General features: G+C 70.9%; 98 protein-coding genes and 2 riboswitches (2 of these 100 only partly in view). Of the genes, 57 read left to right on the top strand and 41 right to left on the bottom strand.

Annotated features, from left to right (window positions below; translation table 11 throughout):
- Positions 1-270, top strand: partial view of a hemolysin family protein gene (locus JW613_RS16860; protein WP_209211625.1) — the 3' portion only. The gene continues 981 nt to the left of window position 1, outside the view; the window shows 270 of its 1,251 coding nt (coding positions 982-1,251); the start codon falls outside the window, past its left edge; its stop codon occupies positions 268-270.
- Here the strand turns inward: JW613_RS16860 and JW613_RS16865 are convergent.
- Entirely contained in the window at positions 191-2,371 is a 2,181-nt protein-coding gene (locus JW613_RS16865; RefSeq protein WP_209211626.1) for an AAA family ATPase, read from the bottom strand. The genes JW613_RS16860 and JW613_RS16865 overlap by 80 nt on opposite strands.
- A gap of 377 nt (positions 2,372-2,748) precedes the next feature.
- On the bottom strand, positions 2,749-3,390 hold the full coding sequence (locus JW613_RS16870) for a uridine kinase family protein (RefSeq protein ID WP_209211627.1): 642 nt from the start codon (positions 3,388-3,390) through the stop codon (positions 2,749-2,751).
- Between the two features lie 257 nt (positions 3,391-3,647).
- On the opposite strand from JW613_RS16870, the gene JW613_RS16875 reads away from it, so the two are divergent.
- Positions 3,648-5,057: a C39 family peptidase gene (locus JW613_RS16875; RefSeq protein ID WP_209211628.1), complete on the top strand. Its 1,410-nt coding sequence runs from the start codon at positions 3,648-3,650 to the stop codon at positions 5,055-5,057.
- Between the two features lie 613 nt (positions 5,058-5,670).
- Here the strand turns inward: JW613_RS16875 and JW613_RS16880 are convergent.
- The 8 genes from JW613_RS16880 to JW613_RS16915 all read right to left on the bottom strand — a co-directional run bounded on the left by JW613_RS16880 (position 5,671) and on the right by JW613_RS16915 (position 14,036).
- On the bottom strand, positions 5,671-6,489 hold the full coding sequence (locus JW613_RS16880) for an ABC transporter ATP-binding protein (RefSeq protein WP_209211629.1): 819 nt from the start codon (positions 6,487-6,489) through the stop codon (positions 5,671-5,673).
- Entirely contained in the window at positions 6,486-7,601 is a 1,116-nt protein-coding gene (locus JW613_RS16885) for a FecCD family ABC transporter permease (RefSeq protein WP_209211630.1), read from the bottom strand. Before JW613_RS16885 ends, JW613_RS16880 begins: the two co-directional genes overlap by 4 nt.
- Positions 7,598-8,641, bottom strand: a complete 1,044-nt coding sequence (locus JW613_RS16890; protein ID WP_209211631.1) for an ABC transporter substrate-binding protein — start codon at positions 8,639-8,641, stop codon at positions 7,598-7,600. The genes JW613_RS16885 and JW613_RS16890 overlap by 4 nt, the downstream gene beginning before the upstream one ends.
- A gap of 30 nt (positions 8,642-8,671) precedes the next feature.
- Positions 8,672-8,857, bottom strand: a riboswitch (cobalamin riboswitch).
- A 52-nt stretch (positions 8,858-8,909) separates the two neighbouring features.
- On the bottom strand, positions 8,910-9,659 hold the full coding sequence (locus JW613_RS16895) for a class I SAM-dependent methyltransferase (RefSeq protein WP_209211632.1): 750 nt from the start codon (positions 9,657-9,659) through the stop codon (positions 8,910-8,912).
- A complete protein-coding gene (locus JW613_RS16900; protein ID WP_209211633.1) occupies positions 9,628-10,890 on the bottom strand; it encodes an MDR family MFS transporter in 1,263 nt (420 codons plus the stop codon). Before JW613_RS16900 ends, JW613_RS16895 begins: the two co-directional genes overlap by 32 nt.
- Positions 10,883-12,142 carry an ATP-grasp domain-containing protein gene (locus JW613_RS16905; RefSeq protein ID WP_209211634.1) on the bottom strand — a complete coding sequence of 420 codons (1,260 nt, stop codon included), beginning with the start codon at positions 12,140-12,142 and terminating at the stop codon, positions 10,883-10,885. Before JW613_RS16905 ends, JW613_RS16900 begins: the two co-directional genes overlap by 8 nt.
- The gene (locus JW613_RS16910; RefSeq protein WP_209211635.1) at positions 12,139-13,161 is read right to left on the bottom strand and encodes a cysteine synthase family protein; all 1,023 of its coding nucleotides are present in this window, start codon (positions 13,159-13,161) and stop codon (positions 12,139-12,141) included. The genes JW613_RS16905 and JW613_RS16910 overlap by 4 nt, the downstream gene beginning before the upstream one ends.
- Positions 13,158-14,036, bottom strand: coding sequence for a GHMP family kinase ATP-binding protein (locus JW613_RS16915; RefSeq protein WP_307865925.1), 879 nt, complete (start codon positions 14,034-14,036; stop codon positions 13,158-13,160). Before JW613_RS16915 ends, JW613_RS16910 begins: the two co-directional genes overlap by 4 nt.
- 128 nt (positions 14,037-14,164) lie before the next feature.
- Positions 14,165-14,403, bottom strand: a riboswitch (cobalamin riboswitch).
- A gap of 224 nt (positions 14,404-14,627) precedes the next feature.
- Here JW613_RS16915 and JW613_RS16920 point away from each other — a divergent pair.
- Entirely contained in the window at positions 14,628-15,614 is a 987-nt protein-coding gene (locus JW613_RS16920) for a ferric reductase-like transmembrane domain-containing protein (protein WP_209211636.1), read from the top strand.
- 190 nt (positions 15,615-15,804) lie between these two features.
- Here JW613_RS16920 and JW613_RS16925 read toward each other — a convergent pair whose 3' ends face one another.
- A complete protein-coding gene (locus JW613_RS16925; protein ID WP_209211637.1) occupies positions 15,805-16,851 on the bottom strand; it encodes an ABC transporter substrate-binding protein in 1,047 nt (348 codons plus the stop codon).
- A gap of 522 nt (positions 16,852-17,373) precedes the next feature.
- On the opposite strand from JW613_RS16925, the gene JW613_RS16930 reads away from it, so the two are divergent.
- From JW613_RS16930 to JW613_RS16940, 3 genes are all read left to right on the top strand, one after another.
- Positions 17,374-17,706 carry an ArsR/SmtB family transcription factor gene (locus JW613_RS16930; RefSeq protein WP_209211638.1) on the top strand — a complete coding sequence of 111 codons (333 nt, stop codon included), beginning with the start codon at positions 17,374-17,376 and terminating at the stop codon, positions 17,704-17,706.
- Between the two features lie 22 nt (positions 17,707-17,728).
- Positions 17,729-18,196: an SRPBCC family protein gene (locus JW613_RS16935; RefSeq protein ID WP_209211639.1), complete on the top strand. Its 468-nt coding sequence runs from the start codon at positions 17,729-17,731 to the stop codon at positions 18,194-18,196.
- A gap of 127 nt (positions 18,197-18,323) precedes the next feature.
- Positions 18,324-18,779 carry a pyridoxamine 5'-phosphate oxidase family protein gene (locus JW613_RS16940; RefSeq protein ID WP_209211640.1) on the top strand — a complete coding sequence of 152 codons (456 nt, stop codon included), beginning with the start codon at positions 18,324-18,326 and terminating at the stop codon, positions 18,777-18,779.
- 425 nt (positions 18,780-19,204) lie between these two features.
- Here the strand turns inward: JW613_RS16940 and JW613_RS16945 are convergent, their stop codons facing one another.
- Positions 19,205-19,576, bottom strand: coding sequence for a cupin domain-containing protein (locus JW613_RS16945; RefSeq protein ID WP_209211641.1), 372 nt, complete (start codon positions 19,574-19,576; stop codon positions 19,205-19,207).
- A 113-nt stretch (positions 19,577-19,689) separates the two neighbouring features.
- On the opposite strand from JW613_RS16945, the gene JW613_RS16950 reads away from it, so the two are divergent.
- On the top strand, positions 19,690-20,556 hold the full coding sequence (locus JW613_RS16950; protein WP_209211642.1) for a helix-turn-helix domain-containing protein: 867 nt from the start codon (positions 19,690-19,692) through the stop codon (positions 20,554-20,556).
- A 92-nt stretch (positions 20,557-20,648) separates the two neighbouring features.
- On the opposite strand, the gene JW613_RS16955 is transcribed toward JW613_RS16950, so the two are convergent.
- Positions 20,649-21,302 (bottom strand): TetR family transcriptional regulator, encoded by a 654-nt coding sequence (locus JW613_RS16955; protein ID WP_209211643.1) that lies wholly within the window; start codon positions 21,300-21,302, stop codon positions 20,649-20,651.
- A 167-nt stretch (positions 21,303-21,469) separates the two neighbouring features.
- Between JW613_RS16955 and JW613_RS16960 the strand changes: the two genes are divergently transcribed.
- Entirely contained in the window at positions 21,470-22,153 is a 684-nt protein-coding gene (locus JW613_RS16960; RefSeq protein WP_209211644.1) for an antibiotic biosynthesis monooxygenase, read from the top strand.
- Positions 22,143-23,441, top strand: coding sequence for an MFS transporter (locus JW613_RS16965; protein WP_209211645.1), 1,299 nt, complete (start codon positions 22,143-22,145; stop codon positions 23,439-23,441). The genes JW613_RS16960 and JW613_RS16965 overlap by 11 nt, the downstream gene beginning before the upstream one ends.
- A gap of 193 nt (positions 23,442-23,634) precedes the next feature.
- Here JW613_RS16965 and JW613_RS16970 read toward each other — a convergent pair whose 3' ends face one another.
- Positions 23,635-23,931, bottom strand: a complete 297-nt coding sequence (locus tag JW613_RS16970; RefSeq protein ID WP_209211646.1) for a putative quinol monooxygenase — start codon at positions 23,929-23,931, stop codon at positions 23,635-23,637.
- Positions 23,932-23,986: 55 nt separating this feature from the next.
- Here JW613_RS16970 and JW613_RS16975 point away from each other — a divergent pair, with 55 nt between their 5' ends.
- Together JW613_RS16975 and JW613_RS16980 are read left to right on the top strand one after the other, a co-directional pair.
- Entirely contained in the window at positions 23,987-24,268 is a 282-nt protein-coding gene (locus JW613_RS16975) for a TetR-like C-terminal domain-containing protein (RefSeq protein WP_209211647.1), read from the top strand.
- A 422-nt stretch (positions 24,269-24,690) separates the two neighbouring features.
- On the top strand, positions 24,691-24,846 hold the full coding sequence (locus tag JW613_RS16980) for a hypothetical protein (protein ID WP_209211648.1): 156 nt from the start codon (positions 24,691-24,693) through the stop codon (positions 24,844-24,846).
- 196 nt (positions 24,847-25,042) lie between these two features.
- Here JW613_RS16980 and JW613_RS16985 read toward each other — a convergent pair whose 3' ends face one another.
- A complete protein-coding gene (locus JW613_RS16985) occupies positions 25,043-25,999 on the bottom strand; it encodes a redoxin family protein (RefSeq protein ID WP_209211649.1) in 957 nt (318 codons plus the stop codon).
- Positions 26,000-26,533: 534 nt separating this feature from the next.
- Between JW613_RS16985 and JW613_RS16990 the strand changes: the two genes are divergently transcribed.
- Genes JW613_RS16990 through JW613_RS17000 form a run of 3 tightly spaced genes read left to right on the top strand, consistent with a single transcriptional unit; the run spans position 26,534 to position 28,928 of the window.
- The gene (locus JW613_RS16990) at positions 26,534-27,208 is read left to right on the top strand and encodes a TetR/AcrR family transcriptional regulator (RefSeq protein ID WP_209211650.1); all 675 of its coding nucleotides are present in this window, start codon (positions 26,534-26,536) and stop codon (positions 27,206-27,208) included.
- The gene (locus JW613_RS16995) at positions 27,208-28,167 is read left to right on the top strand and encodes an MBL fold metallo-hydrolase (protein ID WP_245225797.1); all 960 of its coding nucleotides are present in this window, start codon (positions 27,208-27,210) and stop codon (positions 28,165-28,167) included. Before JW613_RS16990 ends, JW613_RS16995 begins: the two co-directional genes overlap by 1 nt.
- Positions 28,167-28,928, top strand: a complete 762-nt coding sequence (locus JW613_RS17000) for an alpha/beta fold hydrolase (RefSeq protein WP_209211651.1) — start codon at positions 28,167-28,169, stop codon at positions 28,926-28,928. The genes JW613_RS16995 and JW613_RS17000 overlap by 1 nt, the downstream gene beginning before the upstream one ends.
- A gap of 414 nt (positions 28,929-29,342) precedes the next feature.
- Here the strand turns inward: JW613_RS17000 and JW613_RS17005 are convergent, their stop codons facing one another.
- On the bottom strand, positions 29,343-30,059 hold the full coding sequence (locus JW613_RS17005) for a TetR/AcrR family transcriptional regulator (protein WP_209211652.1): 717 nt from the start codon (positions 30,057-30,059) through the stop codon (positions 29,343-29,345).
- Positions 30,060-30,141: 82 nt separating this feature from the next.
- Here JW613_RS17005 and JW613_RS17010 point away from each other — a divergent pair, with 82 nt between their 5' ends.
- A complete protein-coding gene (locus JW613_RS17010) occupies positions 30,142-30,456 on the top strand; it encodes a DUF1330 domain-containing protein (protein ID WP_209211653.1) in 315 nt (104 codons plus the stop codon).
- A 225-nt stretch (positions 30,457-30,681) separates the two neighbouring features.
- Here the strand turns inward: JW613_RS17010 and JW613_RS17015 are convergent, their stop codons facing one another.
- The 3 genes from JW613_RS17015 to JW613_RS17025 all read right to left on the bottom strand — a co-directional run bounded on the left by JW613_RS17015 (position 30,682) and on the right by JW613_RS17025 (position 33,581).
- Positions 30,682-31,593 (bottom strand): NADP-dependent oxidoreductase, encoded by a 912-nt coding sequence (locus JW613_RS17015; RefSeq protein ID WP_209211654.1) that lies wholly within the window; start codon positions 31,591-31,593, stop codon positions 30,682-30,684.
- Positions 31,594-31,834: 241 nt separating this feature from the next.
- Positions 31,835-32,545 carry a DsbA family oxidoreductase gene (locus tag JW613_RS17020; RefSeq protein ID WP_209211655.1) on the bottom strand — a complete coding sequence of 237 codons (711 nt, stop codon included), beginning with the start codon at positions 32,543-32,545 and terminating at the stop codon, positions 31,835-31,837.
- Positions 32,546-32,756: 211 nt separating this feature from the next.
- Entirely contained in the window at positions 32,757-33,581 is an 825-nt protein-coding gene (locus JW613_RS17025) for an alpha/beta fold hydrolase (protein WP_209211656.1), read from the bottom strand.
- 70 nt (positions 33,582-33,651) lie between these two features.
- On the opposite strand from JW613_RS17025, the gene JW613_RS17030 reads away from it, so the two are divergent.
- Positions 33,652-34,602, top strand: coding sequence for a GlxA family transcriptional regulator (locus tag JW613_RS17030; protein ID WP_209211657.1), 951 nt, complete (start codon positions 33,652-33,654; stop codon positions 34,600-34,602).
- A 94-nt stretch (positions 34,603-34,696) separates the two neighbouring features.
- On the opposite strand, the gene JW613_RS17035 is transcribed toward JW613_RS17030, so the two are convergent.
- On the bottom strand, positions 34,697-35,404 hold the full coding sequence (locus tag JW613_RS17035; RefSeq protein WP_209211658.1) for a TetR/AcrR family transcriptional regulator: 708 nt from the start codon (positions 35,402-35,404) through the stop codon (positions 34,697-34,699).
- Positions 35,405-35,650: 246 nt separating this feature from the next.
- On the opposite strand from JW613_RS17035, the gene JW613_RS17040 reads away from it, so the two are divergent.
- From JW613_RS17040 to JW613_RS17145, 22 genes are all read left to right on the top strand, one after another.
- Positions 35,651-36,754: an FAD-dependent monooxygenase gene (locus JW613_RS17040; protein ID WP_209211659.1), complete on the top strand. Its 1,104-nt coding sequence runs from the start codon at positions 35,651-35,653 to the stop codon at positions 36,752-36,754.
- 608 nt (positions 36,755-37,362) lie between these two features.
- Positions 37,363-38,841 carry a sugar transferase gene (locus JW613_RS17045; RefSeq protein ID WP_209211660.1) on the top strand — a complete coding sequence of 493 codons (1,479 nt, stop codon included), beginning with the start codon at positions 37,363-37,365 and terminating at the stop codon, positions 38,839-38,841.
- An 81-nt stretch (positions 38,842-38,922) separates the two neighbouring features.
- Positions 38,923-40,245, top strand: coding sequence for a nucleotide sugar dehydrogenase (locus JW613_RS17050; RefSeq protein WP_209211661.1), 1,323 nt, complete (start codon positions 38,923-38,925; stop codon positions 40,243-40,245).
- The gene (locus tag JW613_RS17055) at positions 40,235-41,515 is read left to right on the top strand and encodes a glycosyltransferase family 4 protein (protein WP_209211662.1); all 1,281 of its coding nucleotides are present in this window, start codon (positions 40,235-40,237) and stop codon (positions 41,513-41,515) included. Before JW613_RS17050 ends, JW613_RS17055 begins: the two co-directional genes overlap by 11 nt.
- Positions 41,512-42,912 carry a Wzz/FepE/Etk N-terminal domain-containing protein gene (locus JW613_RS17060; protein ID WP_209211663.1) on the top strand — a complete coding sequence of 467 codons (1,401 nt, stop codon included), beginning with the start codon at positions 41,512-41,514 and terminating at the stop codon, positions 42,910-42,912. The genes JW613_RS17055 and JW613_RS17060 overlap by 4 nt, the downstream gene beginning before the upstream one ends.
- Positions 42,909-44,441, top strand: coding sequence for a Wzz/FepE/Etk N-terminal domain-containing protein (locus JW613_RS17065; protein WP_209211664.1), 1,533 nt, complete (start codon positions 42,909-42,911; stop codon positions 44,439-44,441). The genes JW613_RS17060 and JW613_RS17065 overlap by 4 nt, the downstream gene beginning before the upstream one ends.
- 3 nt (positions 44,442-44,444) lie before the next feature.
- Entirely contained in the window at positions 44,445-46,370 is a 1,926-nt protein-coding gene (gene asnB, locus JW613_RS17070; protein ID WP_209211665.1) for an asparagine synthase (glutamine-hydrolyzing), read from the top strand.
- The gene (locus JW613_RS17075) at positions 46,367-48,544 is read left to right on the top strand and encodes a bi-domain-containing oxidoreductase (RefSeq protein WP_209211666.1); all 2,178 of its coding nucleotides are present in this window, start codon (positions 46,367-46,369) and stop codon (positions 48,542-48,544) included. Before asnB ends, JW613_RS17075 begins: the two co-directional genes overlap by 4 nt.
- A complete protein-coding gene (locus JW613_RS17080) occupies positions 48,541-50,535 on the top strand; it encodes an alginate lyase family protein (protein ID WP_209211667.1) in 1,995 nt (664 codons plus the stop codon). Before JW613_RS17075 ends, JW613_RS17080 begins: the two co-directional genes overlap by 4 nt.
- Entirely contained in the window at positions 50,536-52,068 is a 1,533-nt protein-coding gene (locus JW613_RS17085; protein WP_209211668.1) for a right-handed parallel beta-helix repeat-containing protein, read from the top strand.
- 1 nt (position 52,069) lies between these two features.
- Complete coding sequence (locus JW613_RS17090; protein ID WP_209211669.1) at positions 52,070-53,299, top strand: O-antigen ligase domain-containing protein; 1,230 nt, start codon at positions 52,070-52,072, stop codon at positions 53,297-53,299.
- A gap of 2 nt (positions 53,300-53,301) precedes the next feature.
- Positions 53,302-54,510, top strand: a complete 1,209-nt coding sequence (locus JW613_RS17095; protein WP_209211670.1) for a glycosyltransferase — start codon at positions 53,302-53,304, stop codon at positions 54,508-54,510.
- The gene (locus JW613_RS17100; protein ID WP_209211671.1) at positions 54,507-55,751 is read left to right on the top strand and encodes a class I SAM-dependent methyltransferase; all 1,245 of its coding nucleotides are present in this window, start codon (positions 54,507-54,509) and stop codon (positions 55,749-55,751) included. The genes JW613_RS17095 and JW613_RS17100 overlap by 4 nt, the downstream gene beginning before the upstream one ends.
- A complete protein-coding gene (locus tag JW613_RS17105; protein WP_209211672.1) occupies positions 55,748-56,554 on the top strand; it encodes a sugar phosphate nucleotidyltransferase in 807 nt (268 codons plus the stop codon). Before JW613_RS17100 ends, JW613_RS17105 begins: the two co-directional genes overlap by 4 nt.
- Positions 56,551-57,198, top strand: coding sequence for a PIG-L deacetylase family protein (locus JW613_RS17110; protein ID WP_209211673.1), 648 nt, complete (start codon positions 56,551-56,553; stop codon positions 57,196-57,198). Before JW613_RS17105 ends, JW613_RS17110 begins: the two co-directional genes overlap by 4 nt.
- 3 nt (positions 57,199-57,201) lie before the next feature.
- Positions 57,202-58,236, top strand: coding sequence for an NAD-dependent epimerase/dehydratase family protein (locus JW613_RS17115; protein ID WP_209211674.1), 1,035 nt, complete (start codon positions 57,202-57,204; stop codon positions 58,234-58,236).
- The gene (locus tag JW613_RS17120; protein ID WP_372447951.1) at positions 58,224-59,507 is read left to right on the top strand and encodes a DUF4910 domain-containing protein; all 1,284 of its coding nucleotides are present in this window, start codon (positions 58,224-58,226) and stop codon (positions 59,505-59,507) included. The genes JW613_RS17115 and JW613_RS17120 overlap by 13 nt, the downstream gene beginning before the upstream one ends.
- Positions 59,504-60,811 carry an MATE family efflux transporter gene (locus JW613_RS17125; RefSeq protein ID WP_372447952.1) on the top strand — a complete coding sequence of 436 codons (1,308 nt, stop codon included), beginning with the start codon at positions 59,504-59,506 and terminating at the stop codon, positions 60,809-60,811. The genes JW613_RS17120 and JW613_RS17125 overlap by 4 nt, the downstream gene beginning before the upstream one ends.
- Positions 60,808-61,755, top strand: coding sequence for a glycosyltransferase family 2 protein (locus JW613_RS17130; RefSeq protein WP_209211676.1), 948 nt, complete (start codon positions 60,808-60,810; stop codon positions 61,753-61,755). The genes JW613_RS17125 and JW613_RS17130 overlap by 4 nt, the downstream gene beginning before the upstream one ends.
- Positions 61,752-63,011 carry a polysaccharide pyruvyl transferase family protein gene (locus tag JW613_RS17135; protein WP_209211677.1) on the top strand — a complete coding sequence of 420 codons (1,260 nt, stop codon included), beginning with the start codon at positions 61,752-61,754 and terminating at the stop codon, positions 63,009-63,011. Before JW613_RS17130 ends, JW613_RS17135 begins: the two co-directional genes overlap by 4 nt.
- Positions 63,008-63,559 carry a dTDP-4-dehydrorhamnose 3,5-epimerase family protein gene (locus JW613_RS17140; protein ID WP_209211678.1) on the top strand — a complete coding sequence of 184 codons (552 nt, stop codon included), beginning with the start codon at positions 63,008-63,010 and terminating at the stop codon, positions 63,557-63,559. The genes JW613_RS17135 and JW613_RS17140 overlap by 4 nt, the downstream gene beginning before the upstream one ends.
- Positions 63,560-63,565: 6 nt before the next feature.
- Entirely contained in the window at positions 63,566-64,930 is a 1,365-nt protein-coding gene (locus JW613_RS17145) for a glutamate-1-semialdehyde 2,1-aminomutase (protein WP_209211679.1), read from the top strand.
- Between the two features lie 18 nt (positions 64,931-64,948).
- On the opposite strand, the gene JW613_RS17150 is transcribed toward JW613_RS17145, so the two are convergent.
- The gene (locus tag JW613_RS17150; RefSeq protein WP_209211680.1) at positions 64,949-65,608 is read right to left on the bottom strand and encodes a phosphatase PAP2 family protein; all 660 of its coding nucleotides are present in this window, start codon (positions 65,606-65,608) and stop codon (positions 64,949-64,951) included.
- Positions 65,609-66,130: 522 nt separating this feature from the next.
- Here JW613_RS17150 and JW613_RS17155 point away from each other — a divergent pair.
- Positions 66,131-68,176 carry an ATP-binding protein gene (locus JW613_RS17155; RefSeq protein WP_245225799.1) on the top strand — a complete coding sequence of 682 codons (2,046 nt, stop codon included), beginning with the start codon at positions 66,131-66,133 and terminating at the stop codon, positions 68,174-68,176.
- Here JW613_RS17155 and JW613_RS17160 read toward each other — a convergent pair.
- A complete protein-coding gene (locus JW613_RS17160) occupies positions 68,139-69,782 on the bottom strand; it encodes a hypothetical protein (RefSeq protein WP_307865926.1) in 1,644 nt (547 codons plus the stop codon). The genes JW613_RS17155 and JW613_RS17160 overlap by 38 nt on opposite strands.
- A gap of 805 nt (positions 69,783-70,587) precedes the next feature.
- Here JW613_RS17160 and JW613_RS17165 point away from each other — a divergent pair.
- Both JW613_RS17165 and JW613_RS17170 read left to right on the top strand, forming a co-directional pair.
- A complete protein-coding gene (locus JW613_RS17165) occupies positions 70,588-70,935 on the top strand; it encodes a MerR family transcriptional regulator (protein WP_209211682.1) in 348 nt (115 codons plus the stop codon).
- Positions 70,936-71,342: 407 nt separating this feature from the next.
- Entirely contained in the window at positions 71,343-71,546 is a 204-nt protein-coding gene (locus JW613_RS17170; protein ID WP_027735515.1) for a cold-shock protein, read from the top strand.
- Between the two features lie 411 nt (positions 71,547-71,957).
- Here the strand turns inward: JW613_RS17170 and JW613_RS17175 are convergent, their stop codons facing one another.
- Positions 71,958-74,195, bottom strand: coding sequence for an MMPL family transporter (locus JW613_RS17175; protein ID WP_209211683.1), 2,238 nt, complete (start codon positions 74,193-74,195; stop codon positions 71,958-71,960).
- 100 nt (positions 74,196-74,295) lie between these two features.
- Positions 74,296-74,895: a TetR/AcrR family transcriptional regulator gene (locus JW613_RS17180; protein WP_209211684.1), complete on the bottom strand. Its 600-nt coding sequence runs from the start codon at positions 74,893-74,895 to the stop codon at positions 74,296-74,298.
- 317 nt (positions 74,896-75,212) lie between these two features.
- Between JW613_RS17180 and JW613_RS17185 the strand changes: the two genes are divergently transcribed.
- A complete protein-coding gene (locus tag JW613_RS17185) occupies positions 75,213-76,331 on the top strand; it encodes an acyltransferase (RefSeq protein ID WP_307865927.1) in 1,119 nt (372 codons plus the stop codon).
- 106 nt (positions 76,332-76,437) lie between these two features.
- Here the strand turns inward: JW613_RS17185 and JW613_RS17190 are convergent, their stop codons facing one another.
- From JW613_RS17190 to JW613_RS17200, 3 genes are all read right to left on the bottom strand, one after another.
- Positions 76,438-77,868: a polysialyltransferase family glycosyltransferase gene (locus JW613_RS17190; protein ID WP_209211686.1), complete on the bottom strand. Its 1,431-nt coding sequence runs from the start codon at positions 77,866-77,868 to the stop codon at positions 76,438-76,440.
- Positions 77,869-77,870: 2 nt separating this feature from the next.
- Positions 77,871-78,836, bottom strand: a complete 966-nt coding sequence (locus tag JW613_RS17195; RefSeq protein WP_209211687.1) for a glycosyltransferase family 2 protein — start codon at positions 78,834-78,836, stop codon at positions 77,871-77,873.
- Between the two features lie 471 nt (positions 78,837-79,307).
- Positions 79,308-80,936 carry an MFS transporter gene (locus tag JW613_RS17200; protein WP_307865928.1) on the bottom strand — a complete coding sequence of 543 codons (1,629 nt, stop codon included), beginning with the start codon at positions 80,934-80,936 and terminating at the stop codon, positions 79,308-79,310.
- 219 nt (positions 80,937-81,155) lie between these two features.
- On the opposite strand from JW613_RS17200, the gene JW613_RS17205 reads away from it, so the two are divergent.
- Positions 81,156-81,713: a MarR family winged helix-turn-helix transcriptional regulator gene (locus JW613_RS17205; RefSeq protein WP_209211689.1), complete on the top strand. Its 558-nt coding sequence runs from the start codon at positions 81,156-81,158 to the stop codon at positions 81,711-81,713.
- 137 nt (positions 81,714-81,850) lie between these two features.
- Here JW613_RS17205 and JW613_RS17210 read toward each other — a convergent pair whose 3' ends face one another.
- The 4 genes from JW613_RS17210 to JW613_RS17225 form a co-directional block, all read right to left on the bottom strand.
- Positions 81,851-83,941 carry a M4 family metallopeptidase gene (locus JW613_RS17210; RefSeq protein WP_209211690.1) on the bottom strand — a complete coding sequence of 697 codons (2,091 nt, stop codon included), beginning with the start codon at positions 83,939-83,941 and terminating at the stop codon, positions 81,851-81,853.
- A gap of 480 nt (positions 83,942-84,421) precedes the next feature.
- Positions 84,422-84,625 carry a hypothetical protein gene (locus tag JW613_RS17215; RefSeq protein ID WP_209211691.1) on the bottom strand — a complete coding sequence of 68 codons (204 nt, stop codon included), beginning with the start codon at positions 84,623-84,625 and terminating at the stop codon, positions 84,422-84,424.
- Positions 84,626-84,781: 156 nt separating this feature from the next.
- Positions 84,782-86,254 carry an NADP-dependent phosphogluconate dehydrogenase gene (gene gnd, locus JW613_RS17220; protein WP_209211692.1) on the bottom strand — a complete coding sequence of 491 codons (1,473 nt, stop codon included), beginning with the start codon at positions 86,252-86,254 and terminating at the stop codon, positions 84,782-84,784.
- Positions 86,255-86,383: 129 nt separating this feature from the next.
- Positions 86,384-88,201, bottom strand: coding sequence for a bifunctional 3'-5' exonuclease/DNA polymerase (locus JW613_RS17225; protein WP_209211693.1), 1,818 nt, complete (start codon positions 88,199-88,201; stop codon positions 86,384-86,386).
- 153 nt (positions 88,202-88,354) lie between these two features.
- Between JW613_RS17225 and JW613_RS17230 the strand changes: the two genes are divergently transcribed.
- Both JW613_RS17230 and JW613_RS17235 read left to right on the top strand, forming a co-directional pair.
- Positions 88,355-89,032: a TetR/AcrR family transcriptional regulator gene (locus tag JW613_RS17230; RefSeq protein ID WP_209211694.1), complete on the top strand. Its 678-nt coding sequence runs from the start codon at positions 88,355-88,357 to the stop codon at positions 89,030-89,032.
- 175 nt (positions 89,033-89,207) lie between these two features.
- Complete coding sequence (locus JW613_RS17235; protein ID WP_209211695.1) at positions 89,208-89,483, top strand: GlsB/YeaQ/YmgE family stress response membrane protein; 276 nt, start codon at positions 89,208-89,210, stop codon at positions 89,481-89,483.
- Positions 89,484-89,641: 158 nt separating this feature from the next.
- Here the strand turns inward: JW613_RS17235 and JW613_RS17240 are convergent, their stop codons facing one another.
- Positions 89,642-90,955, bottom strand: a complete 1,314-nt coding sequence (locus JW613_RS17240) for a glycoside hydrolase family 18 protein (protein WP_209211696.1) — start codon at positions 90,953-90,955, stop codon at positions 89,642-89,644.
- Positions 90,956-91,318: 363 nt separating this feature from the next.
- Between JW613_RS17240 and JW613_RS17245 the strand changes: the two genes are divergently transcribed.
- Together JW613_RS17245 and JW613_RS17250 are read left to right on the top strand one after the other, a co-directional pair.
- On the top strand, positions 91,319-92,521 hold the full coding sequence (locus JW613_RS17245; RefSeq protein ID WP_209211697.1) for an acyl-CoA dehydrogenase family protein: 1,203 nt from the start codon (positions 91,319-91,321) through the stop codon (positions 92,519-92,521).
- Positions 92,522-92,645: 124 nt separating this feature from the next.
- Positions 92,646-93,587 (top strand): endonuclease/exonuclease/phosphatase family protein, encoded by a 942-nt coding sequence (locus JW613_RS17250; protein WP_209211698.1) that lies wholly within the window; start codon positions 92,646-92,648, stop codon positions 93,585-93,587.
- A 56-nt stretch (positions 93,588-93,643) separates the two neighbouring features.
- Here the strand turns inward: JW613_RS17250 and JW613_RS17255 are convergent, their stop codons facing one another.
- From JW613_RS17255 to JW613_RS35830, 3 genes are all read right to left on the bottom strand, one after another.
- A complete protein-coding gene (locus JW613_RS17255; protein ID WP_245225800.1) occupies positions 93,644-94,342 on the bottom strand; it encodes a hypothetical protein in 699 nt (232 codons plus the stop codon).
- A gap of 177 nt (positions 94,343-94,519) precedes the next feature.
- Positions 94,520-95,575, bottom strand: coding sequence for a Gfo/Idh/MocA family protein (locus JW613_RS17260; RefSeq protein WP_209211699.1), 1,056 nt, complete (start codon positions 95,573-95,575; stop codon positions 94,520-94,522).
- A 155-nt stretch (positions 95,576-95,730) separates the two neighbouring features.
- Entirely contained in the window at positions 95,731-96,153 is a 423-nt protein-coding gene (locus JW613_RS35830) for a hypothetical protein (RefSeq protein WP_307865929.1), read from the bottom strand.
- Positions 96,154-96,390: 237 nt separating this feature from the next.
- On the opposite strand from JW613_RS35830, the gene JW613_RS17270 reads away from it, so the two are divergent.
- From JW613_RS17270 to fxsA, 5 genes are all read left to right on the top strand, one after another.
- The gene (locus JW613_RS17270) at positions 96,391-96,831 is read left to right on the top strand and encodes an Lrp/AsnC family transcriptional regulator (RefSeq protein WP_099878472.1); all 441 of its coding nucleotides are present in this window, start codon (positions 96,391-96,393) and stop codon (positions 96,829-96,831) included.
- Between the two features lie 92 nt (positions 96,832-96,923).
- Complete coding sequence (locus tag JW613_RS17275; RefSeq protein WP_209211701.1) at positions 96,924-98,564, top strand: amidohydrolase; 1,641 nt, start codon at positions 96,924-96,926, stop codon at positions 98,562-98,564.
- A gap of 580 nt (positions 98,565-99,144) precedes the next feature.
- Entirely contained in the window at positions 99,145-101,019 is a 1,875-nt protein-coding gene (gene lnt, locus JW613_RS17280; protein WP_209211702.1) for an apolipoprotein N-acyltransferase, read from the top strand.
- A complete protein-coding gene (locus JW613_RS17285; RefSeq protein WP_209211703.1) occupies positions 101,016-101,855 on the top strand; it encodes a polyprenol monophosphomannose synthase in 840 nt (279 codons plus the stop codon). Before lnt ends, JW613_RS17285 begins: the two co-directional genes overlap by 4 nt.
- Before the next feature lie 35 nt (positions 101,856-101,890).
- Positions 101,891-102,568: an FxsA family membrane protein gene (gene fxsA / locus JW613_RS17290; protein ID WP_209211704.1), complete on the top strand. Its 678-nt coding sequence runs from the start codon at positions 101,891-101,893 to the stop codon at positions 102,566-102,568.
- 134 nt (positions 102,569-102,702) lie between these two features.
- Here fxsA and JW613_RS17295 read toward each other — a convergent pair whose 3' ends face one another.
- Together JW613_RS17295 and JW613_RS17300 are read right to left on the bottom strand one after the other, a co-directional pair.
- A complete protein-coding gene (locus JW613_RS17295) occupies positions 102,703-103,092 on the bottom strand; it encodes an RNA polymerase-binding protein RbpA (RefSeq protein WP_099878464.1) in 390 nt (129 codons plus the stop codon).
- A 310-nt stretch (positions 103,093-103,402) separates the two neighbouring features.
- Positions 103,403-104,809, bottom strand: a complete 1,407-nt coding sequence (locus JW613_RS17300; protein WP_245225801.1) for an MFS transporter — start codon at positions 104,807-104,809, stop codon at positions 103,403-103,405.
- Positions 104,810-105,007: 198 nt separating this feature from the next.
- Here JW613_RS17300 and JW613_RS17305 point away from each other — a divergent pair, with 198 nt between their 5' ends.
- Positions 105,008-105,844 (top strand): alpha/beta fold hydrolase, encoded by an 837-nt coding sequence (locus tag JW613_RS17305; RefSeq protein WP_209211705.1) that lies wholly within the window; start codon positions 105,008-105,010, stop codon positions 105,842-105,844.
- Positions 105,845-105,872: 28 nt separating this feature from the next.
- On the opposite strand, the gene JW613_RS17310 is transcribed toward JW613_RS17305, so the two are convergent.
- Positions 105,873-106,685 carry a glycerophosphodiester phosphodiesterase family protein gene (locus tag JW613_RS17310; RefSeq protein WP_209211706.1) on the bottom strand — a complete coding sequence of 271 codons (813 nt, stop codon included), beginning with the start codon at positions 106,683-106,685 and terminating at the stop codon, positions 105,873-105,875.
- A 22-nt stretch (positions 106,686-106,707) separates the two neighbouring features.
- Positions 106,708-107,472: a membrane protein YczE gene (yczE, locus tag JW613_RS17315; protein WP_372447953.1), complete on the bottom strand. Its 765-nt coding sequence runs from the start codon at positions 107,470-107,472 to the stop codon at positions 106,708-106,710.
- Between the two features lie 47 nt (positions 107,473-107,519).
- On the opposite strand from yczE, the gene yczR reads away from it, so the two are divergent.
- Positions 107,520-109,169 (top strand): MocR-like transcription factor YczR, encoded by a 1,650-nt coding sequence (yczR, locus tag JW613_RS17320; protein ID WP_209211707.1) that lies wholly within the window; start codon positions 107,520-107,522, stop codon positions 109,167-109,169.
- Between the two features lie 32 nt (positions 109,170-109,201).
- Here yczR and JW613_RS17325 read toward each other — a convergent pair whose 3' ends face one another.
- Positions 109,202-110,797 (bottom strand): P-loop NTPase family protein, encoded by a 1,596-nt coding sequence (locus JW613_RS17325; RefSeq protein ID WP_209211708.1) that lies wholly within the window; start codon positions 110,795-110,797, stop codon positions 109,202-109,204.
- Between the two features lie 24 nt (positions 110,798-110,821).
- Entirely contained in the window at positions 110,822-111,016 is a 195-nt protein-coding gene (locus JW613_RS17330; protein WP_099878458.1) for a hypothetical protein, read from the bottom strand.
- A 202-nt stretch (positions 111,017-111,218) separates the two neighbouring features.
- Between JW613_RS17330 and JW613_RS17335 the strand changes: the two genes are divergently transcribed.
- From JW613_RS17335 to JW613_RS17345, 3 genes are all read left to right on the top strand, one after another.
- Positions 111,219-112,517: an amidohydrolase gene (locus JW613_RS17335; RefSeq protein ID WP_209211709.1), complete on the top strand. Its 1,299-nt coding sequence runs from the start codon at positions 111,219-111,221 to the stop codon at positions 112,515-112,517.
- A gap of 101 nt (positions 112,518-112,618) precedes the next feature.
- The gene (locus JW613_RS17340; RefSeq protein ID WP_209211710.1) at positions 112,619-113,809 is read left to right on the top strand and encodes an acyl-CoA dehydrogenase family protein; all 1,191 of its coding nucleotides are present in this window, start codon (positions 112,619-112,621) and stop codon (positions 113,807-113,809) included.
- A gap of 204 nt (positions 113,810-114,013) precedes the next feature.
- Positions 114,014-115,343, top strand: the 5' portion of a protein-coding gene (locus JW613_RS17345; RefSeq protein WP_209211711.1) for a serine/threonine-protein kinase. Its footprint extends 296 nt past the window's final position; 1,330 of the gene's 1,626 nt are visible here — the first part of the coding sequence; the start codon lies at positions 114,014-114,016; the stop codon falls past the right edge of the window.

Below are 115,343 nucleotides of genomic sequence, written 5' to 3' on the forward strand. Positions count from 1 at the left end.
GTGCTGGAGATGCTGGTCGGCGAGGTGCACGATCCCGCCCACACCGACCTGGCACGGGCCCGGCCCGACTCCGCCCCCGCTCCGGCGGGTGCCCTCGCCAGGTCCGGCGCCGCCGCTGCGGAATCCGCGCGTGCGCTGCCCGGTGCCCGACAGCTGCCCGGGGGCGGCGGTCCCGGTCCGGCGGACGGCCTCAGCCCAGCGGCGGCTGCGGGCCGGGACGAGGACCGTCAGGACCCCGCCCCGACAGCACCTCGCCGTACGCCTGCATGAGGTCGGGCAGCCGCAGCGTCGCCAGGTCGTCGCGCGTCGGGGTGCCCGAGTAGCCGGACAGCCGCAGATCGCGGTAGGCGCAGCTCTTCTCGTACAGGGTGCGCAGGAAGCGGCCGTTGCCCAGCTCGTCGATCCAGCCCTGGTCGACCACATGGCCGCTGATGCTGCGCAGCTCCTCCAGTGCCTCCTCGTCCCACACGTCGCCGTTGTCGGCGGCCAGCACCTCGCCGATCGCCGTCAGCTCCAGCGGCCGGTAGCTGGGAAAGTCCACCCGGGTCGTGAAGCGGGAGGACAGCCCCGGGTTGGCCGCCAGCAGCCGGTCCATGCCCTCCGGGTAGCCCGCCAGGATCACCACGAGCTGGTCCCGGTTGTCCTCGGCGCGCTTGAGCAGCACCTGCAGCGCCTCGTCGCCGTACGCGTCGCCCTTGGTGTAGCCGGAGTTGGAGAGCGCGTAGGCCTCGTCGACGAACAGCACCCCGCCGAGTGCCGAGTCGATCAGCTCGTTGGCCTTGACCGCTGTCTGCCCCAGGAACTCGCCCACCAGATCGGCGCGTTGGGCCTCGACCAGATGGTCGCCGCCCAGCAGCCCCAGCGCGTAGAACGCCCGGCCCAGGATGCGCGCCACCGTGGTCTTGCCCGTGCCGGAGGGACCGGAGAAGACGAAGTGCCGCTTCGGCGGCTGCACGGGCAGGCCCTGCCCGGCCCGCAGCCGCGCCATGTGCAACTGGGCCGACAGCGCCCGCACCTGGCGTTTGACCGGCTCCAGACCGACCATCCGCTCCAACTCCTCCAGCGCCTGCGCCAGCAGCACCGGATCGGAGGGGCCCGCCGGCAGCCTGCCGTCGCCGTCCCGGCCGCCGCCGAGGGCGGCACGCTCCCGCAGCACGCTGCTGTCCACCCGGACCGGCTCGGCGGGGTCGCCGGAGTCCTCCAGACGGAGTCCGTCGGCCTCCGGGTCCACCACCGGGTCGGCGGACTCGGCCGCGTCACCCATCCCCGCATCCGAACCGTCGCGCGGGGCACCGGGACCTTCGCTGCCCGGCTGAGCGCCGCCGGACAGTTCGGCCGCGTCCCGGCGGAACCCGGCGTCGTCGGGCAGCCCGGGTACGTTCCGGGGCACCGTGCCAGCGTCGCGGAGGCTCCGGTCCGGGTCCCCGGGAGCGGCGCCGTTGGACGGATCGGCCGGGTCCGGCGGCTGTGCCGGGTCGCCGGGCGACTCGGGCCCGCGGTCGAAGAGCTCCTGGGCCGCGCCGTCCCCGGCTCCGTCCGGCCCGCCCAGGCCGCCGGAGAGGACGGCAGCCGCCAGGTCCTCCACCGTGCCGCCCTGGCCGTCGCCCTCCGCGATGGTGGTCAGCCGGGCCGCCGTGTCCATGAACGTCGGGTCGATACGGTGCACGGCGCGGTACAGCGGCAGCGCTGCCGCGCTGCGGCCCGTGCCCTCGCGGGCGCGCGCCAGCCAGTAGCGCAACTCCTTGCGCTGCGGCTGCTCACTGCGGCAGCGCATCAGGGCGGCGGCCAGCAGCGGCTCGGCCTGCCCGTACATCTCCAGCCGTACCCGGGCCATGCCCGCGAAGAGCCCCGCCTCGATACCCAGCAGCGGGTCGTCCACCAGCGGCTCGGTGTGGGCGACCAGCCCCTCCCAGTCCTTGGCCAGGTAGGCGCGGCAGGCGTGCAGGAACCGCACCTGGGGATCGGTGTCCACCGGGGGGCATCCGGCCAGGGCGCGGTCGAGTTCGGCGACGTGGCGGCCGTCCAGCCAGTGCGAGGCGTGCGCCAGCAGCAGGTCGCGTTCGTGTTCGAGCACCGGCTGCACCCACCAGCCCAGCCAGTACCAGGAGTTGAGGGTCAGTCCGTGCCGGGCCCGCTGTTCGCCGAAGCGGTCCCTGTGGTGGTACATCCGCAGCAGCGCGGTCGCGGTGTCGGCGCGCAGGGCGTGAAGTCCCAGCCAGGCGTCGGCCATCCCCGGATCGAGCCGTACGGCTGTCCGGAACTCCTCCTCGGCTTGGGCGTATCCACCGACGGTGTACGCATCCACCCCGCGAAGCCAGGCGAGTTCGGCCGGGGCGTGCAGGCCCTGGGGGTCCTGCGTGCCGAAGTTCATCACGTCCCCCACGAAACGTCCCCCGTCATCTGCCGGTTATCACCCGGGGTTCCCGCGCTGTTTCGCATCGTACCCGTGCTCAGGGCGCTGTCGAAGAGCGGCGTACGCGGCTTCCGGGGGCGCGGAACCGGCGGTCGCGGGAGCGCGGGTGGAGGTTGAGGAACTAAGGCTTCCGTAAAACCGCTACGAAGAGTAAGAGAAATGTAAATGCTCTGTTCCGCTTAACCGCTCCAGGGCAGAACGAAGCCCCCGGTCACGGGGGAACAACCGGGGGCTTCGCGTCTGAAGACGGCCTGCGTAGACCGCTTGTTGGAAAAGTAATCGGTCCGGCGCCAATGGTCAAGCCGCTCGGTTGCACTCAGTGCCGTTGATCGCTGTCAACTGCCACGAGTTATACGGAGGGTCATATTCGGCGGGGCCTCCGGCGCCCCAGCAACCCTTTCCCGTATCTCGTATCCCGGGTGTCCCTTGCCCGTTTCCCGCACCAGGAAGTCCGCGAACGGGCGGGACGGGTCGGCCGCGTAATGTGCGCGCTCCGCGGGGACCCAGCGGGCCCAGAAATCCCGCTGACCCGGACCGTCCCGCCGCCGGCCGCGCCGCCACGCCGCCTCCGGGGCCATATCGGCCCACAGCAGACAGGCCAGATACGGCCGCAGCGCCGCCCGGCCCGCGCCCACCCCCTCGATGAGGACGACCGGCGCGGGCGGCAGTACGACCTCGTCCGTGCGGGCGCGCGCCACCCAGTCGTACGCCACGTAGCGTGCAGGCACGCCCCGCCCCAGCGGCTCGATCACCTGTCCGAAGAGCAGCTCCGTCCAGTCGAACAGCGCCTGGTGGCTCGCCAGGTCGTCGAGGTGGAGCACCGGCGCCCCGCCGAGCAGCCCCGACAGCCGCCGGGCCAGTGTCGTCTTCCCGGAGCCGGCGTGCCCGTCCACGCCCACCAGCCGCACCGGGCCGCACGAGGCAGGCAGCGCGGCGAGTCGGTCGGCGAGCGCTTCAAGGGTGAGCGGAGCGGGCATTCCCCCAGCGTACGTCGCGGATCACCCGGATCGCTGTGCCGCATCGTCCCGCAGGACGGGAACACCGTGTCACTGGCCGGGCCAATGACGACGGCATGCCGAGCGGGCGAAGCTCTGGCACACGCCCTGCCGAGCCGCGATAGTTGGCTTCCGCGTACGGCCGGGTACGACCGCCGGGTACGACCGCGTACGACCTCGCACGACGCCGCACCACCTGTGACGACCGCCGCACCGACCCACGACTGGGGGCACTGAGCATGACCAGCAGATCCGCCAACCGCCGTACCGTCCTGGCCGCCGCCGTCGCCGCGGCGGCCTCGGCAGTCGCTGCTCCCACCGCCCTGGCAGCCGACAGCCGGTCGGGTGGAACCGTCGGCACCCACCGCCCCGGCCGCCCGGCCGGGCGCGGCCGGCCGGGAAAGGCGGGAAAGGTGGAGTTCCACGGCTGGTCCGGGCGGCGCGAGTGGGCCTCGGGCGAGACCAAGGGGACCCGGGTCCGCACCAGCGGACGCCCCGGCATCGTCCTCGCGTCCCCCGTCGGCAGCATCGGATACAAGGATCCGCACACCGGCAAGAAGGCCGACTGGGAGTACGCCACCTGGACCTCGCCCGCACACAGCTGCGCCGTACCCGCCGGTGAGGCCATCGCCTCCTGGAACGCCCACACCCCCAAGGGCACCTGGATCCGCATCGAGCTGCGCGGCACCTACTCGGACGGCAAGCAGACGCCCTGGTACACCATGGGCATCTGGACATCCGGCGACGGCGACGACGTCCCCCGCCGCACCTCGGTCGACGGCCAGAAGGACGGCAGGAGCACCATCTGGACCGACACCTTCTCCATCGACGACCTCGCGAGCGGGCTGCGCCTGAAGTCCTACCGGCTGCGGCTGACTCTCTACCGCGCCCCCGGCAGCAAGGCCACCCCCACCGTCTGGCGGGCCGGTGTGATGTGCTCCGACGTACCCGACCGCTTCGAGGTCCCCGCGTCCGAGCCCGGCCTCGGCAAGGCGGTCGAGCTGAAGGTCCCGCGCTACTCGCAGGAGATCCACAAGGGCCAGTACCCCGAGTACGACAACGGCGGCGAGGCGTGGTGCAGCCCCACCTCCTCACAGATGATCATCGAATACTGGGGCCGCAAGCCCACCGCCGAAGACCTCGCCTGGGTGAACCCCGACTACGCCGACCCCCAGGTCTGCCACGCCGCGCGCTACACCTTCGACTACCAGTACGAAGGCTGCGGCAACTGGCCCTTCAACGGCGCCTACGCCAGCACCTACCGGGACATGAACGCCGTCGTCACCCGGCTCAACTCCCTCAACGAGGCCGAGGAATTCGTCGCCGCGGGCATCCCCCTGATCACCTCGCAGTCCTTCATCGAATCCGAACTGGACGGCGCCGGCTACGGCACCGCGGGCCACCTGATGACCGTCATCGGCTTCACCGGATCCGGCGACGTCATCGCCAACGACCCCAACTCCCCGGACAACCCCTCGGTCCGCCACGTCTACAAGCGGCGTCAGTTCGAGAACATCTGGCTGCGGACCAAGCGGAAGAACGCCGACGGCAAGGTCGTCGGCGGTACCGGCGGGGTGTGCTACGTCTACTGGCCCGTCGACCCGACAGCGGCTCAGCGCCGGGTGCTGCGCAAGCACGGGCTGTGCTGAGCTCGCTGGGCAGGTGGTCGGCGGATGCCGTGGCCACCAGCTGACGGCAGTGCGCGTGGCCGTCCTGCGTCAGACGGCCGTGCTGGTCGACCGTGACCGACCTTGACCGAACGGTGCTCCAGCCAGTGGGACACCTCGTGGCTGGAGACACCGTTCGTCAGGGGTGCGGTGGCCAATTTGTGCCGTACCTCGGTAGATCGGGATACGGAATGGTGCCGGTCTCACGGGGAATGGGAAAGCGGGGCGCCGGCGTGAGCATGGGTTCGGGCAGCGGAACGTAGCGCCATGGCCCCTGTTTTCCGATGCTTGAGCGGGCCATACCGAACCAGGTAAGGAACTCCGCGCCCGTTCGTCCGTACTGCCTGGCGTCGCAGCCGAACGGAATCGGGGCCGAAGTCCCCTCGGCCAGTCCAAGCGTTTCACCGATCCGCAGGCCGCGGAGAAGCCATATCACCGGGGAGGGCGCGCTCGTCCACCGGCACGATGTGATGTGCCGGGATCATCGCCAAGCTGAACACCCAATTGTGTGGACGGAATTCTTTGGCATGCCCAGATGGCGAACGCCGCGCAGGACGGCGGCGTTCCTTGTCGGTCGCCGCCGGGGCGCCGACGATCACGAGGAGGAAGGATCCGCCTCGACGGGGGTGGTCAGGTGTGGCGTTTGGGGGAGGAAGGTGACCTGGGGCGCTCCCGTGCGTGGATGGATGGTCACCTCGCTCGTCACGTCGTAGACCTCGGCCAGCAGTCGGGGCGTGAGAATGTCGGCGGGCGGTCCCGAGGCGGTGACCTTGCCGTCGCACAGTACGTAGAGGCGGTCGCAGTAGTACGCGGCCAGATTGAGGTCGTGCAGGGCCACCAGCACCGTGGCCGACAGGCGGCGCAAGGTGCCGAGGACCTCCAGTTGGTGGCGGATGTCCAGGTGGTTGGTCGGTTCGTCCAGGACGAGGAGGGACGGCTGCTGGGCGAGGGCGCGGGCGATGAGCACGCGCTGGCGTTCGCCGCCGGAGAGCCGGTCGAAGGGGCGGTGGGCCAGGTCGGTGCCGTCCACTGCGGCGAGTGCCGACCGGATCAGGTCGGCGTCTTCGGGGGTGTCCCCGTCGAGCAGCCGTTTGTGCGGCGTGCGGCCCATCGCGACGACCTCGAGCACCGTGAGGTCGAACTCGCCGCCCGACTCCTGCACCACCGCCGCCACCGTCCGGGCCAGTCGCCGTGCGGGCAGCGACCAGGCGTCGGTGCCGTCGACACCGATTTGTCCGGTGGCGGGGCGCAGGACGCGGTAGACGGCGCGCAGCAGGCTGGACTTGCCGCTGCCGTTGGGGCCGACCAGGCCGATGACCTCGCCGGAGCGCGCGGTCAGGGAGACGTCCTCGACCAGGCGGTGCGCGCCGGCGGTGAGGGTGACCCCGTCGACGACGAGTTCGGTGCCGGTCATGCCCCTCCTCGGTCGGTGTTCCGCCGGGCGTCGCGGCGCATCAGCCACAGGAAGAACGGGCCGCCGCACAGCGCCGTGAGCACGCCGACGGGTATTTCCATGGGGGCGGCGACGACCCGTGCGGCGATGTCGGCCCAGATGAGGAAGACGGCGCCGCCGAGTGCGGCCGTCGGCAGGACACGGCGGTGGTCGCCGCCGACGACGAGGCGGACGATGTGCGGCAGCATCAGACCGACGAAGCCGATCGGCCCGGTCGCCGCGACCAGGATGCCGGTGACGAGGGAGAGCAGGACGAACATGCGGGCGCGGAAGCGGGCCACGTCCAGCCCCATCGTGGTCGCGGCCTCCTCACCGGCGAGCAGCAGGTTCAGATTGCGGGCCTGCACCATGAGGATGCCGATGCCCAGGAGCAGGGCGGCGCTGGGAAGCCACAGCGTGTCCCAGTTCACGCCGCCGAGACCGCCGAGGGTCCAGGCGAGGACCGCGCGGGCCTCGTTGCCCCGGTCGGTTGTGAGCAGCAGCAGGTCCAGTACGGCGGTGAGCATCGCGGCGATGGCCACCCCGGAAAGGATCAGCCGGGCCGAGGTGATCCGGCCGCCGGTGCGAGCGGTGGCGTAGACGAGTAGCAGCGCGCCGAGTGCGCCCGCGAACGCGGCGACCGACAGTGAGGTCGGCCCGAACCAGGTCACACCGAACACGATCACCACGACGGCGCCGAGGGATGCCCCGGAGGAGACGCCGAGCAGGTAGGGCTCCGCGAGCGGGTTGCGGATCAGGGCCTGCAAGGCGGTGCCCACCACCGCGAGCCCGGCGCCGGCCACCGCGCCGAGCAGCACCCGCGGCGCCCTCACGTCCAGCACGATGGTCTCGCGCGCTGCGGACCAGTTCGGGGTCGTCCAGTCGGCGCCCAGCGCGTGCGTCACGATGCCCCACACCTGGCCTGGCGGCACCTGCACCGAGCCGATGGCCAGGCCCGCCGTCGCGGAAACCACCAGCAGAGCGGCAAGTACGGTGAGCGTGACGGCGAAAGTGGCCGGGCCCGGCTGCCTGTCGTCTTGTTGCCGTCGTCGTACGGCCCGCTCGGCGTTGGTGTCGGCGGCCGAGGCCGTCACTCGAAGCTCTCGGGGTGGATGCCGCGGGCCAGGTCCTCCACCGCGTACGCCGACCGCACGCCGACCAGGGTGGCGGTCAACGGCAGGACGACGAACCGCTTGTTCTTGACGGCGGGCACGTCCTTGAGGGCGGGCTGCGAGAGCAAGAACTTCTTCTTCCGCTCGACGCTGCCCGCGCCGGCGTAATCGTAGATCGCGATGACTTCCGGCTTGCGCTCCACGACCTGCTCCCAGGAGACGTCGCCGAAGACGTCGTCGAGGTCGGCGAAGACGTTCTCGCCGCCGGCCAGCCGGATCAGTTCGGTGCCGAGGCTCTTGCCGCCCGCGGTGAAGGCGGACTTGTCGCCGCTGTCGTACACGAAGACGGGCACCTCGGGCTCGCCTTCGACGGCGGCGGTGGCCTTGTCGACCCGCTTCTGGAGACGGGAGACCAGCTTGTCCGCTCGGTCGGGCACGCCGAAGATCCGGCCGGTGGTGCGGACTTCGTCGTAGGTGTCCTTCATCGTCACCCGCTTCTTGCCGCAGTATTCGCGGTTGAGGTGGGTGTCGATGCCGGCGTCGGCGAACGCCTTGCGGGAGCGCCCTTCGTTCTCGGCGAAGGCGCTGGCGTAGCCGCCGTAGACGAGGTCCGGCTCGGCTTCCAGTACCGTCTCGAAGGACGGTTCCTTCTCAGCCAGCTGCGGAATCGACTCGTAGTCCTTCTTCAGCTCGGGCAGGACGGGGGAGTCGGGGAAGGCGGTGCCGACCATGCGGTCCTTCAGGCCGAGGGCGAGCATCAGTTCGGCCGGGTGCTGGTGGATGGTGACGACACGGGAGGGCGGCTCGTCGTACGTCGTCTTCACACCGCAGTTGTCGATGGTGAGGGGGAAGCCCTCGGACGACGAGGCCGTGTCCCCGGAGTTCTGGGCGGTGTCCTGCGGTGATCCGCAGCCGGCGGTCAGCACAGCCGCCGACAGGGCGACGCCCGCGGCCGTCGCCCGCAGGGCGTGGCGCCTGCGGGCAGGGGGGAACAGCGGGGGACGGGACGTGCTGTCGTACACGTGAAGCCTCCTGGGGAGTCCGCGCTCCTCGGAACGGGCCCGCGACAGGCCAGTGTCCTGACTCCCGGATCGACGCTCCTCCCCTTCGGCCTTCCCGCGCGGTGCGCGGTGGCGTGTCGAAGGGGGCACTCCCCGGTCACAGTGGCGGGACCGTGCCGGATTCGCACCGGCTTCCTGTCTCCCGTCGCGGCGATGACCCGCTGATACTACGGTCTGCCGATACGCGGCCGACAGGGCGTGCGAACCCGCCGAAGCGCCCCTGCCCGTCCTACGCCTCGCGGATCGCCCGCAGCACCAGCCGCTCGGCGTTCTCGTCGTAGGGGCGGCCGTCGAAACCGCCGAAGACCTCCACCCGGCCGAACCCCGCCTCCTGTGCCATCTGCCGCAGCTCCACCGCGCTGTACACGAACCACACCAGGGTGGCCCGCGTCACCCGCTCGCCCCGGACCAGTACCCAGTCGCTGCGCAGCCGGGCCCAGTCGTCCAGCACGGTGTCGGTCTGCACCATCAGGTCCTCGCCGCGCCGCACCACCTTGGGCGGGGTGACCTTGCGGGCCAGCAACTCCTTGCCGGCGAGATCCAGGACGAGGGTGCCACCGGGGGCCAGACAGGAATACATGGTGCGCAGCATGCGGGCGTTGTCGGCGGGGTCCTCGAAGTATCCGAACGAGGTGAACAGGTTGAGGACGACGTCGAAACCGCCCGGATTCTCGTACTCGCGTGCATCGGCCCGCACATGCGCGACCCGGACTCCCGCCTCGGCCGCTCGCTTTCGTGCCCGATCCAGCATGGCGCCACTCGTGTCCACCCCCGTCACGTCGCGGCCCCGGCGGGCGAGCGGCACGGTGAACACACCCGGTCCGCAGCACAGGTCCAGCACCCGGGCGTCGGCGGGGAAGGACAGCAAGCGAGAGGTGTCGAGCAGTTCCTCGGCCTGCGCGTGGCGTTGCTCGGAGAAGAGGAAGTCGTGAAACTCTGTCCAGAAGTCATCGTCCTGGAACCCGCCCGTCCGTGTCATGCGGTATCAGTGCTCCTTCGTCATCGTGCGGGTGGGGATGTTTCGGTGTGCGAGCGCGCAGCGCCAGCAGCACCGGGGGCAGCAGCAGACACTGTGCGGCGCCCAGCAGCCAGAACCAGTTGGTGTTCCCCGTGTGTTCGGTGAGGCCGTACAGCTGCCCGCCCAGCGCCCCGCTCGCGCAGGCGCCGAGCCCGGCGGCCAGTCGCTGCTGGCCGAAGACCACGGCGTCCGAACGCGGGCTGCGGCGCAGCGCCTCCAGGTCGTTCTTCAGGAACAGGACGATGTCGCCCAGAGTGATCAGCGCCCCGCCCGCCAGCAGCGCCGGCGGGGTGCCGATCGCCAGGACGGCCAGCCCGGCCGCCAGGCCCATGAAGCCGACCGTGAGGGCCCTTGTGTAGGACATGCGCCGGATCAGGCCGGACGCGAGGGGCTGTACGACGATGACCAGCGTGAAGCAGAGCAGCAGGACCAGACTGTAGAACGCGCTGGAAGCCCGCTCCACGGCGTACACCGCCAGGAAATGCTGGAAGTGGAAGTACAGGTAGAAGGCGAGCACGTTGGCGGCGAACGGCAGGACGGCCACTCCGGCCAGCAGGCCCCGTTCGCTCGTCGGCCCGCCCGACTGCTCCTGTCCGCCGCTCCGGGGAAGCCGCGCGTGGCCGGCGGTGACCAGGACGAACAGCGCCGTGACGGCGACGAACAGCCAGCCGGGGGAGGACAGCACGAACGGCCCGGCGATCAGCGGCCCCACGGCCATGCCCGCGTTGAGGGCCGCGTTGCCCGCCGACAGGAACGCCGGGCGGCGCTCGTCGTCCACGCCGTGCACGAGATACGCCTTGTTGGCGGGCAGGTACAGCGCGGCGCCGCAGCACGTCAGGACCAGCGCGCCGACGGCCAGGGGCGGCCAGCGCAGGGCCAGCAGAAGCCCGGCGAAGCCGGCCGTGCGGATGAGCAGCGCCCACAGCATCGTGCGGCGCAGCCCGATCCGGTCCGCCAGGGCGCCGCCCACGATCCCCCCGGAGAACTGCACCAGGGACGCCACGGCCAGCACGAAACCCACCGTGCCGAGCCCCATGCCGAGCCGTTCGTGCAGGAACACCGACATGAACGGCAGGACCATGAAGCTGCCGAGCGGGATCAGGAACGAGCTGAGCAGCAGGAAACGCAGCGGGCCGTCGAGCGTGGACAGCGCGACCCGCAACCCTGCTGCGCCCGCCGCGCGTTCACCCACCAGACGCCTCGCGGCCGGTGGCCTCGGGCGGCGCAAACGGCTCGGTGAGCACCGTCAAGGCGTTGGAGGCGGCCACCGCGTGGTGCGTGGCCAGTTCGGCGGTCTCGGCCTCGGCGTAGACGATGCCCGCGTAGCCGCGGCTGTCCGTCAGATGCTCGACCGGATCGCCGACCCGTTTGACCGGGTACCAGGCGGGTGACCCCGGCATGTCCGCCAGCCGGTCCAGCCCGGTGACGCCGGTGAACACCCCCGGCGCGGCCGGGTAGCCGAGCACGAACGCGACGGCCGGACCGCCGGGCAGGTCCGCGTCCATCAGGCGGGGACGGCGGCCGAGCGCGGCCTCGATCATCGCCTCGTACACATTGACGCCGAGCGCCCGGCACATTCCCTCGCCGACCAGTGCACCCCCGATCCGGGGGTTGATCTCTACGACTTCCGGGCCGCCGGTGGTCAGTACGAACTCCACGTGGGCGAACCGGTCGGTATAGCCGATCGCGGCGAGTACCTCACCGAGCCATCGCTCCAGCATGGCCCGCCGGGCCTGCGGGAAGGCCACGGGGAACGCGGTGATCTCCTCCCGGAAGTACGGCTCCGGTGACATCAGCCGGCTGGAGACGCCCAGCAGCCGCGTCCGGCCCGACCAGGTGAAGGTCTCGGCGCTGTACACCGGCCCGCTGAAGTACGGCTCCGCGAACAGGCGTCCCTTGAGCTCCCGACCGGTCGCCTCGTCCAGGGCGGCCACCAACTCCGGCTCGTCACCGACCAGCCAGACATTCTGGCTCCCGGTGCCCGCAGAGTCCTTCACAACGGCGGGCAGTCCGACCTCCTTGAGCAGGGACTCGCGCGGCTCCGTGCCGGTGCCGGTGACCTCCGCGGCCCGCCCGCGCGTCAGCCCGGCATCGTGCAGACGGTTGCGTACGGCGGCTTTGTCCCTGGTCAGCCGCAGCGCGGCCGCCTCCGGCCCGGGCAGGCCGAGACGGTCCGTGAGCTCGGCGCCGACCAGCGTCCAGGTGTCGGTGGAGCTGATCAGGCCGCGCAACCCGGGAGTGTGCCGCAGCAGGCCCGTCACCCGTTCGATGTCGAAGGTGTCGATCTCCACGACATCGAGGGCGTCTTTCGGCAGGCGCTCCAACTCGTACGTGTAGAAGGAGGGGTCGCGCGTGAGAAGCGTCAGTCGCTCGCCGAGTGCGTCGGCAGCGCGCGTCAGGTGTCCGAGTCCGAAGGTGAGTGACTCCAGGCAGACGACGCTCATGCCGCTCGCCCCTTCTGCCCCGCCGGGCAGGCCGTGCGCCGCCAGGCCATCGTGGACCAGGGCATGGACATCTCCTCGGGTGCGGTGACCTCGACCGGTTTCAGTGCGGCGGGATCCAGGGCTTCGGTGTGCCGGGCGAAGACGCGCTCGACGTAGCGGTGACCGGTATCGGCGCCGACCACCAGGTGCAGCCGGTCGGGGTGGCGGCGTGCCTCGTACGTGGCGGCGAGGTATCCGGCGCCGGTGGACAGCCCGGCGAAGACGGCGTGGTCACGCAGCAGGGCGATCGTGCCGGACATGGCATGGGTGAAGTCCAGCCAGTGGAGGCTGTCGTAGAGCTGGTGGCGGACGTTGTCGAAGACGATGGACGACCCGATGCCGGCGATGATCGCCTCCGGGTCGTGGTGGTCCTGGCTGCCGAAGGTGACGCTGCCGAACGGTTGGACGCCGACCAGCCGAACCGAGGGGTCGGTGGCGCGCAGGCGTTCCACGAGGCCGCCCGTCGAGGCTCCGGAACCGACTCCGCCGACGACGGTCAACGCGGTCGCGGGGAACAGGGCCGTGATGCGGTCGGCGACCTCGTGGTAGCCGAGGTAGTGGATGTCGTCGTGATACTGGCGCATCCAGTGCCAGTCAGGGTGGTCGGCGAGGATCTCCCGCACCCGCCGCACCCGCAGCTCCTGGTCCAGCTTGAGGTTCTCCGAGGGCCTGACCTGTTCCACGGTGGCGCCCAGGATCTCCAACTGGGCGCGGGTGGTGGTGTCCACGGTGGTGGACGCCACGATGTGGCAGTGCGTGCCGTAGCGGTGGCAGGCCAGCGCAAGGGCGTAGGCGTAGATGCCGCTGGAGCTGTCGATCAGGGTCTGTCCCGGGCGGATCGTGCCCCGCTCCAGGAGGTGGCGGACGGCGGCGAGTGCCGAGTAGATCTTCATCGACTCGAACCGGATCAGGACGAGGGCGTCGGTGAGCCGGACGAGATCGGGGGCCTTGAGGGCGTCGGCGATGTGGGGGTGGATCACCCGTAGCCTCCTTGGGCGAAGGAACACTGGTGGCCGAGCGAGTGGAAGAAGGCGGACAGTTCCGACTTGAGTGCGGCGTCGGGGCGGCCGGGGAACAGATAGCCGATCAGGCAGCCCGTGTGGGCCACGAAGATGCCGTCGGCGCCGAACCGCTCCCGGTGGGCGAGCATGCTGGCGAACGTCGCTTTGGGCAGCACTTTCTGCGACAGGGCGGCGCTGGTGGTGGCCGCCCGTGCGACGGCGGCGGGGTCGCCGGAGGCGAACCCTTTGAGCAGGTCGGTCAGGCAGCGCTCGTATTCCTCGCCGTGCCGCCGGTAGTGCCCCAGGAGCAGGTCGGTGACGGCGGCGGTGTCCACCGTCCCGGGCTCGGAGATGTGAGCGGTGTGGAAGCCGATGTCCCTGCCCAGCCGCCGGATCACGCGGTGTCGGCCGCTGAGGTGGAGGGCGAACTCGTCGAGGAAGACACTGTCGGCCCGCTCGATCGCCGCCAGGACCCCGAGGACCACATCCGCGTCGTAGGGCAGGGCGAAGAGCCGGAACAGACAGCGCAGGGTCGCCACGATGTCGGCGGTGGAGCTCGCCATCCCCACGCCCACCCGCAGATCGGAGTGGGCGCGCCAGTGGCCCGGCGGCAGCGTGAGTCCGAAGTGCTCCAGGAAGAGCCGGGCCGCTGTCGCGGACTTCTCCCCGAGGGGCAGCCGGTTCGGCGCCGCCGTCCCCGGGGTGAAGTGCACCCAGGAGTGACGGTCCACGGGAAAGGACACCACCGCGATGTCCGGCTCCAAACCCGCCCGCAGCGGGCCCTGGTACAGCTCACCCAGCGTGCCGTGGCAGACGCCGGACACCGTGCGGACGACGGGAACTCGCGCGCTCACGGGGCACGTCCTCCTCCTGGTCCCGAGCCCCGAATCACCACCGGGAAGGAGGCGCGGCACAGCGCAGGCCGTGCAGCCGTCGATACCGCCAACCCAGTCCTCGAGGTCACCGTTCACAGCCCGCACGTCACGCGCGGGCGCAGTGGCAGGTCTTCGGACTTGTGAGCCCACCCGCCGGAAGATCCGGCGGATACCTACTGGCCGTCGCTTCCCCGACCCCGTCGATCCAGGGGCCCAGTGCTGTTGACGGCGTTCGTTCCCACTCACCGCTGCGGGACAGTCCCGGATTCCCACCGGGTTCCCTCTTGCGTCGTGCCGCCCGAATCCGGTCGGACAGGTGGCACGAACCGACTGCACGCGTCAGCCTAGGGCGGCCCGCGTCGCTGCGGCAGGGGGCGTATCGCCGGTTGTCCGGATGTGATCGGTGCACGGGCGGGTGCGAGGACCTCGCGGCAGCTCAGGCGGCCCGGCCGGCGCCGGAAGCACTCTGGCCGGATGTCGCCTCGGCAACCCCGGCCCACTTGGTGACACTGGTTCCGGTTCGCCCCACATGCGCACAGTCCGCCGGTGTACCGCGCCCGGAAGGTCCAGATGCTGTCAGAGACGACGCCGGAGGACGACGGCAGGAGCCCGCCGCCCGCCCGTGGCAGGCGTCCGGCGGACGGCGCCACCCTGCGTGCCGACCTGCGGGCGGCCCTGCCCGACGCGAGTGCGGCGGTCGTCGTCACGGTAGCTGTCTTCGTGTTCCTGTACGCGCGCATGGAGTCGGGTGACTCGGCGACAGTCGCGGTCATGCCGTTCATGGACGACCCCGGCACGTACTGGATGTACCTGCTCAGCCAGGCGTTCGGCTGGTCGGGCCTGCTGTGGGCCTGGGGCACGGTCATGCTCGGTCTGCTGCTGTCGGGGCCGCGCCCCACCCGGCTGCCGGTCTCCCGGCAGGTCCTGGAACGCTGGCACCGCACCACGAGCCTGACCGCGATCGCCCTGATGTTCGCGCACGCACTGATGTTCGCAGCCGAACTCGTGCGCTACGAGGACCAGTTGGCGTGGGCGGAGCGGCTGTGGGTGGGATTCGCGGACGCGTTCGTGCCGGGCTGGTACGACTCGGGCACCGGCCGGATCGCGATCCCGATCGGCCAGGGCGCCCTGTATCTGGCCGTTCCACTCGGACTGCTCTTCTACGTCAGGCACCGCATCGGCGCGAACACTTGGCGCCGGCTGCACCGCTTCGTGATCGTCGTCTATGTGCTCAGCGTCTGGCACACACTGCTGTACGGCACCAATGTCTGGTACGGCGAGTGGCCGCGCACCGTTCTGTGGCTACTGCAACTCCCAGTCGCTGTACTGCTGCTGCTGCGTCTACTGCGGCCCGCCCGGCGGGCCGAACGGCTGCACACGCCCAGGCGGCGCGAGGGGGTGTCGCTGCCGGGCTGGCTGGTGCGGGCAGCAGGCCGGGCAGCCGCAGGGGCCGCCGTGCTGGGTCTGCTGATCGTGGTGGCGTCGGGTCATGACGGCGGCCGGGAACGCCCGGCCGAGCCCCCCTCGACGAGCCCGCACGCTCCCGAGCCCGAATGATCCGGAGATCCGAGCGATGAAATGAGGATCGGCCAGGGCGACGGCGGAACGAGGAAGCCGGTGCGGGTGCCCCTCTCCCGTTCGAGCCGATATATCGGGTACCGATATCGGCTGCGAGAGGGAGGGGTACCAAGCGGTCGGGCCGGCCCGTGCTACCGGGCCGCCCGGTCTCGGCTGATCGGCCGAGGAGTTAGGCCTTGAGCCTCTTCGACTTGTCGACGGCGGCGGCAAGACGTTCCAGGACCGGGGCGAAGCCCGCGTAGCTGAAGCGTTCTTCCATCGACCAGGGAGTGAGCTGGTCGGCCTCGACCGCGGGCAGCTCGCGCCAGGTGGCCTTCTCCCGCAGCTTCTTGCGGGACGGGGCGGTGGAGCGGTTGTCGACCATGATGAGGTCGGCGTGGTATTTGTCGGCCTTCTCCCAGCTCAGGAACTCCCAGAAGCCGAACTTGTCGGACTTCTTGCCCTCGACGAACTGCACGCCCAGATCCTTGAAGTAATTCAGGTCGCTGTAGGAGTCGGGGACCGCGACGTACAGGTTGTCCGGGTCGCCGGTGATCGCCATCACCTTGAGGCCCCCCTTGGCCTTCGCCGCGGCGCGCAGGGTCTTGGCGGCTTTGTCGAAGCGGGCTTTGGCGTCCGTGACCTTCTTCGCGCCCATGTCCGCGCCGAGGGACTCGGCCAGCTCGGCGGTGCGCTTGAGAGGGTCGAGCAGGGACGTGCGGGCGATGTCGATGCCGACGGTGGGGGCGAGCTTCTCGATCTTCTTCTTGCTCTCCGGCGGGACGTACCAGAGGTCCGGTGCCGGGAACATGTTGCTGACCAGCAGGTCGGGCTTGAGGGCGGCGTACTTTTCTAGGTCGAACCGGCCGAACGCGGTTCCCAGGCTCGTCAGGTCGGCGACGTCCATGTCGCCGACCTGCGGGTTGGGCTTGCCCCCCACCGGCTTGCTGGGCCCGAAGATTCCCGTGCACTCGATGCCGTAGTCGTACAGGGCAGCCGCCGTGCTGACATAAGCGACGATCCGCTTCGGCCGATGGCCGGACTTCGCCGTACGGCCCCGGTCATCCTTGAACGACCAGGCACCGCCCTCCGCGTCCCCTCCCGCCCGGGAGCCGCTGTCCTTGTTGTCGCCGCAGGCGCTGAGCAGCGGAGCGAGGGCGAGTGCGCCTCCGGCGGTGAGCAGTCGGCGGCGGGAGGGCGTGGGCAGGGCGGCGGGCCGGGAGGTCGCTGGGTGCATGAGGAGCTTCTTTCGCGCGGGATTGTGGCAGGGGAGTGGTGGGATTCAGCCAAGCCCTCAAGAAAAGCAAGGCAAGGCTAACCTAACTCTCCGTTTCTCGGTACCCTCCGCGATCCGCGCGGCCGCCCACCACCCCCCCCGTGGGACGTCGGCGAGTTCCACGGCTCCCGGCGCCCGGTCACCGCACGGCGCATCCTGCGCGAGACGCCGAGGGGCAGCGCCAGCAGCGAGCCGAGCGCGGCCACCCTTACGCACTGGCCGGTGCTCGGCGTGCGCGGGCGGTCGGGTTGTCCGGGGAGGGGCGCACGAGTGCCGAGAGCGTGCGTCGGTGGAGAGGCGCGTGGGAGATCGATGGTTCGCTCGCGCTGCGGCGGCGGTCGGCCACTTCAGATGTCGTGGGACGGGATGCCGTTGAGGCCGTCTCGGCCTGATGGTGAGGCGTCCGGACTCTCGTTGGTTAGCGTTGACTTACCGTTAGTCGTGACTTACGGTACGTGCGAGCTTGCCGAATGGGGTGGACCAATGAGTGCAGCCGAGATGCTCGCCGCGATCGGTGACCCGATGCGCCGTGAGATCTTTGAGCGTCTCGCTGAGGGGCCGATCGCGGTGGGTGAACTGGCAAGGACGCTGCCGATCAGCAGGTCGGCCGTCTCGCAGCATCTGGCGGTGCTGAAGCACGCCGGCTTGGTCTTCGAACGCCAACAGGCCACGCGACGCCTCTATCAGGTCGATCCGAAAGGCTTCGCCGAGCTTCGGGCGTATCTCGACGTCTTCTGGTATCGGTCGCTCGCTTCGTTTCGCGCCGTGTTTCCCGACGCCGATATCAGCGGAACGGATGCCGATGACAACGCCTGAACCCGTTCGACACAGCGTCACAGTGCCCGCCGACATCAACCGAGCTTTCGCAGCGTTCGTCGATGGCATCGATAGCTGGTGGCCAGTGCAGAACAGCATCACCCGGGCACCACAGGCCCGGGTGACGATCGAGCCGCGCGTCGGCGGCCGTTGGTACGAGGAATCCGTCGACGGTGAACAGTGCGACTGGGGGAAGGTTCTCACCTGGGACCCTCCTCACCGACTCGTTTTGGCATGGCAACTGCAGACCGCGATTCCGGGAATCACCGGCGGCGGACTGTGCCACGGGTTCTGGCGGTTCGAACCAGGGATGCGAACCGAGGTCGAGCTTCGCTTCACCACCCTCGGGCCTCGCCGGACGAAGGTCGACCTTGAGCACCGCCACCTGGACCGGTTCGTCCACCCGGAACATGCCCGCTCCTACCTCGACAACGACGGCGGCTGGCCGGAGCTGCTCGACCGTTACACACGCGCGGCAACCACTCTGTGACCACCGCGTGATCACGGCGTTCGTACCGTCACAGCCCCCACGTGGCCGTCCCCGTGCCGAGCCTGCACCGAGCGCCGAGTGACGCCTGAACAACTGCTGACTGCTGAGCCAGAAGGGAATCCCCGATATGCCAACGCCTCGTACTCATGACGAACGGGTAGCTGCTGCCCGTCTACGGCTTCAACAGGAATTCCAGATGTGGCTGTCGACAGGGGGCCACACCGGGCCACATCTCATTCCGGTGGCGTTCGTCGGCGACGGTGACGCCATCGTCACCGCAACCGGCGAGAACAGCAGAACCGTTCGGAACCTGCGGGAGACCGGCCGGGCACGCGTGGCAGTAGGCACCACGTCCGATGTGGTGATGGTCGATACCGCTCTCGATGGTCTCGTGCCGGTTCCAGAGGTCGCCTCGGACGTCGCCAACCGCTTCGCAGCCGTCTCTCATGACCCACGGCAGATGCCGGGTTACGTCTACATCCGACTGCTCCCTCGACGTATTCAGGTATGGAACGGATTTCACGAGTTTTCTGGCCGAACAGTGATGCTCAAGGGGGAGTGGCTGTCGGATCCGGTCGACTGAGCTTGCCCAACCCTGACACCTGGTGAAGTGGATCGCGAACCCCGATGAGTTCCCATGGGACATCACAATGGCCACTTGCAGCAGGGCGCGCCGAGGGCGCTGATCTGTGGCTTGAGGTCACCTGAGCATGTCTTCAGTGTGCTGATCGCCACGTGGTGTCATGGTGAAGTCCGGTCGACGGCGCCACACACGGTCCGGCGGCTGCAGGAATGTGACTCGGAGTGCCGGGGATGCCCATGACATCCACCAGCCGGGACGACATCCGGTTGACCTCCTCCTCTGCCTGGGACACCGCTCACCCCGGCGCTGTGCCGCACCCTGACCGGGTGCGCGAGCACCACGACACGCTGCTCTCCCAGCACCCGGTCCGAGGGCGCAATCGCAGACGCGGTCGCGAGCTTGCCGGAACTGCGCGGGCTCAGCCGTCAGTCGAGGATCTCGGCCGTCCTGGTCATCGACCCCCCTGTGTCACCGGTATTGAGCGTTCCCGCCGGTTCGAACAACAGGATCGCGGTCTCCTCCTCCGCCACGGGGCAGTGCTCGACTCCGCGGGGAACCACGAACAACTCGCCGGGTGCCAGCGCCACATCGACATCCCTGAGCTGGATGGTGAGCCGCCCACTGATGACCAGGAACAATTCATCGGTGTCGTCGTGGGTGTGCCAGACGAACTCCCCTTGGAGTTTGGCCAGCTTGACTTCGTAATCGTTGATCACAGCCACTTTCTTCTGCGACCACAACTCGCTGAACTGCGCCAGCTTGTCGGCAAGGTTGACAGGAACAGCAGACTTGGACATCGGGCGTCCTTCCTCAAGGGCCGGGCAACCGGGAGTGACCTCTCAGGCCCTGCAGCCGGTGGGTGGTACGAGCCTGCCGCGCCCGGGCTCCGCCGGTCTTGTACGTTCCTGGCATGGCCTCCGACCGCTCCCGCACGTCCATCAGCGCCTGGAGGCCACCGGTCCCCGGCATCGCCGAGGTCTTCCACGCCCACTTCACCGACCACGCGTACCCGGCCCACACCCACGACACCTGGGACCTGATGATCCTCGACGACGGATCTGTCGACTTCGCACTCGACCGCCGCCGTCATGGGGCGACCGGCACTGCCGGCGTCCTCCTGCTGCCTCCCGGCGTCCCTCATGACGGTCGGACCGTCACCGCGTCAGGCTTCCGCAAGCGCAACCTCTACCTCGACGACTCCGTACTCCCGCAGCGTTTGGCCGGCCGTGCGGTGGACGCTCCGGTCCTCAGCGACGGGCTGCTGCGCCACCGGATCGACCAGTTGCACGCCGCCCTCGTCCATCCCGAAGACGCGTTCGAAGCCGAGTCCCGCCTCTCGTTCATCAGCGAACGTCTCTGCTTCCATCTCGACGCGCTCCAGCCCCGTGCACCGGGGCGCGAAGCGAACCGGCTCGCCGCCGAGCTGCGGGAACTACTGGATGCACGGATACGCGCCGGCATCTCCCTGGGCGAGGCCGCTGCCATCCTGCATGCCCACCCCACCCACTTGATCCGCTGCTTCAAGCAGACATACGGCCTGCCGCCACACGCCTACCTCACCGGCAAGCGCATCGATCTAGCACGTCGACTGCTCCTCGGCGGCCACCGGCCCGCGGAGGTCGCCACAACCGTGGGCTTCCACGACCAGGCCCATCTGAACCGGCACTTCACACGCCACGTGGGCACCACACCCGCGCGTTACAAGCGTACTGGCCCCGGTCTCCCGCAACTTCTCCCTGAGCCTGCGTCGGGTGCCCGCTCCCGATCGCCTCGGTAGCCCCTGGCCTCGGCCATCAACTCGGCCCGTGTGAGCGCTCAGAGCACCGGACGCCGATCTTCCGGCAGTGTCACGGCACTGCCACGGCAGAGTCAGAGAGTCAGCTGCAGACTTCCTGGGATGGCGTCGAAGGCCTCGTCGACGCGGCGGGCCAGCGTCGCGGTGCCACCGTGGCCGCGCCGGGCGTTGTAGCCGCGTCCGGCGACCCAGTTGCGGGCGCCGCAGCGCCAGGCGCTGAGGGCGAATTCGCCCAGCAGGCGGAGGCGGACGTCGTCGCGGCTGTCGACGTGCAGGCGTTCTTCGAGGATTTCGACGAGGCGCTTTTGGACCTTCATGGAGGACAGCGTGCTGTGGTCGTGCAGGACGGGCGTCCCGGCGGCCAGTCGCCGGGTGCGCAAGAAGCGCTGGTCCCACCCCTCGGGCATGGAAACGATCGCGTCGGTCAGTGCTCTGCGCAGCGCGTCGAGCGCCGGTCCCTGTCCGGCCTGTCGGGAGAAGTGGGCGGTGTAGGCCTCCCACAGCTCCCCTTCGGCGGCCATGGCGACGTCTTCCTTGGTGCCGTAGTAGCGGAAGAAGGTGCTGCGGCCGATCTCGGCGTGAGCGGTGAGCTCTTCGAGGGTGACGCGGTCGAAGCCGCGTTCGCTGAAGAGGGTCAGCGCGGCGTCGGCCAGCGCGCGACGGGTGCGCTGCTTCTTCCGTTCGCGCAGCGGCAGGCTGCTTTCGCCCTCGGGGGTGTCGGTTGACATCAAGAGCAGCGTACCGAATCTGAACGCGTACCTGAATGGGACTGGATGCTGTTCGGCACTGATGGCAATATGGGACTCAGTCTCATTTTTGTTCCTGCGGTCGATGGGCGGTGGGCAGAGTCCTGCCTGTCGGTCTGCCTGCCGTGTTCACCTCTGGAGAGTCCGTGATGATCCGCCGTTCCGAGACCGCACCCGAGATCGACCGTGGGGATGCCGGCACCATCGTGATCACCATTCGGCATGCGGGCGACGCGGCCGGTCAGGCAGCCGGTGCCCGGGCAGCTGCCGCTGCTCGTCAGGAACGGCCCTGGCCGACCGGGCTGTTGAGCTGGTCCCTGTTCGTCAGCACCGACGGATCCGCCGTGATGGCCTACGAACAGTGGTCGGACGACGCTTCCCTGGACGCGGCCCTCTCGTCCGCCCACCCGGGCGCATCCGGCATCCCGGGGACCGAGCCGTCCACGCCCGTGCGCTACCGCCTCCGGCGCTCCACCGTCCTGGCGAGCGGGAAAGTCGCAGAAGTCGGCTGCGTGGTGACACCGGTGTTCGACGTCGACGGGCCGGAACGGCAGCAGCACTTCATCGACGAGGTGTTCGCCATGACGGAGAGCGAGCCGGTGAAGTCAGGGGCGATCTCCGCGCACTTCCATGTGAGCACCGACGGAACGTGGGTCTTCAACTACGCCGAATGGCAGGACGAGCAATCCCACATCGACGCGGTCACTTCAGCTGACCCACGGAATGTCAGGGGCCGGCTCACCGGGGAGATACCCGGCGTCCGCCCCTGCGGCTACCGGCGGTGGAAACTGCACACCTCGCTCCTCGCGGCCGGGAACGCCGATGGCCGCTGACCCGGCCGCCGACGATACCGAGCGGTCTTTCGGCGAAGAACGCCCCAGCCACGCCGGGAGACCAGCACTGACAGTCCTGCTGCTCGCCTCCACCCTGGGGGTGATGGGCGGTGCGACCATCGCTCCGATCATCGAGGTGATCCGTCAGGCGCTCGATGTCAGCAGTACCGCGGTGGGGCTGGTGCTGACTTCCCACAGCCTGGCCATCGCCGTGGCCAGCCCTCTTGCCGGTCGCGTCACGGACCGCCTCGGCCCTCGCACCCCACTCGCGACGGGACTTGTCGTCTACGGGCTCGCGGGCGGTGTCGGCATGGTGGTGGACTCCTACCCGGCGCTGTTCGTCTCCCGGCTGTGCCTCGGAGTCGGGGCGGCGGCGGTGTTCACCTGCTCCACTGCCGCACTGCTCGGTATGTACCGGGGCGCGTCGCGGGACAAGGTCATGGGCTGGCGCACATCCGCCACCACAGCCGGTGGCTTCGTCTACCCGCTCGCGGCCGGAGCATTGGGCAACTACTCCTGGCATGCTCCGTTCGCCATCTACCTCGTCGGGCTCCCCCTGGGGATCGCCACGCTGTTCGCTGTGCCCCGAACGGCACCGAGCAGCACTGACGAGGCGTCGAACGGAGCAAAGACCGGCACTCCCCGAGCCGGGGCCCTCCGGCTGCTGCGCGAGCGTCCCCTCATTCTCGCCCTGTGCGGACTGTGGGTGGCCAGCGCCGGGCTGCTGATGGTCATCGCCGTCTCGCTGCCCAGGCGCTTGGACCAACTGGGCATCCATGACACGTTCGTCGTCGCTCTGTACGGCACGGTCCTCTCCTCGGGCGCCGCCGGCATCATCGGCCTGACCTACGCGCAGCTCACCGCCCGGGTCGGCCACCCGGCACTGATGCGCTGCGCGGCAGCCTCCTGGACAGCGGCTCTGCTGGTCTTCGCCGTCGCCGACCACTGGGCAGCGCTGATCCTGGTGCCCGTCCTGACGGGTACCGGAAGCGGTCTGGCGATGCCCACCCTCACGGTTCTGGTCGACAACGCCGCCCCCGCTGAGCAGCGGGGCACCGCGGCCTCCCTGCAGGCGACCGCGCTGTTCGGCGGCCAGTTCGCCTCGCCGCTGGTCTTCGGCCCGCTCATCGAGTCCACGTCGATCGCTCTCGGGGCGCTGATCGCCGCAGCCGGCACAACATGCATTCTGCTGGCGCTCTTCCGCCTCCCAGACCCGGCCCGCGCGGAACGGACGGCGGAGAACCAGCCGCTGCCCGTCCGTTCCCGGCAGCCCGCGACTGAGGAGTGAGCGCCAAACAAGTGTGGAGGCCGCAGGGTGGGAGTCCCCGGTTTCCGCCGCGGCATGCCCGGTCGGACGCCCGGCGCCCACGTGCTCGTGCAACCGGCGACGCCCTTCTGGCGTCAGCGACGTGCCGGGATGTCCCGCCGTATCAGCCCATCGAAGGCGGGCCGCTCGTCACCCGGCGGTCGAGGGGGCGTGATCAGCCGATGGTGCGTAGTACGGCGGTTCTGGGATGCTCGCGCAGGACCTGGATCGCCTCGTTCATACCGGACCTGGCGGCGTCGTCCATATGCGCGCGGAAGGCCTCCGCGTTCTCCCAGACCTGGATGGCGTAGAAGGCTCCGGGGTCCGCGAGGTCCTCGTACTCGGTGGAGCTGATCAGGCCCGGCTTCTCGGAGGTCCGGATCGCATGGAGCAGCGCGTCGCGCGCTTCGTGCTCCTGCCCGTCCTTGCCGTGAATTTCGATGAGGACAGTGACGGCGCCCTGGTTGCTCATGGGTGGTGCTCCCGTCTTGTTTCCCGGCGGGTCGGCCCGGTCAAGTGAATAAGACGTGATCACGCTTCTTATTTGCACAGTACACCGGCGCGGTAAGCGGCAGCTCCGGGAGCAGCGACTGGCCGGTCGGCGTTCGGCAGCCGCGACGGTCGTCCAGCGGGCGGTCCAGCGGGGCGAAGTGGACGCCTCCCTACTGGAACCGCGTCTTGTCTCGCTGCCCGTCGATCTCTTCCGGCACGAGGTACTCATGACGCTGCGGCCCGTGTCCGACGAGGCCATCGAACGAATCGTCGACGGCATCGCGGTGCCCCTTCTGACACGACAGGCGCCTGGTTAGACCCATCAGGGCAGGTTGCCGGGGCGCCTCAAGAAGGCAACTCATGAATGTGTTACGAGCTCTTAGGAGGTCGGCGTGGCACAGCCCCCCGGGCTACACGCCGGAGACGGGCAACGACACTTCGTTTCCAAGGCCACCGGCCTGATCTCCAGGGACTCTCCAGGGGCTTTGAGATCCCGACGTCCCAGAGACGGTCGTGCATTTTCGGCCGTACCCGATGGCGGGCTGCTTCCTCTGGCGCATCGGTGTGGTACCGACAGCCCCACGGACCAGAACGGATCCGGCGCGGCGGGCGCGAACGGACCGGAAGGCACGGCAGCGGACGGACGGACTCAGCACGAAGGCTGAGCCCGTGTCGTTGGGCGTACTTGCCACAACCGTCTGACCTGCTCGTTTGTTGTTTGATCCGCGAACTGCGGGGTGTGGGCGATCAGTTCGAGAACATCTGGCTGCGGACCGAGCGCAAGAAAGCCGACGGCAAGGTCGTCGGCGGTACCGGCGGGGTGTGCTGCGTGTGCTGGCCCGTCGGCCCGACAGCGGCTCAGCGGCGGGTGCTGCGCAAGCACGGGCCGTGCTGAGTCCGGTGGGCAGGTGGTCGCCGCACACGGCGGCCACCACCTGACGGCAGCGCGCGTGGCCGTCCTGAGCCGGACGGCCGTACCGGTCGACCGTGACCGACCTTGACCGAACAGTGCTCAGCCGACGGGATCTCGTGGACGGAGACACCGTCTGGCTCACGCCATTCCTGGGAGTAGCAGGTGCTGAACGCGGCCTCTACAGGGGGCTTTTCCGGAGCCAGGCCAGGACCTGCTCGGCATGCTCGTTCGGGGGGAAGACCGGGTAGAAGACGTGCTCGATCACGCCGTCACGGATGATCAGAGTCAGTCGTTTGTAGAGCGTCAGCCCGGCGGTCTCGAATGTGGGCAGACCGAGTTGCTGCGCCAGACTCCGTGCAGGGTCGGAGAGCATCTCGAACGGCAGATGGAGCCGCTCGACGACCTCGTGCTGGTAGGCGGTGTCCTGGCTCGACAGGCCGAAGACGCTGTCCGCTCCAGCGGCGAGAAGATCCCGGAAGTGATCGCGGAAGCCGCACGCCTGGGGGGTGCAGCCACGCGCCCCGGGAATCGAGTCCCAGCCGTCGGGCAGGTCGACGCCCGGGCGCCCGGTGAGCGGGTAGATGTAGATCACCGTGCGGCCTGCGCCGAGCGCGTCGAGGCGCACGGCCTTGCCGCCGGTGCCCTGGAGTTCGAGGTGCGGTACCTTCGTGCCGACCAGATGAGCAGCCGCGCCGTCGTCCTCGGGGACGGGCAGATCGGCGGGCATTGTTGTGAAGTCAGTCATCAGGTCCTCTCGTTGTTCGCCTGGTGAGACACCGCTGCTGCGGTGGGCGGCCCGTTGCAGGTGAGCGACGAGTACCGCCCGACGGGCGGTGAGTCCCTCGATCCGCTGGGTGAGCTCGTCGATAGCGTCCCGGTAGCCGGCCAGCGAGGCCGGACAGTCGTCGGCGTGTCGATGGCCGGCCGTCAGGCACTCCAGGAACGGGCGGGTGTCCTCGACCGGAATGCCGAGACTGCCGAGTGCCCGAATCTCCTGCGTCAGGCGCACGTCGTGTTCGTCGTAGTCCCGGTACCCGTTGGGCAGACGCCGGGGCGTGAGCAAGCCCAGCGATTCGTAGTAGCGCACCGCTTTCGTTGTCACGCCTGCTCGGCGAGCCAGCTCACTGATCTGCATGCCTCTCACCTCGAAGAACGCTAAACCTTGCCCTTGGGGGCAAGGTCAAGTCGGGGCGCGGGACTTTCGTCGGCCGCGCACTGAACCGGATGACGGCGACGTCCATGTACCTCGTGTCGGACAGCGCCAGGGAGCTCGGAACGAGGCCCGGCGTCCCGTTCTGATCTTCCTCTTCGCCTTCCCGCTGTTTCGAGGGATGTACAGGGTGGTCCGCGGGTGGCCTGCTGGCCCCCTGCGAAGGCGGCCTTGTCGCGGTCGGAGTGTTCGCCGTCGCGGACGGAGCCACCGTTGCGGCCGGGACAAGGCGTCACCAACCTGCTCGCCGGCAACATCGCCCTGCGCGCCTACGGTGCTGGCGTGCGCAGGCCCGAGATTCGCCGATCGCCGTCGTGGGCCGCGAGTTGCAGGTCGGCCGACGAGATCTGAGGGGGACACCGTGGTGACCGCCCGTGCGTCGAGCCCGGCCGGGTCCCGTACGGGGACACGGCCGGCGGGTGTTGACAAAATTAAGTGTGCGCTCATTAAATATTGCTCATGAGCGAGTCACTCTCTTCATCGCCGCTTGCGTCGGCCAGGCGGCGGGGCCGGCCGCCGAAGAGCGAGGGGCGGGCGACACGCGATCTACTGCTTGACGCGGCCCTCGAATTGTTCGCACGGCAGGGCTTCGCGGCCACCACGGTCCGGCAGATCGCCGATGCGGTGGGCGTCCGCGACAGTGCCATCTACGGTCACTTCGCCGGAAAACAGGCCCTCTACGATGCGCTGTTCGCCGAGGCCGGGCCCGCCTCCCTGGACGGCCTGGAGATGGATGTGGACGCGCTGGTCCGCAAGGGGCCGCGAGAGGGCGTGCCAGAGCTGGTGGCGCGTGTGATGGAGGGGTGGTCCCGCCCCAGGGCCCGGTGTTTCATCAGCGTGCTGCTGCGAGAGGGCAGCGGGGCCGGCGGGCTGAGTGGTCTGGCCGCAGCGATCGAGGCAGCCAGGGACGAGCTGCAAGCACCGTTCCTGCGCTGGCAGCAGTCCGGGGCGGTCCGCGCCGACCTGCCGGCCCGGCAGATCGTGTGGGAGCTCTTCGCCCCACTACAGGTCCCGCGCCTGCTGCATCTGCACTCCCAGGCCACCGCCGACGACGTGTCGGCCGCTCAGCGCCTCGCCGACGAGCACACACGGTTCTTTCTGCGCTGCATCATCCCCATGGAAGGGAGCGACTGATGTACGAGCACCTTCCGGTCGTACACGAGATGAGCGAGCGCCCCCCGGGGTTCATCGCACCCAACCTCAGTCCGGCCGACCTGCGCCTGCAGCCGCAGGAGTTGGCCGAGGGGGTGTACGCACTGATGGCCAACGAAGTACCCAAGGACAACAACGGGCTCATTGTCGGTACAAAGGCGGCGCTCGTCGTCGACTCGGGTATCACTCCCGGCATCGGTCGCCACATCCAGGAGGTGGCAGCGGAGCTGACCGACAAACCTGTCCGCTATCTGGCCAACACGACCTACCACGGCGACCACACCTTCGGTAACACCGCGTTCGGTGAGGAGGTCACCGTGGTCTCCTCGCGGATCAACAAGGCGGCCATGACGGATCTCGCCGCGGAGAAGCGGCTCCGCTCGGAGAGCATGTACGGCGACCGGTCGCTGGACCACGTGCTTACCTGGCGCAAGCCGGATGCCGTCTTCGACCGGTTCTGCGAGATCGATCTGGGTGGCCTCGTGGTCCAGTTGTGGCATCTGGGGCCGGGCAACGGCTTGGGCGACACCGTCGTCCATGTGCCCGCCACCAAGGTGACTTTCACGGGCAACTTCGTGCTGCCGGCAGGGGTCACGCCGATGATGCTGAGGGGTGACCCCGTCAGCTACGCCCACAGCCTGCGGACCATGCGGGCGGTGCTCGATGTGGAAACGCTTGTGCCCGGACACGGTTACCTCGGCCCCGCCGAACCAGGCGTCTCGGCGTGGATCTCCTACCTCGAACACCTCGCCGCCGCCGTACACCGCGGAAAAGAGGCCGGTGTGCCGGTGGAGGTGCTGTGCGACGAGCTGCCCATGTGGGGGATCCAACCCGCTGCCGGAGCCCCCGAGCACTTCCAGGCGCTGGTGCGCTCGCTGCATCGGCTGAACGTACTGCTCACCTACCGCTGGCTCGGCGGAGTATCGACACAGGCACCCTGATGAGCATTGCCTCCCGGGTCATCGGGACTGGTCGGCACCGGGTGATCGTCGCACACGACTGGTTCGTCCCCACCCGCACCTGGGGCACCTTCCTCGACTGTCTCGACGGCACCGAGTTCACTTACGCTCTGCTGGATGCCCGGGGTTACGGGCGCCGGCGCGACGTGGCGGGTGAGTACTCCATGGAGGAGCTGGCCGGCGATCTGATCTCCCTCGCCGACCAACTCGGTTGGCGGCAGTTCTCACTCGTCGGGCACTCCATGGGCGCCAAGGCCGCACAACGCGCCATGGCCGACGCACCGGATCGGGTCCACAGGCTCGCCGCCGTTGCGCCCACCCCCGCGGGCAGCGCACCCATCACGGCGGGGCAGTGGGAGATGTTCACGGCCGCCGCGAACTCACCGAAGGCGCGCCGCGAGCTCCTCGACTTCGCGACGGGGAACCGGGCAGCGGGCGCGTGGCTGGACCGTATGGTTCGGGCGTCAGTGGAGGGGTCGACACCAACGGCGTTCGCCGCTTATGCGCGGTCCTTCGTACGCAGCGACTTCACCGACGACGTCACCGGCGCTCCAACGCCGGTCAAGGCCATCACCGGCCAGTACGACCAGGCCATCCCCACGGCTGCGATCGAGGAAGCCTGGCCGCGGTGGTATCCGAATCTCCAGTTGGAGGAGCTCGCCAATGCCGGCCACTACCCCATGCACGAGACACCGGTCGCACTCGCCGCCTCGATCGAGTCCTTCTTGCGAGCGGGACGCTGATCCATGCCAGGGCCCCCGCTCTACTCCCGAAGCTGCCTCCCGCAGCCACCGAAAATCCTCGAGCTGTTGAAGAGCACCGACCGTCCGGGCGAGTGGAGCGTCGGGACTGGTGCGGGTCCATGGCCGGAGCCGACGTGGCCGTCGGCTCCCTGCCGAGTCAGGTTCAGCGCACGGGCTCGGCGAATCAAGTGCTGGGTGCCTTCTTAGTCGGCCGGTCATCGAGTGAACGGGGAGGTCTGCCCCGGCCGCGCATCCGGGCCTCGGCCCCCACGGCCCGTCGTCGCTGCCGCTCAGCCAGCTGCAAGGACAAGCTTCGAACCGCACAGCGAGTCGACCACGGACCCTTTCGGACACACTCGGAACACAGCAACGAACCGAGTGACGCGAAGCGCCACCGTGGTTCTCTTCAAGCGGTCAGGCCAGGCCCAGTGACCTGACCAGGTCGAGCATTTCTGCGCGGTGCAGGGCGTCCGGGTTGCCCGCGACGGGGTGGATGTGGCCGTCGATCTCAAGAGCCACCAGGCCGTGCATCCTGCCCCAGACACGCAGAGCGAGCGCTGCCGCGGCGGGCGGCACGTCCGGGAGGTCTGCCTGGACCTTCGCGACGTAGTCGGGGTGGAGGTCGGACCAAGAGGTGTCCGCGGGCTGCAGATGCTGCGCCTGGGGCCATGCGGCGGCCACCAGGCGCGTCAGCTCGTGGCACACGCGTCGTGCCGTCCGGTCGACAGGCCCGTCCTCAGGGGGCTGGTATCCGGGGACGGGGTGGCCGTAGAAGAGCCGGAAGCTCTCCGGGTGAGTCAGCGCCCATTGCCTCAGGGCCTGCCCCCACGCCAGCAGCTTGCCGCCCGGGTCGTTGTCGGGGACGGCACCGGTGGCCGACTCCAGCGCCTCCCCGAGCGAGGTGGCGATTCCGCTGATCAGTGCCGTGACCAGATCGTCCCGGGTGGGGAAGTAGCTGTAGATCGCACGAGCGGTCATCCCCATCTCGCGGGCGATACCGCGCAGGGAGATCGCTCCGGGCCCGCCTGCTGCCATCTGTCGCAGCGCGATGGCCTCGATCTCCCGGCTCGTCTCTATTCTCAGCCGCTCCCGGCGACTCATCACGGCCGACGCTCGTTCACCCTCATCCATCCCCACCTTGCACAGGTTACAGCGGCACAATAGTCTCCACCGTGTCATTACTACACACCGTGTCCACAGGAGAACGGGGCCCATGCCTGCTTACGTCATCATCAACGTCGATGTACTCGACGAGCAGGCCGGGCTGGCCTACGCTCCCGTGGCCCAGGAGTCCATCCTCAGCCACGGTGGCCGTTACCTGGCGGCCGGCCCGACGCCCGAGCCTGTCGAGGGCACTTGGGATTCCTCCCGGGTCGTGGTCCTTGAGTTTCCCGACATGGATCGGATCCGGGAGTGGTACGACTCCCCCGAGTACCGGCGGGCCCGGCGGATACGACAGGACAAGGTTCGGGTGGGAATGCTGTTCGTCGAGGGCGCGCCCGCTGACGGCTTCTCCCTCCCGGGATGACTGCCCTGCTGATGTGATCGCACAGCAAGCCCTGAAGCGGTCACCTCAGGGCCGGAAGAAGTGGTTCCCAAGTCTGCCGAGGTGTAACCGTGCCCAGGTTCCGGGCTCATGGCCCCAAAACCTGGGCCTCTCAGCCATGCACCAGGCGGTCGATCCAACCCCGAGGGTCGACCGTGAGCCCTGAGCGAAGCCCCGTGGACAGTGACGCGCGACGGCGCGAAACCGTCAGTCGATCACGAGGGCGATCTTCCCGCGCACATGGCCGCTCTCCACTGCCCGGTGCGCCTGTTCGGCCTGTGCCAGGGGTATGGCCTGAGAGATCTCTATGTGCAGCTTCCCCTGCTCGTAGAGGTCGGTGAGGGCAGAGAGACGGGTGGGGGAGCGTTGAGTGCTGATCGCCAGCACCCCGAGTTCCGCCGCACGGTCGAAATCGGTGATCGTCCCGATGCGCTTCCGGTCCTCGATCAGTTCCACCGAGGCGTCCAGTGCCGCTCCGCCGATGCCGTCCGATGCCGCTGTGACACCGTTCGGCGCCAAGGCCCGGACCCGTTCGACCAGTCCCTCGCCGTACTCGACGGGCACGGCACCGATCGACCGCAGATAGTCGTGGTTGCGCGGCGCGGCGGTGCCGAGGACCGTGGCCCCGTACGCCTTGGCGACCTGTACGGCCACGGTGCCCACCCCACCGGCGGCGGCATGCACCAGGACGGTGTCACCGAATCCGACGCCGAGTTGCTCGATCGCGGTGTGCGCGGTCTGCCCCGATGCCGAGAAGACGCCTGCCACCTCCCACGGCATCGATGCGGGCTTGCTCACGATCTGATCGGTCGGAACCACCACGAATTCGGCATGGCCGGCCAGTAGCTCCCAGCCGATGACCTCACTGCCGATGGGGAAACCAGTGGCGTTCTCTCCTGCTTGGTCGATGACGCCGGCGAATTCGTTTCCGATGGTGCGCGGGAACCCGGCGGGCTGGCCGGGGATGGTCAGCCCACGGCGGATCGCGCAGTCGAAGGGCTGGATCCCGGCGGCCTTGACCCGCACCCGGACTTGGCCGGGTCCGGCCTCGGGGGTTTCGACATCGAGCAGTTCGACGACCTCGGGGCCGCCGAACGCATTGATCGCTGCTGCCTTCATACGAGGGTTCCTCTCGTTTCGCTCGGACAAGGAAACGGTGTCGCGCCTCGGTTCCGTGGCGCGGCCGGTCGCTCCGCGACCTCAGGTCGCGGAGCCGAGTGAGGGGTGCCGGCTCGTGCGCCGGCCAGGGCACCCGTGCCTGAGGCGCCCCGTGGCAGTGGGAACGCCGACCGGACGGTGGGTCGAACCCACACGCGGCGCCACCACGAACGTCACCTTCAGCAAGGTCACTGTCGTACCGTCAGTGGACGGACACCGGAGGTGCGCCGGGCTCGCCGGGGGCGGACTTTGAGGGGGCCTCGTGGTCGGATCCGGAATTCCGCGTCCATTCCTCGTTCAGCATCTTCAGCATCTCCTCGGCGGTCACCACGCCGTGCAGGACCTGCTGTCCTTCGATCACAAAGGACGGCACCGAGGTCACACCGGCGATGCGGGCGGCGTCCTGCTGGGCGCGGACGTCTCCGGCATATCGGTCGCCGTGCAGCACCGACGCCACTTCACTGTCCGGCAATCCCACCTCTGCGGCCAGGTCCCGGAGTACGCCGTGATCGGCGATGTTGCGCAAATCGGTGTGATAGGCACGGAAGAGAGTGTCGAGCATGATGTCGCCGGCGCCGTAGTCAACGGCGAGCTGAGACAACCGGTGCGCGTCGAAAGAATTCACCGGGCGCACCTTCTCGGGGTGGAGCGTAATACCTTCCCGAGCGCCAAGCTTTCGGATCCTGTCGAATACCTCGTCGATCTCGGAAGGCTGCATCCCGTAGTTGGTGACCATGAGGTCCGCCAGTCGATGCAGGGGCACGCGTGGCTGGTCCTTGCGCAGTTCGAAGGCGCGCCGGACGACGTGCACCTCCTGTGCGAGCGGGAAGTGTGCCATCGCCTTCTGCCAGCGGCGCTGTCCCACATAGCACCAAGGGCAGACGATGTCGGACCAGATCCGGACCCTGAGCATCAAGGGTTTCCTTCCGTGTGGAGCAGCCGGCCGCGGATCATGGTTCAACTTCAAGCGCACTTGAAGTCAAGTCGGAGCTGGAAGCACCTCAAGGGGCACCCGAGCCCATTCAGTTCCGAAGAAGTGTCCGGCACTGGTCTCCGGGCTCCTGGGAGGAAGGAAACCTCCGGATCCATCCTGAACATCCGCCAAGTCGGGACTTCGCAGGCGTCTACGCCGTGAAGAAGTCGGTGAGTGCGCGGCCGATGTCGGTGGGGGCGTTCTCCGTGGGGATGTGATCCGCATGTGGGATGCGGACGAGTGAGGTGTGGGGGATCTCCGAGGCGAACCGCTCGGCGTATTCGACCTTCTCGTGGAGGTCGTCCTCGCCCCAGATCAGCAGCTTGGGCGTGGTGGACCGCCGCAGTGCGGGAACGAGGTCGAGGGTGTAGCGGTTGTCGGCCGCGGCCGCCAGGGCCATCCAGGAGCGGCGAACCCGCCCATCGGTCCACGGGGCGACATAGTCCGCGATCAACGGCTCGGTGGCGGCACTGCCCAGCACTCTGGTGACCGCCTGTCGGCGGGCGGCGAGCACGTCCTCGGCCGTGTCCCCCTCCCGGAACCGGGCCACGTGGGGCGCGGGCCAGGAGTCGTAGAGAACCGAGTTGACCAGGGCGAGCCGGGACACTTCGAGCAGGTCGTGGGCGAGGAGGTGCTGGGCGATGGCGCCACCGATGTCGTGGCCTGCCACGGCGACGGGGCGGGGGAGGTGCAGCGCGGAGGCGAATCGTGTCACCCAGTCGGCGAGGGCCGGAACCGTGGCTGTTTCCGGGGTGAGTCGGCCTCCTGAGCGTCCCAGTCCGGGCAGGTCGACGGCGAGGGGCCGCAGCCCCGCGTCGGCGAGGTGGCCCAGCACAGGGAGCCAGACACGGCTCCAGTACGTGCCGTGCAGCAGCAGGACGGGCGGTCCGTCGTGCCCCGCGGTCAGATAGCTGGTCGGTTCGCCGTCGACCTGGACTTCGGTCCGCAGCACTGTCGTTTCGGTGGTTTCCCTCATGGGGCCACTGTGGTCTGTGCGCGCCCCGCGGCCGAGAGTCAAGAAAGACGTCCAAGGGTACATTCGTGCCATGAGACCTCATCGGGTGGTGGCCCTGCTCAACCCGCCTCAGTCGCCGTTCGAGCTCGCCTGCGCCACCGAGGTCTTCGGCACCGTCCCGCGGGACGAGTCACCCCGCTACAGCTTCCGGATCTGTGCCGAACACCCAGGCCCTGTGCGGACCACGGCCGGCTACGAGATGCTCGTCGACGCGGGGCTGGAGGCCCTGGAGCAGGCGGACACCGTGGTCGTCCCCGGCTGGCAGCCGCCCGGCGCTCCCGCGCCACCGACCGTCATCGCGGTGCTGCGGGCCGCCCACCGGCGCGGGACGAGGATCGTCGCCATCTGCACGGGCGCCTTCGTGCTCGCTCAGGCCGGACTGCTCGACGGCCGCCGCGCCACCACCCACTGGCGCGACACCGCCCGACTCGCGGCCGCCTTCCCCGAGGTGCAGATCGACCAGGACGTGCTGTTCGTGGACCACGGCGACGTGGCGACCAGCGCCGGAACCGGCGCGGGCATCGACCTGTGCCTGCATCTGGTACGTTCCGACCACGGCGCGGCCTACGCCGCCCAGATCGCCAGGAACATGGTGCTGCCGCCGCACCGGGAGGGCAGTCAACTCCAGTACGCGGCACAGCCCGTTCCGGCCAAGACGGACGAGTCGTTGGCGCCGGTGCTGGAGTGGGCCACCTCCAGGCTCGACACCCGGCTGACGCTCGACTGCCTTGCCGAACGCGCCGGGCTCTCCCGTCGGACCCTTGCCCGGCGGTTCGCCGAACAGCTCGGTACCAGCCCGGGACAGTGGCTGCTCGGTCGGCGCATCGACGCGGCGCGGGTGTTGCTGGAGCAGACCGACCTGCCGGTCGAAGCCATCGCCACCCGTGTCGGACTCACCTCGGCAGTCAACCTGCGCCGCCGTTTCCGGACGCATATGGGCACCACACCGGGCGCCTACCGACGCGCCTTCAGCCAAACCTGACGGCGGAGTCGGGCGCCGCATCCGCCTTCGCGAGCGGAACACCGAGCCGATCGTGCTCAGCCCTGGTTTCCCAGGAGCTCATGCGACTCGACCCCTACGCACGCAGGCCGAGGGCGTCGGACAGGTCGCGTAGGCACTCCTCGAAGACGGGCTCCAGGTCGGAGTAGGCGAAGTCGAGTTGGTGCAGGACTTCCATGCACAGCAGGCCGTACAGCCTGGTCCAGCAGGACAGGAAGACGTGCGCGGCCTCGGGGGGCAGGCGCCCGTCGATGCCGGCGGAGTAGGCGGTCAGTTGCTCGCGCAGCGAGGCGGGCAGGTCGTCCAGCTCGGGCACCGGGAAAGGTCGTGTGTTCCACAGCTCGACCGTCAGGTCCAGCAGGACCCGCTCGAAACGCTGCCCGGCCTGGTGGCGCGCCGAGTCCGACTGCCGGTTGGTCGGGGTGATCGGGCTGGCGAAGATCCAGCCGAACTCGGCGGGGTGGGCGCGTGCCCAGGCGCGCATGGCTCGGCAGGCCGCGAGGATGCGTTCGCCGACCGGCGCGTCGGCGTGGGCGTCACGGGCGTGCTCCATGGCAGTGGTCAACTCGAGGAAGAAGTCCGCTGTCACCGCGCCGACCAACTCGTCGTGGCCGGCGTAGTAGTGGTACAGGGCCGGGCCGCTCATGCCCACCTGTCTGGCGACCGCGTTGATGGTCACCGCAGCCGATCCCTGTTCGACCAGGAGCTTGCGCGCGGCCGCGTGGATCTCCCCGAGGGTCGCCCGGCGCAGCCTCTCCCGCCTGCTGCTGGTCCCTGCGGACATCGTCACCCCTCTTGTCGCTCCGTCGGCCCCGTCGGCCGCTGGCTCCGTTGACATCCTAGGGTGTCTATGCTTCCTTAGGGCTTCTAAATCAATCTAGAACCTCTAAGGAATGCGCATGGAGTACTGGTGGTGGGTCCTTCTCGTGCTGCTGCTCGTCATGGCCGTGTGGTGGGGGTTGTCCAGGTCCGCCCATGTCCGTCGCGGCTCACGACCCCGGAAGACAACGACCATCAAGGAGACTCGGCGATGAAGGTGATCATCGTGGGGGGTGGCATAGGCGGGCTGACCGCAGCTGTCGCTTTCCATCAGCGCGGCTGGCAGGTGGAGGTCCTCGAACGGGCTCCGGAATTCACCGAGATCGGTGCGGGAGTCTCGATCCAGCCCAACGGTCTGCGAGCGCTGGACACGCTGGGCCTCGGCGATCGTCTGCGCTCCTGCGGGCCGGCCGATCCACCGGCGGGCATCCGTCGTGCGAACGGGAGCTGGCTGATCCGCAACAACATCGACGACCTGAAACTCCGCTTCGGTCAGTGGGCGACCGTGCATCGGGCCGCCCTGGTCGACCTGCTGCGCGCGGCCCTGCCCGCACAGGCGCTGCGGCCCGGCACCGAGGTGCGCGGTGCGGGGCCCGACGGCACGGTCCGGCACGGTGGAGGCACCTACGCCGCGGATCTCGTGGTGGGCGCCGACGGCGTGCACAGCGCGACACGGCGTTCCCTGTGGCCCCACATGCCCGGGCCGCGCTACGTCGGATACACCACCTGGCGCTTCATCGCGCCACCCCAGCCCATCGAGGGGAGCGTGGAAACGTGGGGCCGAGGCGAACGCTTCGGGTATGCGCCGATGCCGGACGGCCGCATCTACTGCTACGTACTGGCCAACGCCCCGATCGGCTCGCACGTCCACCTGGAGCGGCTGCGCGAGCGCTTCGCACACTGGCACGGCCTCGTCCCCACACTCCTGGACACCGCGGACGAGGACGCGGTGCTGCAGCACGACACGTACGAGCTGCCGGAGCTGGCCACCTACGTCTCCGGGAAGGTCGCAGTGATCGGAGACGCCGCACACGCCATGACCCCCAACCTGGGGCAGGGCGCCTGCCAGGCACTTGAGGACGCGGTCACCCTCGCCGCGACGGCGGACACCCTCGGGGTGCGTGCGGGGCTGGAGGAATACGACCGCCTCCGCAGACCGCGCACCCAGATGATCGCCCGCCGCTCCCGGCAGATCGGCGCTCCCGCGCACTGGACATCCCCGCCCCTGGCCGCCCTGCGAGACGTGGCTCTCCCACTTCTGCCCGAGGGGCTCATCAGCCGCTCGGCGGCGGCCGCCTACACCTGGACGCCCTGACGCCCCCGCCTCCCGGACGACTCCCTCCGCCCGCCTGCTCGAGTCCGGCCCGATCGGTGGCGCGCGAACGCCTCGGGGCCGCCCCCTGCCGCATCCTGGAAAACGTACGTCCTCACAGGTCACGAGGGACGCCTTCGTCATCGAGGGGCTCGTGGGCGTGCATCGCTCGGTGGGGGCGCCTTCAAAGCTTGCGCACGAATTGCACACAACCCCTCTGCAGGCGGGCTCCGATGGTCTACATTGACCGTGCTTCGCATGTTTGGACACGAGGCGACAAATATTGATCTAAAGGTCAAGCGCTGCGAAAAGCCAGTAATCCTGTCTCTGGCGCCAGATCCATGGGTGCTCGATTCTTGGATCCCGAGCCGGGGTCCCGGGGGCGGGGAGCACCCGAGGTTCGACGAGTTCCAGGCACCTCGACGGTTGGGCAGGACATACGAGTCCCTGTCGCCCGGTGGGTGTGGTCAAGCACTGCTGCAACAGCCTGAGGCCATTCGCGGGGGCGGAGGCCGTCCAGGGGGAGGAACAGCGCGGCGCGGGGGGCGGGGGCCTCCCGCAGGAACAGTGTTGGGCGAATACGTCGAACCACTGGTGACCTGGGGGGTCCTGTGCGGCAGGGCGAATTAGTCGACCCGTTTCCGTCTGCGCGTGAGCGTCTGGCGAACGGGGCAATCAGCCGGCCCGCGATCGATTGGGAGCAGCGGTACCGCCGTACCGTGATCGCGAGCGACACCGTGGCCACCGCCTTCGTGGTGGCGGCGATCGGCATCTTCTTCGGGGCCCGGGACGCGGCCAACTGGCACGAGAAGTGGGGCATTCTCGCATTCGGCACCGAACTGCTGGTGCTGGGAGCGCTTGCGGTGAGCCGGGCTTGGGCTCCGGCCGCGCTCGGTGAGGGCGCCGAGGAGTTCCGCCGGCTCGGACGCTCGCTGTTCACGGCGGCCGTCGTACTGGCGCTCGGCGGGATAGCCCTCACCTCGCGCAACATCAAGCTCTGGATCTTCGTGGCGATCCCCGCGATCGCGCTCGTCACCATGACCGCGCGGTATCTGCTGCGTCTCTCGCTGCACAAGCAGCGGACGGAGGGAAAGTGCCTGCGGCCGGTGCTCGCGGCCGGGAGTCCGGCCACCGTGCGCGATCTGATCGCCCGGGTCCGTAAGTTCCCGCACCTCGGCTGGCGGGTGGAGGCGGTGTGCACCCCGGACGGCCTCGGTTCCGACGGCGACCACCTGGACGGGGTGCCGGTCGTCGGCCGGCTGGCCGACGTCGCAGGCCATGTCCGCCGGGACGGCTACCGCGTTGTCGCGGTCACACCGGATCCGCACTGGTCACCGGACCAACTGCAGCGGCTGGCCTGGAACCTCGAGGGCAGCGACGCCGAGATGGTCGTGGCCCCCGTACTGATGGAGGTGGCCGGCCCGCGGCTGCACGTCGACGCGGTGCTCGGGATACCGCTGCTGCGGGTCAGCATGCCGGCCTTCACCGGGGTACGCCGCGCGGTCAAGGAGGCCGTCGACCGGATGGGCGCGGCGCTGTTGCTGGTGCTGTTCGCACCGCTGATGGTGCTCGTCGGACTGCTCGTGCTGGCGGACAGCCGGGGTGGGGCGTTCTACCGCCAGCGCAGGGTCGGCAAGGACGGCCGCGAGTTCACCATCCTCAAGTTCCGCACCATGGTCGCCGGGGCCGACCGGGTACGTGCCGAGCTGGCCGATCGCAACGAGGGCGCCGGGCTGCTGTTCAAGCTTCGCCGGGATCCGCGGGTGACCCGGGTGGGAGCGGTGCTGCGGCGGCACTCGATCGACGAACTCCCGCAGCTTTTCAACGTACTCACCGGGTCGATGTCGCTCGTCGGTCCGCGGCCTCCGCTGCCGGAGGAATCCGCTGCGTACGGCCCGGACATCCGGCGTCGGCTGCTGGTCAAGCCCGGGCTCACGGGCCTGTGGCAGATCAGCGGACGCAGCGATCTGCCGTGGGAGGAGGCGGTCCGGCTGGACCTGCGGTACGTGGAGGACTGGTCGCTCGCCCTGGACGCGGTGATCTTGTGGAAGACCTTGCGTGTGGTGCTTCGTGGCCAGGGGGCCTACTGATGCGCGGGGGTTCGTTGCTCGACAGTTCCGCCGGCGCATCTACCGCAGGCCGCAGGGGCCTGCCTGGGGGAGGAACGGGTCATGAGGGTCAGCGTCTTGGGCCTCGGCTACGTGGGCTGCGTGTCGGCCGCGTGCCTGGCCAGTCTGGGGCACGAGGTCATCGGGGTGGATGTGAACCAGGCGAAGGTCGACCTGGTCAACGACGGCAAGGCCCCGGTGGTCGAGGAGCGGATCGGCGAGCTCATCGCCGAGGTCGTGCGCTCCGGAGCGTTGCGCGCCACCGGTGACGTCCGCGAGGCGGTCATGGGCAGCGAGGTGTCACTGGTCTGCGTGGGTACGCCGTCGGAGCCCAACGGCAGCCTGTGCACCACGTATCTGGAGCGGGTCACCGAGCAGATCGGCGCCGCTCTGGCGGACCGCGGTGGGGGCGGGCGGCAGACCGTCGTGTTCCGCAGCACCATGCTCCCGGGTACCTGTCTGAACCTGCTGGTACCGATCCTGGAGAAGTACGTCGGCGGCACGGCCGGGGTGGACTTCGGAGTCGTGGTCAACCCGGAATTCCTGCGCGAGGGCACGAGCGTGCGGGACTTCTTCGACCCGCCCAAGACCGTCATCGGCGAGTTCGATCCGGACAGCGGCGACGCGGTGGCGGCGCTGTACGACGGCTTGCCCGGCGAGGTCTTCCGGGTGCCGGTCCCGACGGCCGAGGCGATCAAGTACGCGGACAACGCGTTCCACGGTCTCAAGATCGGCTTCGCGAACGAGCTGGGCGCGGTGTGCCAGGCGCTCGGGGTGGACTCGCACCAGGTGATGGATGTGTTCCTGGCCGACCGCAAGCTGAACATCAGCCCCGCCTATCTGCGGCCCGGCTTCGCCTTCGGCGGCTCCTGCCTGCCCAAGGACCTGCGCAGCCTGGTCCACGCGGCGCAGCGGGCCGATGTCTCGGTGCCCATCCTCGCCCATGTGCTGCCCTCCAACTCCGACCATCTGCAGCGCGCGGTGGAGTTGGTCGAGCGCACCGGCAAGCGCCGGGCGGGCCTGTTCGGGCTGTCCTTCAAGCCCGGCACCGACGACCTCCGCGAGAGCCCGCTCGTCGAACTGGCCGAGCGGCTCTTCGGCAAGGGCTACGACCTGCGGATCTACGACGCCAACGTCAGCCTCTCCCGGCTGCTCGGCGCGAACCGCGAGTACATCGAGACCCGGCTGCCGCACCTCGCGCAGCTGCTGGCGGACTCCGTCGGCGAGGTGCTCGAACACGCCGAGGTGTGCCTGGTCGGAACCAGGGACCCGGCCGTGCTGTCGGCGCTGCCGCATGGGGACGGCCCGCTGCTCATCGACCTCGTCCGCCTTCCCGACGCCGAGACGCGCCGGGCCGAGCAGGGGTACATGGGCCTTGCCTGGTGACATAACGTCCGGCGGCACAGCCGGCGGCGACCGGCCGGGACGGCGCGCGCTGATCCTGGTGGAGAACCTGTCGGTGCCCTTCGACCGGCGGGTGTGGCAGGAGTGCACGACGCTGCGCGACGCGGGCTGGACGGTGCACGTCATCTGTCCCCGGGGGGAGAAGCGGGACACGGAGCCGGAGGCGGAGATCGACGGGGTGCGGATCCACCGCTACCCGCTGCGCGCGGCCACCGGAGGGCCGGCCGGCTATCTGCGGGAGTACGGATCGGCGCTGTGGCACACGGTCCGGCTGGCCCGCAGGATCGGCCCGGTCGACGTCGTCCACGCCTGCAACCCGCCCGACCTGCTGTTCCTGCCGGCGCTGTGGCTCAAGCGGCGCGGCGCGCGGTTCGTCTTCGACCAGCACGACCTGGTACCCGAGCTGTATCTCTCCCGGTTCGACCGCGGCCAAGACCTGCTCTACCGCGCCGTGTGCGCACTGGAACGGCTGACCTACCGGGCCGCGGACGTCGTGCTCGCCACCAACGACAGCTACCGGGAGGTCGCGCTGCGCCGCGGCGGGCGGCGGCCGGGGGACGTCTTCGTGGTGCGCAGCGCACCCGACATCGACCGGTTCCACGCCGTACCGCCGGAGCCGGAGTTGAAGCGCGGCAAGCCTCATCTGCTGTGCTACCTGGGGGTCATGGGCCCGCAGGACGGCGTCGACTACGCCTTGCGGGCGCTGGCGAAGCTGCGCGACGAGTTCGAAAGGACCGATTGGCACGCGGTGTTCGTCGGCGGCGGCGACACCTTCGACGCGATGGTGGAGCTGTCCGGGCGGCTCGGGCTCACGGAGCAGGTGGAGTTCACCGGGCGCGTCCCGGACGCCGATCTGGTGCGCTACCTGTCCACCGCTGACGTGTGCCTCTCGCCCGATCCGCGCAATCCGCTCAACGATCTGTCCACCATGAACAAGGTCCTGGAGTACATGGTGATGGGCCGGCCGATCGTCTCGTTCGACCTGAAGGAGGCCCGAGTCTCGGCCGGGGACGCCGCCGTCTACGCGCCCGCCGACGACGAGTCCGAATTCGCCGGGCTCATCGCGCTGCTGCTGGACGATCCGCAACGGCGGGCCCGCATGGGCAAGATCGGCCAGGAGCGGATCAACGGGCAGCTTTCCTGGCGGAACTCGCAAGCGTCGCTGCTCGCCGCCTACGACGTCGCCTGCCGTGGCCGCACTCCGGTGTCGACGGGCGGCCCCGTCCCGACAGGGAAGAGGCGGCGCCGTTGAGCGATGACACGATACGCCTGGTCACCATCGGGCGGATTCTCCGTCGGCGCTGGCGGCTGCTCACCGTCCTCGCCGTGATCGGCGCGCTGGTCGGATACGGCACCTCGGTGCTGTTCCCGCCGCGTTACACGGCGTCGGCATCGGTACTGCTGCCGGGGCAGTGGGAGGAGCGCGAACTGCTGACCCAGGCGGAGATCGCGACCAGTTCGGCGGTGGTCGACCGGGCGGCCGCCACACTCCGCTGGAAGGGCGTCGGCGGCGGCGAGCTGCGGGATCGGGTGAGCGCCAGGACAGCCGACGGGAACATCATCAAGATCTCCGGCACGGCCGGCACCCCGCAGCGCGCGCAGCAGCTCTCCGACCGGGTGGCCCAGCAATTCGTCACGTTCGCCGCGCGGATCGCGGACGAGAGCGCCGACCCGGACGCGGCGGCGGGGGCCGAGGCACTGCGGCAGAAGGTGGCGCAGACCAACCGCCGCATCACCGACCTGGCCGATGCGGCCGATCCGGGGCGGACCGTGGAGGGCGTGCAGGCCCGCACCGAGCTGGAGAAGCTGCGTACCGCGCTGCAGGAAGCCATGAAGAAGCTGGACGACGCCGCCCCGGCGACCAACAAGGCCGGCATGGTCGTCATGGGGCCGGCGGCCCGGCCGACCGGCGAGGCGCCGCCGACCAGGACGCAACTCGTCGTCGCCGGGGCGCTGCTGTTCTTCCTGCTCGCGGTCCTCGGCCATCTGGCCGCCGCCCGGGTGAGCCGCCGGCTTTGCACCGAACCGGAGATCGCCGCGGCGCTGGGCTCGGTGCTGCTGGGTACCGTCGAGGTGTCTGACGAACGGCCCGCCCACCGGCCCGGAGGCAGCGGCCCATGGGCCCGGATCCGCCGGCTGCTGGGCGTCGACACCCGGTGGCACCTGCCGACCCCGCGGATGTCCGGCGACGAGGCCGACAGGCGGATCCGCTACCGGCGGGTGTGCGCCCGCCTGCGGGAGCAGCTGCCGGCCGCCGGGCAGCTGCTGGTTGTCGTACCGGACGGCGACGAGATCGCCCGCCGGGCCGCCGGGCAGCTCGTCGCCGAGGCCGAGAGCGATCCTTCCTGTCACTCTTCGAGTACGGAGCACCCCCTGTCGCTGGTGGGAGTTCCGGTGTCCCGGCCGCTGGTGCCGGACCGCGACACCGAGTCCGGCGCCCTGGTCGTGCTCAGCGCGGGCAGCTGGACCGCGGGGGAGCTCGCCGGCATCGCCGAGGCGTGCGCGGACGCGGGGCACGAGGTCGTCGGAGTCGTCGTCGCCGGCACGGTCCGGGCCCGTCCCACGCGTACCCGGTCGGCCGGCCGTCCTCCGCAGCACGCCACGCCGTCGAGCGCGGTCGGTGGCGCCGTGAGGGGAGGTTCGGTGTGACGACGAGCGAGACTTCTCAGCCGTCGGCCGCCACCCCACTGCTGGACCTGCAGGCGCTGGCGGTGGCGGTGCGCAGACGCCGCCGCCTGTGGTGCTCCTTGGCGCTGCTGGGGCTGCTGGTCGGTGTGGCGGTGGCGGTCCTGCTGCCGCCCCCGCCGACCGCGGTGACCAAGGTGCTGGTCACGCACCAGGAGGACCAGCCGAACGACACCGGGACGCTGATCCGCACCGATGTCGAGCTGCTGGGGACCACGCGGATCGCCGAAAAGGCCCTGCGGTCCCTCGACTCCCGGCAGACCCCGGAGGACTTCCTCCAGGAGTACCGGGCCACCGGCGTGACCAACAACCTGCTGCGGATCGAAGTGACAGGTGACAGCGACGCGGAAGCGGTGGCCCGGGCCGGGGCGCTGGCCGATGCCTTCGTCGCGGACCATGTGCGACGCATGCGGCAGACCGCGAAAGCCGAGTCCAAGGCGCTGCTCGACCAGCGTGACCGTATGCGGGACGAACTCGCCGAGGTCAACAAGGCGATCGGAGGCCGGTCGTCGGCCGATAGGGACCCGAAGGCCTCGGCGCGCATCGAGTCGCTCTTCGCCCGCCGGGCCGAGCTCAACTCGCGGATCGCCGAGTTCGACCAGCGCGCCGCGGAGGCGCGCACCGGCACGCCCCGGATCATCGCCGGAACGCAGATCGTGGACGTCCCCCGCGCGGTGCGGCACTCCCTGCCCGGGGCCGCCGCCACCAACGCCGCAATCGGGCTCCTCCTCGGACTCGTCCTCGGGCTGGTGGTGGCCGCGGTCGGCGCGGTGGTGGCCGACCGTCCCGTGCTGCGCCGGGAGATCGCGGCGAACCTGGGCGCCTCGGTCATCGCGGAGCTGCCCGGCGCGGCCCTGCGGCCGGGCAGGCTGTGGCGGCTTCGGCGGACCCGGGCGGCACGGACAAGGCTCACCGCGACCCTGGCCCGTACCGTGCGCGGCTCCGCGGAACCGCTGTCGCTGCTGGAGCTGGGCTGTGCGCGCAGCACCAGCGTGCTCGCCCTGGATGTCGCCGGGGAACTGACGCCGGAGCTGCCGGTGGTGATCGTCGACGGTCTGCCCGGTACGCAGCTCGCACACCGCCGCCGGCAGCCGGGAGCCCCGGCCGTGGTCAGCGGCGACCGAGCCGACGCCGGGCCGCCTCAGGAGCGCCGGCTCGGCGTCGGCTCGGTCGCGCCCGGCACGGCGTGGGCCGACCTCCGGCACCTCGGCACCCGGACCGTACTCGTCGTGCGTGCCGGGCACGGCAGCGCCGCATGGCTGCACACCGTGGCGCGGCACCTGGCGGACCAGCGCATTCCGGTGATCGGTGTGGTGCTGATCGACCCCGATCCGCGTGACCGCAGCGACGGCGCGCTGTGGGACGGGCCGACCACCGCGCTGCGCGGTCGGAGCGAGCGGTCGGCCGGGCACAACGGCGCGGACCGTCGGCAGCCGGAGCGGCTGACGATGTGGGCCGCAGGGGCTCCGGACAACGACCAGGAGGCGCGGTAGGACATGTGTGGCATCGCAGGCGCGTACCGATGGCCGGACGGGAAGGTCGTGGCCGACCGGCTCACCGACACCCTCGCCCATCGCGGTCCGGACGGTGCGGGCCGCTACAGCCACTCCGCCGACTACGGCGAAGTGCACCTCGGGCACCGCCGGCTGGCCGTCGTCGACCTGTCCGGGACCGGCGCCCAGCCGATGGCCTCGGGCGGCCTCGTCCTGACGTACAACGGTGAGCTGTACAACGCGCCCGAGCTGCGTGCCGAACTGGCAGCCGCCGGGGTGCGCTTCCGCGGGACCTCCGACACCGAAGTGCTGCTGGAGGCCTGGCGGCGCTGGGGCGTGGACTGCCTGCCCCGACTGCGCGGCATGTTCGCCTTCGGGATCTTCGACGAGCGTACCGGTGAACTGGTGCTCGCCCGCGACCAGCTCGGCATCAAGCCGCTGTTCCTGCTCCGGCGCGGCGAGGGCCTGGTGTTCGCCTCCGAGCTCAAGGCGCTCGCCGCCGTGACCGGCGGGTCGCTGCAGGTGGACCACGCGGCGCTGGTGGCCTCACTGCTGTACTACTGGGTGCCGGACTCGCGGTGCGCGTTCCGCGAAGCGGAGAAGCTGCCGCCGGGAAGCTGGCTGCGGTGCCGGTCCGACGGCCGGGTGGAGCGCGGCCGGTTCTGGAACCTCAAGGACGTCGCCGCCGAGGGCCGGGAGCGGGCCCGGGCCGGCGAGCGGCCGGACATCGCTGCCCTGGTCGAGGAGTCGACCCGGCGTCACCTGCTCTCCGACGTACCCGTGGCGACCTTCCTGTCCGGGGGGCTGGACTCCAGCTATCTGACCGCGCTGGCGGCCCGCCACCAACCCGGGATCTCCGCCTACACCATCGGATTCCGTGCCGAGGACGCCAAGTTCGAGGCGATGCCGGACGATCTGCGCCATGCCCGGCGGGTGGCCGAGCAGTTCGGCGTCGACCTGAAGGAGATCGAGATCGCTCCGAACGTGCTCGATCTGCTGCCGCGGATGACGTACCACCTGGACGAGCCGATCGGCGACCCCGCCGCGATCAACACGTATCTGATCTGCTCGGCCGCCCGGGAGGCCGGGGTCAAGGTGATGCTCTCGGGGATGGGTGCCGACGAGCTGTTCGCCGGGTACCGCAAGCACCTGGCCAACCTGCTGGCGCTGCGCTACCAGCGCATCCCGCGGCCGCTGCGGCGCGGCCTGTCCCAGGCCGTGGACCGGCTGCCGGTCGCCACGGCCCGCCGGGGGTACCGGTCGGTGCGCTTCGCGAAGCGGTTCCTCTCCTTCGCCGAGCTGCCGGAGGAGACCGCGTTCCGGCGCAGCTACACCATGTACGACCGGGGCGAGCTGCTCGCCCTGGTCGATCCGGACCTGGCCGGGTCGGTGGATGACGTGCTGGCCGAGCATGCGGACATCTATCAGGACAATGCCCTCGATGATCCTGCCGACTTCGTCAACCGCATGTGTCTGGGCGACGCCCGGATGTTCCTGCCGGGCCTGAACCTCGCGTACACAGACCGCTCCAGCATGGCCGCCTCGACCGAGGTGCGGGTGCCCTATGTGGACGTCGAGGTGGTCGAGGCGGCGTTCGCGGTGCCCGGCGAGCGCAAGATCGTCGGACGGCAGGGCAAGGCCGTCCTCAAGGAGGCGGCCTCCTCGGTCCTGCCCCGGGAGATCGTGTACCGGCCCAAGGGGCTGTTCAGCGCCCCGCTGCGGGCGTGGATGAGCCGGGATCTGGCGCCGCTGGTGCGCGAGGTGGTGAACGACGGCGAGCTCGTCCGCTCCGGGTTCCTGCGCCGCGACGCGCTGGCGCGGCTCGTCGCCGAGGACGCGGCCGGGCAGCGGGACTACTCCAAGCATCTGTGGCATGTGCTGACCCTCGAGTACTGGTATCGCGGCGCGACTTCTGGGGAGTTCGGGTGAAACAGGTAGTGCAGAACTACAAGAGCGGTGAACTGGCGCTGCTCGATGTGCCGGTGCCGGGATGCAAGCCGGGCGGTGTGCTGGTCCGCAGCGCCTACTCGCTGATCTCCACCGGCACCGAGCTGATGAAGGTCTCCGAGGCCGGCATGTCGATGGTGGGCAAGGCCCGCTCCCGCCCGGACCAGGTGGCCAAGGTCGTGCAGAGCGTGGCCACCAACGGAGTGCCCGCCACCTACCGCAAGGTGATGGGCAAGCTGGACTCCTACACGCCGCTGGGCTACTCGCTGTGCGGGGTGGTCGAGCAGGTCGGCACCGGGATCGAGGATGTGAAGGTCGGCGACTTCGTGGCCTGCGCCGGCAACGAGCACGCGCTGCACGCCGAGTTGAACTGGGTGCCCGAGAACCTCTACACCCCGGTGCCGGACGGACTCGCGCCGCGGCACGCGGCCTTCGGCACCGTCGGGTCGATCGCGTTGCAGGGCGTCCGCCGGGGCGAGCCGCAGCTCGGCGACGTGGCGCTGGTCATCGGTCTCGGGCTGATCGGGCAGTTGGTGGTGCAGCTGCTGGCCGCCTCGGGTGTCCGCGTCGTCGGGGTCGATCCCGACCCGGTGCGCTGCGAGCTCGCCGAGCGCCTGGGCGCCGCGGCCTGCGGCGACCCCTCGTCCGCGGCCGTGGAGGCCGCCGTCGCCGAACTCACCGGCGGCCTGGGCGTGGACCACGTCTACCTGGCCGCCGGCGGCGCCGACAACCAGCCCGTCGAGCTGGCCGCCCGAATGAGCCGGGACCGGGGCCGGGTCGTCGACATCGGCAAGTGCCGCCTGGACCTGCCGTGGAACGCGTACTACGAGAAGGAGCTCGACGTCCGCTTCTCCCGCAGCTACGGCCCCGGCCGCTACGACCCGGAGTACGAGCTGGAAGGGCGGGACTACCCGATCGGCTATGTGCGCTGGACCGAGCGCCGCAACCTGGCGTGCTTCCTCGATCTCCTGGCACGGGGCAGCGTCGACGTGGATCCCCTGGTCTCCCACATCGCCGCCTTCGACGACGCCGTCGAGACGTACCAGCGACTGAAGGACGGCGATCTGAAGGCGGTGGCTGTGCTGTTCAGCTATCCCGAACAGACGGCGGAGGCGGCAGCCCCGGCGGTTGCCGTGCCCCCGGTGAAGGTGAAGCCGACTCCGGCCCGGCCCGCCAGGACGCCGGTGCGCCTCGCGTTCGTCGGCGCGGGGAACTACGCGACGTCGATGCTGCTGCCGCACCTGGCACAGCGTGACGGTGTGGAGCTGTCGGCAGTCGTCACCACGACGGCGCTGTCGGCGGCCAACGCGCAGCGGAAGTTCGGCTTCGGCCGGGCGACCACCGATCTGGACGCCGTGCTCGGCGACCCCTCCATCGACGCCGTGTTCGTGGTCACCCGGCACAGCTCGCACGCCGAACTGACCCGAAGGGCACTGCTGGCCGGAAAGGCGGTGTTCGTGGAGAAGCCGTTGGCGCTCACCGAGGACGAACTGGCCGGAGTGCTCGCGGCAGTCGAGGAGTCCGGCAACGACCGGCTGCAGGTGGGCTTCAACCGCCGGTTCGCGCCGCTGCTGCAGGAGGCAGGAAAGCGGTTCGGCGCCCGGACCGGACCGGCGAGCGTCCGCTACCTGGTCAACGCGGGCCGGCTGGAGCACGGCAGCTGGTACCTCCAACAGGGCACCGAGGGTTCGCGGTTCGCCGGCGAGGGCGGGCACTTCATCGACACGGTGAGCTGGCTGCTCGGGGCCGACCCGATATCGGTGTACGCGCGTGCCACGCCCGGCAACGAGGACCTGCACCTCGTGCTGGGCTATCCGGACGGGTCCACCGCCACCGTCAGCTACGTCACGACCGGCCCGGCCGGCTTCCCCAAGGAGACGCTGGACCTGGTCGCGGACGGCCGTGCGCTGCGGCTCGACGACTTCGTCCGGGCCGCCGTGTACGACGGCCGCCGCGGGCGGTGGGTGAGTTCGCGGCTGCCCAAGGCCCGGGACAAGGGCCAGAACGCCGAGCTGGCCGCGTTCGTCAAGGCCGTGCGCACCGGCGGGCCGATGCCGGTGCCGCTCCAGTCGCTGGTCGCCACCACGGCGGCCACTCTCGCCGTGCGGACCGCCCTGGCCGGCGGCGCTCCGGTGACGTTGGCGGGGGCGCGATGACTGTGAGCTCGGGAAGTCCGGGCTGGTACCTGCGGCGGCTGTCCCGGATGGGGCCGCGCGAGGTCGGCGGCCGGGTGGGCGACGCGGTGCGCAGACGGCGGTGGCGGTCGGCACCGCCGCGCTGCCCGAGCGTGACCGGCGCCCGGTTCACCGCGCCACTGCCCGCCGGGACGCTCACCGCAGTGCCACCGGACGCCGCGAAACGGCTCATCGCCGAGGCGGACCGGCTGATGGACGGACACGCCGAGTACTTCGGGGTGGCCCGCGACGACGTGGCCGACCCGGACTGGCGGTACGACCCGAGGACCGGGCGCCGGGCCCCGTGGGGCCACGCCTTCGACGTGCCGTACCGGAACGAGGAAGCGGTCGGGGACATCAAACAGATCTGGGAGCTGTCCCGGCACCAGTACCTCACCCAGCTCGCCGTCGCCTACGCGCTCACCGGGAACGAGCGGTACGCGGAGCGGGTGTCCGAGCATCTGCGCTCGTGGTGGGCGGCCAACCCCCCGCTGCGGGGCGTGCACTGGACCAGCGGCATCGAGCTGGGCATCCGGCTGCTGTCCTGGGTGTGGATCCGCCGGCTGCTCGACGGCTGGCCGGGCGCGGCCGGGCTGTTCGAGGACAACCCGGTGGCACTGAACCAGATCTGGCACCACCAGCGCTGGCTGGCCGCCTTCCCCAGCCGGGGCTCCTCGGCGAACAACCACATCGTCGCCGAGGCCGCCGGGCGGTTCGCCGCGGCCTGCGCGTTCGCATGGTTCCCCTCCTCGGCGCGCTGGCGGGCCGACGCGCTGCGGTCGCTGGAGCGGCACCTGCGCGGCAACACCTTCGCCTCCGGCCTCAACCGCGAGCTGGCCACCGAGTACCACGGGCTCGTGCTGGAGCTGGGCTGGGCAGCGGTGGCCGAGGCGGACGCCGCGGGTGTGCCGCTCCCCGCGTCGATCCGGCTGGTGCTGCTGCGGATGACCGACGCGCTCGCGGCCGTCGTGGACAGCCGTCTGCGGCCGCCGCGCCAGGGGGACGCGGACGACGGGCACGGTCTGGTCGTGGACGGCGCGGGCACCGATCGCTGGGCTTCGCTGCTGGCCACCGGGGAGGCCGTCTTCGGCCGGCTCGCCTGGTGGCCGGCGGTGACCGGCACCGATGTGCGCACCCCGCTGCTGGCCGCGCTCGTCCAGCCGTACCCGAAAGGTGACACCGCACCGGCCGCCACCCGCCCGAAGAGCCGACCGGCCCACTTCGCCGACGCGGGGCTCACCATCCTGCGCGGCCCGGGAGAGATCTGGTGCCGCTGCGACGGTGGTCCGCACGGATTCCTGGCCATCGCCGCGCACGCCCACGCCGACGCGCTGTCCGTGGAGGTCCGGCACGACGGGGTCGACGTGCTCGCCGATCCGGGTACGTACTGCTACCACGGGCAGCCCGAGTGGCGGCAGTACTTCCGCTCGACCCTCGGCCACAACACCCTGCAGTTGGACGGCGGGGACCAGTCGGTCTCCGGCGGCCCGTTCCTGTGGACCCGGCATGCCCGCAGCCGCGTGCTGGTCGCGGACGCCTCCGGTGGGGGAGTGGCCCGCTGGTGTGCCGAGCACGACGGTTACCGGCGCTCCGTGCACCGCCGCCGGGTGGAGCTGACCGCCGCGACCCAGCAGCTGCGGGTGGTCGACGAGATCCGCGGCCCGCACGGCCCGCGCCGGGCCGTGCGCCTGGCGTTCCACCTCGGCCCCGCGATCACCGTGGACCTGGTGGGGAACCGGGCTCAGCTGCGCTGGAGGCGGGACGGCGAGGACCGCTCCGCCGTGCTCGACCTTCCCGAGCAGCTGTCCTGGCAGGCGCATCGCGGCGAGACCGACCCGCCGCTGGGCTGGTACTCCGCGGGCTTCGGGCGCAAGGAACCCACCACGACCCTGGTCGGCACCGGCTCGGCCGGCGGCGCCGTGCCGTCCAGGGAGCTCGTCACCGTCCTCGGGTTCCGCGGCCAGGGAGGATGAGTGGGGATCAACTGGCGGAACCGCGTGGTGCCGGAGGCGGCGTCGGCGCTGGCCCTGCTGGCGGCGACCGGCTGCGTGAGCACGCCGGACGGCCCGACCGGGCCGACCGCCGCGCCCTCCACGTCCCCGGCCCGGTCCGTGGCCCGGGTGTGCGCCGACCCTGCGGCAGGACCGGCGAAGGCGCCGGCGGGCGCGGTGCCGGTCGACCCCGCGGTCGTGGGTGATCTGGCAGCGAAGACCCGGAGCAACCCCGCGAACACCACGTTCTGGCTTCGGCCGGGCAAGCACAGGCTGGATCCGGGCCGCCACGCCCAGGTCGTGCCGAAGAAGGGGAACAGCTATCTCGGCGCGCCGGGCGCGGTGCTCGACGGCCGGAAGAAGAACCAGTACGCCTTCGGAGGCAGCGCCCGCGACGTCACCCTCCGCCATCTGACCGTGCAGGGTTTCGTCGCGCCGCACGACGAGGGCGTGGTCAACCACGACTCGGCCGACGGATGGGTGATCGAGCACGCCAAGATCCAGTACAACTCCGGCGCCGGGCTGATGGCCGGTGCCCGCCAGCGGGTCCGCGCCAACTGCCTGCGCGGCAACGGGCAGTACGGCATGAACGCGTACAAGGCGTCCGGCCGTATCACCGGCCTGGTGGTCGAGGGCAACGAGATCGTCGGCAACAACACCGGCGACTGGGAGCGGCGGCGGAAGGGCTGCGGCTGCACCGGAGGCGTCAAGTTCTGGGCCGTCGACGGCGCCGACGTACGCGGCAACTGGGTGCACGACAACCGCGGAGCCGGATTGTGGGCGGACACCAACAACAACGACTTCCGCATCGAGGACAACGTGCTGGAGGCCAACGACGGCGCCGCGCTGATCTATGAGACCAGCTACAACGCGGTCATCCGGAAGAACACGATCCGGCGGAACAACTGGGTCGAGGGCCGCAGATACGCCGACCGCGACGACAACTTCCCGTTCGCGACCGTCTATCTGTCCGAGGCCGGCGGTGAACCGCGGATCCGAGCCCGCACGGACAAGATCGAGATCTACCGGAACGTGCTGGAGAACAACTGGAACGGGATCACCCTGTGGGAGAACGCCGACCGGTTCTGCAACAGCCCGGCCAACACCTCCACCGGGGACTGCACCTTGCTGGTACGGGACGCCGACCGCTGCGCGCGGCCGCAGATCGCCACCGCACCGCTGTACGCCGACTGCCGGTGGAAGACCCAGCGGGTGGACATCCACGACAACCGCTTCGTGCTGGACACCTCCGTGGTCGGGTGCACGGTCAAGTGCGACCGGATGGCGGTGCTGGCCAACTACGGCACCTATCCGGACTGGTCGCCGTACCAGGGCGAACGAGTCGCCGAGGCGATCACCCACAAGCAGCGCAACCGCTGGCACGACAACGTCTACCTCGGCCCGTGGAACTTCGTCGCCCACGACCCGAGCCGGGTGCTCGACTCCGGGCAGTGGCAGGGCACGCCCTACCAGCAGGACGAGGGCAGCACCTTCCAGCCACAGGACGGTGGTTGAGATGGGCGGGGAGACACCGAAGGCCATCGGGATCGTCTGGGGGCTGCTGGTCCTCAACACGCTCGGCTCCGCCGGGGCCCAGACCATCGTCCCGCTGCCCCGCTCCCTCATCCAACTGATCACCATGGGGGCGCTGGTCACCGCGTTCGCGCTGGCGCTGGCGCTCAACCTCCGACTGCGCATCCGAGCCGGCGCCTTCCTGCTCCTGCTCACCCTGCTGCTGGTGCCGAGCGTGATCTCCAGCGTCCACCCGGAGCCCGGGCTCGGCGCGCTGTTCCGCTGCGCCCGGCTGGCTGTCTTCGTCGGCACGCTGTGGCTGCTCAGCCGCTGGTGGGACGGCAGCACGACGTTCGTCAGGCACCACATCCGGATGTACTTCGCGGTCCTCGGGTCGGTCGCCGCGGGCCTGGTCGTCTCACCGGGCGCGGCCCTGCCCGAGCTCTACGGCGGACGGCTGGTCGGCGCGTTGTGGCCGCTCACCCCGCCGCAGATCGGACAGTACGCCGCGGTGATCATCGGGCTCACCGTACTGCTCGTACTGGGTCGCCGTACCGACCGGGCGAGTGCGGCGGTGGTCATCGTGCCGTCACTCCTGCTGCTCGCGCTGACCCACACCCGCACGGCCACGCTCGGCCTGCTCATCGGGCTGGCGTTGGCGATCGGCTCGCTCGTTTTGACCAGCGCCGCCGCCCGCCGCGTGTTCACCTGGACCGTGCTGTGCGCCGCGGTGGCCGCGGTGGGGTTCGGCTCCGCGCTGCGGGCGTGGTTCCTGCGCGGACAGAGCCAGGAGAACTTCACCAGCCTCACCGGCCGGGCCAAGGTCTGGGACGCCCTGCTGGCAGCGCCCCGGACGAGCATGGAGAAGTTGTTCGGTACGGGGCTGGGCGACAAGTCGTTCGACGGGCTGCCGATCGACAACAGCTGGCTCGCCGTCTATCACGAGCAGGGCCTGACCGGCGTCGCCCTGGTGGCGGCCGTCGTCATCGTGCTGGGCGGGGTGGCGCTGCTGCGGCCACCGTCGCTGTCGAGAGCCTGCGCGATCTTCCTGATCAGCTACTGCGCGGTCGCGTCGTACACCGAGGCCGGGCTGGGCGACGCCTCACCGTATCTGCTGCATTTGACCGTCGCCGCCTCGCTTCTGGCGGCACCTGCGGCGGCCACGCCCCTCTCGACGCCCGCGGCCCCTCGACGACGTGTCCCGCGCTGGGCCCGGGATCCGGAGGTGACTTGAGCATGCACGTCCTCGTGGTGCACAACCGCTACGCCTCGGCGCAGCCGAGCGGGGAGAACAAGGTCGTCGACCAGGAGGTGGAGCTGCTGCGCGCGGCCGGCCACCGGGTCGAGGTGTTCGAGCGGCGCAGCGACGACATCGCAGCCCGGTCCCTGCTGGGCAAGGCCGCGGTGCCGCTGCTGGTGCCGTGGAACCCGGCGGTCCGCGCGGAGCTCGCCGCCCGGCTTCGTACCTCACGCCCGGACGTGGTGCACATCCACAACGTCTTCCCGCTCCTGTCGCCCGCGGTGCTGGCAGCCTGCGCCGACGCCGGTGTGCCCGCCGTCGCCACACTGCACAACTACACCCAGGTCTGCCCGCCCGGCACGCTGCAGCGGGACGGTCGGCCGTGCACCGAGTGCGTCGGGTCGGCGCCGCTGCCCGCCGTCCGGCACGGCTGCTACCGGAACTCCCGGCTGGCGACGGTGCCCCTCGCGGTCAGCCTGTCGGCCAACCGGCGGCGCTGGTGGTCCGGTGTGGAGCGGTTCTTGTGCATCTCCGCGGCGCAGCGTGACGTCCTGGTGCGGGCCGGTATGCCGCCCGAGCGGCTGGCGGTCAAGCACAACTTCGTGCCCGACCCGGACGGCTGCCGAGCGGGCGCCGGCGAGCAACTGCTCTTCCTCGGCCGGCTCGCTCAGGCCAAGGGCGTGCGGCTGCTCATGGCCGCGTGGGACGACATCGCCGCGGACGGCGGGGTGGGCGTGCCGCTCGTGATCGCCGGCGCGGGCCCGCTGGAGGCAGAGGTGACTGCCTGGGCGGCGGGGCGGGACGACGTGCGGTACGTCGGCCTGTACGACCCCGCGGAGTGCCGGCAGGCCATCGCGCGGTCGGTCGCCGTGGTGGCTCCCTCGACGTGGCTGGAGGCGTTCGGCCTGGTGGTCGTGGAGGCGATGGCGGCGGGGGTCCCGGCGATCGCCTCCGGTCACGGCGCCTTCGTCGAACTCGTCGAGGAGGGGGTGACCGGGCTGCTGCACCAGCCAGGCGAGCCCGCCTCGCTCGCCTCCTGCCTGCGTCGGATCACGGCCGAGCCGGCCCTGGGCCGGGAGATGGGCCGGGCGGCCCGGCGCCGCTACGAGCAGGGCTTCAGCCCGGCTGTCGGGCTGGAGCGCCTGGTGGAGGAGTACCGCACCGCGATCGCGGGTCGGACGGAAGCAATGGGGGGCAGTAGATGACACGATGCCGACTCTGCGGCTCGGAAGCGATGGCGAGCGTCGTCGACCTGGGGGCGATGCCACCGTGTGAGAGCTTTCTGGCCGCGGACCGATTGGACGAGCCGGAGCCGGCGTACCCGCTGCACCTGCGGGTCTGCACCGACTGCTGGCTCGCGCAGATCCCTCCGCTGATCACTCCGGAGGAGACGTTCAAGGAGTACGCGTACTTCTCCTCGTACTCGACCTCCTGGGTGGAGCACGCGCGCACGTTCGTCGCCGACGCCGTCCAGCGGCTGGGTCTCGGCCCCGGGGCGAAGGAAGCCTTCGTGGTCGAGGTCGCCAGCAACGACGGGTATCTGCTCCGGCACATGGTGGAGCGTCGGATCCGCTGCCTCGGTATCGAGCCGTCGGTGAACGTCGGCGCCGCGGCACGGGAGGCGGGTGTGCCCACGCTCACCGCGTTCCTGGACCCGGACACCGGCGCGGCCGTCCGCGCCGAGCACGGCCCGGCGGACCTGGTCGTGGCCAACAACGTGTACGCGCACATCCCCGACGTGGTCGGGTTCACCCGGGGGCTGCGCGCCCTGGTCGCCGACGACGGCTGGGTCTCCATCGAGGTGCAGCATCTGCTGACCCTGATCGAGCAGAACCAGTACGACACGATCTACCACGAGCACTTCCAGTACTACACGGTCGCGTCCGCGATCCGCGCGCTGGCCAGTGGCGGACTCGCGCTCGTGGACGTCGAGCTGCTGCCCACACACGGCGGCTCCCTCCGGCTGTGGGCCCGGCCCACCGAGACGGCCGGCGAGCCGGGTCGCCAAGTGGCCGAAGTGCTGGAGCGGGAGAAGGCCGCCGGGCTGCAGGAGCTGTCCGGGTACACCGAGTTCTCAGCACGGGTGGCCAAGGTGCGCCGGGACCTGCTGCGGTTCCTCATCGAGGCGGCCGAGCGCGGCGAGACGGTCGTCGGCTACGGCGCCCCTGGAAAGGGCAACACCCTGCTCAACCACTGCGGTATCCGGCCCGATCTGCTCCCGTACACGGTCGACCGCAACCCCTACAAGCACGGCAGGTTCACCCCCGGCACCCGCATCCCGATCCTGCCGCCCGAACAGATAGCCGCCGACAGACCGGACCATGTGCTCGTCCTCCCCTGGAACCTGCGGACCGAGCTGGTCGAGCAGCTGTCCTTCGTACACGCCTGGGGCGGCCGGCTGGTCTTCCCCGTTCCGGAACTGAACATCGTCGAGGTCACACCATGAAGGTCGTACTGTTCTGCGGCGGTTATGGGCTGCGCATGCGCAACGGAGCGTCCGACGACATCCCCAAACCGATGGCGATGGTCGGCCCGCGCCCGCTGATCTGGCATGTCATGCGCTACTACGCGCACTACGGGCACACGGAGTTCATCCTGTGCCTGGGGTACGGGGCCCACCACATCAAGGACTTCTTCCTCAACTACGAGGAGACGACGTCCAACGACTTCGTGCTGCGAGGCGGGCGGACCGAGCTGCTGTCCACCGACATCTCGGACTGGACGATCACGTTCGCGCAGACCGGCATCGAGTCGCCGATCGGAGAACGGCTGCGCCGGGTGCGGGACCATCTCGACGGCGACGAGATGTTCCTCGCCAACTACGCCGACGTGCTCACCGACGCCCCGCTGCCGCAGATGATCGAGCGGTTCGCCCGGCGCGACGCCGGTGCGTCGATGATGGTGGTGCCACCGCAGTCCTCGTTCCACTGCGTGGACCTGGGCGAGGACGGGCTGGTGGGGGGCATCACCCCGGTGAGCGAACTGCCGCTGTGGGAGAACGGCGGCTACTTCGTGCTCCGTCAGGAGGTCTTCGACCACATACCTGAGAACGGGGACCTGGTCGCTGACGGATGCGCCCGGCTGGCCAAACGCGGCCGGCTGGTGGCGCACCAGCACCGCGGCTTCTGGAAACCCACCGACACCGTCAAGGAGCGGGCCGCGCTCGACGCCGCCTACGCCCGGGGCGAGCGCCCGTGGGCAGTGTGGGAACGGGACGGCGCGGGGGCGGGCACGGGGGTGAGCGCGTGATCCGGCTCGGGGCCGGGCGCCTGGACCGGATCGTCGCGGTAGGGGCGCACTGCGACGACATCGCCATCGGCGCCGGCGGCACCCTGCTGACGCTGTGCCACGCGCGGCCGGGCCTCCGCGTCGACGCACTGGTGCTCTCCGGCGGCGGCAGCGAGCGGGAGCAGGAGGAGCAGGCCGCGCTCGCCGCCTGCTGCCCGGGCGCCGACCTGCGACTGACCGTGCTCAAGCTGCCGGACGGCCGGCTGCCCGCGCACTGGGACGAGGCCAAGGCCGCGGTCGAGGAACTGCGGGAGCGGACCGAGCCGCAGCTCGTGCTGGCCCCGCGCACCGAGGACGCGCACCAGGACCACCGCGTACTGGCGAAGCTGATGACCACCGCGTTCCGCGACCATCTCGTGCTCGGCTACGAGATCGTCAAGTGGGACGGCGACCTCGGCCGTCCGGCCGCGTACCAGCCGCTGTCGCCGCAGCTCGCCGAGGAAAAGGTGCGGCTGCTGCAGGAGCACTACCCCTCGCAGCGGCACCGGCCCTGGTACGACCGGGAGGCCTTCCTCGGCCTGGCCCGGATCCGCGGCATCGAATGCCATGCGCGCTACGCCGAGGCGTTCGCCGTCACCAAACTCACTCTCGATCTGGGGGACTGAACTGTGCGCGTGCTGCTGACCGGACACCAGGGCTACCTGGGCACCGTGATGGCCCCGGTCCTCACGGCCGCCGGACACGAAGTCGTCGGACTGGACTCCGGACTGTTCGCCGAGTGCGTCCTGGGCCCGTCGCCCGCCGACCCGCAGGGGCACCGGGTGGATCTGCGCGATGTCACGGCGGAACATCTGGCCGGGATGGACGCGGTGATCCACCTCGCCGCGCTGTCCAACGACCCGCTGGGCTCGCTGGCGCCGGAGCTGACCTACGACATCAACCACCACGCGTCCGTGCGGCTGGCCCGGCTGGCCCGCGACGCCGGTGTGCGGCGCTTCCTGTACGCGTCGACCTGCTCGGTCTACGGCGCCGCCGGCGGCGGTGACCCGGCGGACCTGGTGGGCGAGGACGCCCCGCTGCGCCCGGTGACGCCGTACGCGGAGTCCAAGGTGCGGGTGGAAGACGACCTGCACGCGCTGTCCGACGGCGACTTCAGCCCGGTGTTCATGCGCAACGCCACCGCCTTCGGCCACTCACCCCGGCTGCGCGCCGACATCGTACTGAACAACCTGGTGGGCCACGCGCTGTTGGCCGGAGAGGTGCTGGTGCTCTCCGACGGCACCCCCTGGCGCCCGCTGGTGCACGCCGCCGACATCGCACGGGCCTTCGCCGCCGCACTGATGGCGCCACGGGAAGCGGTGCACGCCCGCGCTTTCAACATCGGCAGCGAGACCAACAACGTCACGGTCGCCGAGATCGCCGAGCAGGTCGCCGAGGCGGTCTGCGGGGCGAAAGTGGTGATCACCGGGGAGACCGGTGCCGATCCGCGGTCGTACCGGGTGGACTTCTCCCGGTTCCGCGCCGCGATACCGGGTTTCAACTGCGAGTGGACGGTGCGGCAGGGCGCGCTCGAACTCGCCGACGCCTACCGGAAACACGGGCTGACCCGCGAGGACTTCGAGCAGCGCTTCACCCGGCTGGCGGTGCTGCGCGCGGGGCGCGACGCCGGAGCCGTCGACGACACCCTGCGGTGGCGCCGATGACCGCGCCGGGCGACCAGCTGTACGCGCTGGTGGAACGGCTGTACCCGCTGTGCCGGAGCATCACGGGGGACGGGGTGCGCGCCACCTTGGAGATCGTCGGCGAATACCTCCCGCTGCGGGTGCAGGAGGTGCCGACCGGGACGCAGGTGCTCGACTGGACGGTGCCGCAGGAGTGGAACATCCGGGACGCGTACATCGCCGACCCCGCTGGCAACCGGGTCGTCGACTTCGCCGCGTCCAGCCTGCACGTGCTCGGCTACAGCGTGCCGGTGTCGGCGACGATGCCGCTGGCCGAGCTCCGCGCGCACCTGCACACCCTGCCCGACCACCCGACCTGGGTGCCGTACCGCACCAGCTACTACACCCCGGACTGGGGGTTCTGTCTGGCGCAGGAGACCTTGGACGCGCTGCCGGACGGCGAGTACGAGGTGCGCATCGACTCCACACTCACCGACGGCCACCTCACCTACGCCGAGCACGTCGTCCCCGGGCAGGTCGCCGACGAGGTGATCGTCTCCTGCCACGTCTGCCACCCGTCGCTGGCCAACGACAACCTGTCGGGCATCGCGGTGGCGACGTTCCTGGCCCGGGCGCTGGCACAGCAGACGCCGTACTACACCTACCGGTTCCTGTTCGCGCCCGGCACCATCGGCGCGATCACCTGGCTGGCCCGCAACGCGGAGCGGCTCGATCAGGTCAGGCACGGACTGGTGCTCGCCTGCGCCGGCGACCCGGGCCGGCTGACGTACAAGCAGAGCAGGCGCGGGGACGCGGAGATCGACCGGGTGCTGCGGCATGTGCTGACCGCCTCCGAACGCCCGCACCAGGTCACCGAGTTCAGTCCGTACGGCTACGACGAGCGGCAGTTCTGCTCGCCCGGGTTCGACCTCGGTGTGGGCTCGCTCAGCCGGACCCCGTACGCCGGTTACCCCGAATACCACACCTCGGCGGACAATCTGGACTTCGTCTCCCCGGAGGCGATGGCGGACACCCTCGCCGTCTGCCGCGAGGCATGCGCCGTACTGGACCGCAACCGGCGCTACGTCAACCTCAGTCCCTACGGCGAGCCGCAGTTGGGCCGGCGTGGGCTGTACGACTCGCTCGGTGGCCGCAGCGACGCCAAGCAGGCCCAGTTGGCCATGCTCTGGGTGCTCAGCCTCTCCGACGGCGAGCACAGCCTGCTGGACGTCGCAGAGCGGTCCGGGCTGCCGTTCGACACCGTCGCCGCCGCAGCCGACGCCCTGCACGGCGCCGGGCTGCTCAAGGCATGACGCCGATGGCCACCGAGGGGGTGGATCCGCGGACCCCGGCGCCACCGGCCGGATCGGCCCGGCGGGCCATCGTCGGTCGGCTGTCGTGGGGACTGGCCGACCAGGCGGCCTCCAGCCTGACCAACTTCGCGGTCGGGATCCATGTGGCACGCTCGCTCGGGCTGGCCGCGTTCGGCGCGTTCAGCCTGGCCTGGGTGACCTACGGCGTGGTGCTCAGCGTCTCCCGCGGGCTGGCCACCGACCCGCTCGTGGTGCGCTTCAGCGGCGTGTCGGACGTCTCCTGGCGCGGGGCCGTGGCCCGGTCGTCGGGTACCGCGCTCGGCGTCGGTGCCGCCATCGGCGCGGTGTGTCTGGTCGTCGGTTCGGCGCTCGGCGGCCCCGTGGGGACCGCGTTCGCCTGCCTCGGCGTCATGCTGCCAGGGCTGCTGCTGCAGGACGCCTGGCGGTACGCGTTCTTCGCCGCCGGCACCGGGCGCAAGGCGTTCGTCAACGACCTCGTGTGGGGCGTCGCGCTCGTCCCGGCCATGGTGGTGGCCGCCCGCGTCGGCAGCGTGGCTGCTTTCGTGCTCGCCTGGGGCGCGTCCGCCACGGTGGCCGCGGCCTACGGCTGCCTCCAGTCCGGCATCCGGCCCTGGTCGAGCGGAGCGCGCGAGTGGCTGCGCGAGCACCGCGACCTCGGCTACCGGTACCTGGTCGAGAACGTCAGCAACAGCGGCGCCGGTCAGCTGCGGGCCTACGGGCTCGGCGCGATCGTCGGCGTCAGCGCGGTGGGTGTGGTGCGGGGCGCCGAACTCCTGCTCGGCCCGTTCCTCGCGGTGCTGATGGGGCTGTCGTTGGTCACCGTCGCCGAGGCGGCACGCGTGCTGCGGCGGTCCCCGCACCGGCTGGGCACGTTCTGCCTCCTGCTGGGCGGCGGGCAGGCCGCCGCCGCGCTGCTCTGGGGCACGGCACTGCTGCTGATGCCGGACCGGGCCGGCGAACTGGTGCTCGGCGGCGTCTGGCACTCCGCCTCCGAGCTCATCGTGCCGGCCACGCTCGGCGTCGCGGGCGCCGGCCTCGGCACCGGCGCGGCGGCCGGGCTGCGCGCACTCGGCGCGGCCCGGCGCAGCCTGCGCAGCCAGCTGTTCGCCTCCACCTGCTACGTCGGCGGCGGCCTCGGCGGCGCTGCCGTGGCCGGCACGATCGGCTCGGCCTGGGGCGTCGCCGCCGCGACCGTCTGCGGCTCGGCCGTGTGGTGGCTGCATCTGCGGTCCGCGCTGCGCCGGCACCGTCAAGATTCCGTCCCCGAAGTGAGGACCACATGACCGACCGCCCCCGGTTGAGCATCGGCCTGCCCGTGTACAACGGTGAGGAGTACCTCGCCGAGTCGCTGGACGCCCTGCTCGGCCAGACCTACGAGGACTTCGAACTGGTCGTCTCCGACAACGCCTCGACCGACGGCACCCAGGACATCTGCCGCAAGTACGCCGCGCGGGACTCGCGCATCCGCTATCTGAGGCTGCCCCGGAACATCGGCGCCGCGCCGAACCACAACCATGTGTTCGCCGAGTGCCGCGGCGAACTGTTCAAGTGGGCCTCGCACGACGACCTGTACGCGAGGGACCTGCTGCGACGCTGCGTGGCGGCGCTGGACGAGCGCCCCGATGTGATCCTCGCGCACACCGGCCAGGCGGTCATCGACGGCGACGGCCGGGTGAAGGTCCCGTACGAGTACACGCTGGCCACCGACTCGCCGCACGCGCCCGAGCGCTTCCGCAGTCTGCTGTTCGAGCCCGGTGGCGACGACTTCTACGGGGTGATGCGGGCCGACGTGCTGCGCCGGGTCAAGCCGCACGACAGCTACCACCACGCGGACCGCACGTTCGTCGCCGAGATCGCCCTGCACGGACCCTTCCACCAGGTGCCGGAGCTGCTGTACTTCCGCCGCGACCACCCCACCCGCGCCGAGCGCGCGAACCCTTCCAAGCGCTCCCGGTGCGTCAATCTGGACCCGCGTCGGGCGGGCCCGCTGCACCCGACGCCCCGGCTGCTCGCCGAGTACGTCCGGGGCTTCGTCTCGGCGATCCGGCGGGCGCCGTTGTCCCCGGCCGACCGGCGTGCCTGCTACCGCCACCTGGCCGCGTGGGCGGCCAGCCGGGCCCGGCCGGGTGCCGGAGAGCGGGTCGAGGACCGCGCCCCGGCCGACCCGGCCGGGCTCACCGTCTCCGTCGACGCCCTGGTCGCCGGACGTGAGGGGAGGCAGGCGTGACGACCACGGAGGGAAACCCGGTGCGCGTCGGGGTGTTCGGACTGCTCGGCTCCGGCAACCTGGGCAACGACGGGTCGTTCGAGGCCCTGCTCGGGTACCTCGGCGCCGAGCACCCGAAGGCGGTCGTGGACGCGCTGTGCGGCGGACCCGAGGTCGTCGAGAGGCGGTACCGGATCCCCGCGACGCGGTTGCACTGGTACCGCGGGGAGTACCGGACCGCGTCACGTGCGGGCGCGATGGCGGGAAAGGGCCTGGGCAAGCTCGTCGACGCCGTCCGCACCGCCGCCTGGGTGCGCCGGCACGAGGTGGTGATCGTGCCCGGCATGGGCGTCCTGGAGGCCACGCTGCCGCTGCGGCCGTGGGGCTTCCCGTACTCGCTGTTCCTGCTCTGCGCGAGCGGCCGGCTGTTCGGCACCCGCGTCGCGCTGGTCGGTGTCGGCGCCGACGCGATCCGCGACCGGCCGACCAGGGTCCTGGTGCGCTGGTCGGCGCGGCTGGCCGCGTACCGGTCGTACCGGGACGCACTCTCCCGCGACGCGATGCGGCGAATGGGCGTGGACACCGCGCGCGACGAGGTGCACCCGGACCTCGCGTTCGCCCTGCCGGCACCGCGGACGAGCGCGCCCCCGGGGCCCGTTCCGAGCCCGCCGGGCCCGGTCTGCGTCGGCGTCATGGCCTTCCACGGCGGCAACGACGACCGCGCCCGGGCCGAGGAGATCCACCGGCGCTACCTCGACGGGACGACCCGGTTCGTCCGCGCGCTGGTCGAGGACGGCAGGCCGGTCCGGCTGCTGACCGGCGACGAGGTGGACCGGCCGGTGGCCGCCGCGATCCTCGACGCGGTGGACTCACCGCTGGTCACCGCCGCCGAGGCGGACTCGCTGGCCGACCTGATGACGGAGGCGGCGGCCGCCGACGCCGTGGTGGCGACCCGGTACCACAACCTGATCTGCGCGCTGAAGGCCGGCACCCCGACGCTCGCCCTCAGCTACGCGGCCAAGAGCGACGCGCTCATGGCCCGGATGGGGCTGGGCGCGTACTGCCACCCGGCCCGCGAGGTCGACGCCGACCGGCTGCTGCGACAGTTCCGGGCGCTGGAGCGCAGCTCGGCCCAGCTGCGGCAGACCCTCGCCGAGCAGAACCGGGTCGCCACCCGCCAACTCGCCCACCAGTTCGCCGCCCTGACAGCGGCTGTCTTCCCGGCGGCCCCGGCGGCCGGTCACGCCCACGCCCACGCGTATCGGGAGGCCCCATGAAAGCGATCGAAGTCCCACAGATCGCGGGCGCGTACCTGTTCGAGCCGGCGCCGTACGCCGACGAGCGCGGCTTCTTCTGCCGCACCTTCGACGCCGACGTGGTCCGCTCGGTGGGCCTCGATCCGGGCGCCTTCGTGCAGGACAGCCTCTCCCGCTCGGTCCGGGGTGTGCTGCGGGGCCTGCATCTGCGCTCGGGGGTCGGCGAGGCCAAGCTGGTGCGGTGTTCGTACGGGAGCATCTTCGACGTCGTCGTGGATCTGCGGTCGGGCTCGCCGACCTACCGCAACCGGGCCTTCTTCGAACTGTCCGGCGAGACGCAGGTGACCCTGTACATCCCGGCGGGGTGCGCGCACGGCTTCCAGGCGCTGACCGAGACCGCCGACATCTCCTACCGGATCGACCGCCCGCACGATCCGGCCGAGGACGTGACGATCGCCCACGACGACCCGGAGCTGGCGATCCCCTGGCCGCTGCCGGTCTCCTCGATGTCCCAGCGCGACCGGGAGGCGCCGCGCCTCGCCGAGGCCCTGCAGCAGAAGGAGAGGTGAGTCGGTGTGGACACCGAGAAGTTCCGGCTGCCCAGGTCGCGGCAGGCGAACGAGCGACTGCACACCATGATCCCCGGGGGCGCCCACACCTACGCCAAGGGCGACGACCAGTACCCCGAGCACCTGGCCCCGGTCATCAGCCACGGCCGGGGTGCCCACGTGTGGGACATCGACGGCAACCGCTACATCGAGTACGGCTCCGGCCTGCGGTCGGTCAGCCTCGGCCACGCCCACCCACGGGTGATCGAGGCGGTGCGGCGGGAACTCGACCGCGGCAGCAACTTCGTGCGGCCGTCCATCGTGGAGGTCGAAGCCGCGGAACGCTTCCTGGCCACGGTGCCGACCGCCGAGATGGTCAAGTTCGCGAAGAACGGCTCCGACGCCACCACCGCCGCGGTGCGCCTCGCCCGCGCCGCCACCGGGCGCCCGCGGGTGGCCGTCTGCGCCGACCACCCGTTCTTCTCCGTCGACGACTGGTTCATCGGCACCACACCGATGTCCGCCGGAGTTCCGGCGGCGACCACCGACCTCACCGTGGCGTTCCCCTACGGGGACCTGGCCGCCACGGAGCAACTGCTGAAGCGCCACCAGGACGAGGTCGCCTGCCTGATCCTCGAACCGGCCACCCACACCGAGCCTTCCCCCGGCTTGCAACTCGGTTCCGGCAGGGAAGACCCCACGCCCGGATACCTCGCCGGCCTGCGCGAGCTGGCCGACCGGTACGGCTGTGTACTGATCTTCGATGAGATGATCACCGGCTTCCGCTGGTCCGAAGCGGGCGCCCAGGGCCTCTACGGCGTCGTCCCCGACCTCTCCACCTTCGGCAAGGCGCTGGGCAACGGATTCGCCGTCTCCGCGCTGGCCGGGCGCCGCGACCTGATGGAGCGGGGCGGGCTGCGTCACTCCGGAGACCGGGTGTTCCTGCTGTCCACCACCCACGGCGCGGAGACGCACTCGCTGGCCGCCGCGATGGCCGTGCAGACCACCTACGTCACCGAGGGGGTCACCGCGCGGCTGCACGCACTCGGCGAGCGGTTGGCCGCCGGTGTCCGCGACGCCGCGGCCGGTACGGGCGTCGGCGACCACCTCGTCGTCCGGGGCCGGGCCAGCAACCTGGTCTTCGCCACACTCGACGAGAACCGGCAGCCGTCGCAGCGGTACCGCACCCTGTTTCTGCGCCAACTCCTCGCGGGCGGAGTGCTGGCCCCTTCGTTCGTGGTGAGCAGTGCGCTCAGCGACGCCGACATCGACCACACCGTCGAGGCGGTGGCCCAGGCATGTGCGGTCTACCGGAAGGCACTTGACGCCGCCGACCCCACCCCCTGGCTGGCCGGGCGGCCGGTGAAGCCCGTCTTCCGCCGCTCGGCGTGAGCGTGAGGTGCGGCGGCCTCAGCGACGGTCGCGCCACCAGGCTTCGGCCGCCCGGTCGACCAGCCACGCGGTTGCCGGTACCACCGCCAGCGCGGTGCACCAGCCGCCGAGGGCGTCGGTCGGATAGTGCGCGCCCAGGGCGACCTGCGCCCATCCCATGGCGCCGCCGGCAACCAGCGCGGCGGCGAGCACGAGTGACGTCCCGGCCGTCCTGCCGAGACCGAGCCGTCCGGTCGCCGGCAGCGCCACCGCGAGGGCGAGCGCGGTGAGGAAGGCGGTGTGCCCGCTCGGGTAGGACAGGTTGCCGTCGCCGTGGATGGTGCGCCCCACCAGGTGCTTGAGCAGCGTCGTCGTGCCGACGCTCAGACCGGTGCCGACCACGATGAGTACCGCGGCGCGAGGAAGCCGAAGCAGCAGACACCCCGTCCCGGCGGCCACGACGAGCGCCGCCGCTCCGGCGGGCTCCCCCAGGAAGTCCGTGGCCAGCGCGGTGTGCCGCCATATCGGCGCCACACCGTCCACCGCCGCCCAGACCCGCTCGTCCACCGTGCCGGGCCGACCCTGCCCGGCGTACAGGACCCCGAGCACGGCAACCACCAGCCCGGCGAGGGCCGCGAGCGCGCCGAGCCAGGTGCGCAGCGACGGGGGCAGCACCGCGGCCGCCGACCGACCGGTCACACACCCACCGGGCCCGGTCGATCTGCGGCGATGCCCTCCTGGTCGGTCGCGCGCGGTAGCGGGCATCGCGTGGTTGCGCCGCAGCCCCGCCGGCGCCGGGGGAGTGCAAGGCGGGGGAGCGCAAGCCCGGTGGGCGCACCCAGGGCATGGCGTTCCGGGCACTGGTGCCCGGCATGGCGGATACCGCCGACCGGTACGGGCTGTGCGGCTGGACCGAGCAACGCGAGCCCCTCCCGTCGTGTCCGACCCACCCTCCAGGGACCATAATCGCCCCGCGCATGAAGGGCATTGCCAACGAGCACATTGCTGTGCCGCTCTTTCTCGGCACGACTACCTGCCCCCGCTGACCGGCGGGACAGGTGCAGCGCCATTGCCGAATCCGCGTCCGAGCTGTCATTTCTCAGTGTCGTGGATACAGTCGGCAACGTGCAGACCCGAGGGAGGGGTGGCGTGATCGAGGTCGTGACAGCGAGTGCGATCACAGCATTCGTGACTGCTGTGTTCAATGGTGCTGCCGGGGAGATGGGTAAGCAGTTACTGCTGTCGACCCATGCGCAGATCGGGCGGACCTTGGGCCGGCGCACGCCGCTGCCGACCAGCGAGTCGGGGTTGCAGGCACTGGGCCGCGAGATCAGCTCGCGGCTCGAACCGGGCAGGGGGCAGACCCAGGAGTGGGCGGTGCTGCTCGGCAGCATGCCCCTTGCCCAGACGCTCTCCCCCGGAGCGGGGGTGCCGCCGCCGCCCCGGGACTTCACGGACCGGGCCGCCGTGATCAGGGAGCTGAAGCGCGAGGCCACGCGCCGGACGAAGGGGCAGCCACGGGCAGCACTGTTGTGGGGCCCGCCGGGGATCGGCTCCAGCGCGGTGGCGCTGTACTTCGCGGCCGAGAACGCCGATCTCTATCCGGACGGACAGTTCTACGTCGACCTTCGGGATGCGGCCGGTGGTCAGGAGGTGGAGCCGGTTGCCGTCCTGCACCGCGTGCTGGGCGAGATGAACGTGAGACCGGAGGACGTGCCGGCCACCGAATCAGGGTGCCAGGACCTCTACCGCCGTCTGACGAACGGCCGTCGGGCCCTTGTGGTGATCAACCATGCGACAACGGTCGCCCAGGTGCGTCCTCTCATCCCCAATACGCCGGAGCTCTTCTTGCTGGTCGTCGCCTCCGGCCCGCCCTTCGCCCTGGAGGCCCGGCGCATCGAGGTGCCGCCGCTGAAGGAGCGGGATGCCAAGGAGCTGCTGAAAAGAGCGGCAGGCGCCGACAACGTGGCGCGGGCGAAGGCGCACCTGCCGGAAATCCTGGAGCGCTGCGCGGGAAACGGCTACGCCTTTCGGACAGCGGCGGCTCAGTTGCTCGACGCACAGACACCCTCGGCCGAGTCGCTGGACGCACCGCGGTCCTCGGACCCCGTACGCAGTACGGTACGCGCCGTCTGCGCCCGGCTGCCGTCGACGACGGTGCGGCTCTGCCGGCTGGCCGCCCTTGGCGAATGGCCGGCGGTCACCGCCGACATCGCAGGCTGGGCGGCCGACGTGTCCCCGCAGGAGGCAGCACGAACGCTCGCCGAGGCAGCGGAGGCGCACCTGATCGAGCCGTTGGGGGACGGCCGTTATCGCTTCCATCCCCAGGTGGGCCGCTACCTCGCGGACACGGCGGGCCCGCATCTGGGCGCCGCAGCCTGTTCGGACGCGGTTTCCCGGGTGCTGACGGGGCTGATGAACCGGGCCGAGCATGCCGCGCACGCGGCGTTGCCGGAGAGCTGGCGGGTCGCAGGCGCCCCCGAGCGAGGAGAACCCTTCGCGGGAGAGAGCGAGGGTCTGGCAGCGCTGGTGACCGAGCGGGCGAACCTGCTGCGCGCGATCGTGGTCGCTGAGGAGCATCAGCACGACGACACCTGCTTGCGTCTGGGCCGGGCGCTGTGGCCCCTCGTACTGAAGGCCGGGTACTGGGCCGAGGCGCTGCCCGCGCTGCGGACCGCCGCCCGCCGCGCGGATCAGCGACGGCCGGAGTCGAGCACATCCCCGGCCCTGCACTTCCAACTCGCACACTGCCTCGGCCAACTGCGCCGCTGGGAAGAGGCGGAAGACGAAGCCCGTACCGCGGTCGCACAGGAGCGGGCGGCCGGACATCTGCTGGGCGAGGCCTCCTGCATCGAATATCTCGGCCTGCTGAACCTCTACCGGTCGAACGGGTCGAAGGCCGCCGAGTGCTTCGCCGAGGCCGGCCGGCGCTACCGGCTCCTTCTGGACGAGCAAGGAGAGGACCGGCAACTGCGGCGTGCGCTCGCTCTGCTGGAGCGCCATACGGGACGTGCCCTGTGGCTGCAGGGGGAGCTGGCGGAATCCCGGGCCCGTCTGAACAGCGCGCGAGCGTACTTCGAGCGCGAGGGCGAGCGCTACAACCTGGCGCGCACACTCACCGATCTCGCGGAGACGGCACACACCGCGGGGGCGCGCACGGATGCGCTCGCACACATCGCGGAGGCCACGGAATTGCTGCCTCCCGACGCGGCGCCGCATCGGCAGTACCTCACGGACCTGCGGCGCCGCTGTGAGGCGATGAGGTGAGGAACTCCACCGTCACCGGGTGGGTCCCGCCTGCGGCACGCACCCGGAGCGTGGTGCCTCCCGGCGGCAGCGAGCCACCGTTGTTCAACCAGGCGTGCAGCGCAGAGGCATAGGCGGCCGGATCGGCGTCCGCGTCCGGCCCCGCGGAGAGCTGCAGCGGACCGTACTGCCGAGCGTAGGCGGTGCAGGTGTCTGGGCCGGTGATGTAGGCGGCGAGCGCGCACTGCGGGTACCGGCTCAGCATCTCTGCCGCCCAGTCCGCCGGGCTGCCCAGTCGCGGGTCGTCCTGCGGCCCTTCCCGTACGATCACGTCGGCCACGGCCAGATCGCCGGGGTTCCGTGTCTCCTCGTGCACGGCGAGATGGCTCTCCCCGCTCGTGGCGTACGGGTGCTCCGCGGAGCGCTCGATATCGATACGCCGTCCACGGACCCAGGTCCGCACGCGAAGCGGCGCTGTGCGTCGAGGTGGTTCGTACGGCGGTGTCGCCAATGGCTCCAGCAGCGCTGGAGTGGCAGGTTCGGGGAGCCCGAGCAGAGTGTAGAAGCTGCGGCGCAACAGGGCCGCCGACTCACACGGAGCGGAGCTGACGAACTCGGCCGGTCCCGGGGAAGTGCGGTGTGCCGCCAGAACCCGCTCCAGCTGTTCGCGCAGGGGAGCATGCGGATCCAGCCGGGGTGCGCTGCGAACGAAGTCCGCCAGTGGCGCCTCCGGGTCCAGCCGCTCCTGTCCGTCAGCTGCGAGCAGCACCGGGATGTCCAAGGCTGCGGAATAGTAGGAGACCGCCCCGAAATCCCCGAGAACGATGTCGGCGGCCAGGATCGCTTGTCGCCATGCGCTCAGGGGATCGACCAGGACCAGTCCGTTGTGCCGAGCACGGTCCAGCCAGGCGCGTATCTGGCCCGGACCGTGGCCGTACCAGATGTTGGGGTGCAGAACCGCTGCGACGCGGTATTCGTCAGCCGGAAGCTCCGCAGCCAATCGGGGCAGCAGGCTGGGCAACAGGTCCTCGGAGCCGCCGTTGCCGAAGAAACCCTCAGGGTTCCACGTGGAATTCAGCACGACGAGCCGTTGCCCACGCCGCACCCCCAGCGCGCGCCGGTATCGCTGCCGGTACGGTCGTCCTGCCAGCATACGGTCGTAACAGGGATCGCCCGCGAGGACCGCGGCTCCCGCCGCCTCCGGGCATACGCGCTCCAGCCGCGCGAGTTGCTCGGGATGCGACAGCACCAGAGCGTCCACGAACACCTTGCCGTCTTCCAACAGCCAGTCGGGCGCCAATCCGAATGTCGGCTCCGGGCTCCGGGTCCCGGCTCCGGGCCTGGACAGCTTCTTGGTGTACCCCACCCCATGGGACAGCACGCACAACTTGCCCTTTATCAGGTGCAGATCACCGCCGAAGCTCGCGGATATCGCCAGGTCGACGGGCGTGGCAACGGCCTGTTCCCACGGGAGCACGGGAAGGCCCAGTTCGGCGAAGAGCTCCCGGATCCCGCTCTGAAAGGCGGAGGACCCTGTCGAGGTGGCCAGCAGTTGTACCCGAAAGTCGTCGTGGAAGAGCGGTAGGACATCCAGAAGGCGCCCGGCCGATGTGACGTTGTGAACCACGAGCAGCACAAGTCCGGATGCTCTTCGGCTCGCCCAGCGCCCAGCGTCCGGCCCGACCGGTACCCGTATGCCTGCGGGATCCGCTGACCCCACTGGTCCTCCTGCCGCAGTCCACAAGCTTTCCCGATCACCCTAGATGAACGAGTCCGATGGCCGCGCCGGCCGCGACCTCGGTGCAGGCCGCCTGCTGGCCCGAGCGCGACTGCCCATGGCCGAGGCCGAGGAACAGCCTGTCGTGCGCGGCTCGCCCGGCCACGCACCGGTCGGCGCACGCGCTTCCCCTCATGTGCCCAGAGGAGGATCCCGCACGCTGGCCCCGGAGAAAATCTGTGATCGCGGAAGTAGACATGGGTAGGTGCTGGGGGTAGAGTCTTTCTCGTACTCGCAGAGATCAGAAGGGCGAGGCAGAGGACGAACTGCCTCGTATGCAGGTCGAGCAAGATGTGGACCGGCAGTCGAGCGGTGCGGCCGGATGGTGAGGGCTCCACTGCTGGCTGCCGGGCCGGGCGACCCCAGGGGTCGCATGCAGTTCTGCAAGATCGAGCAAGTGCACAACAGATCAGAAAGAGAAGGAGGAGAGAGGCGCCATCAGGATCGCCCGAGCAGGCAGAGACCGCTCGGGTACCGCAGACCCCGGATTGGAAGGTGGTCCCCGGTCACGCAGCTGCGATCCCCGCAACCGTCCTCCTGGACGGTGGTGCGGAAAAAGGAAACCGGCGCATAGCCGGTGGATGGTGTTGATCCCCTCGGGGCCCTGGTGCTGTACGGCGCCAGGGCCCCTCGACACGTTTCCCGAGAGGTGCCAGTGGCCGCAGACAACCCTTCCACCCTGTCGAGCAACCTCGACGACGACGATTACCCCGCCTACACCATGGGGCGGGCCGCCGAAATGCTCGGTACCACGCCCGCCTTTCTGCGGGCCATCGGTGAGGCGGGCCTGATCGTGCCGCTCCGCTCGGAGGGCGGGCACCGCCGCTTCTCCCGCTACCAACTGCGGCTCGCGGCCCGAGCCCGTGAACTGGTCGACCAGGGGACGCCCGTGGAGGCCGCCTGCCGCATCATCATCCTCGAAGACCAGCTCGAAGAGGCCAAGCGCATCAACGAGCAGCTGCGCAGTGCGGAGGCGGACTCGGAGCCGAAAGCCGATGCCTGACGGTCGCGCCCCGCTGTGCGACGGGCCTGGCACAGGCGCGCTCCTGCCCGGCAGTCGACGCGCAGCTGTTCGTCCCGTGAGCACGCGCTGCTGGTGACCGGCGCTCGCCGTTCCGTTCGGCACCCGCCCGTGCAGCTAAATTTCATTTCGCCGTTACAGAAACACGAGTAATGCGCGCTGAGATATTCTGCCCCGGTGGATCCGAAGCGGGAAATCATCGCGCTCTCGGATTGCCCGTGCTACGGTTACGTCAGTTGCAGTTGTGGTTCCCCGAAACTTCAAGTGCTCCTTCCAGGACCCCTGGGAGGAGTCTTGTGTATTTCGGTTCTTCCGGACGGGAGATCATCGCGGCAACTCCGATTCCTGCACAGTGCGGGCATCGGGTACCGCCCCGAAGGAGATGTATTTTGGCTACTGGCACCGTGAAGTGGTTCAACGCGGAAAAGGGCTTCGGCTTCATCGAGCAGGAGGGTGGCGGCGCTGACGTCTTCGCCCACTACTCGAACATCAACGCCACCGGCTTCCGTGAGCTGCTCGAAGGCCAGAAAGTAAACTTCGACGTCACGCAGGGCCAGAAGGGCCCGCAGGCGGAGAACATCGTTCCCGCCTGACGCTGACGCACAAGACGAGCTGGGGTACGCACCTGCGTGCGACCCCAGCTCGTTGCGTTGTGCCACGCTCGCCGCAGAGCATCGGCTGCCGCCTCCGCGACACGTGGAACGGGCGGCAGTAGCAGCTCTCACGGCCCCCTCGCACCCGTGTATCGTCTGCGTTTTCCTGCAGGCGGTGTACCGGTGCTTTTTCATACCGACTCGATGGCCATTGCGGCCCGGTCCCGGTCGGCCCGGCTTTTTCTTCGGCTCGCTCTCGCGAATCCTCGTGCGCCGGTGTGACAAATCGAATCCGTCCGCACGTCTGCGAATCGACGCGCCCAATCCGGTCGGCGCCCCCGCGGAAGCCGGACAGCCGGTGCGGGCACCGTCGCGAACGGCGCCCGCACCGGCTGGTGCCGTGCGATGGCGTCAGGTGCGTACCAGTTCCCGCTCGTCGCCCGGGCCGGAGTCCGCGCCCCCGTCCTCGGCGCCGGTGTGCAGGCTCTCGCCCTCGACGTCGACATCGGGCAGGGCCCGGTCCAGCCACTTGGGCAGCCACCAGGCCCTCTTGCCCAGCAGGGCCAGGACCGCCGGGACGATCGCCATGCGGACGATGAACGCGTCGAAGAAGACCGCGGTAGCCAAACCGAAACCGATCATCTTCACCATCGACTCGCTGGAGCCGATGAAGCCGGCGAAGACGGCCATCATGATCACCGCCGCGGCCGTGACCACCCGCGCGCCGTGCTTGAAGCCCGTCACCACCGCCTGGGTCGGCTTCTCGCCGTGGACATGCGCCTCCCGCATCCGTGTCACGAGGAACACCTCGTAGTCCATGGCCAGGCCGAAGACCACTCCGACCATGAAGATCGGCATCATCGACATCACCGGGCCGGTCTCCTCGACGCCCAGCGGACCGGCCAGCCAGCCCCACTGGAAGACCGCGACGACCGCCCCCAGCGCGGCCAGCACGCTCAACAGGAAGCCCAAGGCCGCCTTCAGCGGGACCAGGATCGAGCGGAAGACCACGATCAGCAGCAGGAACGCGAGCCCGACCACCAGGATCAGATACGGGACCAGCGCGTCGTTGAGCTTCTGGCTGACGTCGATGTTCATCGCGGTCGCGCCGGTGACCAGCACCTCGGCGCCGGTGTCGGCCTGCACCTCGGCCCCCGCGTCGCGGATGCCGTGGACCAGGCTCTCGGTCGCGGCCGACGACGGCTCGGAGTCGGGGATCACGGTGATGATCGCCGTGTCGCCGGCCCGGTTGTACTTCGCCGGGGTGACCGCCACGACGTCGTCCAGGCTCTTGATCCGGCCGGACACGGCGGTGACGGCGCCCCTGGGGTCGTCACTCGCCTCCGCGTCGACCGCGACGGTCAGCGGGCCGTTGAAGCCGGGGCCGAAGCCCTCCGAGAGCAGGTCGTAGGCGCGGCGCTGAGTCGTCGACGTCGGCTGCGAGCCGTCGTCGGGCAGGCCCAGCTCCAGCGAGGTGGTCGGGATCGCCGCGGCGCCGAGACCGACCACACCGAGCAGGAGGACGGCCACCGGGCGGCGTACCACGAAGCTTGCCCAGCGCGTGCCCGCGTTCGGCCTCGCTCCTTGGGCAGCCGCCTTCCTGGCGGCGCGGCCACCGCCGAGCAGCTTGCTCTTCTCGCCCGCGGGCTTCACCCTGCGGCCCGCGTAGCCGAGCAGGGCGGGGATCATCGTCAGGGCGATGAGGACCGCGATGGCGACCGTGCCGGCAGCCGCCACGCCCATCTTCGTCAGCATCGGAATGTTGACGACGGAGAGTCCGACCAGTGCGATCACCACCGTCAGCCCGGCGAAGACCACCGCCGAACCGGCGGTGCCGACGGCCCGGCCGACGGCCTCCTCACGCTCCCGGCCCTCGGCCAGTTCGGCGCGGTAGCGGGAGACGATGAACAGGGCGTAGTCGATGCCGACGGCGAGCCCGATCATCATGGCCAGGGTGGAGGTCGTCGACCCCAGCTCCAGAGCGCTCGCCAGCGCGGTGATCGTGGCGACACCGATGCCGACGCCGATGAGCGCGGTCAGCAGCGGCAGCCCGGCCGCGAGCAGCGAGCCGAAGGTGATGATCAGGACGACCGCGGCGATGGCGATACCGATGATCTCGGTCGCTCCCGTTTCCGGAGTCGTGGTCAGCGCGTCACCGCCGACCTCGACCGTCAGCCCGGTGTCGCGTGCGTCCTGTGCGGCTTCCTTCAACTCGTCCCGGGTGGAGTCCTGCAACTCCATACCGGAGGCCTGGTAGGAGACCGAGGCATAGGCGGTCCTACCGTCCCGGCTGACGCTCTTGGTCTCGTACGGGTCGGCGACGGAAGCGACCTCGGAGCCGTCGGACAGCTCCTCGACGGTCTGCTGGACGGTCGCCCTGTTGTCGGGGTCGGTCATCTTCTCGCCCGCGGGCGCCTTGAAGACGACGCGTGCGGTCGCGCCGTCGGCGCTTGCGCCGGGGAAGCGTTCTTCCAGCAGGTCGAAGGCCTTCTGGGCCTCCGTGCCCGGTATCGAGAACGAGGTGGAGCCCGCGGTGGGGGCACTGGCCGCGCCGGCACCCGCGAGCGCCAGCAGCGCCACCCAGAACAGGGCGACGATGTGCCGTCGCCGGAAGGCGAGGCGTCCGAGTTTGTAGAGGAACGTGGCCACGAGGGCGTACTCCCGGTCAGTCGTGCGGTCTCAGGACAGGGGTGATCAGCCCGACGGCGTGAGCGGTGACGTCAGGTGGGAGGGCCGGCTCAGGGACTCGTCAGTGAGGCGGCAGGCCGAGGGCGGGGAGTACCACGGCGTCGATGTAGGAGGTGAGGAACGTCTGCGTCGGTGGTTGGTCCTCGATCAGCGCCCGGGTTGCGAAGGCTCCGATCAGCATGTGCACCACGTAGTCCAGCGCGGGGTTGTCCGAGCGGACCTCGCCCCGGTCCACGGCGCGCCGCAGCACCCGGCGGAACTCCTCCATCTCGGGCTCGATCAGCAGTTCCTGAAAGGCCCGCAGAAGTTCCGGATTGTGGTGCACCGCCATGAACAGCCCCCGCATCAGTGCGGAGTTCTGCTCCATGGTGCAGTCGTCCTCCCGCGCCACGATGGCGTGGAAGTCGCCGCGCAGGGATCCGGTGTCGATGTCGCCGAGCCGTCCCGGCTTGCTGTGCCGGACGGCCGTCGCGACCAGTTGTGGCTTGCCGCCCCACTGGCGGTAGAGCGTCGCCTTGCTGGAGCGGGTGCGGGTGGCCACGGCGTCCATGGTGAGGGCGTCGTAGCCCACTTCGCGGAGCAGGTCGAGCACGGCCTCGTACAGCTCGGCCTCACGCTCCGGGGTGATACGACTGCGACGCGTCGCTGCGGCCTCGGCCATGCGTCCCTCTCCTTCCGGTCCGAACGAAACGGTTTCGTACGCTACGAAGCGTAGCGCGAGCTCCCTGCGAAACGAAACGGTTTCGTTCGTGTGCTGGCTCACAGCGGCCCGCGCCGGACCGGACACTGCCGACGCACCGGCGGTGAGCACGAGGGGAGCCGGCCAGGGGCGAAGAAGTTCGGCTGCTGTTCCTCTTCCGTACAGGCTTCCGCACACGTCGACTGGCAAGATTCCGGCGTCTGCTCGCCAGTGATCGGCGAGGTAGCGCGGAATTCCTCGTACTCACAGGGCTGGGCATGTCCACTGAAGAAGTTTCCGTGAGCCCGACGGCTCCGACAGCTCCGACGGCTCCGAAGCCCCCGGTTCCCGGGCCCCGGTCGAGCTCCGAGAACAGCGGAGCCGGGCGCGGAGAGCCGGCCCGACCAGGGCACCGGTTCGACATCGACCTGCTGCGCGTCATCTGCGCCTGCTCGGTCATCATCGGCCACGTCGGCGGCGAGTGCATGGCGGCGGTCGACAAGAGCGCGCAGAACGGCCGGGCGGTCTACTGGACGGGCCTGTTCCTCGACTCGGTGACCAGCTGGGCCGTCCCCATGTACTTCGCGATCGCCGGCTGGGCGGTACTGGTGGGAGCGCCGCCGCGCAACGGGAGGACGCTGCGCACGCGTTCGCTGCGCATGATCATCCCGGTGGGCATCTGGTCGGCGGTCTACCTCGCCTGGGGCCGGTGGCGGGACACCAATGACGCACCGACGTCGAAGCTGGCGCTGGACGCCGCCTTCGGCACCGTCCAGCCCGCCTTCCACCTGTGGTACTTCTACGCCCATGTCCCGCTGATCCTGATGCTGGGCTTCGTGATGCTGCTGAAGGCGGGCAAGCGTCCCTGGGGCGTGGTCGCGGCGCTCGTGGTGATCGCAGCAGGACCGACGGCCTTCGGTGACCTGGCGGAGCTCACCGGCTGGGACGTGCCGCGCTTCGGCTGGCAGACCGGGACCTACTCGCTGGTCTACGCGGTGATCGGCGCGCTGCTGCTCAGCCTGCCTGCCACCGCGCGTCGCCACCGGGGCTGGTGGCTGGCGGGCGCGCTGGTGGCGCTGGCCGCTGTGCTGTGGTCGCAGGACCGGATCCACTTCGTCATCCCCAACGCCAGCATCCTCGTGGCAGCCCTCAGCGTCTGCGTGCTGTTCGCCGCCAACGGGGTGCGGATTCCGGAGCGGGTGCGACCGGCGCTGGGCAAGCTGACGGACGCGGGGCTGGGCGCCTTCATGTTCCATGTGCTCCTGCTGAAGACGCTCGCGCCGTCGTTCATCTCCGCGGAGCACGGCTGGCTGGGTGCGGCGGGGGCCGTGGCCGCCCTGGCCGTCCTCACAGTGGTCCCGTCCTTCGCCGTGAGCATGCTGTGGGGCCGGCTGAAGCTGCGGCGCTTCCTGGGCTAGAGCCGGCTGAACGCTCCCTGGGACACTGTCAGGTGGACACGGCCGTGGGGAACGAGAAGCGGGCCGGTGCCGAAGAGTCCTCCGGCACCGGCCCGCCCACTGTCCGTCACCCCGCTTGCCGCAGTGCGCGCTGTGCCGCGCGGATCCGGCGCGCCGCCCAGCGCGCCGACGGGCTGGTACGCAGCAGCCGGGCGCGGACCGAAGTGCCGCCGCCCGGCAGCGCCAGCGCGGTCAGCCGGCGGCGCTTGAAGTAGCGGGCGGTGGCCTCGCCCAGGTGCGCGTCGAGCCACTGGACGGCGTCCTCACGCAGCAGCGGATGGAGCTTCGCCTGCATGCAGTAGCCCACCGTCCGCACCAGCGCCGCCAGTTCGTCGACCTGCCGCGGGGCCGTGGGGGTGTGCTCGGCGACGGCCTCCAGGTCCGGCACGGCGAAGTCGACGATGGTCACCGGCACCCGGTTGCTGTTCTGGTACGGCGTCAGCCGGTCCAGCAGGGATTCCGTGCCGACCTTGGCGATCGGGATGTCGTAGTAGGCCGCCGCGGTCAGCAGCGCGGTGGAGAAGCAGCCCACGACCAGGGTCGGACGGCAGCGGTCGTACACGGCTTCGGCCAGCACCGGGCCCTGCAAGATGTGCAGCCGCACTCCTTCCTGGGCGGCGGCCTTCTCCAGCACCTGGGAGTAGCGTGCGGGGGCGGTGGGGTGCGGCTTGAACACCACACACTCGTGGCCCGCCGCAGCCGCACCCCGCAGCATGTGCGCGTGCAGCTCTTCCTCCTCCTCGGGGGTGAGGATGTTCAGCGCGGCGAGATACTGCCCCAGCAGTACGGCGGTCGGGCGGTCCGCGGCGACCCGAGCCAGCTCCGGCTCCCCGGCGGCGGCCTCGCCCAGCTCGCCGAGCACCTTCACAAAGGCGTCGCTGGGCACGATCTCGGGTTCTACGGTGTGCTCGGCGAGCAGCAGTGGGCGCAACCCGGGCACCAGATCGAGATGCAGCAGCCGCTGGATCCGGCAGCCCAGCCACTGGGGCAGCCGCTCCCTGGTGGGCCCGTAGCTCATCAGGCCGTCCGCGTAGACGTGGATGGCACTGCCGCTGAAGATCGTGGCCAGCGCCCTGGCGGGGCTGACATGCACCGACTCCACGACCAGTTCCACCGGTGCGCTGCCCAGCTGCCAGGCGTTGCGGAACATCCGCTCCCACATGGGTGACTCGTCGCGCAACGGCGCCCAGGTGCTGGGGTGGTAGGGGCGGATGGCCTCGTTCCAGTCGATGATCTCGTCGAAGCGTTGGGCGAGGGTGGCGAAGCCGTTCATGGTGACGAGGCGGGTCGCGGCCTCCGGTGTCGCGGCGTTGTTGGACACCAGCAGGATTCTGCGGGCCGCGCCGGGCGGACCGAACTGCCCCGCGTCCAAGGAGGCGGCCAGGGTCGCCACCCCGTAGAGCGTGGAGACCTCGAAGATCTGAACGGGCTCGGCGGATGCGGGGCGGGCGGACAGGGGCGTGGGAGACGGCTGAGGGGTGCGACGGGACTCGGACATGGTCAGGCCGCCTTCCCCGCCGTACGGAAGCGCCGCAGCTTGTCGGCGCGTTCGTGGTCCATCCCTGCCAGCGTCGTGTCCAGCACATCCTGCGGCATGCCCTGCAGCGCGATGGTCACCCTCTTCTTCAGTCGTCTGGCGACCGGTCTGTGGTAGCGCCGGATGTTGGCCAGATGGAAGGCGAGCAGGGCGCAGTAGGTCCGCACCGCCTTGGGCAGGAACCGCTCGCCCTGGGGATCGGCGGCGAGGTCGGCGAGCAGCGCGTCGTGGGCGGGGATGAAGTCCAGCTGCCGGGCGTCGCGGATCTGGGTGAGCGAGGTGGTCACCCCGCGTCGGTAGAACACGCCGAGCAGACCGGTCGCCGCGAAGGACCGGGCCCTCAGATGCAGCCGCCAGGTCCACAGCCGGTCCTCGGCGGTGCGCAGGTCCACCGCGAACCGCATCGCGCCGTCGTCGAACAGGCTGCGCCGGTAGATGCCGGCCCAGACGAAGGGGTAGTCCACCATCGTCTCCGCCTGCGGGGGAGCGATCACGTCGCGCGGGTGCAGCACCGTGTCCCGCACCGGCGCCGGAGCGCGGCGTACGACCCGGGCGGTCCCGGTGCTCTGCACATGGTCGGTCCGTACGAAGTCGCAGTCCAACGCCTCGATGGTGCTCACGAGTTCGTCGAGGTACCCGGGGCCGTACCAGTCGTCGCCGTCGAGGAAGGTGAGGTAGTCGCCGCGGGCGGCGTCGATTCCGCTGTTGCGGCTCTGGGCGATGCCCTTGTTCTCCTCGTGCCGGATGACGGTGGTGTGCGGGAGGCGCTGCCGCCACTCGTCCAGGATCTCCGGGGTGGCATCCGTGGAGCAGTCGTCGACCAGGATGAACTCCGTTGTGGGCCCCGCGTTGTTGGCGAGGCTCCGCAGGGTGTCGTCCGCGAATTGCTGCACGTTGTGGCACGGCACGATGACGGAAAGTTTGGGCATGCGAATTCCAGGCGGTAAGATGGATGATGGCAACGGCTCATCATCCCTACGGTGAACGGGTGATGAACGGCCGAGGAAATGGTCACGCTGAGCTGAAAAGCAGGGTCAGGGCATTCCCGGGCGCAGCGGTTTTTGCGTCCGGACCTGTAGCGTAAGCGCTTGATGACCCCCGTTGACCAGGGGTTTCTGAAGTTCGGAAGAATTGGGTGAACCAATTGGCCCGGCATTCCGCGCAATGCGGGGCAGTTGCTCACATGTTCGGTGAATTCTCTGTGATTCATCTCACGGCTCGGCCGAACCCGTCGTATGTGCCCCGCTGTTGGAGTTTCTCCGGGAATCGCGGACCGCGGACCTCGGATCCCCGTTCCGGGGACTGCGGACCTGCGGCACGGCTCCCCGGCCCGGCCGATCTCCGGCCCGGCTCGGCCGGTCCGGGGTGCCGCCGGTCGGGGCGGCCCCCGTCCGGGTCGGTCAACCGGCGCTGATCTCCTGGCCGGGGAGAGCGGGTTCGGCAGGCGGCGCGGCCGGCTTCTTCGCCGTGATGAACAGCGTTGCCACGAGGGCCAGCATGAGCAGCGCCGCGCAGGTCCAGCTCGCCAGTGCCAGGCCGTGTGCCATGGCCGCGCGGGCGGCCTCGGCCGCGTCCGCCGTGCGCGGGTCGTCCGAGAGGGAGGGGATGACGGAGCCGGCGCTCCTGGTGACGGCGTCGCTCAGTCGGTCGGCCCGCTCACCGCTCAGACCGGCACCGTCGAGCCGGTCCCTGAGGTCGGAGGCGAGGGTGCTGAAGAAGAGCGTGGTCAACACGGCGATACCCAGCGCGGAGCCCAGCTCCCGCGCCGCGCTCTGGATGCCGGAGCCCTGCCCGGCGCTGCGCACCGGTACGTCGGCGAGGACCACGTTGGTGATCTGGGCGGTCGCGAAACCGACGCCGACGCCGTAGACGAACAGGGAGGCGGCGATCAGCCACCAGGTGCTGTCCGTCGAGGCGATGAGTCCCAGCATCACCAGACCGCCCGCCTCCAGTACCAGCCCGATGCGCACCTGCTGGAGCGCGGGAACCGAGGCGGCCATCGAAAAGCCGGCACCGCTGGCGAAGAAGCTGCCGGCCGCGAGGGCGACCAGGGCCAGGCCGGCCTCGAAGGCGCTGTAGCCGAGCGCGAACTGCAGCCACAGCGGCAGCACGGCGATGATGCCGAACTCGCCGACGCCCACCAGCAGGGTGACGAAGTTGCCGCTGCGGAACGAGTTGATGGAGAAGAGCCGCACATCCATCAGCGGCTCGTTCCCCGCCTTCCCGAGGGCGGCCTGCCTGCGCCAGAAGAGCACCAGCGCCACGGCTGCCACCACTTGGGCCACGAAGACCGGCGAGGGGTTCGCGCTCCAGCTGAAGGCACCCAGTTCCAAGGGCTCGACCGTCTCCACCCAGCCGTAGGTGCGCCCCTCGATCAGGGCGAAGGCGAGCAGTCCGAGCCCGACGACCGACAGCGCACTGCCCACCGCGTCGATGCGGGCGTTCACCCGCGGGGAGGCGTCGAGATGGCAGAGAGCGCCCACGATGATCAGGGCCACCAGCGGGATGTTGATGCCGAAGGCCCAGCGCCAGGAGAGGTCCGCCAGCCAACCACCGAGCAGAGGACCGACCGCTGCGGCGGCGCCGATGGTCGAACCCCAGATGGCGAAGGCCTGTCCGCGCGCCCGGCCGGTGAAGGTGGCGTTCACCAGTGCCAGGGAGGCGGGGAGGATCGCCGCGGCCCCCAGTCCCTGGAGGAACCGGACGAGGATCAGGATGCCGCCGTCAGGTGCGGCGGCCGCCAGCAGGCTGGTCAGCCCGAACACCACCAGGCCGACGAGGAAGACCTTGCGCGCGCCGAGCGCGTCGCACAGGCGGCCGGTCAGCAGGAGGAGCGCGGCGAAGGAGATCGCATAGGACTCCTGGATCCACTGGGCCTCGACGGAGTCGATCTTCAGGTCCTCGATGACCGGGGCCAAAATCACATTGACGATCGTGATGTCCACCACGATCAGGGCCACACCCAGGGACACGGCGAGCAGGCCGAGCCACTGGCGTGTGGTGGGAGGGGCTTCCGGGGTGCCGTTCACAATTCCTCCGCTCTGAAGTATCTCCGTGGTGAAGTTATTTTGCGGCAGTGTGATTGTCAATGTGCGCCGCACCGACCCGACTCCACAGCGGTGAATCTTTATGGTGAAGTGACCCATGAAGGGGACGAGGCGCCGTCGACGGGTCGAGGGGCGAGGAAGGGGTGTCCGCTTCGACCCGGCGGAGCTTCGAGCCGGACCGACAGGATGTGAAGCTGAGCGATGGAAGAGCACACGGTGGCGCGCGCCGACATCAGCCCCGAACGGCTGATGGAAGACTTGCGGACCTTCGGCGCCAACTACACCGAATTCACCCGGAGGTTCGCCGCCTGGCTGGGCCTCCACTCGACGGACGCAGCGGCGCTGGCCGAGATCCTGTACGCGGAGGACAAGGGCGCCCCGCTCTCGCCCGCACGGCTGAGCGAGCGGATCGGCCTCTCCTCGGGAGCCACGACGGCACTGCTCAACCGGCTGGAGAAGGCGGGGCACATCGTACGGAGACGGGAGCACACCGATCGCCGGATCGTCACCCTGCGCAGCAGCCCCGAGGTCAGGCCGCAGGCGATCGAGTTCTTCGGGTCCTACTCCGAACGTCTGGCGGCGGAGATCTCCCGGTATCCGCCCGAACAACTGCGGCAGTTCCAGGAGTTCGTCACCCACCTGAGCGGCACCATGAACTCCCTGCTGGCGCACGAGTACCACGCGCTGCAGCCCGGCGACCGGCCCGGAACACAGCAGGACGCCGAGGACGCAGCGCCTTCCCGCAGGGGACGCAGCTGACGGAAGCTCGCATCGAGCCGGGAGCCCAGGAGCGGACGCACGCGCGCGCCGTGCCGGGAGACAGGCTCCCGGCACGGCGCGTCCTGTGCGGTCTTCCCCCGCGCGGAGCGCGCACCGGGCGAGGGAGAGCCGGAGGATTACGGGAAGGTGAGCTTGAAGCTGTTGATGTGACCGGTGTCGGCCGGGCCCCGGTCCTGGACCCTCAGTTGCCAGACTCCGTTGGCGTTCTCCGCCGAAGCGTCGACCGTGTAGGTGGTGTCGATGTTCGGCGTCGGGTCGGCCGCCACATTGTGCAGTCGATAGGATCTGCCGCTCGGGCCGATGAGATCGATCTGCAGGTCACCGCTGTAGGTGTGGACGATGTTCACACCCACCTTGAGGTTGCTGGGTGCCCGGCCGGTCAGCCCGCTGGTGGTGATCTTGGAGGTGACCGCCGCGCCCGGGTAGTCCGGGATGGAGACATCGGCGTCGTTGGTGAACGTCTTGCCGTCCCCCGGGTCGCCGCCGCCGGAGCGGGCACCGACCGCCACGCCTGCCCAGGCGTCCGCCACGGCCTTGTACTCGGCGCTGTCGGTGCCGTACAGCTCACCGGCCACCGCGAGCGTCCCGGTGCGTGCCGAGGCGTAGTTGGTGGTGGAGGTGAACTTCGTGGTCAGCGCCTTGTACCAGATGAGCGCGGCCTTCTCGCGGCCGATCCCGGTGACCGGAAGGCCGTCCGCGGTGGGCGAGTCGTAGCTGACGCCGTTGATGACCTTGGCGCCGCTGCCCTCGCTCAGCAGATAGAACCAGTGGTTGGCGGGGCCCGACGAGTAGTGCACGTCGATGTTGCCGATGCCCGCGTACCAGTTGTCCTTGGAGGCGCCGTCCCGGCTGGGCTTGTCCTGGTAGCGCAGCGGGGTGCCGTTGCCGCGGATGTCTATCTTCTCGCCGATGAGGTAGTCGCCCTTGTCGGCGGAGTTGGCGGCATGGAACTCGACCGCCGTGGCCAGGATGTCCGAGGTCGCCTCGTTCAGCCCGCCGGACTCACCGCTGTAGATGAGGCCCGCCGTGGCCGAGGTGAGACCGTGGGTCATCTCATGGGCCGCCACGTCCATCGAGGTCAGCGGCTTGCTGTTGCCCGATCCGTCGCCGTACGTCATGCAGAAGCAGCTGTCGCTCCAGAAGGCGTTGACGTAGTTGTTGCCGTAGTGGACCCGGGAGTAGGCGCCCCGGCCGTCACCGCGGATACCGGAGCGGCCGAACACGTCCTTGTAGTAGTCCCAGGTCTCCGCCGCGCCGTAGTGGGCGTCGGCGCCGGCGGTGGCGGCGTTCGACGGGCTGCCGTTGCCCCAGGTGTCGGAGGACTGGGAGAACAGGGAGCCGGTGCCGGAGGTCCCGCGGTTGAGGTTGTAGGTCCGGTGGCCACCGCGGTCGTTGTCGGTCAGCGTGTAGTTCGAGCCCGACCTGGCCGTGCTCAAGGTGACCTGGCCGCTGTACTGGGTGTTGCCGATACCGTTGTGGACGGCCTGCCACTGGTAGAGCTTCTTGCCGCTGCGGGCGTCGGTGACCACGTGCAACTCGTTGGGCGTGCCGTCGTCCTGCAGCCCGCCGACGACCGTCTCGTAGGCCAGCGTCGGTTTGCCCTTGGCCAGCCATACGACCTTGCGCGGCGCGCGGTCGGCGTCGGTCTTCTCCGAGCCCGCGGCGTCGGCGGCCTTGAGTGCCTGCCGCTCCGCCGTGCCCGGTCGCACGCTCGCCTTGGCGGGGACGTTCTTCAGCGCGTGCTTCGAGGCGCGGACGACCTCTTCGGTGCTGCCCTTCTTGGTGGTCTCGACGACCAGGTCGCCACCGAGGACGGGCAGGCCGTCGTAGGTGCGCTCGTAGCGGGTGTGGACGGTGCCGTCGCGGTCCTTGAGCACGTCGCGGACGACCAGCTTCTCCTTGGCGCCCAGGCCCAGCTTGTCGGCGGTGGCGGCCTTGTTGCTGTCGGCCTTGCGCAGCAGCGCGGCGCGCTGGGTGGGCGACAGATCGGCGGGCAGGGCACCGGGGTCGGCTCCCTTGGCGGCGGTGGTCCGGGCGGTGGCGCGGTCCTGGTCGTCAGCCGTGGCCGGTCCGCTCTGGACGGCGACCGAGAGCAGAGCGGCAACGGCGCCGAGCGCGATACCGGCCGACGCCCTGGGGTGGGGAAGACGTGCGGGGCGACGTCTGTGGGAGGTGGCGGGGTTTCCGTGGGAGGTTGATCTTCGCAATGCTGACTCCTTCTGCGGGCCGCAGGGATGTACGGCCTGGGAGACCCGGCGGCGGATGACCGTCCGGGCAGTTCTCGGCAGAACAAGGCGAAGCAAGGCTGAACCGGTGGAACCAGTGGAGCGTGATGGAACCGGTGCGGCGGCCGGGACTGTCCGAACGCCGCGTGGGGGAACGGCCGCTCGACGTTCGCGCGGTAGCGCGGCGGCCAGTCGCAGAGTGCCACCCGGACGAGTGTCTGTCAGGAGCGCATCAAGGGTTTGGCCGGAATCGGTCCGTTGTCCGTAAGTGCGCGTTCGCTATCCGGAGTGGTCGGCTGCCGCGAGGGAGTGCGTCAAGTCCGCCCGGGCAGGGCCCCGTCGCGGCAACGGCCGACCTCGGAGCGGACGATTCAGGTGCGGGTACTCCTCACCGCCGGGAGCAGGCAGCTCCCAACGGGCCGAGAAGACCCGCACAGTTGCCGTTCGGTCCGACTCGAACGCTCAGTCGCGGAACGAACCGTCCGCGCGCCGTGCGTGGTTGGACAGCAGATGCCCGCACTGGGGGCAGTGGCGCCGCAACCCCCGCTTGAGGACGTAGCCGATTCCCACGGTGCACAGATACATCAGGCCGACCGCGGTCTTCTGCACGAGCTTCCCCAGCCCCGACTTGGTGCAGGTCGCGCAGTCACGGCATCCGGTGGCCATCGGGTCTCCCTCACGTCGGTTCTCTCAGCGGTACTGCTGATCAGGACGTGAGGGAGGAGGAAGCAGGGTGCTCCGCGGACCATCCGGCTACGGCCCTGGGACCGGGCTGTTACGCACGCAGCCCGCCGTGGGCGTGTTCCGGCGTGGGCCTGCCCGCTAGTCGGTGCGGGTCTCCCGGCGGTCGCCGCCCCATCGGGTGTGGTAGGTGCCCTCGCGGTCGGTGCGCTGGTAGGTGTGGGCGCCGAAGTAGTCGCGTTGGGCCTGGGTGAGTGCGGCGGGGAGCCGGTCGGCACGCAGCCCGTCGTAGTAGGCCAGCGCCCCCGACATGCCCGGCGTCGGCACCCCGTGCCGCGCCGCCGTGGCGACGGTGTCCCGCCAGGCTTCCTGAGCCCGGCCCAGTTCCCCGCCGAACTCCGGATCCGCCAGCAGCGTGGGCAGGCCGGGACGCTCGGCGAACGCCGCGCGGATGCGGTCGAGTAACGCCGCACGGATGATGCAGCCCGCACGCCAGACGGCGGCGACGGACGACAGCTCGATGTCCCAGCCGTACTCCGCGCTCCCGGCTCGGAGCATGTCCCAGCCCTGGGCGTAGGAGATGACCTTGGAGGCGTAGAGGGACTGCTCGATCTGTTCGGCGAAGCGGGCCTTCTCCGCCTCCGGCAGCCGGGCCGACACCGCCGGCCGCGCGGCGCCCGCGTCCTGGTGCGGTCCGGGCAGGGACGCCGCCGCCTCGCGCAAGGCGGTGTGGCCGGACTGCGAGCGGGCGAAGACCGCCTGCGCGATGCCCGGCACCGGCACCCCCAGATCGAGCGCCGTCTGCACGGTCCAGCGGCCGGTGCCCTTCTGCTCGGCGCGGTCCGCCACGACGTCGACGAACGGCCGGCCGGTGTCCGCGTCGGTGTGGGTGAGGACCTGGGCGGTGATCTCGATGAGGTAGGAGTCCAGCCGCCCTTCGTTCCAGCTCCGGAAGACGTCCGCGATCTCGGCGGGGGCCAGCCCGGCCACCTTCCGCAGCAGGTCGTACGCCTCCGCGATGAGCTGCATGTCCGCGTACTCGATCCCGTTGTGCACCATCTTCACGAAGTGACCGGCCCCGTCGGGCCCCATGTGCGCGGTGCACGGCGTGCCGTCCGGGGCGCGGGCCGCGATCCGCTCCAGCAGGGGGCCCAGCGCCTGGTACGACTCCGCCGAGCCGCCCGGCATGATGCTCGGGCCCAGCAGCGCGCCCTCCTCACCGCCCGAGATGCCCGTGCCGACGAAGTGGATGCCGCGCTCGCGCAGCGCCGCTTCCCGGCGGCGGGTGTCCTCGAAGTGCGCGTTGCCGCCGTCGACGATGACATCACCGGGTTCCACCAGCTCGGCGAACTCCTCGATCACCGCGTCCGTCGGCCCGCCCGCCTTCACCATCACCATCAGGCAGCGCGGCCGCCGCAGCGCGGCCACGAACTCCCGGGCCGAGGTGGTGGGTACGAAGGCGCCTTCGTCACCGAACTCCGCCACCAGTTCCCGGGTGCGGGCCTCGGTGCGGTTGTGCAGCGCGACGGTGCAGCCGTTGCGGGCGAAGTTGCGCGCGAGGTTGCGACCCATGACGGCCAATCCGGTGACACCGATCTGCGCCGACGCTGTCATGATCATTCCCTTCGGGCTCTCGGATCTCCGGGCTCACGTGACGGTCCGGGCACGGCCGCACGACTGCCCCACCGATCGTCTCCCGACACGTGCGGGACCGCTCGTCGGCGAGCGGCTCCGCGCAACCGCTCACTTGGCGTCCGCGTAGCACTCCACGACGGCCGTGGTGAAGGTGAACCGCACGGGGGTCGGTCCGAATGCGGCGACGGCCGCCTGCTCACCGGCCGCCGTGATCGCCTCCCGCACCTGTTCGGCCTCCTCGGCGGGGCAGTGCACGATGACCTCGTCGTGCTGGAAGAACACCAGTTCGGCGGCGAGTGGTGCGAGTCGCTGCCGCAGCGCTGCCAGCATCAGCACCGCCCAGTCGGCCGCGCTGCCCTGCACCACGAAGTTCCGGGTGAAGCGGCCCCGCGCCCGCGCGGCGCCCGGACCACCGGCCGCCGGGCCTTCGGCCGCCGAGCCTTCGCCGCCCACGCCCTCGCCCGCCTCCGGGCCCGTGCCGCTCGCCTCCTCCCCGTCCGCTTCCCCGTCCCCGTGGCCCACCGGAGGGCAGGTGCGGCCCAGATGGGTGCGGACCAGGCGGCCCTCCTCGCCGGCGCGGGCGGCCTCGTCCACGTATGCGACGGCAGCGGGGAACCGTCTTCGCAGCGCGGCGAGGTTCTTCAGCCCGTCGCCGCTGGTCTGGCCGTAGATCGCACCGAGCAGCGCCAGCTTGGCCCCGGCGCGGTCGCCGAAGAACGCGCGCTCCGACAGCGCCGTGTACAGGTCCTGCTCGCCGCCGGCCACCGTCATCAGCCCAGGGTCCCGGGAGACGGCGGCCAGCACCCGGGGCTCCATCTGGTCGGCGTCCGCCACCACCAGCCGCCAGCCGGGCTCGGCGACCACGGCCCGGCGCACCACCTTCGGGATCTGCAGGGCGCCGCCCCCGTTGGTCGTCCACCGGCCGGAGGCCGCACCGCCGGGCACGTACTCGGCGCGGAAGCGGCCGTCCCGCACCCAGGAGCGCAGCCAGCTCCAGCCGTGCGCGGTGTAGAGCCGGTAGAGCTTCTTGTAGCGCAGCAGCGGCTCCACCGCCGGATGGTCCACCTTCCGCAGCTCCCAGGCCCGCGTGGAGCCCAGCCGGATCCCCGCACGGGCGAACGCCTGGAGTACGTCCGTGGCCAGATCCGGCCGCACCCGTACGCCGGGTCCGAACGCCCGCGACACCTCCTCCTCCAGCTCCACGAGTCGTCTGGGCGGGCCGCTGCCCGCATACCGCTCGCCCAGCAGCTCCTCCAGCAGTTCCCGGTGGATCTCGGCGCTCCACGGCACCCCGGCGCGGCTCATCTCCCCGGCCACCAGCGTGCCCGCCGACTCACCGGCCAGCAGCAGCCGCATCCGGTCCGGGTGCTCGGTGCGCGCGGTGCGGTCGAGCTGCGCCGCGTACACCTCCAGCAGCGCCTCCAGCGGGTCCACACCGTCCGGCAGCGGTACCGGACCCGCCTCGAACAGGGAGGGCTGGGGATCGGTCTCGCGGGGGGAGGCCTGCCGGTCCGGGGGCACCGGCCGCCCGTGCAGCCGCGCCCAGGCGGCCGGCACCGAGCGCGGCTCACCCGCTCTGCCCTCGTAGGCCAGCAACAGGGCCTCGGCCGTCTCCACGTCGTAGCACCGCTCCACCCGCACTCCCGGGGCGCCTCCCGGTAGCGGGCCGGTGGAGGCCGGCAGCGCGGGCTGCACCAGAGGTGTGGAGCGCCATACCCAGCGGGTCGTCCCGGGCCGGGCCCGTACGGCCGCCGCCACCGACTCCTCCGTGACGACAGGGCCCGCCGGGCGGCCTCGTGCGTCGAGCGGGCAGACCCGCACCCGGTCGCCGCCCGCCGGGACCAGCGCCCACCGCTCCCCGCCGGGCGGCGCGCCACCTGCCGCGGGCACCGCCCGCGCCGTGTGCCCGACCCCCGTCTCGTCCATGCCCGAAGTGTCGCAGCCGCCTCTGACAACGCCTCCGGCCTGCTCACGGGGAGGGAGGGACGGGCGCGGTCCGGTCCGACGGTCCCGATCACGGACAGATGAGGGGGTGTCATACTTCCTGCGTCCCAACGCACTTGGAGGCCAGGGCCGACTGTGAACAAGAGCCAACAGCGTGGCGCGCGCTCCCTCCCCGCGCCCCGTGCCACCGAGAGGTCCCAGGCGCGCCGCGCCGAGCTCCTGGCGATAGGCCGCAAGCTGTTCGCCGACACCTCCTACGACGCCCTGTCCATGGACGACATCGCGCGCAGCGCGGGGGTGGCGAAGGGGCTGATCTACTACTACTTCACCAACAAGCGGGGCTACTACCTGGCGATCATCGAGGAGGCCGTCGCCGAACTGGTGGCCCGGGCGACGAGCGCCTCCGAGCTGCCCCCCGCCGAGCGGGTGCACCGCACCATCGACGGCTATCTGCGGTACGCCCAGCACAACCAGGCGGCCTACCGCACGATCGTCAGCGGGGGAGTGGGCCACGACGAGCAGGTCATGGCGATCCACGACCGGGTGCGCGAACAGTTGGTGGGCGCCATCGCCGAGGGTGCCTGGAGCCGTACCGACATCCCGCCCCTCGCCCGGACGGCCCTGGTGGGCTGGCTGGCCTCGGTGGAGGGCGTCACCCTGGACTGGCTGGCCCGCAAGCAGCAGCTGTCCCGCGAGGTGCTGCGCGAACTGCTCACCCGCACGCTGCGCGGCACGCTGGAGATCATCGCGGAGTTCGACCCGGCACTGCCCCCGCCCACGCCCCCGCAGGTCCAGAGCCGAACGCGGCCGTAGCCTCCTGCCGAGCCCGGAGGCCCGCAGCCATGCGGTTCTGCGGTTCTTCTCCGAGGTCCCCTTCGGCGCTTCTGCCCCCCCCGGGCCCGCCGTCGGTCCGGTCGGCACCGGCATATCTCTCTCCTTTCGGGACACTCGTCCGCAGAAGAGCGTCCTTCCGGCTGAGAGGGAAACCATGGACATATCGGGTCTGATCAGCGCGCTCGTCGTCGGCATCGTCATCGGTGCGCTCGGTCGGCTGGTGCTGCCGGGCAGGCAGCAGGTGGGGGTGGTGTGGACGATCGTGGTCGGCATCGTCGCCGCGCTGATCGGCAGCGGCATCGCGGGGGCGGTCGGCGTGGCGGACACCAAGGGGTTCGACTGGATCGAGCTGATCATCCAGGTCGCCCTGGCGGCGGTCGGCGTCGGCGCGCTTGAGCGGGCGCGCGCGGGCGGACGGGTGCGCCGCTGACAGGTGGCGGGCCGGCACCTCCCGCCGGCGTGCTCGGGTGCCGGGTGCCCGGTGCCGGTCTGCGCCGACAGTGCAAAGACGGGGTGAGGCCCCGCGGTGGTCCACCGCGGGGCCTCATGTGTGCTTCGTCGAGCAGTGTGCGCCGAGAGGTTCCGCCCCTATCGGATGGCCTTTATCAGCTCTCCGTCGGAGGTGTCACCGCTCAGCTCCCAGAAGAAGGCGCCGGCCAGGCCCTGTTGTGCGGCCCAGTCTCCCTTGGCGCCGATCGTCTCCGGGGTGTCGTAGCTCCACCACTGGTTGCCGCAGTGCGCGTAGGCGGTGCCGCCGACCTTCCCGGTGGCCGGGCAGCGGGCCTTGAGGACCTTGTAGTCCTCGATGCCCTGCTCGTAGGTGCCCGGTGCCGGACCGGTCGCCGTTCCGCCGGGAGCCGACTGCGTCACTCCGCTCCAGCCGCGGCCGTAGAAGCCGAGCCCGTACAGCAGCTTGCTGCTGGGGACGCCCATGCTCTTGAGCTTGGCGATGGTCGCCTGGGTGTTGAAGCCCTCCTTGGGGATGCCCTGGTACGAGCTGAGGGGTGAGTGCGGGGCCGTGGGTCCCTTCGCGTCCCAGGCGCCGAAGTAGTCGTACGTCATCGGCAGGTACCAGTCGACGTACTGTGCGGCCGTCCTGTAGTCGGTGGCCTCCAGCTTCCCGCCGGGGGAGGCGTCAGCGGTGATGGCGGCGGTGACCAGCTTGTCGCCGAACTTGGCGCGCAGTGCCTTCATCAGATTGCCGAAGGCGTTCGGGCCGCTGGTGTCGCAGCTCAGACCGCAGGCGTTCGGGTACTCCCAGTCGATGTCGATGCCGTCGAAGAGCCCCTTCCAGCGGGAGTCGTTGAGCAGGTTGTAGCAGGACTCGGCGAAGGCCTCGGGATTCTTGGCCGCCTCACCGAAGCCGCCGGACCAGGTCCAGCCGCCGAAGGACCACAGCACCTTCAGGTCCGGGTGCTTCTGCTTGAGCTTGAGCAGCTGGTTGAAGTTGCCGCGCAGCGGCTGGTCCCAGGTGTCCGCCTTGCCGTCCACGCTCTGGGCGGCGGTGTAGGCCTTCTCGTAGTCGGCGTAGCTGTCGCCGACCGTGCACTTGCCGCCCTGGACGTTGCCGAAGGCGTAGTTGATGTGGCTGAGTTTGTCGGCCGAGCCCGAGGTCTCGATGTTCTTGACGTGGTAATTGCGCTGGTAGACGCCCCAGTTGGTGAAATACCCGACCGTCTTGCCGGCTGCCGCTGTCGATTTCGCGGTCACGGCCGGGGTCTGCGGCTTGTCGGCGGGTGCCTGCCGGCCGCCGGCCGACGCGGTTGCCGAGAGCAGCGTCGTGGCCAGGAGTGCCGCGCACAGTGCGCCCAGGAAGGCGATCAGTCCGCGGCGGCGAGTGCGGCGGGGGAGGAGGCGGGGACGTCTGGAGTCGAGGGGGCGTTGTCTTGACGATCCGAGCATGGTCACCTCGCGTGTGGGGTGCGGGGGGTGTGGTGCCGGTCGTACGTTCGGGGAATGTAGAAGGACTAGACCAGTCCGTCAATGGTTCGGACCAATATCCGTCGAGCCGGTACACCGGCCGGCACGAGGCGGCCCCGGCCGCGATCACCGCGCTGTTCGCCCCCGTACGCCGGTGACGGGCGGCCCTCGATCGGGCATACTCCAACTCGCCGCAGCCGCTGGTCAGCCACCCTCGCGACCCGACGGTGCAGTATCACGGCAGGGGCAGCGGCACCCCCGGCCCGCCAGTGGGCCGGTGTCCCTCGGCGACCCGCCACACCCCGGCGCCGTCGCCGCAGTTCCTGACCCGAAGGAGAGCGCGCCATGCCACAGGACGGTCCGCAGTCGGTGGAACGAGAACTGCCCACCGACGAGGCACGCGACCTGCTGGGCCTCGTCCGCGATCTGGTGCAGCGGGAGATCAAGCCGGTGGCGGCCGAACAGGAGGCGGCGGGCGTCTTCCCGCGCGAGACCTTCCGGCTGCTCTCCGAGGCGGGTCTCCTGGGTCTGCCCTACCCCGAGGAGTACGGCGGCGGAGGCCAGCCCTACCAGGTCTATCTCCAGGTACTGGAAGAACTCGCCGCCGCGCGCCTCACCGTGGGGCTCGGCACGAGCGTGCACTCGCTCGCCTGCCACGGGCTGGCCCACTTCGGCAGCAAGCAGCAGCGCACCGAGTGGCTGCCCGACATGCTCGGCGGCGGCCTGCTCGGCGCCTACTGCCTCTCCGAGCCCTCCTCCGGCTCCGACGCCGCCGCACTGCGCACCCGGGCCGTCCGCGACCAGGGGGCATCCGGGACGCAGTCCGGGGACGGCGACTGGGTGCTGAACGGCACCAAGGCATGGATCACCCACGGCGGTGTCGCCGACTTCTACACCGTGCTCACCCGTACCGGCCAGGAGGGGCCTTGCGGCATCACCGCGTTCCTCGTCCCCGCCGACGCCGAGGGGCTGAGCGCCGCGACGCCCGAGCACAAGATGGGGCTCAACGGATCACCCACCGCACAGCTCCACTTCGACGGGGTCCGGGTGCCCGACGCCCGCAGGCTCGGCGACGAGGGCCAGGGCTTCACCGTCGCGCTCTCCTCCCTCGACTCGGGCCGCCTGGGCATCGCGGCCTGTGCGGTGGGCGTCGCGCAGGCCGCCCTGGACGAGGCGCTGGCCTACATGGCCCAGCGCGAGCAGTTCGGCCGCCCCCTCACGGACTTCCAGGGGCTGCGCTTCATGCTCGCCGACATGGCCACCCAGATCGAGGCGGGCCGGGCGCTGTACCTGGCCGCGGCCCGGCGGCGGGACGCGGGGCAGCAGTTCTCCCGGCAGGCGGCGATGGCCAAGCTGTTCTGCACCGACACCGCGATGCGCGTCACCACGGACGCGGTGCAACTCCTGGGCGGATACGGCTACACGACGGACTTCCCCGCCGAGCGGTACATGCGCGAGGCCAAGGTGCTCCAGATCGTGGAGGGCACCAACCAGATCCAGCGCATGGTGGTCGCCCGGCACCTGGCGGGGCCGGAGACCAGGAGCTGAGTCGAAACGTGCGGCCCGCGGCGGTCGCCGTTCGCGCCTCGTACGCGTACCGGCCACTTCCCCCTCATCCGACGGTCTGAGAATCTCCCGGACATCGCGTATCGCCCACAGCTGGAGGCGCCATATGTCCGCAGCCGCACCGCACTTCACCCGCCGCCGCGGCATCCGTACGGCCGCGGCGGCGGCCCTCGCGCTGCCCCTCGCGGCGCGCACCGCGACCGCACAGGCCGCGACAGCACACCCCGCGACCGAGCGTGCGAACGAGCGGCCGGCGGCCGAGGACGGCGCGGCGCTCCGCACGATGACCTTCAATCTGCGCTACGCCTCCGACACCCCGCCCAACAGCTGGGCCGAGCGCCGCCCCGTCACCCGGGCGCTGCTCCGCCGGGAGCGACCGCATCTGATCGGCACCCAGGAGGGGCTGTACCCGCAGCTGAAGGACATCGCCGCCGACCTGGGGCGGGCACGCTACGACTGGCTCGGCATCGGCCGCGCGGGCGGCAGCCGGGACGAGTTCATGGCCGTCTTCTACGACGTCCGGCGGCTGCTGCCGCTCGAATACGACCACTTCTGGCTCTCCGACCAGCCCGCCCTGATCGGCTCCACCACCTGGGGCAACACCGTCATCCGGATGGTCACCTGGGTGCGGTTCCGCGATCTGGCCACCGGCCGCGAGCTGTACCACCTCAACACCCACCTGGACCACCGGAGCCAGCCCTCCCGGGAGCGGTCGGCGGCCCTGATCACCGAGCGGCTGGCGGCACTCGACCCGGCACTGCCGCGCCTGGTGACCGGCGACTTCAACGTCCCGGCGCACGGCAACCCCGTCTACGACACGCTGCTGGCCGACGGTGAACTCGTCGACACCTGGGATACCGCAGGCAGCCGCAGCAAGCTGTACGGGACCTTCCACGGCTACCGGCCGCTGGTACCCGACGGTGACCGCATCGACTGGATCCTGGCCTCACCCGGCGTCCGTGTCCGCAGCGCGACGATCAACACCTTCGAGCGCGACGGGCAGTACCCCAGCGACCATCTGCCGGTGCAGGCGCTGATCGAGCTCTAGGCGAACGCTCGCGATCAATACAGCCGGGCCGCGGGAGCCCGCTCGCGGGGGCGCCGTCACCCGCGGGCGGCGTCCCACACGTCCTCGGCCACCTCCTTGCTGAGCGCCACCCGCACCAGCCCGGCCGCCAGCGGGGCCAGCTCGTCCTTCCGCACCATCCCTGCCAGCTTCTGAGCCGACTTCGGCAGCCCCAGCCGCTCCGCGCCCTGCAGGGCCTTGTCGTCCAGGTAGGGCTGGTACTCCGGCCAGACCGCCTGGGCCTCCCGCAGGAAGATCGACACCCCCATCGGGCCGATGCCGGGAACCTCGCGCAGCGCGCCCTCGACGTCGCCGTCCTTGCGCATCCTGCGCACATCGCCGCCCCAGCGGTCCAGCAGCAGTTCGGCCCCCCGGCCCAGCTGGGTGGCGGTGCGCTCGTCGTAGCGGCGGTAGCCGCCCTCGCCGAGCGCGTCGACCCGTTGCTGCCAGGTGGCCTGGGCCATCCGCTTCGGGTCCTTCATCCCGGCCTTCGCCAGCGCCCGTGCGCTGGCGACCGCGATGTCCGAGCGGATGCGGGCGCTCAGCAGCAGGGAGAGCACCAGCAGCTGGTAGAGCGGCTGCGGGGTGTCACGCAGCGTGATGCCTGCCTCGTCCGCGTAGGTCTTTCCGTGCCGCTTCAGCAGCTCCCTGACCAGGGCCTGCTGCTGGTCCTGCTTGCCGGCCTGCTTGGTGCCGGCCGACCTGGTCGACCTGCTCTTCGTGCTCGTGTTCGCCATTGACGCCTCCTCGGCAGCGGGTCCCCAGCCGTACGGGGACCCACGCCGGGCCCGTACGGAACTACCCGGTCAGCTGTTCCTCACCGGGGCCCGGCCGAAAACGCGCACGACGGCCTCTCACCGTTCCGCGCCGCGCCCCCCTGCGGCTCCACCGGGCGGCTCTCCACCGGCCACCTCTCACCACTGGGCCACGTCCGGCACCGGCACCGGCACCGAGCCCTGCCGCAGGGAGCGGGCGCCCGCCACGCCCACCAGGGAGGCGGCGACCGCGGCCCGGACGGGCACCCGGGGCGGCGCCCCCTCGGTCACCGTGCGCCGGAACGCCTCGACGATCCTGGCCGTGCCCGCTTCGGCGGGGGCGACCTGCTCGCCGTACAGCACCGTCCGCGGCGGGCGGCGCACCTCGTCGCGGAGCGAACCGCCGTGTGCCCACGGCTCGTTGCGCAGCCGTACCGACCAGGCGGCCTCGCCCGGCGCGCGCAACGACTCCGCGAGCCCCCGGCTGCCGCGTACCGACAGCCACGACCAGTGGCTGTCCGGTTCGCCCTGGAGGAACGTCTGCCGGGTGAGCGCCAGCGCTCCCGTCGACAGCCGGGTGGCCAGCACGACCGCCATGGGGCGCTCGCCGGTGCCCACCGGGTGTGCCGTGACCTCCACGGGCCGGGCGCCGGTCACATCCAGCACGGGGGAGAGGGTGTGGGTGCAGTAGGCGGTGGGGGAGATCCTGCCGCGCCAGTGCGCGGGGTCCCCCGCCAGGGCGGCCACGTCCTGCGGGGCGAGGCCGTGCACATAGTCGCACTCGATCAGCTCGACGGAGCCGATCTCGCCGTCCGCGACAAGCCCCGCGACCGTCCGCACATGGGGGTGCTCGACGTAGTTCTCCGCGAAGGAGTAGTCGGCCGAGGACTGTTCGGCGGCCCGGACCAGGGCCCTGCCCTCCTCCTCGGTCACGCAGGCGGCACACTCGCTCAGTACGTGCACGCCCCGTTCGAGGAAGGCCAGCGCCGGCTCGGCGTGTGCGTCGAAGTCGTGGGCCAGGACGACCGCCGCCACATCGGCGGTCACCAGCTGCTGCCAACTGCTGGCCGTACGTGCTTCGGGAAACTCCGCGGAGGCTGCCGCCAGCAGTTCCGGGTCGGGGTCGCACAACGCCGCGACGTCGAACCCGGCCCGGTCGCACCAGCGGGCGAGCACCAGCCCGCGCCGCAACCCCACGATCAACACCCGTGCCATGCGCCCACCTTGGCCCGGCTCCGAAGTTCGGGCAATCGAATTACCCGCACAGTGGCGCCGACTGCCGGCCGACGGGCGACCGGCAGGAGCAGCTGGACGGTGGCGATGTGCGGCGCGTCAGGCCTGCCCGGCGCCTTGGCCGGTCACTCCGCCGGTCACTCAGTGCCGGCCCGGACGGGGCGGGTGTCGGGGCGGCCCGCGTGGGAGAACGGCTGGGTCCGCCAGTCCAGCCCCTCGGGCAGCGTCAGCAGTTCACTCACCGCGCGTTCGCGCGTCTCGCTGTCCCACGGCGTGGCGTCCCGCACCGGGCGGCCCGAACCCTGGCACACCGTCAGGCCGAACGGATCCCAGGGCGAGGCGCACAGCCCGTGGCGCGGCAGTTTCTCCTCCTGGGTGAAGACCGCGATTGCCTGGCGGCATTCGGGGCACTTGACGCGGAGACCTTCGTACATCTCGTCCTCAACGACCGGTCCTGTCAGCTCGGCGGAGACGCCGGGGCCGTCCGAAGAGGCGGCCGCTGCGTTCTCGTGCGACTCGTCGTACCGATGAACGGAGTGGGCGGACTTCGTCGTGCGCATGTGATCCCCCTCGATGGAACGGCCGGGCGACTGGGCTCCGGCCACAGCAAGCACTTCCCGCCGTGCTACGCGCATAATCACCTCGCGGGGGAGGACGCGGGTGCACAAGTGTGGCCTTCGTCACATACTTGAAGCTTCCACGTTCACCCCCGGCGCCCGCCCGCCACGGCGCGCCACCCGCTCGTGCCGGAGGGTTCCCGCTGCGCCGGGCGCGCGAGCGCAGTACGGTGATCCGCTGTGGAGGAACTCGACCGTCAGATCGTGGAACTGCTCGTCAAGGACGGGCGGATGAGCTACACCGACCTGGGCAAGGCCACCGGCCTGTCCACCTCGGCCGTGCACCAGCGCGTACGCCGCCTCGAGCAGCGCGGCGTCATCCGCGGCTACGCCGCGCTGGTGGACCCCGAGGCCGTCGGGCTGCCGATGACGGCGTTCATCTCCGTCAAACCCTTCGACCCCAGTGCCCCGGACGACATCGCGGAACGGCTCGCGGACGTGCCGGAGATCGAGGCGTGCCACAGCGTGGCGGGGGACGAGAACTACATCCTCAAGGTGCGGGTCGCCACTCCCATCGAACTGGAGCACCTGTTGGCCCGGATCCGCAGCCTCGCCGGGGTCTCGACCCGTACGACCGTCGTGCTGTCCACCCCGTACGAGGCCAGGCCGCCCCGCATCTGAGACGCCGCCCGCCGCCGTCCCACCGGCCGTCCCGGCGCCGTCCCGTGGACCCCGCGCGAGGAGAGGGCCCCGGGAGCGGGAGACTGTCCCCCATGAGCGACAGCACAACCCCCTCCCGGCCCCGCACCCTCCTGTTGCGCGGGGGCGAGGTGCACAGCCCCGCCGATCCGTTCGCGACCGCGATGGTCGTGGAGGGCGACAGCATCGCCTGGATCGGCACGGAGGGCGCTGCCGACTCCTTCGCCGACGGTGTCGACGAGGTGGTCCATCTCGACGGTGCACTGGTCACACCGGCCTTCACCGACGCCCATGTGCACACGACGGCGACCGGGCTCGCGCTGACCGGCCTCGATCTGTCCGGCGCGCCCACCCTCGCGGACGCGCTCGCCCAGGTGCGCGCGTACGCAAAGGCCCGGCCGGACGACCGGGTGCTGCTGGGTACCGGCTGGGACGCCCACGCCTGGCCCGAACAGCGCCATCCCAGCCGCGCCGAGCTCGACGAGGCGAGCGGTGGACGGCCCCTGTATCTCACCCGGATCGACGTCCATTCCGCACTCGCCGACACGGCCATGCTCGACCTCGTCCCCGACATCACCACCCGCGAGGGGTACCGGCCCGACGCGCCGTTGACGGGCGACGCGCACCACGCCGTCCGGGAGGCCGCGTACGCCACGCTCACCCCGCGGCAGCGCACCGAGGCCCAACGCGCCGCCCGCGCCCATGCCGCCTCGCTCGGCATCGGCGCGCTGCACGAGTGCGCCGGACCCGACATCTCCGGCGAGGACGACCTGCGCGGGCTGCTCGCGCTGGCGGCCGAGGAGCCCGGCCCCCGCGTCCACGGCTACTGGGCGGAGCTCGTCACCTCGGCGAAGGAGGCGGCCAGGATCGGTGGACTCGGCGTCGTCGGCGCGGCCGGTGATTTGTTCGCGGACGGTTCCCTCGGCTCGCACACCGCGCATCTGTGCGCCCCCTACGCGGACGCGCCGCACATCAGCGGGAGCGCCCTGCTGGACGCCGAGGCCGTCGCCGCCCACGTCGCCGCCTGCACCGAGGCAGGGCTCCAGGCCGGGTTCCACGCCATCGGTGACGCCGCGCTCCAGGCCGTCACCGAGGGCGTTCGCCGGGCTGCCGAGACCGTCGGCCCGGCCCGGGTCCGGGCGGCCCGGCACCGCGTCGAGCACGCCGAGATGCTCACCGAGCAGACCCTCGCCGACTTCGCCGACCTGGCCCTCACCGCCTCCGTGCAGCCGGGATTCGACGCCGCCTGGGGCGGCGCGGACGGTATGTACGCGCGCCGGCTGGGTGCCGAGCGCGCCGCATCTCTCAACCCGTACGCGGCGCTGCTGCGGGCCGGGGTGCCGCTCGCCCTCGGCTCGGACAGCCCCGTCACCCCGCTCGGCCCGTGGGAAGCGATCCGCGCCGCCGCCTTCCACCACACCCACGAACACCGGATCTCCGTACGCGGCGCCTTCACCGCGCACACCCGTGGCGGCTGGCGCGCCCTCGGCCGCGACGACGCCGGGGTGCTGGTCCCGGGCGCACCCGCCGACTACGCGCTGTGGCGGACGGGGCCCCTCGTCGTCCAGGCTCCCGACACCCGCGTCGCCAACTGGTCCACCGACCCACGCTCCGGCACCCCCGGACTGCCCGACCTGACACCGGGCGGTCAAGTCCCGGTCTGTCTGCGGACGGTGGTGGGCGGACGTACGGTCTACGCACGGCCGGACGAGTGATGTAGGGGGCGGTAATACGGCCGAACGAGACCCCCTCCGCCGGTCGCTACGGCGCCGCCTTCTCCGCACTGACCAGGCCTTTCGCTGAAACACCCCAGGTAACCCGGCTGTTGACAATGATTGCCCGAAGCCCGGTAGGTTCGGCCGCGTCCACCACAGGACGTCCGACCGGGGAGCTTCCGCGCTGTCGTCGAACGCCGCTGGGCCACGGGGTGGTGTACCGCACCGGCGCACCACCACTGCGAGCCAGGTCCAGCGCCCGCGGCACGGGGACAGATGGTTTCCGCCGGTCGGCGGGTGTGACCCGGGACGGGGCCCGGACGCTCAGTAGACAACGGCTTTCGGACGATCCGCAGCCAGCGGGTCCCAGGTCGGCCCGAAGGGCACCGGGCCCCGATCCGTAGACAGCGCCCGAACCGCACGGCGTGCACCCGCCGATGACGCTCCGCGACCCGGCGGCTACCGCGCCCGTCCGCGCTCCCGTGCTTTCCCGCCGCTTTACGGTCCCGCGCCCCGCACCGGGCTCCGCGCGTTGTACGGTCAGCTCACGACCGCACGACCTGCTAGGAAGGCCGCGACCTTGGCATCGGGCCCCGACACCACCTCCGCTTCCGCCCCGGACGGCTCCCGGGCGCGGAAGGCGGCACCCGCCGCCCGGCGCAGCGCGCCGGGAGAGCCGGCACGCGAGAGCCGCGCCGGCACGGCGAGCAGCGCCGACACCAGCAGCAGCGCCGACCCGAGCAGTAACGTCACCTCGGATGCCGGGCAGCCGACGGACAAGGGCGCCGGGCGCCCCGGCCGGATGCGCAGGCTCGCGGCGCTGGCGCGGCGCGAAGCCCGCCGCACGGGACTGGCGGCCCTCAGTGGTGTCGTCCTCGCGTTCGCCTTCCCGCCGTACGGGATCTGGCCGCTCTCGCTCGTGGCCGTCGCCGCGCTCAGCCTGCTCACCCGCGGGCGCACGATCCGCCAGGGAGCCTGGCTCGGACTCGCGTTCGGCTGGCCCTTCTTCGTCGTCCTGCTCAAGTGGCTGCACGTCGTCGGCTGGGACGCCACCATCGGACTCGCCTTCCTGCAGGGGCTGTTCGTACTCGGACTCGGTGCCGGTCTGGCCGTCACCTCGCGGCTGCCGGCCTGGCCGCTGTGGGGCGCCTGCCTGTGGGTGACCGAGGAATTCCTGCGCGACCGGCTGCCGTTCGGGGGCTTCTCCTGGGGGCGCCTCGCCTTCGCCAACACCAGCTCCCCCTACACGCCGCTGGCCGCGCTGGGCGGCGCCCCGCTGGTGACCTTCGCCGTGGCGCTGTCGGGCACCCTGCTGGCCGCCGCGGCGCTGACCGGGTGGCGGCTGCGCTCCCGTCCGGCACGCACCACCCGCGCCTGGGCCACCGGGCTCGGCGCGCTCGGGCTCGCCGGCGCGATCACCGTCGCCGGGTTCGCGGTGCCCGTGCCGACCAAGGCGGCCGACACGGTCCGCATCGCCGTCGTGCAGGGCAACGTCCAGCAGCCGGGCATGCACTTCCTCGGCCGCCCCATGCAGATCCTCAACAACCACGTCGAGGCCACCCTCGACCTGGCCGAGCGGATCAAGCAGGGCAAGGAGCCCAAGCCCGATCTGGTGATCTGGCCGGAGAACTCCTCCGATCTCGACCCCTACAAGTGGCCCGAGGCGGGTGACCGCATCGACGAGGCCGTCAAGGCCGTCGGCGTTCCCGTCCTGGTCGGCGCACTCGTCGACCACCCCACCAAGGAGGGCTACGTCGAGAACCAGGGCATCGTCTGGGACCCGAAGAAGGGCCCCGGCGCGTCCTACACCAAGCAGCACCCGGTCCCGTTCGGCGAGTACGTCCCCTTCCGCGACCAGCTCAGCAAGGTGATCACCCGCCTCCAGCAGGTCCCCCGCGACTTCTACCCCGGCGACCACACCGGCGTCCTGCAGACCGGCCCCGCGCGGCTGGGCGATGTGATCTGCTTCGAGGTCGCCTACGACGAGATCCCCCGGGACACCGTCAAGGACGGAGCCCGCGCGCTCGTCGTCCAGACCAACAACGCCACCTACGGGCGGACGGGCCAGCCCGAGCAGCAGCTGGCCATGTCCCAGCTGCGCGCCGTCGAGCACGGCCGCGCCGTGGTGACCGCGGCGACGAGCGGCATCAGCGCCATCGTCTCGCCCGACGGCACGGTCCAGCAGCGTACGGAGGAGTTCACCCAGGACGTCCTCACCGGGGACCTCCCACTGCGGGACGAGATCACCCTCGCCGACCATGTCGGTGCCGTTCCTGAGTGGGTGATCGCTATCGTGGGCGTGCTCGCCTGCGCCGGAGCCCTGCTCCTGGGCCGCAGGACGCGCGGCGGCCGTACGCAAGCCCGTACGGCAACCGAGACGCCGGACGCCGCCGGCCACCAGGACGGCACCGACGAGCAGGACCGACAGGCTCAACCGGAGGGGCAGCACCAGTGACGGACGGCGGACAGCGGCGGTACGGCCCGCTCGGGACGGCCCTGGTCATCATCCCGACCTACGACGAGGCCGACAACATCCAGCCTGTCGTCTCCCGGGTACGCGAGGCGGTGCCCGAGGCGCACATCCTCATCGCCGACGACAACAGCCCCGACGGCACCGGCAAGATCGCCGACGAACTCGCCGCCGAGGACGACCACGTGCACGTCATGCACCGCAAGGGCAAAGAGGGCCTCGGTGCCGCCTATCTGGCGGGCTTCCGCTGGGGCATCGACAACGGCTACGGCGTGCTGATCGAGATGGACGCCGACGGCTCCCATCCGCCCGAGGAACTGCCCCGGCTGCTGACCGCGCTGGGCGGCGCCGACCTGGTGATCGGTTCCCGCTGGGTGCCCGGCGGCCGGATCGTCAACTGGCCCAAGTCCCGTGAGTTCCTCTCGCGCGGCGCCAGCACCTACTCCCGGCTGCTCCTGGACGTCGACGTACGCGATGTGACCGCGGGCTTCCGCGCCTTCCGCAAGGAGACCCTGGAGGGCATCGGGATGGACTCCATCGCCTCCCAGGGCTACTGCTTCCAGGTGGATCTCACCCGACGCACCGTGCACGCCGGCTACCACGTGGTGGAGGTTCCGATCACCTTCGTCGAGCGGGAGCGCGGCGACTCCAAGATGAGCCGGGACATCATGGCCGAGGCGCTGTGGCGGATCGCCGCCTGGGGTGTCGAGGGCCGGGTCAAAAAGGTCCTCGGCCGCGGTGAGGGCCGCACCGACGAGCGCTCCGACGGCCGCTCCCACAGCCGGGAAGGCGACCGGGAGAGCGACCGGCCAGGCGGCTGATCCCGGGCCTACGTGACACCAGGCACACTGGAAGAATGACGACGCGCGCACCTTTCCCGTACGAGCCCCACGGACAGGGCTCGGACGGTGCAGACGGCGGACCGGGGCAGGGAGCCGGGGCCCGCTCCGGCGGGAAGCCTCCGCCCCGGCCGCCTCGGTCCAAGGGCCGCACGCTGCTGCCGCTGGCCGTCGCGCTGTGGGCCGTACTGGAGATCTGGCTGCTGACCCTGCTCGGTCAGGCGGCGGGCGGGCTGACGGTCTTCCTCGTGCTGGCCGGCGGTTTCGTGCTCGGTGCCGCCGTGATCAAGCGGGCCGGCCGCCGCGCCTGGCGCAACCTCGCCGAGACCGTCCAGCGAGCCCAGGAGCAGGCGCGCGGGGGCGGCGAGCCCACCGACCGGCCCGCCGCCGAGAGCGGTGGCAACGGAACGGCGATGCTCGGCGGACTGCTGCTGATGATCCCCGGGCTCGTCTCGGACGCCGCCGGGCTGCTGTGCCTCTTCCCGCCGACGGCCAAGCTGCTGCGCGGCACCGTGCAGCGCTCCGTGGACCGGCGCAGCGGATTCCCGCCCGGCACTCTCGGCGACGCCTACCAGCAGGCGCGTACGGCCGAGCAGCAGGTGCGGATGCACCGCCCGGACGGCAAGGTCGTCCAGGGCGAGGTCGTGCGCGACGACGACCGGCCGGGTGACGCGGACGGACAGCAGGGGCGCTGACCCGCTACCGCGGGTCACGGGTCGCCGGTCGAACGAAGCCAGCCGAACTAAAACGAAACGGGAGGGCCCGGGGTCACACGAGAACGTGTGACCCCGGGCCCTCCCGCCGTGTCGTGTCGGTGCGCTGTCCCTGGTCAGGCGGACTTGCGCTTGTTTCCGCTGTTGTCGTCGCGGGGGTGCACCGCCAGGTTCATGGTGCCGGAGCGCAGTACGGCGAGCCGCTCGGCGAGGACTTCCTCGAGCTCCTCGCGGGTACGCCGCTCCATCAGCATGTCCCAGTGCGTGCGCGCGGGCTTGCCCTTCTTCTCCTCCGGACCCTCGCCGTCCACCAGGAGTGCCTGTGCGCCGCACACCTTGCACTCCCACTCGGTTGGAATCTCGGCCTCTACCGAGAACGGCATCTCGAATCGATGTCCGTTCTGGCATGCGTACTCCACGGCCTGGCGCGGGGCCAGGTCGATGCCGCGGTCGGTCTCGTAGCTGGTCACCACGAGTCGCGTGCCGCGAAGAGCTCGCTCACTCATGAATTCGTGCCTCCCGGGCTGGTCGCCCACAGGACAGGTGTCGCTGTCGTCGTCATCCGGTCAACGTCCGGCCGCCGGTGAAGATTCCCGCAAGGGGAGATCGCCCACCCGTCACGCACCTCCAACCGTGACGGAAGGCTGCGCGCCGCTGCTTGTTCGTGCCGCCGCTTCGTTGATCTGCGGTACCCCCCGGTGACCGGTTTGTCACAACTGACAGGAGATGTCACCCACTGTTCGCATCTCTTCGGCGTGCAGTAACGGTCCATCCGGTGGGCCAAAGGCGTACACTACCGGCCCAGCACCCGCAGGTCTAAATCCGGCCCGGTGCGACGTTGCCCACGGCCGCTGCCGCACGTCGTACGGGTACCCGCAGCAGCAGCGCGAAACCGAGTGCGAAGAAGACCACCAGCGACAGGATCGCGTTCCGGTAGTCGCCCGTGAGTTGGTACACCAGTCCGAACAGCAGCGGACCCAGCCAACTGGTGCCGCGGTCGCTGATCTCGTACAGCGCGAAGTACTCCGCCTCCTTGCCGGCCGGCACCAGGTGCGAGAACAGCGAGCGGGACAGCGCCTGGCTGCCGCCCAGCACCAGGCCGATGCCCACCGCCAGCGCATAGAACCAGACGGGGTTCTCGCGCGGCAGGAAGTACCCGGCGCCCACCGTCGCCGTCCAGGCTGCCAACGACCCCAGTATGGTGCGTTTGGCCCCGTAGCGGGCCGCGAGTCCGCCCAGCAGCAGGGCCCCCGCCACGGCGAGGACCTGCACCAGCAGAATCGCGCCGATCAGTGTCGTCTGGTCCAGCCCCAGGCCCTCGGAGCCGTAGACCGACGCCTGGGTGATCACCGTCTGGATGCCGTCGTTGTAGAGCAGATAGGCCAGCAGGAACAGCAGTGTGAGCGGATAGCGGCGCAACTGGCGCAACGTCCCCGCCAACTGGCGGAACCCCTGTCCGAAGGTCGCCCGCCCGGCCCCGCCCGGTGCGCCCGCGACGGCCGGGCGCTCCCGCAGCCGCAGCAGGGGGACGATCGTGAAGACGGCCCACCACACCCCTGCGGAGGACAGGCAGATGCGTACGGCTGTCGACTCCGTGACACCCAGCGACTCGTGCCCCAGGAACAGCCCCAGGTTGGCCACCAGCACCAGCGCCCCCGAGCCGTACCCGAAGGCCCAGCCGCGCGAGGAGACCGCGTCCCGCTCCTCGGGCGGGGCGATCTGGGGCAGGAAGGCGTGGTAGAGCACGATGGAGACGGCGAAGCTGACGTTCGCCACCACCAGCAGCACACCGCCCAGCAGATAGCGGTCGCCGTCCAGGAAGTACATCCCGGTCGTCGCCCCGGCCCCCAGATAGGCCGCGGCGCCCAGCAGTGGCTTCTTCCGGCCCGTGCGGTCGGCGAACGCCGCGGCCAGCGGCATCACCAGCACCGACAGCAGCACGGACGCCGACACCGCGTACGGGAAGAACGAGCCGGCCCGCACCGGTATCCCCAGCGGGTGCACATAGCCGTCCGCGCCGGCGGCGGCCTTGGTGACCTCGGTCAGATAGGGGCCGAGGAAGACGGTGAGCACACTCGTGGAGAAGACGGAGTTCGCCCAGTCGTAGAAGTACCAGCCGCGCTGCTCGCGGCGGCGCTCCCGCAGCGTCGTCAACTCCTCCGGTTCCGCGCCTCCTTCCGGCACCCGCGGCGCGTCCGGCGTATCCGGTGCGACCGTTCCCATCCCCGTTCCTCCCCGTCGACCCGTCGTGCGGGCTGCTGCCGGCGGCCTCGACCACCCTCGAACGCCGACGATCTTCGCAACCGGCCCGGGGAGACTACAGCCCGGCTCCCACCGCCCGGAAAGTCGCGCGCGGCCACCGGCGGCGGCCTGGCATCCTGGCGGCGCCCCGAACACCGCAAACCGAGGAGTTCGCACACCGTGCCCGCCGAACCCGGCCAACCGAAAGCCGCAGCACCGGACTTGACCGAGCACCATATCGTCGTCGCCGGGCGCCGGATCGCCTGTCTCGACAGCGGCGGCCCCGGGCCGGTGCTGCTCGCCCTGCACGGCCACTTCGGGCGCGGCCGGATCTTCGCCCCGCTGGCCCGCGCCCTGGCGGGCCGCTACCGCGTCATCGCCCACGACCAGCGCTCGCACGGCCGCTCCGACCGGGCCGAGGACTTCTCTCCCGAGGCGTACGCCGACGACGCGGCGGCCCTGCTGGAGGTGCTGGGCATCCCGTCGGCCGCCGTACTGGGCCATTCCATGGGCGGCGCCGTCGCCTTCACCCTGGCGGCCCGCGCCCCCGAGCGGGTTCGCGCGCTGCTCGTCGCCGATATGACCGTGCTCAACCAGGAGCCGGAGGCACACCCGGTGCTCGACTGCTCGCGTTGGCCGCGCCGCGCCCCCAGCAGGCAGGCGCTCGGCGCCGCGATCGAGGCCCAGGGCGTTCCGGACGCGGGCTATTTCCTGCAGAGCGCGGTGCCGTTCGAGGACGGCTGGGGCCTGCTGTTCGACACCGGCGACATGATGGCCTCGCAGCGCGCCTTCGCGGGCGACCTGAGCGGGTACTGGCGTGCCTCCGACCAGCCCGCGCTGCTGCTGCGCGCGGAGGACAGCTTCATGCTCTCCGCGCGGGTTGCACAGCGGATGGTGGCGGAGCGTCCGCACACCGAGCTCGTCACCTTCCCCGGCTGCGGCCACTGGCTGTACGAGGACGACCCGGACGGCTTCGCCAGGGCGGTCGGCGGCTTCCTGGACCGTACGCCCGGCTGACGGCCCCCTCCCGCTGCCGGCCGGTGGCTCACTGGTGGCGCCAGAGGCCGCGCCGGGCGAACAGGTCGCGCAGCATCTCCAGTTGGTCGGTCATGATGCCGTCCACGCCCAGGTCCAGCAGGGCCGCGGCACGTTCCGGGTCGTTCACCGTCCACACGTGTACCCGCAGACCCCGCTCGTGCGCGGCGCGCACGAAGGCGCGGTCCACCACCCGGAGCCGTCCGTGCCGTTCGGGCACCTGCGCGCAGCCCGCTCCCGCGCGCAGCCTCCAGGGGAGCTTGAGGGAGCGCATCCGCAGTGCGAGTACGCCGCTGGTGCCCAGCGAGGTCAGCAGCCGGGGCCCGGCCAGCGCACGCGCTCTGGCCACACGCGCCTCGTTGAACGAGCCCACGCACACCCGGTCCCAGGCCGCCTCACCGTCCAGCAGTTCCAGCAGGGGGACGAGCGCTCTTTCGGACTTCACGTCGATGTTCCAGCGCACGCGGGGGAAGGCGCGCAGCAGTTCGGCGAAGAGCGGTATCGGTTCGCGTCCCGCCACCCGGGCCCGGCTCACCTCGGCCCAACCGAGCTCGGCGAGGGGGCCGCTGCAGTCGGTGGTGCGCTCCAGGGTGGTGTCGTGGAAGGCCACCAGCGCGCCGTCCGCAGTGGTGTGCACATCGGTCTCCAGGTAGCGGTAGCCGAGCTCCACGGCGCGGGAGAAGGCCGCATGGGTGTTCTCCAGTCCGGAGGCCGCACCGCCCCGGTGCGCGAAGGCCAGTGGTGCCGCGGCGTCGAGGAACGGATGGACGGGGGGATGGCCGGGGGAGGGGAAGTGGGCGCTGTCGGCGGGTACGTTCGTCACCGCCGCAGTATCGCCGCAGTCCTCAGCCGCGCAGTACGGTGCCTTCCGGTTCGCCGCCGCGGGCCACCACCCGCGATCCCTCGCCCGTCCCGGCGCTGTCCGGCAGGGCGAAGACGCGGAGGAAGAACTGGGCGAGGGGGCCGATCGCCAGCGCGTACAGCACCGTGCCCACCCCGGCCGAGCCGCCCAGCAGGATCCCGGTGAGCAGGACCACCACCTCGATCCCCGTCCGCACCAGCCGGATCGAGCGACCCGTGATCTTGTGCAGCCCGGTCATCAGCCCGTCACGGGGTCCAGGCCCGAAGCGGGCCGAGATGTACAGTCCCGTCGCCGCGCCGTTCAGCACCACGCCCGACAGCAGCAGCGGCACGCGGTAGGTCAGCGCGTCCACGTGGGGGAGCAGCCACAGCGTCGCGTCCATCGACAGGCCGACCAGGAAGACATTGGAGACGGTGCCCAGACCGGGACGCTCGCGCATCGGCCACCACAGCAGCAGCACCGCCGCGCCCGCGATGATCGTGACCGTGCCGATCGACAGTCCGCTGCGCTCCGAGATGCCCTGGTGGAAGACGTCCCAGGGGTCCAGCCCCAGGCCCGCGCGCACCATGAGTGCCGCACTCGCGCCGTACAGCAGCAGCCCCACGTACAGCTGGGTGAGCCGGCGGAACAGCTGCCTGCCGGAACCCTTGTCGGAACCTATGCCGGATCCCTTGTCAGAACCCCTGGAAATGGACAAAGACCTACCCCTTCTCGTGCCAGTGGACTGTCTCGTGGCACCCTGTGGCATGGAAGCAGGCCATTTCAACGGCCAATCCAGGAGAGGTGGACCGAACAATGGCGCACTGGAACTCCGCCGTGGGGGCCGCACAGCTCGCGCGGCTCCTCGGCTCGCAGCACAGCGTGCGGCGGGAGACCCCGGGGGCCGCAGCACGGGAGAGCTCGTCCCCGGCGGGCACTGCGGGCACTGCGGATGTGCCGGGCACGGCCGAAGCGTCGGCCGCCACCGGGGTGCTCGGTACGGGCACCGCCCAGGCCACCCGGAGAGTGCCCGCCTACCGCTCTTTGGCCGAAGGGCTGCGCCTCCTCGTGCTGGAGGGCCGGATTCCTGTGGCGACCCGGCTGCCCGCCGAGCGGGAGCTGGCCGCGGCACTGTCGGTGAGCCGCACGACGGTGGCCGCCGCCTTCGAGGCGCTGCGCGCCGACGGGTTCCTGGAGTCCCGCCGCGGCTCCGGAAGCTGGACGACCGTGCCGGCGGGCAAGCCGCTGCCCACCCGCGGCCTCCACCCCCTCCCGCCGGAGAACGAGGGCACCGTCATCGATCTGGGCTGTGCCGCGCTGCCCGCCCAGCAGCTGATGGGTGAGGTCTTCCAGAGCGCACTGGCGGCCCTCCCGCCCTACGCCCACACCCATGGCGACTACCCGGCGGGCCTGCCCGTGCTCCGCGAGGCGCTGGCCGACCGCTACACCGCGCTCGGCGTGCCCACGATGCCGCAGCAGATCATGGTCACCACCGGAGCGCTGGGCGGTGTCGGCGCCCTCACGCGGATGCTGGTCCCGCGCGGGGAACGCATCGCCGTCGAACACCCCTCCTACGCGAATGTGCTGCAGCTGCTGCGCGAGACGGGTGGCCGCCTCGTCCCCGTCCCCATGGCGGGCAACCTCGCCGGCTGGGACCTGCCCGCCTGGCACCGCACCCTGCGGGAGGCCGCGCCGCGCCTCGCGTACGTCGTCGCGGACTTCCACAACCCCACCGGCGCGCTCGCCGGTGTCGAACAGCGCCGCGAGCTGGTCGCGGCGGCGCGCGCCGCGGGCACCGTGCTGATCGCCGACGAGACCATGGCGGACCTGCCGCTGGGCCCGCCCGGCGCCACGGGGACGCCGAGCACGGGCTCCCCGGGGCTGGAGATGCCGCCGCCCATGGCTTCCTTCGATCCTGGCGGCTCGGCCGTCATCACGGTGGGCTCGGTCAGCAAGTCCATCTGGGCCGGCATGCGGATCGGCTGGATCCGGGCCGCTCCCGAGATCATCCGGAGCCTCACGGCGGCGCGCGCCTACGTCGATCTGGGCAGCCCCGTGCTCGAACAGCTCGCCGTCGCCGAACTGCTCAACGGAGCGGGCTGGGAGCAGGCCGTCACCGAGCGCCGGGTCCGGGCGAGGGAGAACCGCGAGGCGCTCACGGCCGCGCTGCGCGACCAGCTGCCCGACTGGGAGTTCACCGTGCCGCACGGTGGCCTCACTCTGTGGGTCCGCACCGGGGGCCTGTCCGGGTCCCGGATCGCGGAGGCGGGCGAGCGGCTCGGCGTGCGGGTGCCGTCGGGTCCGCGCTTCGGTGTGGACGGCGCCTTCGAGGGGTTCGTACGGCTCCCGTTCACCATTGCCGAGCCGCTCGCCCGGGAGGCGGCGTCCCGCCTGGCGGCCGCCGCCGACCTGGTGCGGTCGGGCGCGCCGACCCCCTCCGACCTGCCCCGCTCCTACGTGGCCTGACCGACTGCCGTACGGGGTGTGACCGGCGCTGCCTATGTGGCCCGACCGGCGGGCGGTGCGGGAAGCTGCACGTCCGCCGACTGCCCGCTCCCGCCCCGGTCCTGGGCGGGACCGGGGCCGGGGCCGCGTACCGGCTCGGGCAGCAGCTCCCGGACCGCGTTGCGCTCGGCCTCGCCCGCCGTCTCGTCCTGCGGGTCCGGGGTGGCGGGGACCTGGAGCCGCAGCACCGGGCCGTGACCGAGCCGGGCGAAGCCCCGGCCGGGCGGCACGCCGAGGGGCGGGCCGGTCTGCGGCGCCTCGCCCAGGACGCCGCCCACCTGCTCGGGCGAGACCGCTCCCAGCACCACCCGCGCCCTGGTGAAGGTGAGTACCGCGTCCCCCAACTCCTCCGCGCCCTCGAACTGTTCGGCCACCGCGACGGTCACTCCCGCGGCGCGGCCGTGCCGCAGGGGCATCCGCAGCAGCTCCTGCGGATCGGTCCGGCCCTCCGTCCGCGCGAGATGGGTGAGCGCAGCGGGGCGGTCCACCAGCACCCACAGCGGTCGGCGTACGTCCTCCGGGACGTTCTCGCCGCGCTGCCGCGCCCGGCCGGCGCTCAGCAGCCTGCGCTCCGTCTCCCGCGCCGCCCACTCCAGCGCGGTCAGCGCGCCCGGCAGCGTGGTCTCCACGCCGAGCACCCCGTGCCGCGCCGCGAAGCTCGCGAACTCGCCGCCTCCGTCGCCGTCCACGATCAGCACCTCGCCGCGGCCGAGTGCCTGCAGGGCGAGCGAGCGCAACAGTGAGCTGGTGCCCGAGCCCGGTGTGCCGACCGCCAGCAGGTGCTGCTCCGTGGAGCGGGGGCCGGTGCGCCACATCACCGGCGGTACGTCACGGGGGGCCGGCTCGCCGAGGAAGTGGACCGGCACCGTCCTGTGGATCTCGCAGCCGTCGGTGAAGCCGAGCACCGTCTCACCGGGCGCGGTCACGAACGGCTGGGCGTGGATGCGGGTGGGCAACGGCTCCAGAGCCGTCATCTCCAGCAGGTTGCACTCCTCGTCCCAGCAGAAGCGGTACTCGCGGCCACGGCCCGTCTTGGCCGCCAGCAGACGCTCGACCCGCAGTCGCGCGGCGAGCTCGCCGTCGCGGAAGGAGGGCGGGTAGCGCAGCAGCAGTCCGCTGATCCGGCCGTCCCGGAAGACGAACTCCTCGAACGCGCGCTCCCATCCGCCGTCGTACGCGTACAGCGGCTCGGGGTGCGGGTCGCCCTCCAGTGCGAAGTACGGCACCAGCGCCTCGTACAGCGCCTGCAGCCGTGCGCGCTCCACAGCGGTGGGGGCCGCACGGGAGCCGTCCGGCCCGGCCGCGCTCTGCCGCCCGTACCAGGCGGTGGTGCCCAGCAGCCCGAGCCCCATCAGCATCGGCCCGTACGGCAGCAGCCACAGCAGCACTCCGCACGCGGCCACCGCGAACAGCGTGGGACCGCGCCGTTCCCGGGGCGTCCGCGTCCACCAGGCCAGTCCCCACCCCGCGAGACGGTGCGCTCCTCGGCCGAGGACGAGCAGCGGGTGCAGGACGTCGAGCGCCGAGTCGGTCCCGGCCCGCACGGCCTTCCGCGCGTTCCACCGCGACCGCATCGCCCACCGCCCCACGCCCGACTCCTCCCGGCCCGCCCGCTAGAACTTGAGCCCGCCGAGCAGGCTCGCCAGGCTCTCGCCTCCCGCCTTGATGCTGGGTGCCATGGCGGTGCCCGCCAGGTAGAAGCCGAAGAGGGCGCACACGAGTGCGTGGGAGACCTTGAGGTTGTCCTTGCGGAAGAAGAGGAAGACGATCAAGCCAAGCAGCACGACGCCCGAGATCGAGAGAATCACCAGTCACTCCTGATGTAGGGGACGGTCACCATGAGTCTCACCAGCTTCACAGATCGGACGGATCATACGAAACGGGCAACTGGGTGATTCATGGGCTAACGCCCCTGAACGGGTCGTGTCGCTGTCGCACTCCTGGTGGAAGCCCCACCCCGTGGCGCTCACCCACCTCGTGGCACCCCCTCGCAGAGGAAAGGCCTCCCCCATGCCCGACAAAGACCCCACGACCGTTGCCGCGGACGCGGTGCTGGCCGGACTGTCCGACATCCGCGACAGCCTCGAATCCCTCTACAAGGACCTCCACCAGCACCCCGAACTCGGCTTCCAGGAGCGGCGGACGGCAGGCCATGTCGCCCAGGCGCTGAACGAGTGGGGCTACGAGGTCACCGAGGGGATCGGCGGGACCGGGGTGGTCGGAGTGCTGCACAACGGCGACGGCCCCACCGTCCTGGTGCGCGCCGACATGGACGCGCTGCCCGTACGCGAACAGACCGAACTGCCCTACGCCTCGACCGCGACCGGCACCGACGCGGACGGCGTCGAGCACCCCGTCATGCACGCCTGCGGCCACGACGTCCACGTCACCTGTCTGCTGGGCGCGGCCCGGTTGATGGCGACCGAGACCGACGCCTGGCGGGGCACCCTCGTGGCGCTCTTCCAGCCGAACGAGGAGAACGGCTCCGGCGCCCGCGCCATGGTCGACGACGGGCTGGCCCGGCGCATCCCCCGGCCCGATGTGGCGCTCGGCCAGCATGTGCTGCCCGCGCCTGCGGGGACGTTGCTGACCCGGGCGGGTGTCATGATGGCGGCCTCCGACAGCCTGCGGGTCACCTTCCGCGGGCGCGGCGGACACGGTTCCATGCCCGAACGGGCCCTCGACCCGGTGGTGCTGGCCGCGATGACCGTCGTCCGGCTGCAGACCGTCGTCGCCCGGGAGACCGCCGCGACCACGCCGGCCGTGGTCACCGTCGGGGCGATCCACGCGGGCAGCGGACCGAACATCATCCCCGACAGCGCCGAGATCCAGCTCAACATCCGCAGCTTCGACGAGGAGACCCGCTCCCGGGTCCTGGCCGCGGTGCGCCGGATCGTCGTCGGGGAGTGTGCTGCCTCCGGTGTCGAGCACGAACCGGAGTTCGAGACGCTCAGCGAGTTCTCCGTGACCGAGAACGACACCGAGGCCACCGAACGGGTCGCGGAGGCCTTCGCGGCCTACTTCGGCCAGGACCGGGCGCGTACCACGGAGCCGGTACCGGCCAGCGAGGACTTCGGCGAACTTCCCGCCGGACTCGGCTGCCCCAGCACCTACTGGGGCCTGGGCGGCACCGATCCGGACAGCTACCGGAAGGCCGAGCGTGCCGGGACGGTCAACCAGGACATCCCCGGCAACCACAGCTCCCGCTTCGCCCCGGTGATCCAGCCCACCCTCGACACGGGCGTCCGCGCCCTGGTCACCGCCTCCCTCGCCTGGCTGGCCCCGCGCCCGAGGGGTGTGGAGGGCTGAGGCCCGCCACCGTCCGGGAGCGCGGCGGGCATTCCCTTGTGGTGGAACACGTTCTACTGTGTGCGCCGCCATCGGCACACCGTCGTGGAGCGGAGGGGACCGTGTACCTCGAATACACCACCGAACAGCAGGAGCTTCGCGCGCGGTTGCGGGAGTACTTCGCCCGGCTCGTACCCGAGGACGCGCACAACCGGTACGCGGAGCCGTCCGCCCAGAAGCGCTTCTACCGCGAGACCGTGCGGCAGCTCGGCCGGGACGGGTGGCTGGGCGTGGGGTGGCCGCGCGAGTACGGCGGTCGCGGGATGAGCGCCGTCGAGCAGTTCATCTTCTTCGACGAGGCGGCACAGGCCGGTGTGCCACTGCCGCTGATGGCGCTCAACACCGTCGGACCCACCCTCATGCGCTTCGGCACCGACGAGCAGAAGGCGTACTTCCTGCCCCGCATCCTCTCCGGCGAACTGGACTTCGCCATCGGCTACAGCGAGCCCGACGCGGGCACCGACCTGGCCTCCCTCACCACCCGCGCGGTACGCGAGGGCGACACCGAGACCGGGCACTACCTCGTCAACGGGCAGAAGATCTGGACCACCAACGGGGACACCGCCGACTGGGTCTGGCTCGCGGTGCGCACCGACCCCGACGCCGAGCCGCACAAGGGCATCACCCTGCTGCTCGTACCGACCAGCGACCCCGGCTACTCGTGCACCCTCATCACCACGCTCGCCTCGCACGACACGACAGCCGGCTACTACGAGAACGTACGGGTGCCCGCGAGCCGCCGGGTCGGCGAGGAGAACGGCGGCTGGCGGCTGATCACCAACCAGCTCAACCACGAACGGGTCACCCTCGCGGCGCACGGCACCATGGCCGTACGCGCCCTGGAGAACACCCGGCGCTGGGCGCGGCAGACCAAGCTCGCCGACGGGCGCCGCGTCATCGACCTGGGCTGGGTGCGCACCCGGCTGGCCCGCGCCCACGCCCGGCTGGACGCGATGAAGCTGCTCAACTGGCAGATGGTCGACGCCCTCGACAAGGGCACGCTCACCCCGTACGACGCCTCGGCCGTCAAGGTGTACGGCAGCGAGGCGCGCCGCGACGCCTACGCCTGGCTGATGGAGGTCGTCGGCGCGGCGGGCCCCCTCCAGGAGGGCTCGGCGGGTGCGGTGCTGGGCGGTGAACTGGAGCGCGGCTACCGCAGCGCCGTCATCTTCACCTTCGGCGGCGGCAACAACGAGATCCAGCGCGAGATCATCTCCTGGATCGGGCTGGGCATGCCGCGCGTACGACGCTGAGGCGCGGGGCGTACGACCGCGGCACACGGGCTCAACTTCCGCCCCACGCACGCCATGGAACACGGCCGTACACGTCAGTACCACATCGAACCAGTCAAACGCGTACACCTCGCCATCGGTTGGCATACACACGCAGGAACGAGGCAGCCATACTGGGCAGACAGGGGAGGGACGAGAGCGGCAACGACGGGGGCGAAAGCAGGGATGGCGCACAGCACCCTGATCCATGGCCGGTACCGGCTGCTCGATCTTGTGGGACGCGGCGGTATGGGCGAAGTGTGGCGGGCACGCGACGAGTCGCTGGGCAGGCGGGTGGCCGTCAAATGCCTGAAACCACTGGCCCGGCGGGACGACGAGGCGTTCCTGCGCGTCCTGCGCGAACGCTTCCGGCGCGAGGCACGCGTCGCCGCCGCTCTGCAGCACCGGGGGGTGACGGTGGTGCACGACTTCGGGGACGACGCCGGCCGGCTCTATCTCGTCATGGAGCTGCTGGAGGGACGCAATCTCAGCCAACTGCTGGAGGACAACAAGCGGCAGCCGCTTCCGGTGGCCGAGGTCGTGGACGTCGCCGAACAGGTCGCCGCAGCCCTGGCCTACACCCACGACCAGGGTGTCGTCCATCGCGATCTGAAGCCGGCCAACGTCATGCGGACCGAGGACGGGGCCGTCAAGATCTGTGACTTCGGCATCGCCCGCCTCGCCCACGACATCGGTTTCACCGCCAAGCTCTCGGGCACCGGCATCGCCATGGGCACCCCGCACTACATGTCGCCCGAACAGATTGCGGCCTCCGCCGTCGACCACCGCAGCGATCTGTACTCGTTCGGCTGCGTCCTCTACGAGATCGCCACGGGGGTGCCGCCGTTCGAGGGCGGCGACCCCTGGTCGGTGCTGGTCGGCCACCGCGACACCCCGCCCGTCCCACCACGGGCCCACCGCCCCGAGCTGCCGCCACCGCTGGAGACCGCCATCCTGCGGCTGCTGGCCAAAGCGCCGGACGAACGCCCGGCCGACGCCGCCGCGCTGGCGGACGAACTCGCCGCTGCGCGGGCTCACCTCCCCGGTGCGGGACCGGGCGCCGCGGTGACGCCCCCTGTGGCGCCGCTGTGGATGCCGCCGTGGACACGCGGCATGGACGGCGGGCTGCCGGCGGGCGGCGCCCTCGCGCCGCGTACCCCGGCCGCACCGCCGGCCGCGGAGCTGAGCCGGCTGAGCGGACGGTGGACCGAAGACGTGGATCCCTTCCCCTCCCCGCCCGAGGGCGCCGACGTCACCCATGAGGCCGTCCCGCACGCCGCGCCGCGGATACCGCAACAGGCCTCGCGCGTACGGCCGCCGCGCGAGCGGCTCGCCGTGCTGGCCGGCAGGCACAACGCCGGGCTGCGACTGGGGCGGCTCGGCCGCTGGGAGGAGGCGTACGAGGTCCATCGGGCGGTCGCCGCCGAGCGTGAGCGGCTGCTCGGCCCCTACCACCCGGACACCCTCGCCGGCCGCTACGAGACCGGCTCGGCGCTCGCCCGGCTCGGCCGCCACG

The sequence above is a fragment of the Streptomyces smyrnaeus genome (genome assembly GCF_017676345.1).
Classification (GTDB): domain Bacteria; phylum Actinomycetota; class Actinomycetes; order Streptomycetales; family Streptomycetaceae; genus Streptomyces; species Streptomyces smyrnaeus.

Coding starts and splice junctions, on each gene's coding strand:
- JW613_RS16865 (WP_209211626.1), bottom strand. CDS start 2,371: ATGAACTTCGGCACGCAGGACCCCCAGGGCCTGCACGCCCCGGCCGAA.
- JW613_RS16895 (WP_209211632.1), bottom strand. CDS start 9,659: ATGACACGGACGGGCGGGTTCCAGGACGATGACTTCTGGACAGAGTTT.
- JW613_RS17250 (WP_209211698.1), top strand. CDS start 92,646: ATGTCCGCAGCCGCACCGCACTTCACCCGCCGCCGCGGCATCCGTACG.
- JW613_RS16985 (WP_209211649.1), bottom strand. CDS start 25,999: ATGCAGATCAGTGAGCTGGCTCGCCGAGCAGGCGTGACAACGAAAGCG.
- JW613_RS17225 (WP_209211693.1), bottom strand. CDS start 88,201: ATGGACGAGACGGGGGTCGGGCACACGGCGCGGGCGGTGCCCGCGGCA.
- JW613_RS35830 (WP_307865929.1), bottom strand. CDS start 96,153: ATGCGCACGACGAAGTCCGCCCACTCCGTTCATCGGTACGACGAGTCG.
- JW613_RS17245 (WP_209211697.1), top strand. CDS start 91,319: ATGCCACAGGACGGTCCGCAGTCGGTGGAACGAGAACTGCCCACCGAC.
- JW613_RS17095 (WP_209211670.1), top strand. CDS start 53,302: ATGCACGTCCTCGTGGTGCACAACCGCTACGCCTCGGCGCAGCCGAGC.
- JW613_RS17030 (WP_209211657.1), top strand. CDS start 33,652: ATGAGACCTCATCGGGTGGTGGCCCTGCTCAACCCGCCTCAGTCGCCG.
- yczE (WP_372447953.1), bottom strand. CDS start 107,472: ATGCCACAGGGTGCCACGAGACAGTCCACTGGCACGAGAAGGGGTAGG.
- asnB (WP_209211665.1), top strand. CDS start 44,445: ATGTGTGGCATCGCAGGCGCGTACCGATGGCCGGACGGGAAGGTCGTG.
- JW613_RS17035 (WP_209211658.1), bottom strand. CDS start 35,404: ATGTCCGCAGGGACCAGCAGCAGGCGGGAGAGGCTGCGCCGGGCGACC.
- JW613_RS17025 (WP_209211656.1), bottom strand. CDS start 33,581: ATGAGGGAAACCACCGAAACGACAGTGCTGCGGACCGAAGTCCAGGTC.
- JW613_RS16960 (WP_209211644.1), top strand. CDS start 21,470: ATGATCCGCCGTTCCGAGACCGCACCCGAGATCGACCGTGGGGATGCC.
- gnd (WP_209211692.1), bottom strand. CDS start 86,254: ATGACAGCGTCGGCGCAGATCGGTGTCACCGGATTGGCCGTCATGGGT.
- JW613_RS16880 (WP_209211629.1), bottom strand. CDS start 6,489: ATGACCGGCACCGAACTCGTCGTCGACGGGGTCACCCTCACCGCCGGC.
- JW613_RS17080 (WP_209211667.1), top strand. CDS start 48,541: ATGACTGTGAGCTCGGGAAGTCCGGGCTGGTACCTGCGGCGGCTGTCC.
- JW613_RS17255 (WP_245225800.1), bottom strand. CDS start 94,342: ATGGCGAACACGAGCACGAAGAGCAGGTCGACCAGGTCGGCCGGCACC.
- JW613_RS17205 (WP_209211689.1), top strand. CDS start 81,156: ATGGAAGAGCACACGGTGGCGCGCGCCGACATCAGCCCCGAACGGCTG.
- JW613_RS17275 (WP_209211701.1), top strand. CDS start 96,924: ATGAGCGACAGCACAACCCCCTCCCGGCCCCGCACCCTCCTGTTGCGC.
- JW613_RS16920 (WP_209211636.1), top strand. CDS start 14,628: ATGCTGTCAGAGACGACGCCGGAGGACGACGGCAGGAGCCCGCCGCCC.
- fxsA (WP_209211704.1), top strand. CDS start 101,891: ATGACGACGCGCGCACCTTTCCCGTACGAGCCCCACGGACAGGGCTCG.
- JW613_RS17235 (WP_209211695.1), top strand. CDS start 89,208: ATGGACATATCGGGTCTGATCAGCGCGCTCGTCGTCGGCATCGTCATC.
- JW613_RS17090 (WP_209211669.1), top strand. CDS start 52,070: ATGGGCGGGGAGACACCGAAGGCCATCGGGATCGTCTGGGGGCTGCTG.
- yczR (WP_209211707.1), top strand. CDS start 107,520: ATGGCGCACTGGAACTCCGCCGTGGGGGCCGCACAGCTCGCGCGGCTC.
- JW613_RS17300 (WP_245225801.1), bottom strand. CDS start 104,809: ATGGGAACGGTCGCACCGGATACGCCGGACGCGCCGCGGGTGCCGGAA.
- JW613_RS17010 (WP_209211653.1), top strand. CDS start 30,142: ATGCCTGCTTACGTCATCATCAACGTCGATGTACTCGACGAGCAGGCC.
- JW613_RS17295 (WP_099878464.1), bottom strand. CDS start 103,092: ATGAGTGAGCGAGCTCTTCGCGGCACGCGACTCGTGGTGACCAGCTAC.
- JW613_RS17125 (WP_372447952.1), top strand. CDS start 59,504: ATGACGCCGATGGCCACCGAGGGGGTGGATCCGCGGACCCCGGCGCCA.
- JW613_RS17215 (WP_209211691.1), bottom strand. CDS start 84,625: ATGGCCACCGGATGCCGTGACTGCGCGACCTGCACCAAGTCGGGGCTG.
- JW613_RS17155 (WP_245225799.1), top strand. CDS start 66,131: ATGGGTAAGCAGTTACTGCTGTCGACCCATGCGCAGATCGGGCGGACC.
- JW613_RS17015 (WP_209211654.1), bottom strand. CDS start 31,593: ATGAAGGCAGCAGCGATCAATGCGTTCGGCGGCCCCGAGGTCGTCGAA.
- JW613_RS17190 (WP_209211686.1), bottom strand. CDS start 77,868: ATGTCCGAGTCCCGTCGCACCCCTCAGCCGTCTCCCACGCCCCTGTCC.
- JW613_RS17180 (WP_209211684.1), bottom strand. CDS start 74,895: ATGGCCGAGGCCGCAGCGACGCGTCGCAGTCGTATCACCCCGGAGCGT.
- JW613_RS17195 (WP_209211687.1), bottom strand. CDS start 78,836: ATGCCCAAACTTTCCGTCATCGTGCCGTGCCACAACGTGCAGCAATTC.
- JW613_RS16955 (WP_209211643.1), bottom strand. CDS start 21,302: ATGTCAACCGACACCCCCGAGGGCGAAAGCAGCCTGCCGCTGCGCGAA.
- JW613_RS17140 (WP_209211678.1), top strand. CDS start 63,008: ATGAAAGCGATCGAAGTCCCACAGATCGCGGGCGCGTACCTGTTCGAG.
- JW613_RS17040 (WP_209211659.1), top strand. CDS start 35,651: ATGAAGGTGATCATCGTGGGGGGTGGCATAGGCGGGCTGACCGCAGCT.
- JW613_RS16995 (WP_245225797.1), top strand. CDS start 27,208: ATGTACGAGCACCTTCCGGTCGTACACGAGATGAGCGAGCGCCCCCCG.
- JW613_RS17240 (WP_209211696.1), bottom strand. CDS start 90,955: ATGCTCGGATCGTCAAGACAACGCCCCCTCGACTCCAGACGTCCCCGC.
- JW613_RS17005 (WP_209211652.1), bottom strand. CDS start 30,059: ATGGATGAGGGTGAACGAGCGTCGGCCGTGATGAGTCGCCGGGAGCGG.
- JW613_RS16950 (WP_209211642.1), top strand. CDS start 19,690: ATGGCCTCCGACCGCTCCCGCACGTCCATCAGCGCCTGGAGGCCACCG.
- JW613_RS17260 (WP_209211699.1), bottom strand. CDS start 95,575: ATGGCACGGGTGTTGATCGTGGGGTTGCGGCGCGGGCTGGTGCTCGCC.
- JW613_RS16925 (WP_209211637.1), bottom strand. CDS start 16,851: ATGCACCCAGCGACCTCCCGGCCCGCCGCCCTGCCCACGCCCTCCCGC.
- JW613_RS17100 (WP_209211671.1), top strand. CDS start 54,507: ATGACACGATGCCGACTCTGCGGCTCGGAAGCGATGGCGAGCGTCGTC.
- JW613_RS16940 (WP_209211640.1), top strand. CDS start 18,324: ATGCCAACGCCTCGTACTCATGACGAACGGGTAGCTGCTGCCCGTCTA.
- JW613_RS17130 (WP_209211676.1), top strand. CDS start 60,808: ATGACCGACCGCCCCCGGTTGAGCATCGGCCTGCCCGTGTACAACGGT.
- JW613_RS17335 (WP_209211709.1), top strand. CDS start 111,219: ATGCCCGACAAAGACCCCACGACCGTTGCCGCGGACGCGGTGCTGGCC.
- JW613_RS16990 (WP_209211650.1), top strand. CDS start 26,534: ATGAGCGAGTCACTCTCTTCATCGCCGCTTGCGTCGGCCAGGCGGCGG.
- JW613_RS16930 (WP_209211638.1), top strand. CDS start 17,374: ATGAGTGCAGCCGAGATGCTCGCCGCGATCGGTGACCCGATGCGCCGT.
- JW613_RS17020 (WP_209211655.1), bottom strand. CDS start 32,545: ATGCTCAGGGTCCGGATCTGGTCCGACATCGTCTGCCCTTGGTGCTAT.
- JW613_RS16875 (WP_209211628.1), top strand. CDS start 3,648: ATGACCAGCAGATCCGCCAACCGCCGTACCGTCCTGGCCGCCGCCGTC.
- JW613_RS16905 (WP_209211634.1), bottom strand. CDS start 12,142: ATGAGCGTCGTCTGCCTGGAGTCACTCACCTTCGGACTCGGACACCTG.
- JW613_RS17050 (WP_209211661.1), top strand. CDS start 38,923: ATGAGGGTCAGCGTCTTGGGCCTCGGCTACGTGGGCTGCGTGTCGGCC.
- JW613_RS16945 (WP_209211641.1), bottom strand. CDS start 19,576: ATGTCCAAGTCTGCTGTTCCTGTCAACCTTGCCGACAAGCTGGCGCAG.
- JW613_RS16970 (WP_209211646.1), bottom strand. CDS start 23,931: ATGAGCAACCAGGGCGCCGTCACTGTCCTCATCGAAATTCACGGCAAG.
- JW613_RS16870 (WP_209211627.1), bottom strand. CDS start 3,390: ATGCCCGCTCCGCTCACCCTTGAAGCGCTCGCCGACCGACTCGCCGCG.
- JW613_RS16965 (WP_209211645.1), top strand. CDS start 22,143: ATGGCCGCTGACCCGGCCGCCGACGATACCGAGCGGTCTTTCGGCGAA.
- JW613_RS17000 (WP_209211651.1), top strand. CDS start 28,167: ATGAGCATTGCCTCCCGGGTCATCGGGACTGGTCGGCACCGGGTGATC.
- JW613_RS17105 (WP_209211672.1), top strand. CDS start 55,748: ATGAAGGTCGTACTGTTCTGCGGCGGTTATGGGCTGCGCATGCGCAAC.